At 71.2% G+C, this 82116-nt stretch carries 65 protein-coding genes, 1 tRNA gene and 1 pseudogene; 31 read left to right on the top strand and 36 right to left on the bottom strand.

Annotated features, from left to right (window positions below; genetic code table 11):
• The first annotated feature begins 185 nt into the window (after positions 1 to 185).
• From gltX to EDF20_RS15240, 3 genes are all read left to right on the top strand, one after another.
• Positions 186 to 1676 carry a glutamate--tRNA ligase gene (gltX, locus tag EDF20_RS15250; RefSeq protein ID WP_133739280.1) on the top strand — a complete coding sequence of 497 codons (1491 nt, stop codon included), beginning with the start codon at positions 186 to 188 and terminating at the stop codon, positions 1674 to 1676.
• The gene (locus EDF20_RS15245; RefSeq protein WP_133739279.1) at positions 1673 to 2641 is read left to right on the top strand and encodes an NAD(P)/FAD-dependent oxidoreductase; all 969 of its coding nucleotides are present in this window, start codon (positions 1673 to 1675) and stop codon (positions 2639 to 2641) included. Before gltX ends, EDF20_RS15245 begins: the two co-directional genes overlap by 4 nt.
• Positions 2642 to 2694: 53 nt before the next feature.
• Positions 2695 to 2766: transfer RNA gene (locus EDF20_RS15240), tRNA-Gln, on the top strand.
• Positions 2767 to 3374: 608 nt separating this feature from the next.
• On the opposite strand, the gene purL is transcribed toward EDF20_RS15240, so the two are convergent.
• The 9 genes from purL to EDF20_RS15195 form a co-directional block, all read right to left on the bottom strand.
• On the bottom strand, positions 3375 to 5687 hold the full coding sequence (purL, locus tag EDF20_RS15235; RefSeq protein ID WP_133739287.1) for a phosphoribosylformylglycinamidine synthase subunit PurL: 2313 nt from the start codon (positions 5685 to 5687) through the stop codon (positions 3375 to 3377).
• Positions 5688 to 5713: 26 nt separating this feature from the next.
• The gene (gene purQ / locus EDF20_RS15230; protein WP_133739278.1) at positions 5714 to 6409 is read right to left on the bottom strand and encodes a phosphoribosylformylglycinamidine synthase subunit PurQ; all 696 of its coding nucleotides are present in this window, start codon (positions 6407 to 6409) and stop codon (positions 5714 to 5716) included.
• Positions 6409 to 6672, bottom strand: coding sequence for a phosphoribosylformylglycinamidine synthase subunit PurS (gene purS, locus EDF20_RS15225; protein WP_123548751.1), 264 nt, complete (start codon positions 6670 to 6672; stop codon positions 6409 to 6411). Before purS ends, purQ begins: the two co-directional genes overlap by 1 nt.
• A gap of 322 nt (positions 6673 to 6994) precedes the next feature.
• On the bottom strand, positions 6995 to 8338 hold the full coding sequence (locus EDF20_RS15220; protein ID WP_133739277.1) for an acyltransferase: 1344 nt from the start codon (positions 8336 to 8338) through the stop codon (positions 6995 to 6997).
• Between the two features lie 189 nt (positions 8339 to 8527).
• The gene (locus EDF20_RS15215) at positions 8528 to 8971 is read right to left on the bottom strand and encodes a Rid family detoxifying hydrolase (protein ID WP_133739276.1); all 444 of its coding nucleotides are present in this window, start codon (positions 8969 to 8971) and stop codon (positions 8528 to 8530) included.
• Positions 8968 to 10110 carry an aminotransferase class V-fold PLP-dependent enzyme gene (locus tag EDF20_RS15210; protein ID WP_133739275.1) on the bottom strand — a complete coding sequence of 381 codons (1143 nt, stop codon included), beginning with the start codon at positions 10108 to 10110 and terminating at the stop codon, positions 8968 to 8970. Before EDF20_RS15210 ends, EDF20_RS15215 begins: the two co-directional genes overlap by 4 nt.
• On the bottom strand, positions 10107 to 10922 hold the full coding sequence (locus EDF20_RS15205; protein ID WP_279586179.1) for an amino acid ABC transporter ATP-binding protein: 816 nt from the start codon (positions 10920 to 10922) through the stop codon (positions 10107 to 10109). The genes EDF20_RS15210 and EDF20_RS15205 overlap by 4 nt, the downstream gene beginning before the upstream one ends.
• Positions 10919 to 11896, bottom strand: a complete 978-nt coding sequence (locus EDF20_RS15200) for an amino acid ABC transporter permease (RefSeq protein ID WP_133739274.1) — start codon at positions 11894 to 11896, stop codon at positions 10919 to 10921. Before EDF20_RS15200 ends, EDF20_RS15205 begins: the two co-directional genes overlap by 4 nt.
• A 2-nt stretch (positions 11897 to 11898) precedes the next feature.
• Positions 11899 to 12885, bottom strand: coding sequence for an ABC transporter substrate-binding protein (locus EDF20_RS15195; protein ID WP_123548854.1), 987 nt, complete (start codon positions 12883 to 12885; stop codon positions 11899 to 11901).
• A gap of 114 nt (positions 12886 to 12999) precedes the next feature.
• Between EDF20_RS15195 and EDF20_RS15190 the strand changes: the two genes are divergently transcribed.
• Positions 13000 to 13782, top strand: coding sequence for a transcriptional regulator (locus tag EDF20_RS15190; RefSeq protein ID WP_166644850.1), 783 nt, complete (start codon positions 13000 to 13002; stop codon positions 13780 to 13782).
• A gap of 33 nt (positions 13783 to 13815) precedes the next feature.
• On the opposite strand, the gene EDF20_RS15185 is transcribed toward EDF20_RS15190, so the two are convergent.
• Positions 13816 to 15222 (bottom strand): GAF domain-containing protein, encoded by a 1407-nt coding sequence (locus EDF20_RS15185; protein ID WP_133739272.1) that lies wholly within the window; start codon positions 15220 to 15222, stop codon positions 13816 to 13818.
• A 217-nt stretch (positions 15223 to 15439) separates the two neighbouring features.
• On the opposite strand from EDF20_RS15185, the pseudogene EDF20_RS15180 reads away from it, so the two are divergent.
• Both EDF20_RS15180 and EDF20_RS15175 read left to right on the top strand, forming a co-directional pair.
• A pseudogene (locus tag EDF20_RS15180) lies at positions 15440 to 15859 on the top strand (Fur family transcriptional regulator); the annotation flags it as partial.
• Between the two features lie 238 nt (positions 15860 to 16097).
• On the top strand, positions 16098 to 17600 hold the full coding sequence (locus EDF20_RS15175) for a catalase (protein WP_133739270.1): 1503 nt from the start codon (positions 16098 to 16100) through the stop codon (positions 17598 to 17600).
• Positions 17601 to 17698: 98 nt separating this feature from the next.
• Here the strand turns inward: EDF20_RS15175 and EDF20_RS15170 are convergent, their stop codons facing one another.
• From EDF20_RS15170 to purD, 4 genes are all read right to left on the bottom strand, one after another.
• A complete protein-coding gene (locus tag EDF20_RS15170) occupies positions 17699 to 18346 on the bottom strand; it encodes a GNAT family N-acetyltransferase (RefSeq protein WP_133739269.1) in 648 nt (215 codons plus the stop codon).
• A gap of 39 nt (positions 18347 to 18385) precedes the next feature.
• A complete protein-coding gene (locus EDF20_RS15165) occupies positions 18386 to 19231 on the bottom strand; it encodes a VOC family protein (protein WP_123548855.1) in 846 nt (281 codons plus the stop codon).
• A 382-nt stretch (positions 19232 to 19613) separates the two neighbouring features.
• Positions 19614 to 20579 (bottom strand): phosphoribosylaminoimidazolesuccinocarboxamide synthase, encoded by a 966-nt coding sequence (locus EDF20_RS15160; RefSeq protein WP_133739268.1) that lies wholly within the window; start codon positions 20577 to 20579, stop codon positions 19614 to 19616.
• On the bottom strand, positions 20576 to 21844 hold the full coding sequence (gene purD, locus EDF20_RS15155; protein ID WP_133739267.1) for a phosphoribosylamine--glycine ligase: 1269 nt from the start codon (positions 21842 to 21844) through the stop codon (positions 20576 to 20578). The genes EDF20_RS15160 and purD overlap by 4 nt, the downstream gene beginning before the upstream one ends.
• Positions 21845 to 21915: 71 nt before the next feature.
• Between purD and EDF20_RS15150 the strand changes: the two genes are divergently transcribed.
• Together EDF20_RS15150 and EDF20_RS15145 are read left to right on the top strand one after the other, a co-directional pair.
• Positions 21916 to 22296: a sterol carrier family protein gene (locus EDF20_RS15150; protein WP_123548763.1), complete on the top strand. Its 381-nt coding sequence runs from the start codon at positions 21916 to 21918 to the stop codon at positions 22294 to 22296.
• Between the two features lie 232 nt (positions 22297 to 22528).
• Positions 22529 to 23023: a hypothetical protein gene (locus tag EDF20_RS15145; protein ID WP_133739266.1), complete on the top strand. Its 495-nt coding sequence runs from the start codon at positions 22529 to 22531 to the stop codon at positions 23021 to 23023.
• Between the two features lie 82 nt (positions 23024 to 23105).
• Here EDF20_RS15145 and EDF20_RS15140 read toward each other — a convergent pair whose 3' ends face one another.
• From EDF20_RS15140 to purF, 3 genes are all read right to left on the bottom strand, one after another.
• Positions 23106 to 24680: a transporter gene (locus tag EDF20_RS15140; RefSeq protein WP_208292673.1), complete on the bottom strand. Its 1575-nt coding sequence runs from the start codon at positions 24678 to 24680 to the stop codon at positions 23106 to 23108.
• Entirely contained in the window at positions 24662 to 25561 is a 900-nt protein-coding gene (locus EDF20_RS15135) for an ABC transporter ATP-binding protein (RefSeq protein WP_133739265.1), read from the bottom strand. The genes EDF20_RS15140 and EDF20_RS15135 overlap by 19 nt, the downstream gene beginning before the upstream one ends.
• Positions 25562 to 25642: 81 nt before the next feature.
• The gene (gene purF / locus EDF20_RS15130; protein ID WP_133739264.1) at positions 25643 to 27103 is read right to left on the bottom strand and encodes an amidophosphoribosyltransferase; all 1461 of its coding nucleotides are present in this window, start codon (positions 27101 to 27103) and stop codon (positions 25643 to 25645) included.
• Positions 27104 to 27174: 71 nt separating this feature from the next.
• Between purF and purM the strand changes: the two genes are divergently transcribed.
• The 5 genes from purM to EDF20_RS15105 all read left to right on the top strand — a co-directional run bounded on the left by purM (position 27175) and on the right by EDF20_RS15105 (position 33254).
• Positions 27175 to 28299 (top strand): phosphoribosylformylglycinamidine cyclo-ligase, encoded by a 1125-nt coding sequence (gene purM, locus EDF20_RS15125; RefSeq protein ID WP_133739263.1) that lies wholly within the window; start codon positions 27175 to 27177, stop codon positions 28297 to 28299.
• A gap of 55 nt (positions 28300 to 28354) precedes the next feature.
• The gene (locus EDF20_RS16110) at positions 28355 to 29701 is read left to right on the top strand and encodes an AAA family ATPase (protein WP_166644849.1); all 1347 of its coding nucleotides are present in this window, start codon (positions 28355 to 28357) and stop codon (positions 29699 to 29701) included.
• Positions 29698 to 31359 carry a tetratricopeptide repeat protein gene (locus EDF20_RS15115; protein ID WP_133739262.1) on the top strand — a complete coding sequence of 554 codons (1662 nt, stop codon included), beginning with the start codon at positions 29698 to 29700 and terminating at the stop codon, positions 31357 to 31359. Before EDF20_RS16110 ends, EDF20_RS15115 begins: the two co-directional genes overlap by 4 nt.
• Entirely contained in the window at positions 31356 to 32993 is a 1638-nt protein-coding gene (locus EDF20_RS15110) for a hypothetical protein (RefSeq protein WP_133739261.1), read from the top strand. The genes EDF20_RS15115 and EDF20_RS15110 overlap by 4 nt, the downstream gene beginning before the upstream one ends.
• Positions 32994 to 33068: 75 nt before the next feature.
• Positions 33069 to 33254 (top strand): hypothetical protein, encoded by a 186-nt coding sequence (locus EDF20_RS15105; RefSeq protein ID WP_123548770.1) that lies wholly within the window; start codon positions 33069 to 33071, stop codon positions 33252 to 33254.
• Between the two features lie 67 nt (positions 33255 to 33321).
• On the opposite strand, the gene EDF20_RS15100 is transcribed toward EDF20_RS15105, so the two are convergent.
• The 5 genes from EDF20_RS15100 to EDF20_RS15080 all read right to left on the bottom strand — a co-directional run bounded on the left by EDF20_RS15100 (position 33322) and on the right by EDF20_RS15080 (position 38520).
• Positions 33322 to 33678, bottom strand: a complete 357-nt coding sequence (locus EDF20_RS15100) for a VOC family protein (RefSeq protein ID WP_133739260.1) — start codon at positions 33676 to 33678, stop codon at positions 33322 to 33324.
• 8 nt (positions 33679 to 33686) lie between these two features.
• Entirely contained in the window at positions 33687 to 33905 is a 219-nt protein-coding gene (locus EDF20_RS15095) for a DUF3073 domain-containing protein (RefSeq protein WP_123548772.1), read from the bottom strand.
• A 117-nt stretch (positions 33906 to 34022) separates the two neighbouring features.
• Positions 34023 to 35159, bottom strand: coding sequence for an LCP family protein (locus EDF20_RS15090; protein WP_166644848.1), 1137 nt, complete (start codon positions 35157 to 35159; stop codon positions 34023 to 34025).
• Between the two features lie 336 nt (positions 35160 to 35495).
• Positions 35496 to 37784 (bottom strand): APC family permease, encoded by a 2289-nt coding sequence (locus tag EDF20_RS15085; RefSeq protein WP_243833521.1) that lies wholly within the window; start codon positions 37782 to 37784, stop codon positions 35496 to 35498.
• Between the two features lie 67 nt (positions 37785 to 37851).
• A complete protein-coding gene (locus tag EDF20_RS15080; RefSeq protein ID WP_133739258.1) occupies positions 37852 to 38520 on the bottom strand; it encodes a hypothetical protein in 669 nt (222 codons plus the stop codon).
• 78 nt (positions 38521 to 38598) lie between these two features.
• Between EDF20_RS15080 and EDF20_RS15075 the strand changes: the two genes are divergently transcribed.
• Positions 38599 to 40125: a PLP-dependent aminotransferase family protein gene (locus EDF20_RS15075; RefSeq protein ID WP_133739257.1), complete on the top strand. Its 1527-nt coding sequence runs from the start codon at positions 38599 to 38601 to the stop codon at positions 40123 to 40125.
• A gap of 157 nt (positions 40126 to 40282) precedes the next feature.
• Here the strand turns inward: EDF20_RS15075 and EDF20_RS15070 are convergent, their stop codons facing one another.
• The gene (locus tag EDF20_RS15070; protein WP_133739256.1) at positions 40283 to 41971 is read right to left on the bottom strand and encodes an ATP-binding cassette domain-containing protein; all 1689 of its coding nucleotides are present in this window, start codon (positions 41969 to 41971) and stop codon (positions 40283 to 40285) included.
• A gap of 252 nt (positions 41972 to 42223) precedes the next feature.
• On the opposite strand from EDF20_RS15070, the gene EDF20_RS15065 reads away from it, so the two are divergent.
• Together EDF20_RS15065 and EDF20_RS15060 are read left to right on the top strand one after the other, a co-directional pair.
• Positions 42224 to 45361 carry an efflux RND transporter permease subunit gene (locus tag EDF20_RS15065; protein ID WP_133739255.1) on the top strand — a complete coding sequence of 1046 codons (3138 nt, stop codon included), beginning with the start codon at positions 42224 to 42226 and terminating at the stop codon, positions 45359 to 45361.
• Between the two features lie 354 nt (positions 45362 to 45715).
• The gene (locus EDF20_RS15060; RefSeq protein WP_133739254.1) at positions 45716 to 47806 is read left to right on the top strand and encodes a DEAD/DEAH box helicase; all 2091 of its coding nucleotides are present in this window, start codon (positions 45716 to 45718) and stop codon (positions 47804 to 47806) included.
• Positions 47807 to 47940: 134 nt separating this feature from the next.
• Here EDF20_RS15060 and EDF20_RS15055 read toward each other — a convergent pair whose 3' ends face one another.
• Positions 47941 to 48447: a DinB family protein gene (locus EDF20_RS15055; RefSeq protein ID WP_133739253.1), complete on the bottom strand. Its 507-nt coding sequence runs from the start codon at positions 48445 to 48447 to the stop codon at positions 47941 to 47943.
• Between the two features lie 80 nt (positions 48448 to 48527).
• Entirely contained in the window at positions 48528 to 49043 is a 516-nt protein-coding gene (locus tag EDF20_RS15050) for a MarR family transcriptional regulator (protein ID WP_123548783.1), read from the bottom strand.
• A gap of 340 nt (positions 49044 to 49383) precedes the next feature.
• On the opposite strand from EDF20_RS15050, the gene EDF20_RS15045 reads away from it, so the two are divergent.
• The 3 genes from EDF20_RS15045 to EDF20_RS15035 all read left to right on the top strand — a co-directional run bounded on the left by EDF20_RS15045 (position 49384) and on the right by EDF20_RS15035 (position 53231).
• A complete protein-coding gene (locus EDF20_RS15045) occupies positions 49384 to 50001 on the top strand; it encodes a hypothetical protein (RefSeq protein WP_133739252.1) in 618 nt (205 codons plus the stop codon).
• A gap of 328 nt (positions 50002 to 50329) precedes the next feature.
• Positions 50330 to 51982 carry a signal peptidase I gene (locus tag EDF20_RS15040; protein WP_166644847.1) on the top strand — a complete coding sequence of 551 codons (1653 nt, stop codon included), beginning with the start codon at positions 50330 to 50332 and terminating at the stop codon, positions 51980 to 51982.
• A gap of 265 nt (positions 51983 to 52247) precedes the next feature.
• The gene (locus EDF20_RS15035) at positions 52248 to 53231 is read left to right on the top strand and encodes a magnesium and cobalt transport protein CorA (RefSeq protein WP_133739250.1); all 984 of its coding nucleotides are present in this window, start codon (positions 52248 to 52250) and stop codon (positions 53229 to 53231) included.
• A 143-nt stretch (positions 53232 to 53374) separates the two neighbouring features.
• Here EDF20_RS15035 and EDF20_RS15030 read toward each other — a convergent pair whose 3' ends face one another.
• The 5 genes from EDF20_RS15030 to EDF20_RS15010 all read right to left on the bottom strand — a co-directional run bounded on the left by EDF20_RS15030 (position 53375) and on the right by EDF20_RS15010 (position 60768).
• Positions 53375 to 55042, bottom strand: coding sequence for an alpha-glucosidase (locus EDF20_RS15030; protein ID WP_133739249.1), 1668 nt, complete (start codon positions 55040 to 55042; stop codon positions 53375 to 53377).
• Between the two features lie 95 nt (positions 55043 to 55137).
• Positions 55138 to 56037: a carbohydrate ABC transporter permease gene (locus EDF20_RS15025; RefSeq protein WP_123548788.1), complete on the bottom strand. Its 900-nt coding sequence runs from the start codon at positions 56035 to 56037 to the stop codon at positions 55138 to 55140.
• Positions 56037 to 56990 carry a sugar ABC transporter permease gene (locus EDF20_RS15020; protein ID WP_133739248.1) on the bottom strand — a complete coding sequence of 318 codons (954 nt, stop codon included), beginning with the start codon at positions 56988 to 56990 and terminating at the stop codon, positions 56037 to 56039. Before EDF20_RS15020 ends, EDF20_RS15025 begins: the two co-directional genes overlap by 1 nt.
• A complete protein-coding gene (locus EDF20_RS15015; RefSeq protein WP_133739247.1) occupies positions 56990 to 58363 on the bottom strand; it encodes an extracellular solute-binding protein in 1374 nt (457 codons plus the stop codon). Before EDF20_RS15015 ends, EDF20_RS15020 begins: the two co-directional genes overlap by 1 nt.
• A gap of 80 nt (positions 58364 to 58443) precedes the next feature.
• Positions 58444 to 60768: an alpha-galactosidase gene (locus EDF20_RS15010; RefSeq protein WP_133739246.1), complete on the bottom strand. Its 2325-nt coding sequence runs from the start codon at positions 60766 to 60768 to the stop codon at positions 58444 to 58446.
• Positions 60769 to 60866: 98 nt separating this feature from the next.
• On the opposite strand from EDF20_RS15010, the gene EDF20_RS15005 reads away from it, so the two are divergent.
• The 7 genes from EDF20_RS15005 (at position 60867) to EDF20_RS14975 (ending at position 70820) form a co-directional block, all read left to right on the top strand.
• Positions 60867 to 62189 (top strand): ROK family protein, encoded by a 1323-nt coding sequence (locus EDF20_RS15005; RefSeq protein WP_243833520.1) that lies wholly within the window; start codon positions 60867 to 60869, stop codon positions 62187 to 62189.
• Positions 62190 to 62409: 220 nt separating this feature from the next.
• Positions 62410 to 63699 (top strand): metallophosphoesterase, encoded by a 1290-nt coding sequence (locus tag EDF20_RS15000; RefSeq protein ID WP_166644846.1) that lies wholly within the window; start codon positions 62410 to 62412, stop codon positions 63697 to 63699.
• A complete protein-coding gene (locus EDF20_RS14995) occupies positions 63699 to 64709 on the top strand; it encodes a GTPase-associated system all-helical protein GASH (protein WP_133739244.1) in 1011 nt (336 codons plus the stop codon). The genes EDF20_RS15000 and EDF20_RS14995 overlap by 1 nt, the downstream gene beginning before the upstream one ends.
• Before the next feature lie 45 nt (positions 64710 to 64754).
• Positions 64755 to 65717, top strand: coding sequence for a hypothetical protein (locus EDF20_RS14990; protein ID WP_133739243.1), 963 nt, complete (start codon positions 64755 to 64757; stop codon positions 65715 to 65717).
• Positions 65714 to 66532 (top strand): hypothetical protein, encoded by an 819-nt coding sequence (locus EDF20_RS14985; RefSeq protein ID WP_133739242.1) that lies wholly within the window; start codon positions 65714 to 65716, stop codon positions 66530 to 66532. Before EDF20_RS14990 ends, EDF20_RS14985 begins: the two co-directional genes overlap by 4 nt.
• Positions 66529 to 68520, top strand: a complete 1992-nt coding sequence (locus tag EDF20_RS14980) for a hypothetical protein (RefSeq protein WP_279586178.1) — start codon at positions 66529 to 66531, stop codon at positions 68518 to 68520. The genes EDF20_RS14985 and EDF20_RS14980 overlap by 4 nt, the downstream gene beginning before the upstream one ends.
• A 398-nt stretch (positions 68521 to 68918) precedes the next feature.
• Positions 68919 to 70820 (top strand): ABC transporter ATP-binding protein, encoded by a 1902-nt coding sequence (locus EDF20_RS14975; RefSeq protein ID WP_133739240.1) that lies wholly within the window; start codon positions 68919 to 68921, stop codon positions 70818 to 70820.
• 76 nt (positions 70821 to 70896) lie between these two features.
• On the opposite strand, the gene EDF20_RS14970 is transcribed toward EDF20_RS14975, so the two are convergent.
• The 4 genes from EDF20_RS14970 to EDF20_RS14955 all read right to left on the bottom strand — a co-directional run bounded on the left by EDF20_RS14970 (position 70897) and on the right by EDF20_RS14955 (position 74750).
• Positions 70897 to 72363 (bottom strand): hypothetical protein, encoded by a 1467-nt coding sequence (locus EDF20_RS14970; RefSeq protein WP_133739239.1) that lies wholly within the window; start codon positions 72361 to 72363, stop codon positions 70897 to 70899.
• 220 nt (positions 72364 to 72583) lie between these two features.
• On the bottom strand, positions 72584 to 72832 hold the full coding sequence (locus EDF20_RS14965; RefSeq protein WP_133739238.1) for a DUF4287 domain-containing protein: 249 nt from the start codon (positions 72830 to 72832) through the stop codon (positions 72584 to 72586).
• A 104-nt stretch (positions 72833 to 72936) separates the two neighbouring features.
• Positions 72937 to 74148 (bottom strand): DUF4232 domain-containing protein, encoded by a 1212-nt coding sequence (locus EDF20_RS14960; protein ID WP_133739237.1) that lies wholly within the window; start codon positions 74146 to 74148, stop codon positions 72937 to 72939.
• A gap of 170 nt (positions 74149 to 74318) precedes the next feature.
• Positions 74319 to 74750: a hypothetical protein gene (locus EDF20_RS14955; RefSeq protein WP_133739236.1), complete on the bottom strand. Its 432-nt coding sequence runs from the start codon at positions 74748 to 74750 to the stop codon at positions 74319 to 74321.
• A gap of 150 nt (positions 74751 to 74900) precedes the next feature.
• Between EDF20_RS14955 and iolC the strand changes: the two genes are divergently transcribed.
• The 4 genes from iolC to iolB are packed head-to-tail and all read left to right on the top strand — an operon-like array spanning position 74901 to position 79303.
• Entirely contained in the window at positions 74901 to 75887 is a 987-nt protein-coding gene (gene iolC / locus EDF20_RS14950) for a 5-dehydro-2-deoxygluconokinase (protein WP_133739235.1), read from the top strand.
• The gene (locus tag EDF20_RS14945; protein ID WP_133739234.1) at positions 75874 to 76794 is read left to right on the top strand and encodes a deoxyribose-phosphate aldolase; all 921 of its coding nucleotides are present in this window, start codon (positions 75874 to 75876) and stop codon (positions 76792 to 76794) included. Before iolC ends, EDF20_RS14945 begins: the two co-directional genes overlap by 14 nt.
• Before the next feature lie 26 nt (positions 76795 to 76820).
• On the top strand, positions 76821 to 78350 hold the full coding sequence (locus EDF20_RS14940) for a CoA-acylating methylmalonate-semialdehyde dehydrogenase (protein WP_133739233.1): 1530 nt from the start codon (positions 76821 to 76823) through the stop codon (positions 78348 to 78350).
• Between the two features lie 35 nt (positions 78351 to 78385).
• The gene (gene iolB / locus EDF20_RS14935) at positions 78386 to 79303 is read left to right on the top strand and encodes a 5-deoxy-glucuronate isomerase (protein ID WP_133739232.1); all 918 of its coding nucleotides are present in this window, start codon (positions 78386 to 78388) and stop codon (positions 79301 to 79303) included.
• Here the strand turns inward: iolB and EDF20_RS15810 are convergent.
• The gene (locus tag EDF20_RS15810; protein WP_166644845.1) at positions 79285 to 79425 is read right to left on the bottom strand and encodes a hypothetical protein; all 141 of its coding nucleotides are present in this window, start codon (positions 79423 to 79425) and stop codon (positions 79285 to 79287) included. The genes iolB and EDF20_RS15810 overlap by 19 nt on opposite strands.
• 6 nt (positions 79426 to 79431) lie before the next feature.
• On the opposite strand from EDF20_RS15810, the gene iolD reads away from it, so the two are divergent.
• The gene (gene iolD, locus EDF20_RS14930; protein ID WP_133739231.1) at positions 79432 to 81309 is read left to right on the top strand and encodes a 3D-(3,5/4)-trihydroxycyclohexane-1,2-dione acylhydrolase (decyclizing); all 1878 of its coding nucleotides are present in this window, start codon (positions 79432 to 79434) and stop codon (positions 81307 to 81309) included.
• A gap of 19 nt (positions 81310 to 81328) precedes the next feature.
• On the opposite strand, the gene EDF20_RS14925 is transcribed toward iolD, so the two are convergent.
• On the bottom strand, positions 81329 to 82090 hold the full coding sequence (locus EDF20_RS14925) for a GntR family transcriptional regulator (RefSeq protein ID WP_123548861.1): 762 nt from the start codon (positions 82088 to 82090) through the stop codon (positions 81329 to 81331).
• Between the last annotated feature and the right edge of the window lie 26 nt (positions 82091 to 82116).

Here is an 82116-nt window from a genome sequence, read left to right as displayed (position 1 = left end):
TGCAAGGGGGACCTTGTGGGAGAGTAGGACACCGCCGGACTCCTTTTGATAGAAGAGCCCCTCCACTGGAGGGGCTCTTCTTGTTTAAAGCCGACTGCTGCCCGCCGACGATCGGCAGCCAGCACGGGCAGGTCGCGAAGAGCGAGGCCCCGAGAAGCGGGGCTGCGCCGGTAGGATCGTGACCGATGTCTGCTCCCTTCTCCACCGCCTCCGGCGCCGATGTGCGCGTGCGGTTCTGCCCCTCTCCCACCGGGACTCCCCACGTGGGTCTCATCCGCACTGCCCTGTTCAACTGGGCCTACGCGAGGCACCACGGCGGCAAGCTCGTGTTCCGCATCGAGGACACCGACGCCAGTCGGGACAGCGAGGAGAGCTACGAGCAGATCCTCGACGGTCTGCGCTGGCTCAAGCTCGACTGGGACGAGGGGGTCGACGTCGGCGGACCGCACGCGCCGTACCGGCAGTCGCTGCGTCATGACATCTACCGCGACATCATCGACCGGCTCCTCGAGCGTGGCCTCCTCTACGAGAGCTACGCGACGAGTGAAGAGATCGAGGCGCGCAACATCGCTGCCGGTCGTGACCCCAAGCAGGGCTACGACAACTTCGAGCGCGACCTCACTGATGCGCAGCGCGCCTCCTACAAGGAGGAGGGGCGTCAGCCGGCGCTCCGTCTGCGCGTGCCCGACCGCGACCTCAGCTTCGACGACCTGGTGCGCGGCGAGATCACATTCCCCGCCGGCTCGTTCTCCGACTTCGTCGTGGTCCGCCCGAACGGCGTCCCGCTGTACACGTTCGTCAACCCCGTCGACGACGCGCTGATGGGCATCACGCACGTGCTGCGCGGAGAGGACCTCCTCTCGTCGACGCCTCGCCAGATCGCCCTGTACGAGGCGCTTGTCGAGCTGGGCGTCACCGAGTTCGTGCCGCGCTTCGGCCACCTGCCCTACGTGATGGGCGAGGGCAACAAGAAGCTGTCGAAGCGCGACCCTGCCTCGAACCTGTTCCACCACCGCGACCGCGGCTTCATCCCCGAGGGCCTGGTCAACTACCTGTCCTTGCTCGGCTGGTCGCTCTCGCACGACCGCGACGTGTTCAGCCTCGACGAGATGGTCGCGGCCTTCGACGTGACCGACGTGAACCCCAACCCGGCTCGGTTCGACCTCAAGAAGGCGGAATCGATCAACGGGGACCACGTCCGCCTCCTCGAGGTCGGCGACTTCACCCAGCGCCTGCTGCCCTACCTCGACGGCGTCGTCAGCGACCCGCCCACCGAGGCCGAGGCCGCCGTGCTCGCGCAGGCCGCACCGCTCGTCCAGGAGCGCATGACGCTGCTCGGCGAGGCGAGGGGGATGCTGTCGTTCCTGTTCACCGCTGACGACGAGCTCGAGTACGACGACGACGCGACGGCCTCGCTGCCGGAGTCGTCCGCCGACGTGCTGCGCGCCTCCTCGGCTGCCCTCGACGGGGTGCAGGAGTGGACGCACGCCGCGATCCAGGACGCGCTCAAGGCGGCGCTCGTCGACGAGCTCGGCCTGAAGCCGCGGGTCGCCTACGGCCCGCTGCGCGTCGCGCTCTCGGGGCGACGGGTGAGCCCGCCGCTGTTCGAGTCGATGGAGATCCTGGGGCGGGAGTCGACGCAGGCGCGCATCCGGCGCCTCCTCGAGCGATCATGACCGATCAGGGTGCCGGCGAGGGCGCGGCCGACCCGCGCTGGGACGTCGTCGTCGTCGGGGGAGGGCCGGCGGGGCTCAGCGCTGCGCTGAACCTCGTCCGTGCCCGGCGCCGCGTGCTGCTCGTCGACAGCAACCGCCCACGCAACTCGGCGACGCTGCTGTCGCACGGGTACCTCACCCGCGACGGCATCTCTCCGCTCGAGCTGCGCAAGCTCGGCCGCGAGGAGTTCCTCGCGTACGAGGAGGGCGAGCACTGGCAGACGATGGCCACGAGCATCAGCCGTGGTGACGACGGGTTCGTCGTCGACTGCGAGTTCCGGGGGCAGCAGCGTCGAGCCCTGGCCGACGTGGTGCTGGTCGCCACCGGGCTGCAGGAGACGCTGCCGGCGATCGACGGTCTGCGGGCGTTCTACGGCACCTTCGTCCACAGCTGCATCGAGTGCGACGGCTACGGCAAGCGCGATCAGGCACTCGCAGTGATCGGGGAGCACCCCGACCTGGCCGAACGCGCCCTGCTGTTGTCGCAGTGGAGCGACGACCTGGTCGTCTTCACCCACGGCTCCGCCGACGCGGTGACCGAGGCCGAGGAGGCGCAGCTCGCCTCCCGCGGGATCCGCGTCGACCGCCGCCCGATCGCGTCGCTGCAGGGCGACCGCGAGGGGCTCACGGGAGTCGAGCTCGAGGGCGGCGAGGTCGTGCCGCGCGAGGGCGGCTTCGTCCGGCCTGCCTGGGCCGGCAAGCTCGAGTACGTCGCACCTCTCGGGGCCGACCTCGACGAGGACGGTCTGCTGGTCGTCGACGACCACGGGCGCACCTCGGTGCCGGGGCTCTACGCCGCAGGTGAGTCCACGGCGCCCGGGCCGCAGCAGCTGATCGTCGCTGCCGGGTCGGGGGCACGAGTCGCGGCCGTCATCAACCGCGACCTGATCGGTGGCCTCGACGAGCTCGGAGATCGTGTACAGTAGACGCTGGCTCATCTGATGGGCCGCAGTGATGTAGACCTCACGGTCGATATCATTGGGGTATGGTGTAATTGGCAACACGACTGATTCTGGTTCAGTTGTTCTTGGTTCGAGTCCAGGTACCCCAGCAAATTCATCCCTCGTGTCCTCTTCGGACCGGGGGATTTGCTGTTCGTGCTCGTCTGGCCGCCTGCCGGCGGCTGCCGGGCTGCGCCCGGCGGGCCTTCGGCCGCGGGGGCGGCGGCGGCGCTTCGCGCGCCTCCTTCGGCCGTGGGCCCGAAGCGAGACAGATCCTTGCTCGGGGTGGGCGCGGGGCCTGGCGGCGTGGCCGCGGGGTGCTCGATCACTCTCAAATCTGAGAGGGGTGGCCTGCCGGGCTGGGTGGGGGTGGCGGCGCTTCGCGCGCCTCCTTCGGCCGTGGGCCCAAAGCGAGACAGATCCGTGCTCGGGGTGGGTGCGGGGCCCGGAGGCGTGGACGCGGGGTGCTCGATCACTCTCGAATTTGAGAGTGATCGTGTGCGGAGGCTCCCGCAGGAGGAGCGCACCGGGTTTCGTACACTGCACCGGGACTAGACGCGGTGCGGTGTACGAAATGCGGTGCGGTGCGGTGCGGTGGCGGTGGCGGCGGGGGCGGTGCTTCGCGCGTCGGCGCGGGGCGGGGATGCACGAAGGCCCCTGCCGGGTGGCAGGGGCCTTCCGGGCGGAGCGGCCCAGGGGCCGCCGAGGTGCGCAGCGCCTACTGCGGGATGGTGGCTCCGAAGCGGGCGGGGAGGGTGCCCTGGTGCGTCGCTCGGAGCTCGTCGAGCGAGACCGTGAAGACGTCCTGGATCTCGAGCGACTGCGACGACGCGTCCGTCACGCCGATGCGGGCGACGGGGTAGCCCCGGCCCTCGCAGAGGCCGCGGAACTTGACGTCGTCCTCACGGGGCACCGACACGACCACGCGACCGGTCGACTCCGTGAAGAGCGTCGCCGCGACGTCGAGACCGTCGCGCTCGAGCAGCTCGCCCAGGTAGACGCGGGCGCCGACGCCGAAGCGCAGCACCGCCTCGGCCAGGGCCTGCGCCAGGCCGCCGTCGCTGAGGTCGTGCGCCGCCGCGATGAGCGACTGGTCGGCACCCGCGGCGAGCAGCCCCGCGAGTTGCTTCTCGCCGGCCAGGTCGACGGCCGGCGGGTGTCCGCCGAGGTGGTCGTGCACGGTGCCGGCCCAGGCCGAGCCGTCGAGCTCGAGGGAGGAGGTGCCGAGCAGGTAGATGTTGTCGCCGTCGTCCTGCCAGCCGGAGGGCACGCGCTTCGCGACGTCCTGGATGACGCCCAGGACACCGACCACGGGGGTCGGGAAGATCGGCTGGGTGCCCGTCTGGTTGTAGAACGAGACGTTGCCGCCCGTGACGGGGATCTCGAGCTCGAGGCACGCGTCGGACAGGCCCTCGACGGCCTGCGAGAACTGCCACATGACCTCCGGGTCCTCCGGGCTGCCGAAGTTGAGGCAGTCGGTGACGGCGGCCGGCACGGCACCCGTGACGGCGACGTTCCGGTACGCCTCGGCGAGGGCCAGGCGGGCGCCCTGCTTCGGGTCGAGCTGGCACCAGCGGCCGTTGGCGTCGGTCGCGATGGCGAAGCCGAGGCCCGACTCCTCGTCGACGCGGACCATGCCGCCGTCGTCGGGGAAGCTCAGGGCCGTGTTGCCGAGCACGTAGGTGTCGTACTGGTTCGTGACCCAGCTCTTGTCGGCCAGGTTGGGGGAGCCGAGCAGCTGCAGGAACTGGGCCCGCACCTCCTCGGGCTCGGTCGGACGCGGCAGCGTCGCGGCCGTGTCGGCCTGCAGCGCGTCGATCCAGGACGGGTAGGCGACGGGTCGCTCGTAGACCGGGCCGTCGACCGCGACGGTGCGCGGGTCGACGTTGACGATCTCTTCTCCGTGCCAGTTGATGATGAGCCGGCCGGTGTCGGTGACCTCGCCGAGCACGCTCGTCTCGACGTCCCACTTCGCGGTGACGGCGAGGAACGCGTCGAGCTTGTCGGGGCTGACGACCGCCATCATCCGCTCCTGGCTCTCGCTCATCAGGATCTCTTCTGCGGTGAGCGAGGGGTCGCGGAGCAGTACGTCGTCGAGCTCGATGAACATGCCGCCGTCGCCGTTCGAGGCCAGCTCGGAGGTGGCGCAGCTGATGCCGGCCGCCCCCAGGTCCTGGATGCCTTCGACCAGCTCGCCGCGGAACAGCTCGAGGCAGCACTCGATCAGCACCTTCTCGGCGAACGGGTCGCCGACCTGCACCGAGGGGCGCTTCGTCGGGCCGCCCGACGAGAACGTGTCGGAGGCGAGGATGGAGGCGCCGCCGATGCCGTCGCCGCCGGTGCGCGCCCCGAAGAGCACGACCTTGTTGCCCACGCCCTTGGCGTTGGCCAGGTGCAGGTCTTCGTGGCGGAGGACGCCGACCGCGAGGGCGTTGACCAGCGGGTTGCCCTGGTAGACGGCGTCGAAGTAGGTCTCGCCGCCGATGTTCGGCAGGCCGAGGCAGTTCGCGTAGAAGCTGATGCCCTGCACGACGCCGTCGACGACGCGCTGCGTGTCCGGGGCGTCGATGGCGCCGAAGCGCAGCTGGTCCATCACCGCGACCGGACGGGCGCCCATCGAGATGATGTCGCGGACGATGCCGCCGACGCCGGTCGCGGCGCCCTGGAACGGCTCGATGTAGCTGGGGTGGTTGTGGGACTCGACCTTGAAGGTCACGGCCCAGCCACCTCCCACGTCCACGACGCCGGCGTTCTCGCCCATGCCGACCATCAGGTTCTTGGTCATCGCCGGCGAGACCTTCTGGCCGAACTGGCGGAGGTAGATCTTGCTCGACTTGTAGGAGCAGTGCTCGCTCCACATCACCGAGTACATCGCCAGCTCGCCGCTCGTGGGGCGGCGGCCCAGGATCTCGCGGATCTGTGCGTACTCGTCGGCCTTGAGGCCGAGTGCCTCGTACGGCTGGTGCTTGTCGGGCGTCGCAGCCGCGTCGGCGGTCGTGTCGGGCTTCGGGCCCTCGGGACGGACGTCGATCAGCTCGGCGCGGTCGTTCTCGGTGCTCACTTGGACAGGGCCCTCTCGATGACGGACGTGAAGAACGTGAGGCCGTCGACGCCGCTCGACATCGCGTCGGGCATGTCGGGGCCGAAGCCGGGCTCGGTGGCGTGCTCGGGGTGGGGCATCAGGCCGACGACGTTGCCGCGGGCGTTCGAGACGCCGGCGATGTCGTCCATCGAGCCGTTGGGGTTGACCCCGACGTAGCGGAACGCGACCTGGCCCTCGCCCTCGATGCGCGCGATCGTCTCGTCGTCCGCGATGAAGCGGCCGTCGGCGTTCTTGAGGGGGATCGTGATCTCCTGGCCCTCGGCGAAGCCGTTCGTCCAGTCGGTCGACGCGTTCTCGATGCGGAGCACCTGGTCGCGACGGATGAACTGCTGGTGCGCGTTGCGGGTGTGGGCACCGGGGATGAGCCGCGCCTCCGCCAGCATCTGGAAGCCGTTGCAGATGCCGAGCACGGGCATGCCCGCGTTCGCCGCGTCGACGACCTCGGTCATGATCGGGGACAAGGAGGCGATGGCACCGGCGCGCAGGTAGTCGCCGTAGCTGAACCCCCCGGGCAGGATGATCGCCTCGACGCCCTGCAGGTCGTGGTCGCCGTGCCAGAGGGCGACGGGCTCGCCGCCCGCGAGGCGGACCGCGCGCTGGGCGTCGCGGTCGTCGAGCGAGCCGGGGAAGGTGACGACGCCGACGCGCATCAGACGGCGGGCGCGGCGTCGAGCACGGTGATGCTCACCACGTCTTCGATGACCGAGTTCGAGAGCACGTCGTCGGCGAGGGTGCGCACGTCGGCGAGCACCGCCTCCGTCACCTCGCCCTCGACGGTCAGCTCGAAGCGCTTGCCGATGCGGACGTCGGTGAACTGCTGACGGCCGAGACGGGAGAGGGCGCCGACGACGGCCTTGCCCTGGGGATCGAGCAGTTCAGCCTTGGGCATGACCTCGACGACGATTGTGGGCACGTTTCAACTCCTGCGGGCTGGCAGCGGGTGGACGCAGCGAGTCTATCGGGACGGTGCCGCCCGGCCGGGCGTCGGGCGGCGTCCTCGCGCCGGGCTGCGTGCCCGCCCGAGGGGTGTCGACGGTGATCAGCAGATCCCGAGGCGGCTCCCAGCGTCGTCATCGGATCGGCACGCACCATTGATCTCAGCAGCAGGGACACGGCCTCGTGATCGGGCCTCCTGCTGCATCCGGTCGAGGGTTCCTGATCCGCCCGACGCCGTAGGACGCCCGGCCGATCCCCCCGTCGGCCGGGCGTCACCCTTCTCTCCCCGGGAGCCCCTGCTACAGCCTGGGGCGCGTGCGGCCGAGCAGCCAGAGCGCCGCCGGCAGCGCCACGGCACCGGCGATCGCGTTCCGGAGGTCGAGGCCGTCGAGCATCACCGCGAACGGCGGCGCGACGACCAGCACGGCCGACACCGCGACGACGAGCGTGCTCGGGCGGCGGTGCCCCGAGGGCACGGGGCGCGGTGCCCCCTCGAGGCGTCCGACGACGAGCGACAGCGCGCACGCGAGGCCGAGGACGAGCAGCACGACGGGGATCCGCGTCCACCACCAGGACGCCGACGCCGGCTCGGGCAGCGGCCCGCCCGTGGCGAGGACGATGCCGGTGACGGCGATCAGCAAGGGCAGGTGCCAGAGGTAGACCGTCATGCCGCGGCTGCCGACCGCGAACACGACGGCCCGCGCGGCACGCGTCCGCATCAGCCGGGCCAGCGCGGGGTGCAGCAGCGTCAGCACGCAGATCTGCCCGACGCCGAGCACCATCAGCGGCACGGCCGGCGGGTTGAGGTTCGTCAGCATGTCGTCCGACCACGGCCCCACCGTCGTCAGCGCCGGCAGCGACGCGGCGCAGGCCAGCGCGATGCCCGCCAGCAGGAGGCGCGGGGCGCGCCCGAACCACCCGCTCGCGTAGGCGAACCCCAGCTGCTGCACGAACAGCCACACGAACACGAGGTTGAGCAGGCCGACGTCGGTCACCAGCGTCGTGTACCGGACCGAGTCGACGAGCAGGGCCGCCGTCGCGAGCCCGACGAAGGTCGCCGCGGGTCGCGTGGCGTGCAGCCGGGCCATCACGGGCACGGCCACCTGCGTGATGCCGTAGGCGGCGAGGAACCAGAGCGGGGTGCCGATGCCGGTGACGGCCGTGTCGAGCAGGGCCGGGTCGACCCCGAGCAGCGTGGCGACCGCCAGGGCGACGGCGAGCACCACGAAGAGCGCGGAGGCGGGACGGGCGAGGCGCAGGAGGCGACCGCGCGCGAAGTCCGCACCGTCGCCTCCTCGTCGCTGCGTGCTCGCCCAGGCGGTCGCGCTCGCGAAGCCGCCGACGACGAAGAAGAGGGGCATGATCTGGCCGACCCAGGTCGAGAACGCGAACCACGGCTGCTGCTGCAGCGGCTGCGACGCGACGACCGCGCCGTCGGGGTCGCGGCCGACGCCGACCATGAGCACGTGGATGACGACCACGAGCAGCACGCAGACGACGCGGGCGAGGTCGACGACGAGGTCGCGGCCGGCGAGGGCGTCGGCGGGCGGGGCCGGGGAGGCGCCCGCCGGGTCGGTGCCGCTCGGTGCGGCACCCGAGGTGCGGCCCTGGCCCTGCGGGTGACGCTCCGTCGACGTGCTCATCTCCGCACCGTAGCGACCACGGGAGCCGGGTGGGGAGACCGGTCGGTGAATTCCTCCTCGCGGAGGACCCGGGCTTACGGCACCGTCGAGTCGCTCGGTGCCCGGGAAGGGACGTTCTGGACGGGGGCCCGCGGTCAGGTCGTCCCTTCTCGGTCAGGACGCGCCGGGGAGCCCCGCCGCGGCCGCGGATCAGCGGACGACGGCCCCCACGAACTCGATCTCGACCCGGGCGCCCTTCGGCAGCGCCCCCACCTGGTACGCGGCACGAGCCGGCAGCACGCCCCCGGCCGCGGAGAAGACCTCGGCGTAGACCTCGTTCACGACGGCGAAGTCGGCGATGTCGGCGAGCAGCACCGTCGTCTTGACGACGTGCGCGATGCCCGAGCCGGCCGCCTCGAGGACCGCCGCGCCGTTGCGGAGCGACTGGGCCGCCTCCTCGCGCACCCCCGGCCCCGCGAACGCGCCCGTCGCCGGGTCGATCGGCAGCTGGCCCGAGACGAAGACGAGGTCGCCGACGACGACGGCCTGCGAGTAGGCGCCGACGGCGGCGGGCGCGGCGTCGGTGTGCACGGCGTGGACGGAGGCGCCGGTGCGGGCAGGGTGGTCGGTACGGGTGTCGTCTGCGGTGGTCATGCGCGTCCTCCCAGGACGGTCAGGGCCGCGTCGAGCGCGGCCGGGGTGGTGGTGGCGTGCACGCTGAGGCGCACGCGGTCGTCGCCGTGCACGGTCGCCGTGACCCCCGCGGCGTCGAGCCGGGCGCCGACAGCGGCGGCCTCGCCGGCAGGCGCGCCCGCGACCACGATGCCGGCCCGGTGCTGTCGCTCGACGGGCGAGAGGACGGGCACCCCGGCGGCGTCGAGACGCGCGACCAGGTCGCCCGCCGTGTCGGCGACCCGGGACGCGACGACGTCGACGCCGACCTGCTCGAGCTGCTCGAGGGCGGTCGCGAGGGCGCCCGAGGCGAACGGCGAGCCGTTCGTGACCGAGAAGCGCTGGGCCCCGGAGAGGGCGGCGTGCGGCACGCCGTCGTAGCGCGACGGCCCCTCGACGCCGGTCCAGCCGCCGAGCACCGGCCGGAGGCGGTCGAGCGCCCGGGGGGAGAGGGCGACGAAGCCCGTGCCCCAGCCCGCCCGCAGCCACTTCTGGCCGCCGACGACGAGGGCGTCGGCGAGCGACCAGTCGGCGTCGAGGACCCCGAACCCCTGGATGCCGTCGACCACGAGGAGGCGGTCGCCGGCTGCCTCCCGGAGGCCCGCGAGGTCGGCGACCGTGCCGGTGCGGAAGTCGACCGCGCTCACCGCGACGGCGACCGTGTACGGGCCGACGGCGTCGGCGACGCGCTCGGGCGTCACAGGAGCGAGCGGCTGCCCCGGCACCGGGGGCAGGTGCCGCACGGTGGTGAGGCCCGCCTCCTCCGAGCGCCACCAGGCGTAGAGGTTCGACGGGAACTCGGCCTGGCTCACGACGACCTCGCCGCGCGGCAGGCCGAACGCGACCTGCAGCAGCCCGAGGGAGGTGCTGCCCGCGAGGGCGACGCCGGCCCGGTCGACGCCGGTGAGGCGCGAGACCGCGGCGAGGGCGCGCTCGTCCTCGGCGTGCAGGCCCGCCGACGGGACGCCGGCGCTCGCCGCAGCCGCGAGGCGACCGATTGTCTCGACGACGTCGCGGGAGGGCGGCCCGTAGCTGCCGAAGTTCAGGTAGCCCACCGGCTCCGCGAACGACGACAGGTAGGTGTCGAGGGCGCTCGACGTCCCGGGGTGGGTCGAGGTCACTGCAGCACCCGCTGGAGGAACTGCCGCGTGCGCGCCTCGCGCGGGGCACCGAGCACCTGCTCGACGGGGCCCTGCTCGACGATGCCGCCGTCGGCCATGAAGACGACGCGGTCGGCGACCTCGCGGGCGAACTGGATCTCGTGCGTCACGACCAGCATGGTCATGCCGTCGCGGGCCAGGTCGCCCATCACCTTGAGCACCTCGCCGACGAGCTCGGGGTCGAGCGCCGACGTCGGCTCGTCGAAGAGCAGGAACAGCGGCTTCATCGCCACGGCCCGCGCGATCGCGACCCGCTGCCGCTGCCCGCCTGAGAGCTGGCCGGGGTAGGCGTCGACCTTGTCGCCGAGGCCCACCCGCTCGAGGATGGCGACGGCCTCGGCCCGCGCCTCCTTCGCGGATCGACGCTGCACGCGCACCGGGCCCTCGAGCACGTTGCCGAGCACCGTCAGGTGCGGGAACAGGTTGAAGTGCTGGAACACCATCGCGGTGCGCGCCCGCTGCGCGGACAGCTTGTGCTCGCTCAGCTCGTGCAGCACGCCGTCGCGCAGCTCGAAGCCCATCGGCTCGCCGCCGACCCAGACCTCGCCGGCGTCGGGTTCTTCGAGGCGGTTCAGCGTGCGGAGGAACGTCGACTTGCCCGCACCGGACGGGCCGATGATGCAGACGACCTCGCCGCTGCGCACCGTCATCGAGACGTCGCGCAGCACCTCGTGGCTGCCGTACGACTTGCCGATGCCGAGGGCCTCGAGGACGGGGGCGGCGTCGGCGGCGGGCGCCGCGCCTCCTGCGGTCGGGGTGGGCGTCGCGGTCACGGGGTGCTCCTCACGAGGGGGGCGCGGCCGAGGTCGGCGGCGACCTTGCGGCGCAGCGCGCGGGCGTTCGGCGGGCCGCCGGGGCGGCGGTCCTGCCGGTCGAAGCTGCGCTCGAGGTAGAACTGGCCGACGCTCGCGACGCTGACGATGACCATGTACCAGATCGCCGCGGCGATCAGCGTCTCCATCACCTGGAGGTTGAACGACGAGATGTTGTTCGCGGCCTTGATGAGCTCGAGGTAGCCGATGACCGACGCCATCGCCGTGCCCTTGAGCATGTTGATGAAGTCGTTGCCGGTCGGCGGGATGATGATGCGCATCGCCTGGGGCAGCACGATGCGGGCCATGCGCTGCATCGGGGTCTGCCCGATCGACTGCGCGGCCTCGATCTGGCCGCGGTCGACGCTCTTCAGCCCCGCCCGCACGATCTCGGCCATGTAGGCGCTCTCGTTGAGGGCCAGCCCGAGGAACGCGGCGACGAAGGTCGTCATGACGTCGTTCGTGCTGACGTCGAGGAACACCACGTCGGTGAACGGCACGCCGACTGTCAGCCGCGGGAAGATCAACGCGAGGTTGTACCAGAGCAGGATCTGCAGCAGCACGGGCAGGCCGCGGAACAGCCAGGTGTAGCCGGCCGCGAAGGCCTGCGCCACGGGGTTCTTGGAGATCCGCATCAGGGCGATCACGACGCCGATCACGACGGCGCTGACCTGCGCGACGACCGCGAGCACGAGGGTGCCGACGAGGCCCTGCAGGATGATCGGCGAGATCAGGTAGTACGGGATGTCGCCGTACGCGATGTCTCCCTGCGATGCCCCGTAGGCGAGCGCGACGAGCACCACGACGATGACCGCCGCGCTGACCCAGCGGCCCCAGTGCTTCAGGCGCACCTGCGGCAGCAGCTCACGCCCCGCCGAGGAGGCGCGGGCCGGGTCGACCGTGTCGGCCCCGGCCCGCGATCCGGGCTCCGTCACGGCTACTTGCCCCCGTTGACGGTCGCCTCGGTGACGCTGCCGGAGGTGATGCCCCAGGCGTCGAGGACCTCGCCGTAGGTGCCGTCGTCGATCAGCGAGTCGAGCGCCGCGGCGATGGCGTCGCGCAGCTCGGGGTCGTCCTTGTTGACGCCGATGCCGTAGGGCGCGCCGTCGATGACGTCGCCGGGCACGACCTCGAAGGCCTGGCCGTCCTGGGCGGTCTTCGAGATGTAGACGGCGCTCGGCAGGTCGTTGACGATGGCGTCGATGCGGCCGGTGCGCAGCTGGGTCTGGTTCTGGGCGTCGCTGTCGGTGACGGTGATCTCGAGCGGCTCCTCGCCGTCCGACTCGCACTGCGTGCTCGTCGCCTCGGCGAACTCCTGCTGGCTCGTGCCGGTGACGACCGCGATTGTCTTGCCGCAGAGGGTGTCGGGGCCGGTGATGTCGGCCGGGTTGCCCTTCTGCACCATCAGGGTGATGCCCGAGGTGAGGTAGTCGACGAAGTCGATCGCCTGCTGGCGCTCGGCGGTGTCGTTCATCGCGGCGATGGTGACGTCGACGCGGCCGGACTGCAGGCTCGTGATGAGCGAGCCGAAGTCCTGGTTCTGGTACTCGACCTCGAGGCCGAGCTTCTTGCCGATCGCCGTGATCAGGTCGTGGTCGGAGCCGATCACGGTCGAGCCGTCGGCCGCGTAGAAGTTGTTCGGCGCGGACTGCACGTTCGAGCCGACCGAGAGGGTGCCGGCGTCGGCGATGTCGGAGGGGAGCTGCGAGGCGAGCGAGTCGTCGACCTCGACGGCGTCGAGCAGCGCGCTCGTGTCGGGGATCGTCGAGGACGCCGACGACGAGGCGTCGTCGGTCGCGTCGCCGGGCTGCGGGGCGCTCGGGCCGCCGCACGCGGTCAGCGTGAGGGCCAGGACGGCGCCCGTCGCGACGGAGCCCCAGAGGGCAGGGCGGAGGCGGGGCCTGAGGGTGGTCGATCGGGTCATGGTCGAGCCTTTCGTGAGCGTCGTCGGTCATCGGAAGCTAGCCGATCTCTCGGCACGATGAGAGAAAATTATCACAATGCGACGAATCTGTTACACACCGGTAACCTGGGGCCCATGACGACAGCCAGCAGCGCCACCGTGGTCGACCGCAGCCGCGTGCTCCGGACCGAGTTCGGGCCGTACCTGCCGCTGATGGACTTCCTCGCCGAGCTGCTCGGCCCGCGCACCGAGATCGTGCTGCACGACACGAGCGACCTGAGCCGCTCGATCGTCGCCCTCACGAACGGGCACGTCAGCGGCCGCAGCGTCGGCGGCCCCGCGACCGACCTCGTGCTCAAGGTGCTGCAGAACCACGAGCACGACGACCGCGACTACCTCGCGAACTACCTGGCGGAGTCGCGCACCGGCGGCACGTTCCGCTCGTCGACCTTCTTCATCCGCGACGCGGGCGGCGACGTCGTCGGGATGCTCTGCCTCAACATCGACGACGAGCCGCTGACCCGGGCCCGCGACCTGCTCGCGGCGATCACCGCGACGACGGGGCTCGTGAAGGGTGCGGAGCAAGGAGGCGCCGGTGCGGGGCCGGGAGGCGCGGGCGCCGCCGACGGGGCTGGCGGCGCCGGCGACGGTGCCCGTGCTGTCTCGTCGGCCGGCGTCGTCGAGCGGCTCAGCACGAACGTGGACGAGCTCGCGCTCGACGGCGTGGCCCGGATCGTCGCGGCGCAGGGCGTCGAGCCGCACCGCATGACGCCCGACGAGAAGGTCGCGGCCGTGCGCGAGCTCGAGCGGGCGGGGGTGTTCCTGCTCAAGGGCGCGGTGGCTCAGGTGGCCGACGCGCTGCACGTGTCCGAGCCCACGGTCTACCGCTACGTGAAGCAGGTACGGCGCGGCGACTGAGCGCCGGGCGACGGGCCCGACGGCGGCCGCGCGCTAGACGGGGAAGCCGAAGGTGGCGGCCGGGGCGCCGGCGGCGGCCGCGGCGCGCTCCTCGGCCTCGCGGCGGGCCCGCCGCGTCAGCGGCTGGGGAGCGGCGGGCGCGGGCTCGTAGCTCTGCAGCTCGGCCTCGGCCCGCAGCGCGAACTCGCGCAGCTTCTCGGGCGAGACCGACGAGGCCTTCCGCGGACGCGTGTTGTGCAGACAGAACGTGCCGATCGTCTCGCCGGTCGACGAGTGGATCGGGTGCCCCGCGTAGAAGTAGCCGTGGTTGAGGTCGAGGTACGGGTTGTCCGCGAAGCGCTCGTCCTTGCGGGCGTCCTCGACGACGACCACGTCGTCGGCGGCGACGGTCACGTCGCAGAAGGTCAGCTCGCGGGGGATCGACACCGGCAGCAGCTCGGTGTTCATGGCGTACCAGAGCTTGCTGCCGTCGAGCATGCTGACGACCGCGACGTCGACGCCGAACTCGGCCTCCGCCTCCTTCGCCAGGTCCTTGAGCGCGTCGGAGCCGCCGGTCGCGGCCTGCTCGACCAGGCGCTCGCCGCCGCTCCACTCGAAGCTCCGCTGCGGCAGGTGCCGCGGCAGGCGCTCGTCGAGCTGGCCCTGGTGCACGCGGTCGAGGGTCGGCGCGATGCGGTGCGCGATGGTCTGCGCCCATCGGCGGTAGCCCTCGGCGCAGCCGTGGGGCGAGTCGGGGCGGCGGAGGCCGGCCGGCAGCCGGAAGTACTCGAGCCCCGCCTCGGAGGCGACGAGCTCGGTGAGGGCGTTCATGCGCTCGCCGTGCTGCTCGGCGACCGACCCCAGCAGGCTGTCGAACGCCTTCGCCGAGCGGACGGGCGGCACGCCGACCAGCACGGTGCGCGCGGTCGGGTGGCTGCGGCGCGCGATGGTCGAGACGAGGAGGCGCAGCTCGCGCTCCCAGACGTCGAGGGGCGTCAGGCGCACGGCGTCGTTGAGGCCCACCAGCACCACGACGGTGTCGTAGAGGCCGAGATCGGTGTCGCGGATCCAGGCCCGCGTCGACTCGATGCTCATCATCTCGTCGCCGACGTAGTCGACCGAGCAGGGGCGCCCGGTGGCCTCCGAGGAGGCGCGCGACAGCTGGCCGACGAGCGCCTGGTCGTGGGTGGACACGCCCCAGCCGTGCGCGGGGCCGTTGCCGACGATGAGGACGGTGTCCGCGTCGCGCGCCGAGGTGCGCGCGGTCGGCTCGTCGCGGGGGGAGAGGACGTGGCGCGACCGCGAGAGCCACCAGAGGTACCAGAGCTTCATCACGGGACGGAGCCGCTCGTACCCGTGCTGATGCGCGCCGGCGACGGCGCTGCCCGTGCCCGTGCCCGTGCCCGTGCTCGGGCGGGCGCCGGGCGTCCCGGTGCTGTCGTGGTCGACCGTCCTGGTCACGTGGTGCTCCTCGGGTGTCGTCTGGGTGCCATCCCGCGGTCCACGCTAGGCGGGGTGTCGCGGATGCGACATCCCCCAGAACGGGCCGCTGCGCGGTGCGGCCGTCGCCGCGGGCGTGGCCGTCGCCACCGGGCTGCGGCGGCGGCCCGCTCGCGACGGACACGCCCGCTCCCGGGCTGTTTTGAACTACTCAAGGGAAGCGTGCTTAGATGGGGGCATGACCACGACGAGCGAGAGCACCGAGCGCCTCCGGGCGGCCGGCCTGCGGGTGACCGCGCCGCGCCTCGCCGTGCTCGACGCCCTCGACGGGCTGCCGCACGCGCCGGCCGACGTCGTCTTCGCGCGCGTCGCGCTGGGTCTGCCGGGCACCTCCCTGCAGGCGGTCTACGGCGTGCTCGCCGCGCTCACGGGTGCCGGCCTCGTCCGTCGGATCGAGCCGGCCGGCTCCGCCGCGCTCTACGAGCTGCGCACCGGCGACAACCACCACCACGTGGTCTGCTCCGTCTGCGGCAACGTCGCCGACGTCGACTGCGTCGTCGGCCACGCGCCGTGCCTGACCCCGTCGAACGACTCCGGCTTCACCGTGCAGACCGCCGAGGTGACCTTCTGGGGCCTCTGCCCGGCGTGCCGCGCCGCGGAGGACGCGCCGCTCGACGGCGAGGCCGTCACCGGACCGGCCGACGCGGGCGTGCCGGTGCTGGACGCGACCGGCCTCGCCGGCGCGACGACCCTGGACGCGACCGGCCTCGCCGACGCGGGGCGCGCCTCCTGAGCTGCACCGCACCTCCTGCGCAGGGCACCGCCCTCCCTTCCTTCCCGGCCGCGCGCCGGGTCTCACGCAACCCGCGACTGAACACCGAACGGAAAGAGGAGTCATGACCGACACGACACCGATCACGACCACCGACAACGGCGCGCCGATCGCCAGCGACGAGCACTCGCAGAGCGTCGGGGCCGACGGACCCATCGTGCTGCACGACCACGCGCTGGTCGAGAAGCTCGCCAACTTCAACCGCGAGAAGGTGCCGGAGCGCATCGTGCACGCCAAGGGCGGCGGCGCCTTCGGCACGTTCGTCACCACCGGCGACGTCTCGCAGTACACCCGCGCGGCGCTGTTCCAGCCCGGCGTCGAGACCGAGATGCTCGCCCGCTTCTCGACCGTCGCCGGCGAGCAGGGCAGCCCCGACACCTGGCGCGATCCCCGCGGCTTCGCGCTGAAGTTCTACACGAGCGAGGGCAACTACGACCTCGTCGGCAACAACACGCCCGTCTTCTTCATCCGCGACGGCATCAAGTTCCCCGACTTCATCCACTCGCAGAAGCGCCTGCCCGGCTCGCACCTGCGCGACCACGACATGCAGTGGGACTTCTGGACCCTCTCGCCCGAGTCGGCCCACCAGGTGACCTGGCTGATGGGCGACCGCGGCCTGCCCGCGTCGTGGCGCATGATGGACGGCTTCGGCTCGCACACCTACCAGTGGATCAACGCCGCGGGCGAGCGCTCGTGGGTCAAGTACCACTTCAAGTCCGACCAGGGCAACGAGATCCTCACGCAGGCCGACGCCGACCGCATCGCCGGCGAGGACGCGGACTTCCACATCCGCGACCTGTCCGCCGCGATCGAGCGCGAGGAGTTCCCGACCTGGACGATGTCCGTGCAGGTCATGCCCTACGCCGACGCCGCGAGCTACCGCTTCAACCCGTTCGACCTGACGAAGGTCTGGCCGCACAGCGACTACCCGCTGATCGAGGTCGGGAAGATGACCCTGGACCGCAACCCGGAGAACTACTTCGCGCAGATCGAGCAGGCCGCGTTCGCGCCCTCGAACTTCGTGCCCGGCATCGCGACCAGCCCCGACAAGATGCTGCTCGCGCGCATCTTCAGCTACGCCGACGCGCACCGCTACCGCGTGGGCGTCAACCACCAGCAGCTGCCCGTCAACGCGCCGAAGAACGAGGTGCACTCGTACTCGAAGGACGGCGCCGCGCGCTACAGCTTCAGCGACGCCACCGTGCCGGTCTACGCGCCGAACTCGGTCGGCGGTCCCGCGGGTTCGCCGCAGGCCGCGGGCGAGACCCCCGGCTGGGAGAGCGACGGCGAGCTCGTCCGCTCGGCCGCGACGCTGCACCCGGAGGACGACGACTTCGGCCAGGCCGGCTCGCTCGTCCGCGACGTGATGGACGACGAGCAGCGTGACCGCCTGGTCGCCAACATCGTCGGCCACGTGTCGAAGGTCACCCGTCCCGACCTGCTCGAGCGCGTGTTCCAGTACTGGAACTCGGTCGACCCGATCCTCGGCTCGCGCGTGCGTGCCGGCGTCTCGCCCGAGGCGCCCGGCTCGAACGAGGACCCGGCGACCGTGGGCGTGCCCGCGTAGCCGTCGGCGTCCGCTGACCAGCACCGCTGGTCGCGTCAGACCGCAGGAGGCGCGGTGCCCGTTCGTCGGGCACCGCGCCTCCTGCGTGCGGTCGGGCCCTAGACCATCTGGCCGTTCCAGCGGATGTCGCCGGCGGGCCACTCGGCGGCGGTCGCGCCGACCTCGCGGATCAGCCAGCCCTCGTCCTGGCTGACGAGCACGCCTGCCCCGTCGGCCGAGAAGGCGGTGTAGTGACCAGTGACTGCGTGGCCGGTGACTGCGTGGCCAGTGACTGCGTGGCCAGTGACTGCGTCCTCGCTCGCGTCGCCCAGCGGCAGCCAGCCGGCACGGCGGTAGAAGCCCTGCACGGCCTCGCCGGTCTCGAGCAGGCCGAACCGGCTGCCGAGGCGCTCGAGCGCGGCGTCGACGTGGCGCAGCAGCGCGCCGCCGAGGCCGGTGCCCTGCGCGGTCGGGCTGACGGCGACCATGCCGACGGCGGTGACGAGCAGGTCGGTCTCGCCGACCGTCACGAACTGGCGGCGGAGCCCGGCGTGCGCGACGACGACGTCCCCGTCGCGGGCGACGACGCGGAGCTCCGGCTGCATGCCGGCCCAGCTGCGCGCCCCGGCGTACCAGTGGTCGTAGGCCTCGAAGGTGCGGGCGAGCATCGCCGCGATGGCCTCGTGGTCGTCGAGCGTGAGGTCGCCCTCGGCGACGGTGCTGAAGGCGGGGGCGGCGGGGGAGGCGTGCTGTGCGGCATCGGGCATGCCTGCGACGCTATCCCCAGAAGTACGGCGCGCCGGGTGTCACGCGCCCAGCGCGCGGGCCGTGACCTCGATCTGGTTCAGCCACGGGTCGTCGAAGGCGAGCACGCGGCCGTCGTCGCGGGTGGCGACGCCGTGGTGCGCCAGGCGTTCGCCGAGGGCCCCCAGGTCGTCGAGGCCCGGCACCTCGATGCGGACGAGTCCGAGGCCGAGGGCCAGCTGCCGCCTCCCTGCTCCGGCGCTCTGCCACGTGTTCATCGCCATGTGGTGGTGGTAGCCGCCGGCGCTGACGAAGAGCGCCTGCGGCCCGAAGCGCGTCGTCGTCTCGAAGCCGAGCTGCTCGACGTAGAACCGGTGGGCGCTGTCGACGTCTCCCACGCTGAGGTGCACGTGGCCGACCGAGGCGGGGCGGGAGGCGGTGGCGACCAGCGCCTCCTCGGTGACGTTCTGCTGCAGGAACGCGTTCGGGTCGAGGGCGAGGGTGGCCATGTCGACCTGGCCGTGGGTCCACGACCAGGCGGTGCGGTCGCGGTCCCAGTAGAGCTCGACGCCGTTGCCCTCGGGGTCGGTGAAGTAGAAGGCCTTGCTGACGAGGTGGTCGGCGCTGCCGGTGAAGCTGCCGGGGTGGCGGCTCGCGACGCCGTACACGGAGGCGGCGAGGTCGGCCTCGGTCTCGAACAGGATCGCGGTGTGGAACAGGCCTGCCTCGCGGGGGCCGGCGTGCCGGAGCTCCGGCGCGTGCTCGAGCACCACGATCGGCGTCGCCCCGCGGCCGAGGACGCTGCGGCCCGCCTCCGCGTCGTGGCTCAGCACCGCGAGCGTGACGGCGTCGCGGTAGTACGCGGTCATCGCGTCGAGGTCGGCCACGCGGAGCGTGACCGCGCCCATGCCCGTGTCGGCGGCGAGCAGGTCGGCGGCGAGTCGGCCAGCTGCGTTCTGACCAGCCGAGGAGGCGCGGGTCGTGTCGACGACGACGGATGCGCCCTCGGCGGCGACGGGAGCCGAGGAGGCGCGGGTCGAGTCGGGACTGCTGGTGTCGGTCATCGGGGCCCTCGGTTCTCGTGCGGTCGCGTGTCTCGGTCCACGCCGGTCGATGACGTGTCACCGACTGGAACCCTCGTGAGTGCCCGAGCATTCCTCTGTCGCAACCCTGTCTCTGTCGGCATGAACCGCGTTCCGAACCATGAACCGCGATAAAACGCGGTTCATGGTTCGGAACGCAGTTCATCGTGGCGCGGGCACGCGGGCACGCGGGCACGCTGGCCGCAGGTCAGCGGGCGGTGAGGCGCTCGATCAGCTCGCGGTAGCGGGCGGCCGTGCGCTCGACGATCTCGGGCGGCAGGGCAGGCGGGGTGCCGGTCCTGTCCCAGTTGTCGCTGAGCCAGTTGCGCACGATCTGCTTGTCGAAGCTGTCCGTGCGGCTGCCCCTGCCCGGAGCTCCCGAGCCCGAGTCGGCCCCCGCGGTCCCGGCGGCGGACGCCGCGTCCCAGAAGCGGCTGCTGTCGCTGGTGAGCACCTCGTCCCCGAGGGTCAGCTCGCCGGTGGAGCGGTCGGCCCCGAACTCGAACTTGGTGTCGGCGAGGACGACGCCCCGCGCCTCCGCGACGCCGGAGGCCCGGCGGTAGATCTCGAGCGACGTGTCGCGCAGCGCCGCCGCGACGTCGGCGCCGACGAGCTCGACGGTGCGCTCGAACGAGATGTTCTCGTCGTGCTCGCCGAGCGGCGCCTTGTAGGCGGGCGTGTAGATCGGCTCGGGCAGGCGGTCGCCGTCGTGCAGGCCGGCCGGCAGCTCGATGCCGCACACCCGGCCGGTCTCGCGGTACTCGGCCCAGCCGCTGCCCACCAGGTAGCCGCGCACGACGCACTCGACCGGGTACATGTCGAGCGGCTTCACGAGCATCGCGCGGTCGCGCACGGCAGCAGGCACCGACACGGAGGCGGTGGTCGGGTCGACGAGGTGGTTCGGCACCCCGTCGAGCTGGTCGAACCACCACGTGCTGAGCTGCGTGAGCAGGGCGCCCTTGCCCGGGATGCCGGGCTCGAGCACGACGTCGTAGGCGCTGACGCGGTCGCTGGCGACGACGAGCAGGTGCTCAGCGGTGTCCAGGGCGGCCGCAGCGTCGAGCGTGGCGGCGTCGTCGTGCGAGCCTGCGACGGGGGCCGGCACGTACAGATCGCGGACCTTGCCCGAGTAGGCGTGGACCCAGCCGGCGAGCTCGGGCGCCTCGGCGGTCATCGGGCGACCCGCTCGGCGATGTCGCGGCGGTACTGGCCGCCCTCGAGCCGGATGCGGAGCATCGCGTCGTAGGCGCGTCCCCGGGCCTCGGCGAAGTCGGCGCCCTCGGCGACGACGCTCAGCACGCGGCCGCCGGTGGCGATGAGGCGGTCGTCGAGCCGGGCGGTCGCGGCGTGGGCGACGTGCACCCCGGCGACGGCGGTGGCCTCGTCGAGGCCGGTCAGGGGGCGGCCGCTGACGGCGCCCTCGGGGTAGCCCTCGCTCGCGAGCACGACCGTGACCGCGGGCGTCGGCACGAAGCGAGGCGCCTCGTGGTTGCCGAGCGAGCCGGTCGCGGCGGCGAGCAGCAGGCCGCTCAGCGGCGTGATCAGGCGCGGCAGCACGACCTGCGTCTCGGGGTCGCCGAAGCGGGCGTTGAACTCGATGACGCGGACGCCCTGCTCGGTGAGGATCAGCCCCGCGTAGAGCAGCCCGATGAACGGCGTGCCCTCCGACTCGAGCTGGCGCACCGTCGGGGTCGCGATGGTGTCGAGCACCTCGTCGACGAAGTCCTTCTCGCTGCCGAAGCGGTCGGCGAGCCACGGCAGCGGCGAGTAGGCGCCCATGCCGCCGGTGTTGGGGCCGGCGTCGCCGTCGAGGAGGCGCTTGTAGTCCTGGGCGGGCGACAGCGGCACGACCGTGTGCCCGTCGCTGAGGAAGAACAGCGAGACCTCGGGCCCGTCGAGGAACTCCTCGACGAGCACCGGCCCGTGCTGCAGCCAGTAGGTGGTGTGCTCGACGGCGGCGTCGCGGCTCTCGGTGACGAGCACGCCCTTGCCCGCGGCGAGGCCGTCGGCCTTGATGACATGGGGGCTGCCGAATTCGTCGAGCACCGCGACGGCCTCGTCGAGGGTCCCGACACGGGTGGCGCGTCCCGTCGGGACGCCCGCCTCCTCCATGATCCGCTTCGCGAAGGTCTTGCTGCCCTCGAGCGCCGCGGCCTTCTTGCCGGGGCCGAACACCGGCACGCCGCGGGTGCGCAGCGCGTCGGCGACACCGGCGACGAGGGGGGCCTCGGGCCCGATCACGACCAGCTCGACGTCGTTCTCGAGCGCGTACTCGGCCACCACCGAACCGTTCGACGGGTCGAGGTGCACGACCTCGACCTGAGCCGCGATGCCGGCGTTGCCGGGGGCGGCGACGATCTCGTGCCCCGCGTCTTCGCGCAGCAGCGCGGTGATGATGGCGTGCTCGCGAGCACCGGAACCGAGGACGAGTATGCGCACCCGATGGATCCTACCGAGCCGCGCCTCCCGGCAGTCGGCGGGGGCGGCACGTGCGCGGGTAGCGTGACGGCATGGCCAGGGCGAGGATCGACGATGCGGCGGGCGCGGCAGCCGTGCAGGAGGCGGTGGTCGCGCTCGCCGAGGACGGCTCGGCACCGCGGACCGTCACCGCCACCGCGGTGCGCTGGCTGCTCCAGGTGCTCGCCGACGGCGAGCCGGGGGCCACGGTGGAGGTGCGGGTGCCGCCGTTCGGCGCCGTCCAGTTCCGTGAGGGGCTGAGCCACACGCGCGGCACGCCGCCCAACGTCGTCGAGACCGACCCGGCCACCTTCATCCGGCTCGCCACGGGGGCGCTGAGCTGGGACGAGGCCGTGGCCGGCGCCCTCGTGTCGGCGTCGGGCAGCCGCGCCGACCTTCGCGGGTACGTGCCCGTGCGGCTGCCGCGGGCCTGAGCCGCCGAGCACTGAGCGCCGCGCACCGCTGCCGTCCTGCACGTGCTGTGCTCGAGGGCGGGTATTCCGGGTCGTGGGCGGGTCGCCGCGAACCCGCCCTCGACCCGGAATGCCCGCCCTCGGCAGAAGGAACGAGCACGTCGGGTCGCTCGAGGCGATCCGTGGCCGGGCAGACGCTCCGACGTCGAGGCATGCGGCGGTGTCGCGGCACTCGCTCTGGGACAATGGAGGCGTGACCTACGTACCCGACGAACCGCAGCGGCCCGACGAGGCCGTCTCACCGGACGCCACGGAGCAGCCGGTCGTCGAGCCCGAGCAGCACGGCCGCCCCGCCGAGGCGGCTGACGATGCCGCCGCAGACGCGCCCCGCGGGTCGGTCGGAGAGCCGATCGGAGAGCCGGCCGACGAGGCGGAGGAGATCGCGTCGGACGACGAGGTCACCGTGCGCCGGGCCCCGAAGGTGTTCGCGTTCCTGCTGATGGGCGGGGCGCTGGGCGTGCTCGCCTCGCTGATCCTCACGTCGCTGTTCCCCTTCGACCCGGGTACCAGCCCGGCCTCGACCTACGGCTATTTCTCGCTCTGGGGGCTCACGTTCGGCGCCGCCGTGGGTGCCGTCGTCGCCATCGTGGTCGACCGCGTGTCGCTCCGTCGCGCGAAGACCCTGCGGGCCGAGCGCCGTCGCGTGGACGCCCCCGAGCCTCCTGCGGTCGAGGGCGAGCTCGAGTAGAGCGTCAGTCGCGGCGCGGGTGGCACGGGACGTTCCGCGCAGAGCCCCGTGCTAGGCCGGACGCCCCGCGCTGAGCCCCGCGCTAGGCCCCACGTGCCGCCCGCAGCCGCGTGAGCAGCTCGGGCCCGCGGGCGTCGAGCAGCTTGCCGCCCCGGTCGACGCCGACCACGAGCAGCACCGTCCCGAGCACGACCCCGACGACGAGGGCGAGCACCCCGAGCAGCAGGCTCCCCGTGACGAGCGACGCGATGCCGAGCGCGAGCTCGGGCACCGCCAGGCCGAACGAGACGAGCCACGTCGCGTACATGCCGAGCGTCGAGGTGACCGACGCCCCGGGCGGCGACTTGAACGGGCTCTCGCCCGCGGCGGGCACGGGCATGAGGAACTTCGCCGACGCCACGCTCGACGCGCCGAAGCCCGTCAACATCACGCCCAGCCCCATGCCGAGCAGGGCGGGCAGCACCTGCCAGGCGCCGAGAACTGCGAGCGGCAGGATCGTCGCGAGCAGCACGATCGGCACAGCGAAGAGCGACAGCGTGAGCACGCGGCCCGCCCGGTCGGCCCGGCCGGAGACCCCCGTCGACAGGTGCGCCGCGAACGCGGTGCCGTCGTACGAGACGTCGGCGCAGAGGGTCACGGCGAGCAGGGCCGCGATGCCCGGCCCGATCGCGTAGAGCAGCCACGTGTTGCCGCCGCTCCACGCGAGGAACACGGCGAGCACGGGCAGCAGCGGGACGACGACGAGCGAGCCGCCGTAGCGCGGGTCGCGCAGCCAGTAGACGGCGGCGCGGGCCGCGACCGCCCCGGTGGGCGTGCCGGGGAACCAGCGGAACGGCCCGAGCCCCTTCGAGGTCGCCGCACGCTCCTCGACGGGAGGCGCGATCAGGGCGGACGCCAGGGCCCGACGCCATGCGAGCAGCAACAGGGCGAGGGTCGCGAGCGCGATCGCCGCCTTGGCCAGCGCCTCCAGCGGCCGCCCGAGGGCGAGCTCGCCGGGCACGGCCCAGGCGGCGCCGAGCGGTGTCCACGCGGCGACCGTCGCGATGCGCGGCAGCTGGTCGACGGCCGAGCCGATGCCCTGGCCGGCGACGCCGATGATCGGGCCGGCGAGGATGACCGGCACGAACACGACGACGCCCATCACCTCGCGGTAGCGCCGACGCGACGCCAGGGCGCTCGTCAGCGACTCGAGCACCCGGGACGCGGCGACGCAGGTGAGCACCCCGACGAGCCCGCTGATCGGGGCGATCACGGCCGAGAGCGGGTGCTGGAGCCAGCTCAGCGACGTCGCGAGGGCGGCGATCGTGGTGACGATGCCGGGGATGCCGAGCACGCCGCAGACCAGCAGGGCGACGAGGAGGCGGTCGGCCGGGATCGGGAACGACCGCAGCTTCTCGACGCTGAGGGTCTGGTCGACACCGCGGGCCAGCAGCGGCACGACCGCCCAGCCCAGCACGGCGACCGAGCCGACGAGCACCGCGGCCGTCCAGGCCCACTGGGTCGGGGCGAACGACAGGGCGACGAGCCCGACGACCAGCGCGACGAGGATGCCGATGCCGTAGAGCCCGCCGATGACGAGGGCGACGACCTGCCAGACGCTGCGCTTGAGGCCGTTGCCCATCACCCGCCAGCGGAGGCTCAGGAGGTGCGCAACCACGACGGCCCCTCGTTGTGCTGGCGGCCGCCGACGAGCTCGACGAACCGGTCTTCGAGGGTGGAGCCGGCGCGCACGTCGTCGGTCGTGCCGGCGGCGAGCACCCGCCCGGCCGCCACGACGGCGACGTGGTCGCACATGCGCTGCACGAGGTCCATCGAGTGGCTCGACACGATGACCGTGCCGCCGCCCCGCACGTAGCCCTGCAGGATGTCGCGGATGTTGGCCGCCGAGATCGGGTCGACCGACTCGAACGGCTCGTCGAGCACGAGGAGGCGCGGCGCGTGCACCAGGGCGCAGGCCAGCGCCGCCTTCTTGGTCATGCCCGCGCTGTAGTCGACGACGAGCGTGCCCGCGGCCTCGCGCAGGTCGAGGAGGTCGAGCAGGTCGGCGACCCGGGAGGCGACGGTCTCGCGGTCGATGCCGTTGAGGAGCCCGTGGTACGTGATCAGCTGTTCGCCGGTCAGTCGGTCGAACAGGGCGATGCCGTCGCTCAGCACGCCGACGAGCGACTTCGCGTGCGTCGGGTCGCGCCAGACGTCGTGCCCGAGCACCTCGATGCCGCCCGCGTCGGGGCGGAGGAGGCCCGTCGCCATCGACAGGGTCGTCGTCTTGCCGGCGCCGTTCGGCCCGACCAGGCCGTAGAACGAGCCGGCCGGCACCTCGAGGTCGACGCCGTCGACGGCGATCTTCTCGCCGAAGCGCTTCCGCAGGCCCGTGATGCGGAGGGCCGGGGTCGCCCCGGGCCCCGTGGAGACGGGCTCGGCGGGCGTGAGCACGTCGGGGACGGGCGCGGCCGCCTGCGGCGGAGTCGATGCTGCCGGGGTCGATGCTGCTGGGGTCGGTGCGGCCGGGTGGTCGGGGAGGGAGCTGTCGTCGCTCATGCGCACGAGCCTATTGACCACCGCCGACGGGGACCACCGCCGCTCGGATGACCGGTGGGTGAGGGGAGGCGGCCGGCCGGGTCAGCTGAGCTGGTTGGCCTCGACCCAGGCGAGGTACTCGGGGCTGACCGTGCCCGTCACGTAGTCGCCCGTGAAGCAGCTCATCTCGAGGTCGGTGACGTCGCTGCCCTCGATGATGGCGGCCTGCATGTCCGCCACCTCCTGGTAGATCAGGTGGTCGGCGCCGAGCTCGCGCGCGATCTCGGGGATCTTGCGGTCGTGGGCGACCAGCTCGTGCCGCGACGGCATGTTGATGCCGTACACGTGCGGGTAGCGCACCGGAGGCGCGGCGGAGGTGAACGTGACCTCGTTCGCCCCGGCGGCGCGCGCCATCTCGACGATCTCGCGCGAGGTGGTGCCGCGGACGATCGAGTCGTCGACGATCAGGATGTTCTTGCCCTTGAACTCGCTCGACATGGCGTTGAGCTTCTGGCGCACCGATCGCTTGCGCTCGGCCTGCCCGGGCATGATGAAGGTGCGGCCGACGTAGCGGTTCTTGTAGAAGCCCTCGCGGTACTCGATGCCGAGCTTCTGCGCGACCTGCATGGCGGCGGGGCGCGACGAGTCGGGGATCGGCATGACGACGTCGATGTCGCCCGTCGGCGCGTACCGGGCGATCGTGTCGGCCAGGCGGTCGCCGAGGCGGAGGCGCGCGTCGTAGACCGAGATGCCGTTCATGACCGAGTCGGGGCGCGCGAGGTAGACGTACTCGAACGAGCAGGGGATCAGCCGCGGCCGAGCGTGGCACTGCTTCGACACCATCTCGCCGTCGAGCGAGACGAAGACGGCCTCGCCGGGGGCGACGTCGCGGACGATCTCGTAGCCGCCCGACTCGAGCACGAGCGACTCGCTCGCGACGATCCACTCGTCGCGCTGCCCGTCGGCGGCCTTGCGGCGGCCGAGCACGAGCGGACGGATGCCGAACGGGTCGCGGAACGCGAGCAGCCCGTGGCCGGCGATCATCGCGATGGCCGCGTACGAGCCCTCGACGCGCTCGTGCACGCGGGCCACGGCGGCGAAGATCTGCTCGGGGTCGAGGTCGGTGCCGTTGACCTGTTCTTGCAGCTCGTGCGCCAGCACGTTGACGAGCAGCTCGGTGTCGCTGTTCGTGTTGAGGTGACGACGGTCGACGTGGAACAGCTCGCTCGTGAGCTCGCGCGTGTTCGTCAGGTTGCCGTTGTGCACGAGCACGATGCCGTAGGGCGCGTTCACGTAGAACGGCTGGGCCTCTTGCTCGTTGGTCGCCGCGCCCTTGGTGGCGTAGCGCACGTGGCCGAGGCCCATCGTGCCGAGGAGGCCGCGCATGTCGCGCGTGCGGAAGCCCTCGCGGACCTGCCCCTTGGTCTTGTGCACGTGGAAGATGCCGCGCTCGGCGGTCGCGATGCCGGTCGAGTCCTGGCCGCGGTGCTGCAGCAGGAGGAGGGAGTCGTAGACGAGTTGATTAGCTGGCTCGTGCGCGACGAGACCGACGATGCCGCACATGCGGATCTGGCTCCAGACCGTAGAGTTGGGGTTACTGCGTCAGTCTAGAGCGACACCGAACGGATGAACGAATGGCGACTCCCGCTGCCCCCTCGACCAGCGCCTCCTACGCCGCGGCGGGGGTCGACACAGCCGCGGGCGACCGCGCGGTCGAGCTGATGAAGGCGGCGGTCAGCGCCACCCACGGGCCCGGTGTGGTCGGCGGCTTCGGCGGCTTCGCGGGCATGTTCGACGTGTCGTTCCTCAAGTCGTTCGAGCGTCCGCTGCTGGCCACCTCGACCGACGGCGTCGGCACCAAGGTCGCCATCGCGCAGGCCCTCGACAAGCACGACACCATCGGGCAGGACCTGGTCGGCATGGTCGTCGACGACATCGTCGTGGTCGGGGCGCGTCCGCTGATGATGACCGACTACATCGCGTGCGGCCGGGTCGTCCCGGCACGCATCGCCTCCATCGTCGAGGGCATCGCGCGAGCCTGCAGCGCCACGGGCACGGCCCTGGTCGGCGGCGAGACGGCGGAGCACCCCGGCCTGCTCGGCCCGGACGACTACGACGTCGCCGGTGCCGCTGTCGGCGCGGTCGAGGCCGGCCAGCAGCTCGGCTCGCACCTCGTCCGCGACGGCGACGTCGTGCTCGCCCTGGCGTCGTCCGGGCTGCACTCGAACGGCTTCTCGCTCGTCCGCCACGTCCTGCGGTCGGCCGACCTCGGCTACGAGGACACTCTCCCCGAGCTGTCGGGCACGATCGGCGAGGCCCTGCTCGAGCCGACCCGCCTCTACACGTCGCCGCTGCTGCGCGTGCTCGACGACCCGGCGCTCGCCGGGGCGGTCCACTCGCTCAGCCACGTCACCGGCGGCGGCATCGCGGCGAACCTCGCCCGCGTCCTCCCGCTCGGCTCGTCGACCGAGGTCGACCGGGGCACCTGGTCGCCCGACCCCGTCTTCCGCGTGCTGAGCGACCTCGCGGGCTCGACGCTCGAGTCGAGCGAGGGCACCTGGAACCTCGGCATCGGCATGATCGCCGTCGTCGACGCCACCTCGGCCGACGCCGTGACCGCGGCCCTCGTCGCCGACGGCATCGCGACGTGGCAGGTCGGCACGGTCTCGACCGCGGCCCGCGACCTGACCGGGTTCGAGCAGGGCGCCAAGGGCGTCGACGGCGGGTCCGTGCGCCTGGTCGGCAGCTTCCGGGCCTAGTGGTCCGCCGCTGACCCGCGGCCTACGCTGATGTCACACGACGAGGGGGGACACCGTGGCTGACGACGTCATCGCGCAGTACGAGGCCGAGGTGCAGGCCGATCCGGGGGCCGTGGGGCCGCGCCTCGCGCTGGCCGGGGCGCTCATCGCCACCGGCAGGGGAGCCGAGTCGTTCGGCCACCTGGGCAAGGTGCTCGAGCAGGTGCCCGGCCACCCGGCCGCGCTCGCCCTGATCACGCAGGCGACCTCGTCCCTCGGGGCGGCCCCCGTCACGGAGGCGCCCGCCACGACCGCCGAGCAGGTCCCGTCCGCGTCGTCGTCGGGGGCACCGGCCGCCCCGCGGCACGCGGCCGGTCCGCAGGGCGCCGCGGGCGCTCCGGGGCCCGGCGCCGACGGCACCGAGGACGACGACGGCGTCGACTGGTCGCTCTTCGAGGAGCAGATCGGCGGCGTAGTTCCCGCGCCCTTCGTCACGACCGAGGACGGCGTCGTCTACACGACGGCCGAGGAGGACGTCGCGATCCTCAACCCGGGCGGCACGCGGGTGACGCTCGCCGACGTGGGCGGCCTCGACGAGGTCAAGAAACGCCTCAACGACAGCTTCCTCGAGCCGATGAAGCACCCGGAGATCGCCGCCGCGTTCGGCAAGAGCCTGCGAGGGGGACTGCTGCTCTACGGCCCTCCCGGCTGCGGCAAGACCTTCATCGCCCGCGCCGTCGCGGGCGAGCTCGGCGCGCGGTTCCTCACCGTGAGCATGGCCGACATCCTCTCGTCGTTCATGGGCGAGAGCGAGAAGAACGTCCGGGCCGTCTTCACCAAGGCCCGCGAGCTCTCGCCGACGGTGCTGTTCATCGACGAGCTCGACGCCGTCGCGGGAAAGCGGTCGAACCTGGGCGGCGCCGCCTGGCTCAAGTCGGTCGTGAACCAGCTGCTGCTCGAGTTCGACGGGGTCTCGACGCAGAACGAGGGCCTCTTCGTGCTCGCCGCCACCAACCACCCGTGGGACGTCGACGAGGCGTTCCTCCGGCCCGGCCGCTTCGACCGCACGCTGCTCGTGCTGCCCCCGGACGAGCCGGCCCGGGACGCGATCCTGCGGCACCACCTCTCGAAGCGGCCCATCGCGGGGATCGACCTCGGCTGGGTGGTCGACCGGACGGAGGGCTTCAGCGGCGCGGACCTCGCCTTCATCTGCGACACCGCCGCCGAGATCGCCATGAACGAGTCGATCCGCAGCGGCCAGGTCGCGCCGATCGGCATGCCCCACGTGGTCGAGGCGATGAGGGGTGTCAAGTCGTCGACCACGCCGTGGCTCGAGTCGTCGCGCAACGTGGTCGAGTTCGCCAACGAGAGCGGTCGCTACGACGACCTGAAGGAGTACCTCCGCTCGCGGAAGATGCTGTGACCCAGGCTGTGCCGCGCGAGCTGGTGCTCGCCGAGGCGACCCGGCTCATCGCGACCCGGCGCTGGTCGGACGCCGAGAGCGCTGTCCGCGAGGGCCTGCGCACGGCCCCCGACGACCCGGGGATGCTGACCACGCTGTCCGTCGTGCTCCGCCTGAGCGGGCGGTCGGCGGCGGCCGAGGGCGTCGCCCGGCGAGCCGTGGCGCTCGAGGGCCCCGCCGAGTGCCAGATCGAGCTGGCGCGGGTGCTGTTCGACCTCCAGCGGTGGGACGAGGTCGCCCGGGTGACCGACCGTCTCCTCGAGGCCGACCCCACCGGCCCCGCTGCCGTCGACGCCCACGCCGTCGCCGCGGAGGCCTTGGTGCTCGGGGCCGAGGAGCCCGGCGGAGGGCTCGAGCAGGCCCGGGAGCACGCGCGACGGGCGGTCGAGCTCGATCCCTCGTCGTTCATCGCCCTGCTCTCGTCCGGGTGGATCGAGATGGAGGCCGACCCCGTGGCCGCCGAGCGCTGGCTGCGTCGCGCCCTGGCCGTGAAGCCCGACGACGCCATGACGGTGTTGTTCCTCGCGTCGCTCCGCACGACGTCCCCGGCCCGTCGAGTGTCGCTCGCCCGGTCGGTGCTGGCCGCGGACCCCGGCCACCCGAGGGCGACCCAGGTGCTCACCTCGGTCGTGCACGACGGCGTGCACCGCCTGGGCCTGCTGGCCGTCGTCGCGAGCGTGTCCGCGACGGCCGCCGGCGTCGTGCTGCCGATGAGCCTCGTCGCCGCGCTCGGGCTCGTCGCCCTGGCCGCGGCGGTGCTGCGGCTGGCGCTGCTCGCCCGCGACGTGGGCAAGGACGTCCCGTCGAGCTTCACGCGTCGGGTGGTCCTCGCCCCCGGCCTGCGACGCCGGATCACGCTGCTGAACCTCGCCGCACCGGTCGTCGCCGCGCTCGGCCTCGTCCTGGTCGTCGCGGCGGAGGGCGTGCTGAGCCCCGGCGTCTTCGTGCTCGCGGTGGCGGTGCTCCTCAGCGGTGCCGCACGCCGGGGGACCGTCGAGCGCGACGAGGCCGGCCCCGTCCCGCGCGCGCTGAAGGTGCAGCTGGAGGAGACGCAGTGGGCCGGCCTCTGGCGTCGCGCGCTGCCGGTCGCCCTCGGGTTCGTCGTGCTCTACCTCGTCGTGCTGGTGCTCGCCTGGACCGGGGACGGGCTCGTGAGCGGCAACGCCCTCGGCTACACGGCCCTGCTCTCGGCGCTGGCCTTCCTGCCGTTCCCCGTGGCGCGCCTCCGTCAGCTCCGCCGGGCTCCGTTCACTGCGGGCCCGCGCGGACCGCGCCGCGCCGCCGTCGCTCCCCGGCTGGCCCTCGCGGCCTCCGTCGCGGTGGTGGTCGCGAGCCTGCTGGTGCCGTTCGGGTCGTCGGCAGCCGAGATCTCGGAACGGGGCTTCGCGCCGCCGTGGCTGGCTTCGGTGCCGGGCGGTGAGGTGCTCACGGCGCTGCTGCCCGAGTACTCCGCCGACGAGGACGAGGGCCCCCGCCCTGGTGAGCTCGTGCCTCGGCCGCTGCCCACGTTCGAGATGCCGACGTTCGAGATGCCGACGCTCGAGCCGACCGTCGTGCCGACTGCAGAGCCTGGCACGGGGCCGTCCGGCAGCTCCGACGGGCAGGAGGCCGCGCGGTGAGCGGCCCCGAGGGCGTCGACCCCGTCGAGAAGGCGGTGCGGGAGGCGCAGGTCGCGACCGTGACGAGCGGACCGGGGCGCGCGGTGGGCCTGCTGCGTGCGGCGCTCGCCGGAGCGCCCGGCGACCCGCGCCTCCTGCTGGCCCTGACCGACGCGCTCGCGGCGGACGGGTCGCTCGAAGAGGCGCAGGCGACGGCCCGCGAGGCGGTGGCCGTGCTGCCGGAGTCGGCGGAGCCGCTGGTGGCCCTCGCCCGCGTGCAGCTGAAGATGCCCGGGGACGGCATCCGGCGGGCGGCCGAGACGGCCCGGGTGGCCCTGCGCCTCGATCCGGACTCCACCCGGGCGCACCTCATCGTGGGGCTGGCGGCCGGGTACGACGCCACGGCCACACGAGCGGACCGCGACCGGGCACGGCCGTCGGTGGAGGAGGCGCTCCGGCTCGCGCCCGACCTGCCCCTCGCGCACGTCGTCGCGGGCGTGCTCGACCGGGTCGACGACCCGGCGAACGCGGAGACCCACCTGCGCCGGGCCCTCGCCCTCGACCCGCACGAGCCGGACGCCCTCGTCCTGCTGGCCGGCCTCTCGACCACAGAGGCGGGCACATCCGCAGGGCTGTTGCGGTCCGCCGCCGCGCTGAGCCCGCTCGACGACGCCACGCGACTGCGGCTGGAGGCGGCGGTGCGCCGGGCCGTCCACCGACCGGCCGTCGTCGCGCCGACGGTGTCCACCGTGGCCCTGCTGGGAGCCGTGTGGCTGCCCGTCAGCCCCGGCATCCTGGGCTTGCTGGCGCCACTGGTCTTCCTGGTGTGGGGTGCCCTGCGCGTGCTGCGCGCGGTGCTGGCCGAGGTGCCGCGGTCGTTCGTGAGGCGGGTGCTCTGGTCCGACCGCGGAGGTCGGCTGCAGACGGTCGCCGACGTCGTGGCGCCTCCGGCCGCGGCCGCCGGGATCCTGGCGCTCGGCACGGGTGACGGCGAGGGGCTGCCGGGCGTGGCCCTGGTCCTCCTCGCGTCCGTCGCCTCGGCCGTCGGGGGCGCCGTGGTGACCGCGCGCCTGGTGACGGCCGAGCGGTCGTCGGTCGAGGGCGCCGACGACACCGACCAGCGCCCGGGGGCGGCAGACGTCGCGGTGGTGGCCGTGAGGGCAGGGCTCGTCCTCGTCGTCGGCGTGCTGTGGGCGGCGGGGCTCGTCGCGAACCCGCTCGTCGCGGCCGCCGCGTGCCTCTCGCTCGCGGCCCCGCTGGCCGGCGCGCTGCTGGTCGCGGTGCGTCACGACGCAGGCCCGGTCGGGCTCCGACGCCTGTCGGCGGGGGCCGTCGTGCTCGCCCTGCTGCTGGGCCTCGGCGGGCCCGTCGCCGAGGTGGTCTCCGGAGGCGCGGCCGAGCGGCCGGGCGGGCTCACCTGGGTGGGGGCGCCGGGCGGGCCGGAGGCGCGCGACGCCCTGCGTCGACAGCAGCAGGAACGACGGGAGGAGCGTGAGGAGCGCGAGCGGCAGGAGCAGGACGCGGGCCCAGGGAGGATGCCCGACTTCGGCTCGGAGCCCCCGCGCGCACCGACGGCGGTGCCGACCATCGAGGTGCCCGACTTCACGTTCGACCTGCCCGGGGACGGGGACGGGGAGGCGACTGTCGGTCCGTGAGGCGTATCCTCAGCAGACGCCCTCCGGGGCGGAGTCGACGACGACGTCGGCACGGACGACGAAGGAGTCGACCAGATGACCACTCACACCCCCACCAGCCTCCCGGTCGCACGCGTCACCCGCGTGCCCCTCACCCCGGCTCCCCGGCGAGGCGTCTCGCCCGTGACCGGCGGCAAGCGCGTGGCGTTCCTCACCGCGGGCGGGCTCGTGCTCGTCGTCGCGATGGGCCTGATGCCCGTGCTGGGGCAGCTCGTCGGCTAGCGGACCGGGCCGGTGCCTCCTCGGCGCTGCGGATGCTCGCGACCGGAGACGGTGCGCGCGACGGGCGCTAGGAGGTGCGGCGCGAGCCGAGCACGCAGAACTCGTTGCCCTCGGGGTCGGCGAGCACCACCCAGGAGGCGTCGGCCTGGCCGACGTCGACGCGCACGGCACCGAGGGCCTCGAGCCGCGCGACCTCGGCCGCCTGGTCGTCCGGACGGAAGTCGAGGTGCAGCCGGTCCTTGACGGTCTTGGGCTCGGGCACGTGCACGAACAGCAGCCCGGGGAGCGAGTCGGGGGCCGACCGCAGCTCGGGCTCGTCGCCCGGCTCGCTGATGTCGACCCAGCCGAGCGCCTCGCGCCACCAGGCGGCGAGCGCGTCAGGGTCGAGAGCGTCGACGACGACCTGTTCCCACTCGAGCGACATGGTCGCGCCTAGGCGCTCTTGCTCTGGTGGTCGTCCGCACCCTCGTCGAGGTCGGTGTCCACGTCGGAGTCGTCCTCGAAGTCGTCGGCCCACCGGTCGACGTACTCGTCGGAATCGCTCTTGGTCGCAAGCTCTTTTTCGAGCGCACCGTAGTTGGTGTCAGGGCTGAAGTACTTCAGCTCTCTGGCGACCTTGGTGTGCTTGGCTTTTTGACGGCCGCGCCCCATGCGTGACCCCCTCGTGAATTCGGCCCGGAAACGGTGTCGGACGAACCGGGAACTACCGACAGGTGACGTTGCAAAACTGCATCGATCTTAGCATGTGCCCCCAGCCCTGACGGCCTGTCACGGGCGGGCCCCACGGGCGTCGAGGAACGCTCGCACCTGGTCGTCGCGGAGGGCGTCGCGGAGCTCGGAGATCGCCGCGTCGTCGGGGAGGACGATCGACTGGCCGTCGGCCGAGGTGCCGGTGCCGGCGGTCGGGACGGTGAAGAAGTCGACGTCGTCGGGACGCAGGCCACGGAGGCCGGCCCCGAGCGCCACGAGGGTGCCGGCGTCGAGGTCGGCGTCGACCGTGACGTGCGGCGCGGTCGCGGCGAGGAAGCCGGTGACCCGCGTCGGGTCGGTGAGGGTCGCCCGGCTGACGAGGGTGCGGAGGACGCCGTCGAGGAACGCCTGCTGGTTCTCCACCCGCTGGAAGTCGGCGTCGGCGAACGCGCTGCGCTCGCGGACGAAGGCGAGGGCGGAGTCGCCCTCGAGGTGGTTGACGCCCTGCACGTACTCGTGGGCGGACCTGCGGTCGGACGCCGTGCTGCGGAACGCCTTCTCGCTCACCACGTCGACTCCGCCGAGCGCGGTCGTCATGTCGGCGAACCCGTCGAAGTCGATGATCGCCACGTGGTCGACGCGTGCGCCGAGCAGCTGCTCGACGGTCTGCACCGCGAGCGGGCTGCCGCCGCGCGCGAAGGCGGAGTTGACCTTGCCCTCGCCGCGGCCGGGGATCGGCACCCACAGGTCGCGCATGACCGACATCACCGAGGCGTGCTGCCGGTCGGCGTCGACGTGCAGCAGCATCATCGTGTCCGTGCGCTGGTCGGAGGGCGACCCGTCGTCGAGCGTCGTCTCGTCGCCCCGGGAGTCGGAGCCCATCAGCAGCACGTTCACCGAGCCGTCGTCCGCGGGGGCGGGCCGGTCGGCGTCGGCGGGGAACGCGTCGTCGAGGCTCGTGGTCGCGTCGTCCCACGACGAGGCCAGGTGCAGCGCGAACCCACCGGCGGCGACGCCTGCCACCACGAGCAGGGCGACGAGCGCGAGGCTGACCCCGATCAGGGCGCGGGCGGCACGGGAGCGGGGCCTGCGTCGGCCGCGGCGGCCGCGGCCCTCGTCGCGCTCGTCGCGCTCGCCGTCGCTTGAGGAGGCGGGTGAGGAGGAGGTGGTCGCGTCGTCGTCGCGGCCCAGCCCGAGGGCAGAGAGGTCGTCCATGGTGGTGCTCCGGGATGCGTCGGCGGGTGCCCGCCCGGGTGGGCAGGCTCGCCCTCGTCTCTCGAGGGCCGATCCGACGATATCTCGCGGGTGATACATCAGTCCAGGCTGTGTCGACGATGTCGAGACGATGCCCAGGCTCCGCCGCCGCCTCAGCCGCCGCAGCCGCCTGCTCGCGGCGGGAGATCAGACGAAAAGGGACGACATGGCCGTGGGCCCCCGTCCACCACGTCCCATTCCGCGCAGTTCGGCCGGCGCGGCCCGGGCGCCGGCGCGGGCCGGGCGCCGGTGCGGGCCGGGCGCCGGCGCGGGCCGGGCGCCGGCGCAGCCCGCGCGCTACTTCTTGCGGCGGGGGCCCGTGCCGTTGCGGGCCGCCGAGCGGGCCCGCCGGGCCGCGTCGCCACGGCGGGCGTTCCCCACGTTCTGGCCCTTGCCGGGGGCACGCGGCGTCTGCTTCGGACCAGGGGCGTGGACCTCGCCCGAGGGGGCGGCGGTCGAGTCGGCACCGGGGGCGTCGCGCTCCGCGTCGACCACGAGGCCGCGGTGGACGGCACCGCCCTCGACGGCTGCGCCGGACCTGCCGGCCGGACCCGCGCCTCCTGCGGGCACGGACCCGGCCGGCCCGAGCGGGCGCCGGGGCAGGGGACGGATGGGCTCGCCGCGACGGTCCTGGCCGGGGATCGGCCGCGACCGGCGGCCGTAGAGCATCTCGGACGAGTCGAGCAGCCAGGGCACGAGCGAGATCGTCACGCCGTGCACGAGCATCAGCTTCTGGCGGATCCGGCGGCTCTTGTGGTTGTGGAGCGCCGCCTCCCACCAGTGGCCGACGATGTAGATCGGCGTGTAGATCGTCACGACCTCGGAGCCGTGCTCGGCCCGGTGCGCCTTGATGTACTTGATCAGCGGCATGCTGATGTCGCGGTAGGGCGACGCGACGATGCGGAGCGGCACCTCGATCTCCTGCTCGGCCCACTGCCGCTGCAGCAGCGCGGTGGCCTCGTCGTCGATGCCGACGTGGATCGCCTCGAGCGACTCGTGCCGGGCGGCGATCGCGTAGTCGAGTGCCTTGAGCACCGGCTTCTGCATCGTGCCGACGAGCACGATCGCGTGGTCGCCGTGCGAGCCGAACTGCGTCGTCGCGTCGGGCTCGATCTCGACCCGGACGTCGCGGTAGTAGCGGTTCACGCCGAGCATCAGCGTGAACAGGATCGGCATGATCACGAACACCAGCCACGCTCCGTGGGTGAACTTCGTCACGGTCACGACGATCAGCACGGAGGCGGTGAGCAGGGCCCCGAAGGCGTTGATGCCCCGGGCACGGTAGACGGCGCCACGGTCGGCGCAGCCCTCACGCAGCATGCGGGTCCAGTGCACGACCATGCCGGTCTGCCCGAGCGTGAACGACACGAAGACGCCGATGATGTAGAGCTGGATCAGCCCGGTGACGCTGGCCTGGTAGACGAGCAGGATCGCGCAGGCGACGAGCGCCAGGACGATGACGCCGTTCGAGTAGATGAGGCGGTCGCCGCGGGTGTTGAGCGCCTTGGGGGCGTACTGGTCGCGGGCCAGGATCGAGCCGAGCAGCGGGAACCCGTTGAACGCCGTGTTGGCGGCCAGCAGCAGCACCGCCGCCGTGCACGCCTGGATCAGGTAGAAGGGGATGCCGAACAGCGAGCCGCCGAACACGGCGCTGGCGATCTGGGCGATCAGGCTGCGCTGCGGGGTGCCCTCGCAGTCGACGAAGCCCTGCAGGTCGCAGGCGTCCTCGGCGTAGTGCACCTTCGCGATCAGGGCCACGGCGACCAGCCCGGCGAACAGCACGATGGCGATGCTGCCCATCAGCACGAGCGTCTTCTGGGCGTTCTGCACCTTGGGCCGGCGGAACGCGGGCACGCCGTTGGCGATCGCCTCGACGCCGGTGAGGGCCGAGCAGCCGCTCGAGAAGGCGCGCAGCAGCAACAGGATGAAGGCGGCCTGCGTCAGCTGGTCGGCCTGGACCGTGTACCCGGCGCTCTCGGCCACCGGCGGGTCGCCGAGGGCGGTGCGGACGAGCGCGATCACGATCATGACGAAGACGCTCGACACGAAGAGGTAGGTCGGCACGGCGAAGGCCTTGCTCGACTCGCGCACGCCGCGGAGGTTCACCGCGGCCAGCGCGATGACGAAGAAGATCGCCAGCTCGACCCGGACCGGCGCCAGCTCGGGCACGGCCGAGATGATGTTGTCCACGCCCGACGCGACCGACACGGCGACCGTCATCACGTAGTCGACCAGCAGGGCGGAGGCCACGACGAGGCCGGCCTTCTCGCCGAGGTTGCGGTGGGCGACCTCGTAGTCGCCGCCTCCTGAGGGGTAGGCCTTGATCAGCTGGCGGTACGACGCCACGACGACGAGCAGCAGCACGACGACCGCGACCGCGACCCACGGCGCGAGCGTGAGGAACCCGAGCCCGCCGATCAGCAGGATCATCAGCAGCTCCTGCGGCGCGTACGCCACGGAGCTCAGCGGGTCGCTGGCGAAGATCGGGAGGGCGAGGTGCTTCGGGAGCAGCTGGCCCTCGAGCTTCTCCGAGGGGAGGGGTTCACCGATCAGCCACCGCTTCGGCGACCTGGTGTCGTCAGTCACGAGCGGCGACTCTACTCCGCGCCGAGGGCCTGTCAACTCGCGGCGTCGACGGCGTATTCCCGATTCGTCAGGCGGCCGTCGAGGTGGTCGTCGGGACCGGGCCGGTGGTCGTGCCGGAGGCGGTGGTCGAGTCGGTCGAGGGTTCGGCTACACGTGTCGCACGGGGTGCGAAGAGCGGCAGCGCGAAGGCCACCATCGGCCCGATCAGGACGGCCTCGAGCGCCGTGCCGATGCCGACCTGGCCGCCCAGCAGCCACCCGATCGCGAGCACCGTCACCTCGATCGCTGTACGGGCCACCCCGACCCGGACCCCGAACCGGCGGTGCAGGCCGAGCATCAGGCCGTCGCGCGGACCGGGCCCGAACGCCGCGCCGATGTAGAGGCCGCTCGCGGCGGCGAGCAGCAGCAGGCCGAGCGCGAAGGTCAGGGCCTGCGCCCACCACACCGTCTGCTGCGGCAGCACGTGCAGGCCCAGGTCGGCGAAGGGCCCGACGAGCAGCGCGTTGGCGATCGTGCCGAAGCGCGGCCTCTGTCGGAGGGGGATCCAGAGCAGCAGCACGAGCACGCTCGTGAGGAACACGACGAGGCCGAAGCCGAGGCCCGTCTGCGTCACGATGCCCTGCGTCAGCACGTCCCACGGGGCGACCCCGATGCCGGCGCGCACCATCAGCGCGATGGCGACGCCGTAGAGGAAGAGGCCGACGAGGAGCTGCAGGAGGCGGCGGGTGAGGAGCATGGACCGATCCAATCGGGCGAGCGGCCTGGTAGCAAGAGTCCAATCGGCCTAGTGTGGCTGCATGAGAGCTGTCGTCGCATGAGCATCGTCACGAGCGGACCGGCCGTGTCGTCGCGGGCGCTGGGGGTGCTGCTCGACTCGTGGCGCGCCTCCTCGTCGCCCGGCTACGCCGCGCTCGCCGACCGCATCCGCCTGCTCGTGCTCGACGGCCGGCTCTCGGTGGGCACGCGCCTGCCGAGCGAGCGCGACCTCGCGACGCACCTCGGGGTCAGCCGCACGACCGTCGCCGCGGCCTACGCCGCACTGCGCGACGCCGGCCACGTCACGAGCCTGCGGGGGAGCGGCAGCGTCGTGCGGCTGCCCGACCAGGCGAAGGTCCGGTCGACGCGGCCCGCCGCCGAGGGCGACGTGCTCGACTTCACCAAGGCGGCCATGCCCGCCGTCGGCGGCATCGCGGAGGCGGCGCAGCGAGCCGCGGGACGCCTCGGCGCCTACCTCTCCGAGCCCGGCTACGACACCGTCGGCCGTCCGGTGCTGCGCGAGGCGATCGCGGCCCGCTACCGCGCCCGTGGCCTCGAGACGAGCGCCGACCAGATCGTCGTCACCCTCGGCGCCCAGCACGCCATCGCCCTGCTGGCCCGGGTCCTGGTCGGCCGCGGCGACCGGGCCGTCGTCGAGACCCCCGGCTATCCGCACGCGTTCGAGGCGCTGCGGGCCGCGGGTGCCCGGCTCGCGCCCGTCAGCGTGACCGTCGACGAGGGGTGGGACGAGTCGGCGCTGCTGCAGACGCTGCGGCGCACGAGCCCGCCCGTCGCCTACCTGATGCCCGACTTCCACAACCCGACCGGGGCGACGATGCCCGAGGCGCAGCGGGTGCGCGTGCTCGAGGCCGCGGCGGACGAGGGGACGATCGTGATCGCCGACGAGACGATGGCCGAGCTCGTCGTCGGGGGGCCGCGGGGCGCCTCCTTCCCCGGTGCGGGTGCGGGTGCGGGTGCTGGCGCTGGTGCCGGTACCAGTGCCGGTGCCGCTGTTCTCGCCGCTGCTCGGCCGCTGCCGATGGCGGCCTACGGGCCCGCCGTCACGATCGGCTCGGTCGGCAAGTCGCTCTGGGGCGGGCTGCGGATCGGCTGGATCCGCGCCGAGCGACCCCTCGTCGAGCGCCTCGTGCGCGCCCGCTCGGCCGGCGACCTCGGCACCCCGGTGCTCGAGCAGCTGATCGTCGCCGACCTGCTCGGCGACATGGACGGCGTGCTGGAGGCGCGCTCCCGACAACTGAGGCACGGTCGCGACCGGCTCGTCGCCGGCCTCCGCAGCGCGTTCCCCGGCTGGAGCGTGCCGTCGCCGGCCGGCGGCCTCACGACGTGGGTGGGCCTCGGCGCACCGGTCAGCTCGCAGCTCGTGCTCGCCGCCCGCCGGCACGGGCTGCTGCTCGCGGCCGGGCCGATGTTCGGCGTCGACGGGGCGTTCGAGCGGTTCCTGCGGGTGCCCTACTCGTACCCGGACGACGAGACCGACAGGGCGCTCGCGGCGCTCGCCGCCGCCTGGGACGGCATCGACGGCGTGCAGGCGCCGCGCGGGGCGCTGATGGCCGAGGTCGTCTAGCCCGTCGCGTCGACGAGCGGCGGCTGCGGGGCCGCCGCGGCGGCTGCGGCGGCTGCGCGGCGGCGCGTCACACCCCTGATCCTGCACTGCACCCCCGAATCAGCGGGTGTAGTGCGGGTTCAGGGGTGTAGCTCGTCCGTCGGCCAGCGGGGCCCGCTCAGCGGGCCCGCTGCACCCGCTTCTCGTCCCAGACCGGGCCGGGCGCCTCGTAGACGTCGCCGTCGCTGCCGAACACGAGGAACCGGTCGAACGAGCGGGCGAACCACCGGTCGTGGGTGACGGCCATGACCGTCCCCTCGAACCGGTCGAGCGCCTCCTCGAGTGCCTCGGCCGAGACGATGTCGAGGTTGTCCGTGGGCTCGTCGAGCAGCAGGAGGGTCGCGCCGCTCAGCTCGAGCAGCAGGATCTGGAGCCGGGCCTGCTGCCCGCCGCTGAGCGACTCGAAGACCTGCTCGGCCGACCCCACCAGCCCGTAGCGGTCGAGGGCGCGGCTGGCGGCTTCGCGACCGAGGCCCCGACGCTCGTCGTCGCCTTCGTGCACGATCTCGAGCAGGGTGCGCCCGATCATCGCCGGGTGCTCGTGCGCCTGCGCGAACCAGCCCGGCACGACGCGGGCGCCGAGGACGGCCCGGCCGGTGTGCGGCACGGGGGCGAGAGTGCCGCCCACGGTCGTCACGTGGCCGTCGCGCGGGTCGGGATCTGTGCCTCCGCGCGCCAGCAGCCTGAGGAAGTGCGACTTGCCCGACCCGTTCGAGCCGAGCACGGCGATCCGCTCGCCGAACCACAGCTCGGCGTCGAACGGCGCCATCAGCCCGGTCAGCTCGAGCTGCTCGCAGACCACCACCCGCTTGCCGGTGCGCGAGCCGGTCAGGCGCATCTTGAGGTCCTGCTCGGGCGGGCGCTCCTGGGGAGGGCCGGCGAGCTCGAACTTGTGCAGACGCGTCAGGGCCGCCTGGTACCGCGACGCCATGCTGTCCATCGCGGTCGCCTTGACCTTGAGGTTCCGCACCAGGGTCAGGAGCTTCTCGTGCTGCTCGTCCCACCGGCGGCGGAGCTCGTCGAGGCGGTCCATCCGGTCGGCCCGGGCCTGGTGGTAGGTGCGGAACGAGCCGCCGTGGGTCCAGGCGGTGTTGCCGGCCGCCCCGGTCTCGATCGTGACGACGCGGTCGGCGACACGGCCGAGCAGCTCGCGGTCGTGGCTGACCAGCAGGACGGTCTTGGGGGTCGCCACCAGCGCCTCCTCGAGCCAGCGCTTGCCGGGGACGTCGAGGTAGTTGTCGGGCTCGTCGAGCAGCAGCACCTGCTCTGGCCCGCGGAGCAGCGCCTCGAGCACGAGCCGCTTCTGCTCGCCGCCGCTGAGCGTCGACACCTGCCGCCAGCGAGCGCGCTCCCAGGGCACGCCGAGGGAGGCGGTGGTGCAGGTGTCCCAGAGGGTCTCGACGTCGTAGCCCCCGGCGTCCGCGTAGTCGGAGAGCGCCGTGGCGTACGCCATCTGCGTCTCGGTGACGTCGTGCTCGACCAGGGCGAGCTCGGCCGCGTCGAGGGCGCGCGCGGCGTCGCGGACGGCAGGCGGCGCGATGCCGACGAGGAGGTCGTGCACGGTGCTGTCGTCGCGGACGTGGCCGACGAACTGGTCCATCACCCCGAGGCCGCCGTCGATGCTGATCGCGCCCTCGTCGGCCCGGAGCTCACCCCGGACCATCCGCAGCAGGGTCGACTTGCCGACCCCGTTCGCCCCGATCAGCACCGCGTTCTGGCCCTCGCCGACGCGGAACGACACCTCGTCGAGCAGCGGCCTGCCGTCGGCGAGTGCGTAGGACACGCGGTTGACGTCGATGTAGCCCATGGGAGGTCTCTCTGTGGGGGTGGCGGTCTCGGCGGTGCGACGCGGTCGTCCGGCTGAGCGTGCAGGTGCCGCCGCGAAGTGGGCAGCCGAGCAGGCTATCGGCTCCTCCACCATTGTGTCGACCGCACCACCTCTGCACAGCGTGTGAGAAAGCGCCGCCAGTTCCCAGAGAGGCTGGTGACAATGGAGGCGCGGTGCACGTCGTCACCGTCGCCTCCTTCGTCGTCCCCTCCCTCTCACCACCGGAGCCTCGTGCATCTTCTGTCCGTCTTCAGCCTGCGCAACCGCGCGCTGATCGCCCTCGTCACCATCGTCGTCGCCGTCTTCGGCGGCATCGCGCTGACGTCGCTCAAGCAAGAGCTCGCGCCCAACGTGCAGTTCCCGCAGATCGCGATCGTCAGCTCGTACCCCGGCGCGACGCCCGAGGTGGTCAACGACGACGTCTCGACGCCGATCGAGCAGGCGGTGCAGATCATCCCCGGGCTCGAGGGCACCACCGCGACGTCGAGCACGTCGCAGAGCACGGTCTCGGCCGAGTTCACCTACGGCACCGACCTCGGCGCGGCCGAGCAGAAGATCCAGTCGGCGATCAACCGGCTGACGCTGCCCGACAGCGTCGACACCCAGGTGGTCACCGGCAGCCTCGACGACCTGCCCATCGTCCAGATCGCGGTCACCGGCTACTCGGCTGACGACACCCAGGCGCTCGTCGACCGGCTCACGAACACGACCGTGCCCGACCTGCAGAAGCTCGACGGCGTGCGCGAGGCCTCGATCTACGGCGACGCCGGCCAGCGCGTCGTCATCACGCCCGACAGCACGGCGCTCGCCGCGGCGGGCCTCACCACGCAGGCGTTCCAGGACGCCCTCGACGCGAACGGCACCCTCATCCCCGGCGGCACGCTGACCGAGAACGGCCAGACCCTCTCGATCCAGGCCGGCCAGCGCCTCACGAGCACCGACGAGGTCGCGGCCCTGCCGCTGCTCGGCGGCACCTCGGCGGTCACGATCGACGACGTCGCCGACGTGGCCCTCAGCGGCGCGCCCGTCACCTCGATCAGCCGTGTCGACGGCCAGGACGCCCTCACGATCGCGGTCACCAAGACGCTCGACGCCAACACGGTCGACGTGTCGACCACCGTGCAAGATGCCCTGCCGTCGCTCGCCTCCGACCTCGGCTCGGACGTCGACCTCTCGATCGTCTTCGACCAGGCGCCGTTCATCCAGCAGTCGATCGACGCGCTGGCGGAGGAGGGGCTGCTCGGGCTCGTCTTCGCGGTGATCGTCATCCTCGTGTTCCTGCTGTCGGTGCGCTCGACGATCGTCACCGCGATCAGCATCCCGACGAGCGTGCTCATCACCTTCATCGGCCTGCAGGCCGCCGGCTACACGCTCAACATCCTGACGCTGGGTGCGCTCACCATCGCCATCGGGCGCGTGGTCGACGACTCCATCGTCGTCATCGAGAACATCAAGAGGCACCTCGCAGGAGGCGACGGCCGCGTCGCGTCGATCACCACCGCCGTCCGCGAGGTCGCGGGCGCCGTCACGGCGTCGACCGTCACGACCGTCGTCGTGTTCCTGCCGCTCGCCTTCGTCGGCAACATCACCGGCGAGCTGTTCCGGCCCTTCGCGCTGACGGTGACCATCGCGCTGCTCGCGTCGCTGTTCGTCTCGCTGACGATCGTGCCGGTGCTCGCGTACTGGTTCCTGCGGGCGCCGAAGGTGCACAAGCACGCGCCGGGTGCTGCGGGCGAGCAGGCGCAGGAGCGCCTCACGACCGCCGCCTCCGACCCGACCGACCCGGCGCCGCTCGACCGGCTGCGCCGCGTCTACGTGCCGGTGCTGCGCGGCACGCTCCGCCACCCGGTCGTGACCCTGCTCGTCGCTGTCCTGGTGCTCGGCGGCACGGCTGCGGCCATCCCGCTGATGAAGACGAACTTCCTCGGGGCGAGCGGGCAGAACACGTTCACCGTCACGCAGACCCTGGCGCCCGCCTCCAGCCTGCAGGTGCTCTCGGACGCCGCCTCGAAGGTCGAGACGGAGCTCGACGGCGTCGACGGCATCGAGACGGTGCAGCTCACGATCGGCTCGAGCGGCACCTCCATCGCCAGCTTCTTCGGCGGCACCGGCGACAGCACCGTCACCTACTCGATCACGACGAACGAGGACGCCGACCAGGACGCGCTGCAGGCCGAGGTGCGCTCGCGCCTCGACGACGTCGCCGACGCGGGCGACATCGAGCTGACCGCGTCGAGCGGCTTCGGCACGAGCAACGACATCACCGTCGACGTGACCGCGCCCGACCCCGACACCCTGCAGACCGCGACCGAGACCGTGCTCACCGCCGTCGGCGACCTGCCGGGCACGGCCGAGGCCGGGTCGAACCTGCAGGCCGCCCAGCCGGTCATCGGCGTCGTCGTCGACCGCGAGGCGGCAGCGGACATCGGCCTCAGCGAGGTCGCCGTCGGCGGCATCGTCTCGCAGGCCGTGCAGCCGTTCCGGGTGGGCTCCCTCGAGATCGAGAACAGCTCGGTCGACATCTACACGGTCGACCCGACGCCGCCCGCGACGCTCGACGAGCTGCGCGCGCTCGAGCTGCCGAGCGCGACCGGACCCGTGCGCCTCGACTCGATCGCCACGGTCGAGCAGACGAACGGCCCCACCTCGGTCACCACGACCGACGCCGTCCGGAGCGCCACCGTCACCGTGACCCCGTCGAGCGACGACCTGTCGAGCGCCGGCACCGAGGTCGACGACGCGATCGCCGGGCTCGACCTGCCCGCCGGGGCCGACGCCGTCGTCGGCGGCGCCGTCGCCGACCAGTCGAACGCGTTCTCGCAGCTGTTCCTCGCGGTGCTCATCGCGATCCTGATCGTGTACATCGTCATGGTGGCGACGTTCCGCAGCCTGCTGCAGCCGCTCCTCCTGCTGGTGTCGATCCCGTTCGCGGCGACCGGCGCGATCCTGCTGCAGCTCGCCTCCGGCATCCCGCTCGGCGTCGCGTCGCTGATCGGCGTGCTGATGCTGGTCGGCATCGTCGTCACGAACGCGATCGTGCTGATCGACCTCGTGAACCAGTACCGGACCCGTGGCCTGCGGGTACGCGAGGCGCTGCTCGAGGGGGCGTCGCGCAGGCTGCGGCCCATCCTGATGACGGCGACCGCGACGATCTTCGCCCTGACCCCGATGGCGCTCGGCATCACCGGCCACGGCGGGTTCATCTCGCAGCCGCTGGCCGTCGTCGTGATCGGCGGGCTCGTGTCGTCGACCGTGCTGACCCTGGTCGTGCTGCCGGTGCTGTACTCGCTGTACGAGGGGTGGCGTGAGCGACGGGCCGACCGGCGTGCGGGCGTCTCGGGCGCCTCCTCGGCCGACACGTCGGCGTAGCGACGCGAGAACGACGAACCTCCGCAGGACATTGCGGAGGTTCGTCGTTTCCACGTCGGGACCGTGCCATGCGGGCAGGGTGCCGAACCGGGGAGGCGGGGGTTCTGTTCCGGGGGAGGGTCGGGTATCGTAGGTGGGTCGGCTCAAGACCGCGTGCCTGTGGCGCGCACGTCCTGCGGCGTCGCTCCCCGGACAACCACCGGAGGCGACGAGCGGGACACATGAGGGTTTGTACGTCTTGTGGGCCGGATTCACGACGGATCTCGTCGGGATGAATTCACGTATGTGAACGGTCCTGGTCAATGGCTGCCCGGGTATTTCTTCGCGTCATCGCACAAGCCCGGAAAGAACACCATGCCCCCCTACGACAAGACTCCTTCACGCTCGCGAGGCACCGACCCGCACCGCAAGCCGGGCTCCAAGAGCTCCTCGCACCGCGGCCACCGCCCCGACGAGGCCGGCGCCCCCGAGCGCAAGAACCGCTGGAACTCGGACGCCCGCGCCGAGCGCCGCGGCGAGGCCCCCCGCAGCGGCAGCAGCCGCCCCAACTGGGAGCCGCGCGAGAAGACCTCGAACAGCCGCTTCGCCCCCCGCGACCACGACGCCCGCAACGCCGAGCGCGGCCGCGACGGAGGCGCCCCCCGCTTCGGCCGGGACGGCGGCAAGGAGGCGGCCCGCGCCGGACGCGACGGACGCCCCGCCCGCAGCTGGGACCGCGATGCTCGTCCGGCCCGCGACAGCGGCGGTCGTGACGACCGCGGCGGTCGTCCGTACGACCGCGACGCGCGTCCCGCCCGCCGCGACGACCGCAACGAGCGTCCCGCTCGCCGCGACGACCGCGCGCCCAAGAACTACACGCCCGCCGGGCGCCCGCCCCGCGACGACCAGCCGGCCCGTTCGTGGGGTGACCGTCCCGAGCGCGGCGGACGCACCTCCGGCGGCTCGTACGACCGCGACGCCCGTGGCGGCCGCGACGATCGCGCGCCCCGCAGCTTCGACCGCGACAGGCGCGACAGCCGCGGCGGACGCGACGACCGCGCCCCTCGCAGCTTCGACCGCGGCGACCGCGGCCCCGGCGCCGCCGAGCGCAACGCTCCCTACTCGCACGGCCGTGACGGCGCTCCGCGCCGCCCCGGAACCGGCTCCCAGGGGCCCAGCTCCGACTTCTACCCGAAGCGCGACCAGGGCGCGCACTACTCGCCCGAGGACGACGTCAAGCTCGAGAAGCTCCAGGCGGAGGTGCTCACGGCGCAGGACGTCGAGGGCGTCAGCTTCGGCGACCTCGGCCTCGGCGACAACATCGAGCGCCAGCTGGCCTCGATGGGCGCCGCCGCTCCGTTCGCGATCCAGGCCGCGACGATCCCCGACGTGCTCGCGGGTCGTGACGTGCTCGGCCGCGGTCGCACCGGCTCCGGCAAGACCATCGCCTTCGGCGCCCCGCTCGTCGAGAAGCTGATGGAGAACAACGGCGCGAAGAACCGCAAGATGGGCCGCCGTCCCCGTGCGCTGATCCTCGCCCCGACGCGCGAGCTCGCGATGCAGATCGACCGCACCGTGCAGCCCATCGCCCGCTCGGTCGGCCTGTTCACCACACAGGTCTACGGAGGCGTGCCCCAGGCCCGCCAGGTCGGCGCGCTGAACCGCGGCGTCGACATCGTGATCGGCACCCCCGGCCGCATCGAGGACCTGATCGACCAGGGCCGACTCGACCTCAGCGAGGTCGTCATCACGGTGCTCGACGAGGCCGACCACATGTGCGACCTCGGGTTCCTCGAGCCGGTGCAGCGCATCATCCGCGAGACCGCCCAGGTCAAGCCGAACGGCGACCGTGCCCAGAAGCTGCTCTTCAGCGCGACCCTCGACAAGGGCGTGGCGAAGCTCGTCGACGAGTTCCTCGTGAAGCCCGCCGTGCACGAGGTCGCCGGCGAGGACCAGGCCAGCTCGACGATCGACCACCGCGTGCTCGTCATCGAGCAGCGCGACAAGACGGCCGTCATCGAGCAGCTCGCGTCGGGCCCCGGCAAGACTCTCGTCTTCGCGCGCACCCGTGCGTTCGCCGAGCAGCTGACCGACCAGCTCGAGGACGCGGGCATCCGCGCCACCAGCCTGCACGGCGACCTGAACCAGGCCCGTCGTACGCGCAACCTCGGCCTGCTCACCAGCGGCAAGGTCAACGTGCTCGTCGCGACCGACGTCGCCGCCCGCGGCATCCACGTCGACGACATCGAGCTCGTCGTCCAGGCCGACATGCCCGACGAGTACAAGACGTACCTGCACCGCTCGGGCCGCACCGGCCGCGCCGGCAAGGAGGGCACCGTCGTCACGCTGATCACGCGCCCCCGTCGCCGCCGCATGGAGGAGCTGCTCGACCGCGCCGAGATCGAGGCCGAGATGATCGACGCCCGCTCGGGCGACGCCCTCGTCGACCAGCTGGCCGGCGTCTAGGCCGCACCGCACCTCCTTCGGGGCCCTTACGGGCGCTGGGCGACGTGAGAGCGACGAACCTCCGGGGAACATCACGGAGGTTCGTCGCTTCTGCGTAGGGACGCGGCTGCGGCCGGCCGTGCGCCGTGCGGGCGCTAGCGGCGGTCGAGCAGCCCGCGCACGTACGACGCTTGGCCGAGGTGCTGCGTGCAGTCGCCGAGGATGCTCACGAGGCGCGAGCCGGCGGTGACGGGCGGGTCCCACGCGTCGTCGACGACGTCCGTGTACGAGGCGGCGTCCAGCCCCTCGAGGTAGCCGCGGGTGCGCAGCGTGACCGCCTCGAGGTAGGCGACGAGGAGGCGCGGCTCGGCCTGCACCTCGCCCACCTCCGCGGGCGACTGGCCGTAGCCCATCTCGGCGTCGTCGAAGGGGAGCGCGAAGCGGTCGGCCCAGCCGTCGGCGGTCCAGACCTGGTGGGAGGCGGCGAGGTCGGCGATCTGCACGTCCTGCCCGCGGGCGGTGTGCCAGACCAGCCAGGCGATGGTGTTGGCCTCGGCGTCAGGGCGCCAGGCCAGGTCGTCGACCGAGAGGCCGTCGGCGGCGGCGGCGGCGATGGCGGGGAGGCGGTCGAACGCCTCGATGAGCACGTCGGAGGGAGTCATCGCGCCACCCTACGACCGGGGCGCGGAGGCGTCTCAGGTGCGGCTGGCGGCCTGCGACCTGGCCGCCGTGGGGCAGCCCGTCAGCGGGAGGCCTGCGCGCCCGTCGTGTCGTCGTCGACGGCGCGGCGCGTCAGCGAGTCGCCGATGGCGCGCATCACCGAGGCGAGGAAGTCGAGCTGGCGCGGGTCGATCGCGTCGCGGAAGGCGCTGCGGTAGAACTCGCCCGTCTCGGCGACGGCGGCCTGGCCCTCGGGGGCGAGCTCGAGCACGACGCTGCGGCGGTCGGTGGGGTGCGCGCGCCGGGCCACGAAGCCGGCCTTCTCGAGCCGGTCGATGAGGCTCGTGGTGGCGCCGGTCGACAGCTCGAGCGCCTCGGCGGCGAGCTTGGGGGTGCTGTCGGGGTTGTTGGCGACGAAGACGAGGCAGGTCAGGTCGGTGGTGCCGATGCCGAAGTGGGTCGCGACGAGGCGCTCGACGCGGGCGTTCTGCGCGAGGAGCGTGGAGAAGGCGGAGAGCACCTCGTCGACGTCGACGAGGCCGTCGGCGTCGCGGGGAGGGGCGGTCCCGGCCGCGGGCTGGGGGGAGATGTCGGTCATTCGTGCGCTCCAAGGAGGGGGCGTGAGGTGCGAGAGAAGGGGAGACCCCCTGCGGTTGGTGACTCCGCACGACGATCGGTGACCCCACTATAGCTCGGTCGTCGAGCAACACGACGGAAAAGGTACCCCCCACCACTGGGGGCATCCCTCGGCTTGCAAGCTACTCGACACTCGAATAACTTGATTGTCGTACCACTTGGGCACCGAGCCACACGGACACCGAACCTCTCGATCACCGGGAGACACGGGAGTCGAGATGCTCAGCCCCCACGAACTGTCTCGAGAACTGCCGCCCCACCCGAATTGCCTCACCACCACTTCTCACCCCCTGGAGCCCACGATGTCCCGTCCCACCCCCCGCGCCGCCCGCCTCGCCGCCTGGATCGCCATCCCCGCCGCCCTCGTCGCCAGCGGCGTCGTCGTCTCGCAGGCCTCGTACTCGGCCTTCTCGTCGACCACGGTCAACCCGACCAGCAACTGGACCGCAGGCTCCGTCGCGCTGACCGACGACGACTCGAACACCGCGCTGTTCACGGCCACCAACCTCAAGCCCGGCTCGACCGGCACCAACTGCATCGCCGTCACCTCGACCGGCACGCTCGCCTCGACTGTCAAGCTCTACGGGACCGCCGCCGCGACGACGAACAACCTGGCCTCCAACATCACGCTCAGCGTCGTGCAGGGCACCGGCGGCGGCTTCGGCTCCTGCTCGGGCTTCACCCCCCTCGCCGCCGGATCGTCGCTGTACAACGGCACGCTCGCCGGCTTCGGCGCCAGCTACACGAACTTCAGCAACGGCGTCGGCAACTGGGCCCCCACGGGCACCACCGGCACCCAGACCACGACCTCGGAGACCCGCGTCTACCAGGTCTCGTACACGGTCTCGAACGCTGCGCCCAACACGACGCAGTCCGGCACCGCCTCGCTCGGCCTCACCTGGGAAGCCCAGAACAGCTAGAGCCGCCTCGACTCCCGTCGTCTCCCTCCCAGTGGGCGGCGACGGGGCACGACCCCGTCGCCGCCTTCCTCCCCCGTGGGCGGCGACGGGCCAGCTCCGCCGGCTTCCCGAACCCGCCGGCGGGCCACCTGCCCGGTCACCAGCCGGGCGCGCACCACGACGGCCCGGACCGTCGACGCAGGGGTCCGTGGGTCGCCCGATGACCCGCGGCCCCCTGGGGCGCAGCGCACCACCAGCCCCGCCAGCACCAGCTCAGCCCAGCACGCACCAGCACCGCCCCCGCGCCTCACCAGCGCCGGCACCCGCACCGACCAGACAGGAGGACGCCATGACCACGTACGACGTCCCTCGTCACCCGGCCACCGCCTCCGTCGCGGCCGTCGGCGCCCGCGGCCACGAGACCAGCACCAGCGGCACCGCCAGCGCCCGCCTCGGCTGGCTCCGCATCGTCGTCGGCATCCTCTCGCGCACCGTGCTCGGCACCCTGGTCGGCCTGCTGCTCTGGGCCGCCGTCCCCGCCGTGATCGGCTGGACCCCCACCACCGTCATGACCGGCTCGATGGAGCCGCGCATCCACCCCGGCGACGTCGTCGTCGCCCGCCCGGTCGCGGAGTCGTCCATCCACCGCGGCCAGGTGCTCCTGTTCCAGGACCCCGACCACGCCGACCACCTCCGCCTGCACCGCTACGACGACAACGGCCAGGGCACGCAGATCGTCACCAAGGGCGACGCGAACCCGACCGCGGACTCGACCCCGATCGACCGCAGCGCCGTCGTCGGCGTCGGCTACCTCCGCGTGCCGTACATCGGCACCCCCTTCGTCTGGGCCGCCGGCCACCAGTGGGGCCACCTGCTCGTCACGGGCAGCGCGCTGATGCTCCTCGTGCTCGGCGCGCAGGCCGACCGCTCGCTGCGGCGCGAGCTGAAGGGCGAGGGCCGGGGCGAAGGAGGCGCCGCCAGCGCTCCCGAGGACGCGACCGGCACCTCCTCCGCGACCGGCACCTCCGGCGCCTCGGTCTCGGGCACCTCCACCGTGACTGTCTCCACGGGGCTCGTCCTCGCCTCCGTCGCTGCCCCGGCCACCGCCGCCGGCCCGGCCTCGCGTCGCAGCACGCGCCTCGCCGACCGTCGTGAGCGCCGCCTCCGTCGCCTGCGCGGCGCCGCCGGCACCCTCGCCGTCGCCGGCCTCGTCGGCGGACTCGCCCTCACGCTCGTCGTCTCGGGCGGTGCCGGCGCGGCCTTCTCGTCGCAGGCCGCGAACAAGACGAGCAGCTTCGCCGCGGCCTCGGCCTACGACTGCCTGATGCCCGCCGTCACCGACTCGCCCGTCTTCTCGTACGGCTACAACGAGGGATCCGGCACCTCCGCCCTCGACAGCAGCTCGACCGGCCGCGCCGGCACCCTCTCGACCGGCGTCACCCGCGTCGCGGGCGCCTGCGGCTCGAGCCCCTACGTGACGCTGAACGGCACCTCCGGCGCGGTCACCACCAACGCGCCCGCCGTCACGGCGCCGACCGCCTTCACCGTGGAGTCGTGGATCAACCTGCCCGCGAACAGCACCGGCGGCAAGATCATCGGCTTCGGCAACCAGGCCAGCGGCCTCTCGGGCCAGTACGACCGGCAGATCTGGGCGTCCAGCACCGGCGTCATCACGTTCGGCACCTACAACGGCGGCACCAAGACCGTCAGCACCACGAAGACCTACCGCGACGGCACCTGGCACCACGTCGCTGGCACCGTCACCGCGGCGGGCGTCCTCACGCTCTACGTCGACGGTGCGGTCGTCGGCACGATGTCGAACGCCGCCGGGGAGCCTATGACCGGCTACTGGCGCGTCGGCTACGACAACCTCTCCGGCTGGCCGAACATCCCGTCGAGCTCGGCGAACTACTGGTTCTCGGGCAGCCTCGACGACACGGCCGCGTACAACACGGCCCTCTCGGCCGCGACGATCGCGCAGCACGTCAAGAACGGCCGCTGAGCCGCCTCCCTCTCGGCCCGGCCCGGTCCGGCCCCCGACCTCCGGCCCCCCTGGCCTGTCACGTGGTCAGGAATCGTCCTTCGCCGCTCGGTCAGGGCCCAATTGGGACCACTCGGGGGGCGAGGAGGCGATGGCCGGCTCCACTAGACGGGCCGGCCCGCAGAGTGGTCAGGTCTGGTCGTCTGCCGCTCGTGGAGGGCCTGATTCGGACCACTCGAGGTCGAGGGGAACCATCCGGCGCCCGCCGGGCTGCGACACTGGGCGGATGCCCCTGCTGATCAACGACGTCTACGTCGACGGACGAGTCGCCGCGAGCCCCGACACGCTCGACGAGACCTACGCGGCGCTCGCCGAGACGCACGGCACCGCCTGGGTGGTGCTGAGCGAGCCCGACGAGGCCGAGCTCGCCTCCTTGGCCGCCCGCTTCGACCTGCACGAGCTCGCCGTCGAGGACGCGGGCCACGGCCACCAGCGCGCCAAGCTCGAGCGCTACGGCACGACCCTGTTCGTCGTCGTGCGTCCGGCGGTCTACCTCGACGCCGAGGAGCGGGTCGAGTTCGGCGAGATCCACTTCTTCGTCGGGCCGGACTTCCTGATCGGCATCAACCACGTCTCGGACATCGACTCGCGCTACCTGGCGCGCAGCGTGTCGAGGCTGCGCGCCAAGCCCGACCTGCTGCGGGTGGGCCCGCAGGCGATCCTCTGGGCGGTGCTCGACGCGATCGTCGACGCGTACGCACCGGTCGTCGAGGGGCTCGAGAACGACATCGACGAGATCGAGCAGCAGCTGTTCGCCGGCGAGGCCGGGGTCTCGCGCCGCATCTACGAGCTGTTCGGCGAGGTCGCGGACTTCCAGAAGGCCACCCGCCCGCTCGTCGGCATGCTCGACGGGTTGCTGCGCGGCGGGGAGAAGTACCAGGTCGGCACCGAGCTCGAGCGCCGGCTGCGCGACGTGCAGGACCACGTCATCCGCGTCGTCGACCGCGCCGACACGTTCCGCGCGGTGCTGCAGAACGCGCTGTCGCTCAACGCCACGCTCGTGGCCCAGGTGCAGAACGACGTCACCAAGCGCATCTCGGCCTGGGCCGCCATCCTCTTCGCCCCGACGCTGATCGGCGCGATCTACGGCATGAACTTCGACGTGATGCCCGAGCTGCACTGGGAGTGGGGCTACCCGTTCGCCCTCGCGCTGATGGTGGGCATCGGCGGCGGGCTCTGGGGCGCCTTCAAGCTCAAGCGCTGGCTGTAGGCGGCGCGCCCCTCCCGGCAGAACTCAGGAAGGCCGGCCACGGGGTTCCTGGCTCGTGCACCGATCAGGAACCCCGTGCCCCCTCTTGCGCGGATCAGGACGAATCTTCCTGAATGAGGAGGGGAGGGGACGAGGAGGCGGGGTCACGCGCGCAGGACGCGCACCTCCCAGGGGGCGAGCGTGAGCGACCCGGGGTCGTGCGGCACGTTGCTGACCAGCACCTCGGGGACCGACCGGCGCCGCAGCACCGGGTCGAGCCCGGGGTCGAGGTCGTACGGCTCGCCCGACCAGTTGGCGAGCACGAGCAGGCGCTCGTCGCCGAGCGTGCGCGTGAACGCGTAGAGCCGCTCGTCGTCGGGCGCGAGCATCGCGAAGTCGCCGAGCTGCACCACCGGCAACTCGTGCCGCAGTGCGATCAGCCGGCGGTAGAACTCGAAGACGCTGCGGTCGCCGGAGGCGCGGTCGGCCTCGACGTTCAGCTCGGCGCTGTTCGGGTTCACCCCGATCCACGGGGTCCCCGTCGTGAAGCCGGCGGAGGCGCCCGCCGACCACTGCACCGGCGTGCGGGCGTTGTCGCGGCTGCGGAAGCGGAGCGCCTCGAGGACGTCGGCCTCCGAGGCTCCGTCGGCCAGCGCCTCCTCGTGCCAGTTCAGCGACTCGATGTCGCGGTACTGGTCGATCGAGGTGAATCCGGCGTTCGTCATGCCGATCTCGTCGCCCTGGTAGACGTACGGAGTGCCGCGGTGGAGGTGCAGCACGGCGGCCAGCATCGTCGCCGACTCGTACCGGTGGGCGCCGTCGTCGCCGAAGCGCGAGACGCTGCGGGGCTGGTCGTGGTTGCCGAGGTAGAGGCTGTTCCAGCCGCGCTCGGCGAGGCCCTCCTGCCAGCGGCCGAGCGACCGCTTCAGGTCGGTCAGCGCGAGCGGCACGTTGTCGAACTTCGAGTCGGGACCGCGGTCGAGGTCGACGTGCTCGAACTGGAACACCATGTCGAGCTCGCTGCGCGCCTGGTCGGTGAAGAGCGCGGCGTCGTCGACCGTGACGCCGGGCATCTCGCCGACCGTGATGAGCTGGCGGTCGCCGCGGTTCGCGAAGACCTCGCGGTGCATCTCCTGCAGGTGGTCGTGGATCGCCGGGTCCATCTCGAAGCTGGCCGAGCCGGGCTCGAGCGACGCGGGGGTCTTGGCGATGAAGTTGATGACGTCCATCCGGAAGCCGTCGACGCCGCGGTCGAGCCAGCGGTTCATCATCGAGTAGACGGCCGCGCGCATGTCCGCGTTCTGCCAGTTCAGGTCGGGCTGCTTCGTCGCGAACATGTGCAGGTACCACTCGCCGGTCGCCTCGTCGAGCTGCCAGGCAGGGCCGCTGAAGGCGCTGCGCCACTCGGTCGGCAGCGACCCGTCGTCCGACTGCGGGCGCCAGACGTACCAGTCGCGCTTGGGGCTGTCGACGGACGACCGCGACTCGGCGAACCAGGCGTGCTCGTCGCTCGTGTGGTTGACGACGAGGTCCATCACGAGCTTCATGCCGAGTCCGTGCACCTCGGCCAGCAGCTCGTCGAACTCGTCGAGCGTGCCGAACAGCGGGTCGATGTCGTCGTAGTCGCTGATGTCGTAGCCGGCGTCGGCCTGCGGCGAGCGATAGATCGGCGACAGCCAGATCACGTCGACGCCGAGGTCGTGCAGGTGCCCCAGCTTGCTGCGGATGCCCGCCAGGTCGCCCACGCCGTCGCCGTTCCCGTCCGCGAAGCTGCGGGGCCAGATCTGGTAGACGGTGGCGGACGTCCACCAGGGTGCGTCGGTGTGCGGCACCGCTCCTCCTTCTGTCGTGCCCCCGGCAGGGGACGGGGTCGTGTCTCGAGTGTGGTCCCGGCCGCCGTCATCGGCCTGCGGCGTGCGCGCGTCGGTCACTTCGTCGACCCCCGCATCACGCCGCTGACGACCCACTTCTGCGCCACGATGTAGACGACCAGCAGCGGCGCCAGGGCCATGAGGTACGAGGCGAAGGCGACCGTGTAGTTCGTGTTGAACTGGCCCTGGAAGATGAACTGCGCCAGGGGCAGCGTGCGCGCCGACGGGTCGGAGAGGATCACGAGCGGCAGCAGGAAGTCGTTCCACGCCCAGACGCAGGTGAGGATGCCGACCGTCGCGTTCATCGGCGCCAGCAGCGGGAAGACGACCTTCCAGAAGACGCCCCAGGTGCTGGCGCCGTCCATGCGGGCCGCCTCCTCGAGCTCGATCGGGATCGAGTTGATGTACGCGGTGAAGATGAAGATGTTGAACGACAGCCCGTAGACCGTGTACAGCAGCACTAGCCCGACCGGGGTGTCGAGGCCGAGCAGCGCGGTCTCCTTCACCACCGGCAGCATGATGATCGGGAACGGCACGAAGATCGCGGCCAGGAAGTAGAAGTACAGCCCGCGGAAGAACTTCTTGTGCATGTTGCGCGCGATGGCGTAGGCCACCAGCGAGTTCGTGAAGAGCGTCAGCACGACGGCTCCGACGGTGATGAGCGCCGTGTTGAGCAGAGCCTGCGGGAAGTTCGTCAGCTGGTACGCGTCGACGAAGTTCTGCCAGCGGATCTCGGTCGGCAGCTCGAAGCCGGTGCCGCCCAGCTGGTCGGGCGTCTTCAGCGACGTCACGATCGTGAAGTACAGGGGGAGGAGCACCGTCAGCGAGCAGACGGCGATCAGTGCGGTGAGCCACCAGTTGGTGCCTCCCGTGCCGCCGTCGAGGCGACGCCGCCGCTTGGGGGTGGGCGTGGTGGTGGTCTGGAGGGCCTCAGCGCCCTGGATCGTCGAGCTCATCAGAACGACGCCTCTCTGCGCTGGAGGAAGCGCAACTGGATGAACGACACGAGGATGATGACGAAGAGGTACAGCACGGCGTTGGCCATCTGGTAGCCGTACTCGCCGCCCTGGAACCCGCCGCGGAAGATGACGAGCGCGATCGACTCGGTCGACGTGCCGGGGCCGCCGTTCGTCAGGGCGACGATCTGGTCGAAGACCTGCAGGAACGACTTGAACGACAGCACCATGTTGATGGTGAAGTAGGCGCCGATCAGCGGGAACGTGATCGAGCGGAACTGCCGCCACGACGACGCGCCGTCGATGCCGGCCGCCTCGTACAGCTCGGCGGGGATGGTCTGCAGCCCCGCCAGGTAGAGGATCACGTTGAACGCGCACGCCTGCCACACCGTCGTGATGACGATGCCGACCCAGGCCCACTGCGGGTCGGCCAGGATGTTGGCGCCCGGCAGCCCCATCGACTGCAGGATCGTCGGGAACGAGTTCGCGAACAGGTAGTTGAAGACGTAGCCGATGATGAGGATCGCCAGCACGTAGGGGATGAAGAAGATGCCCCGGAACGCCGTGCGGAACTTGATCCGCGAGTTGAGGCCGAGCGCGATGGCGAGCGAGATCACGTTGACGGCGATCGTCGACACGACGGCGAACCCGAACGTGAACAGGTACGACGCGATCACCCGGTCGTCGCGGAACAGGTTGAGGTAGTTCGACAGCCCGACGAAGCTCCACGTGCCATAGCCCGCGTAGTTGGTGAGGCTGAAGAACATGCCCGTGACGACCGGGATCGTGTGCAGGCCGAAGAAGATGACGACGGCCGGCACGACCATCCAGTAGAAGGCGCGGGGCGTCTTGCCCTGGCCGGCTCGGCGGGTGGGGGCGCGCTTCGCCGAGGAGGCGCGGCTCGGCCCCTCGGGGCCGGCGTCGGTCGTCGGCCGCGGTGCGGTGGCGGTCATCACTTGCCTTCTCTCTGCGTGGTGGTGCGGGCGGCGACCTTGCTCCACTCGTCGTCGAGGTCGGTGAGGAACTCAGTCACGTCGCCGGTGATGACCAGGGTCTGCAGCATGTTGACCAGCGGGATCGACGCGGGCACCTGGTGGTCGATGAAGCCGATGATCCGGCCGCTCGTGAAGTACGGCTCGAGCCCCGCGAGGGCAGGGTCGGTGTTGGGCTCGGCGTCGACGAGGGGCGAGAAGGTGGACTGCGACTCCGAGTAGGCCTGCACCACCTCGGGCGACATGAGGTAGTCGACGAAGCGCTGCGCCTCCTCCTTGTTGTCGCTGTCCCGGCCGATCGAGAGGCCGACGTCCACGCCCGAGACCGCGATGCGGTCGTCCGCGTCCTCGGTCACGGGGTAGGGGAAGGTGCCGATGGAGGCGTCGGGCGCGTTGGCGCGGATCGCCGGGATCGCGTACGAGCCCTGCAGGTACATCGCCGACTCGCCGTTCGCGAAGGCGAGGTTGCCGGCGTTGTAGTCGCGGCTGGCGAAGTCGTCCTGGCAGTACGAGAAGAGCTGGGTCTGCTTCTCCATGGCGGGGCCGAAGTCCTTGCTGAACGACACGGCGCCGCCTTCCACGTCGGAGCCCTCGGCACGGAGGTCGTCGAAGAAGCCGTCGGGCATCAGCGCGCCGCCGAGGTTGACGAAAGCGGGGCCGGCCGTCCACGCGTCCTTCATCGTGCAGTAGAACGGCGCGATGCCGGCCTGCTCGAAGGTGTCGGCGGCGGCGATCAGCTCGGTCCACGTCGTGGGGACCTCGACGCCCTGCGCCGCGAAGATGTCGGGGTTGTAGATGATGCCCGACGCGTTGTTGGCGAAGGGGAGGGCGTTGACCTCCGGGCTGCCGCTGCCTCCGTCGGCGCTGCTCTGGTCACAGCTGCCCAGGTCTTGCACGATCTCCTGCACGGCGGGGTTGACCGTGTCGGCGGAGGGCTCGTCGCTGAGGTCGGCGAAGACGCACGCCCGCGCCAGCTCGGCGAAGTTGCCGCTGACGTTGAGCGTCAGCACGTCGGGCACCTTGTTCTTGACGAGCAGGGTGCGGATCGCCGTGTCGGCGTCGGGCACGGCGTTCTGCACCACGCGGATGTCGGGGTTCTCGGCCTCGAAGTCGGTGATGATGTCGGCGAAGTCCTGCACCGCCTCCGGCTTGAACTGGAAGAAGTCGAGCGTCGTGACGCCGTCGGCGTCGGGGCCGCTGCCGGGCGCACAGCCGGTGAGCCCGGCGAGGACGACGGCGGTGCCGAGCGCGGCCGCGGCCAGGCGGCCGCGGTGCTTGCGCGGCCTGTGGTGCTCGCCTCTGGTCGGACCGGGGGAGTGGGATCGGGGACTCACTGTGCGCCTCCTTGCGCTGGGGGTGCGGCCGAGGCCGCGGGGTGTCGTGCTGTGGTGCGGGGTCGTGCTGAGGGGCGGGGCTAGAGGGCGGTGGCCTCGAGCAGGACGAGCTGCTCGGGGAAGAGGACCGGGGCCTGCACGCCGCCGAGACGGAGGGCGCGGCCGGTGAGGACGACCCCGTCGAGGGCCCAGGCGAGCGGAGACTGGCCGGGGCCGCCGAGGGTGGCGGTCGGCGCCGCGAGGGCGACGCGGTACTCGCGGTCGTCGTCGAGGCCGGGCAGCGTGACGGGGCCGGCCGGGTAGCTGGCGCTCGTCGCGACCTGCGTGAACGTGTAGAGCGCGCGGCTGCGGTCGGCGGCGACGACTCCGCGGAGGTCCATGCCGGGGTCGGGCAGGTCGGCGTGGACGACGACTCCCGTGTGGAGGAGCGACCGGTGCGCCTTGTGCACCGCGATCCAGGCGGCGAGCTCGTCGAGGGTGGCGTCGTCGACGTCGGGCGAGCTGATGTCCCACTCGACGCCGAAGTGGCCGGGCAGGGCGACTCCCGCACGGAACGACAGGTCGTGGCGGCGTCCGGTCGAGTGCGAGCGGGGCCCGCTGACGTGCGCGCCCATCAGCTCGGACGGCACGAGCAGGCCGGTGTGCTTCTGGTTGACGAGACGCTCGATCGGGTCGATGCAGTCGCTCGTCCAGATGCGGTCGGTGTGGTCGAGGATCCCCAGGTCGACCCGGGCCCCGCCGGAGGCGCAGCTCTCGATCTCGACGCCGGGGTGACGGCTGCGCAGCTCGTCGAGCAGGCGGTAGAGCGCGACGACGTTCTCGTGGACCGCCGGTCGTGCCGGGGCGCCGGCGCCCGCCTCCAGCAGGTCGCGGTTGTGGTCCCACTTCAGGTAGGCGATGTCGTGGTCGGTGAGCAGCGCGTCGAGCTTGCCGAGGATGTACGCGAACGCGTCGGGGTTCGAGAGGTCGAGCACCTGCTGCTGCCGGGCGATGGCCGGCAGGCGCCCTTCGCCGGGGCCGAGGATCCACTCGGGGTGCGCCCGCGCGAGCTCGCTGTCGGGGCTGACCATCTCGGGCTCGACCCAGATGCCGAACTGCATGCCGAGGTCGGTGACGTGGTCGATGATCGGCGCGAGCCCGTCGGGCCAGACCGTCTCGTCGACCCACCAGTCGCCGAGCGAGGTGGTGTCGTCGCGGCGGCCGTGGAACCAGCCGTCGTCGAGCACGAAGCGCTCGATCCCGACGCGGGCCCCGGCGTCGGCGAGGGCGCTGAGGCGGCCGAGGTCGTGGTCGAAGTAGACGGCCTCCCACGTGTTGAGGGTCACGGGACGCGGTGTCGCCGGGTGGTTGGGGCGGGCACGAAGGAGGCGGTGGAACCGTGCCGAGAGCTCGGTGAGCCCGTCTCCCCACGAGCCGAGCGCCTCCGGCGTCTCGTAGCTCTCGCCCGGCCCGAGCCGGATCTCGCCCGGGGCCAGCAGCTCGGCGACACGGGTGTGGGTGGCGCCGGTGACGAGGCGCTCGACGCTGACGCGGTGGTTGCCGCTCCAGGCGAGGTGGGCGGCGTGGACGAGGCCGCGCTCGAAGCCGAAGCCGGGCGTGCCGGTCGCGACGAGCAGGGTGGCGTCGGCTCCGGGACGGCCGCGGCGGCTCTCGCGGTCGTAGCGGCCGATCGTGAGGTCGTGTCGCTGGGGGGTGCGCTCGCGGAGGTGGCGACCGGTGGTGTCGAGCACCTCGCCGGCGGTGTGCGGCAGGGGGAAGCTCGCCGCGAGCTCGCCCAGCTCGTAGGTGGCGGCGGTGTCGAGCGCGGCGGCGGCGGAGGCGTCGAGCTCGCGGGCGTCGTCGCCGGTCGAGCCGGCCGCGGTGTTGGTGAGGCGGAGGCGCTGGTGCAGCAGGCCGTGGGGGTCGAGACGCAGGGTGATGGTGATGCCGAGTTCGGCGGCGGGGTCGGCCGCCGTGATGGTGACGACCGTGCCGGAGGTGCCCGTGACGCCGGTGCTGCCGGGGGTGCTGTCGCTGCCTGGGGTGACACCGGTCTCGGTGGTGTTGCGCGCCTCCTCGTGGCTGTCGCTGTCGCCGTTGTTCTCGGCGACGTCGAGGGCGGTGACGGTGAAGGCCGGTGAGAAGGAGGCGCCGGCACGGCTGCCGAGGAGGCCGGGGGTGCCCTGCCAGCCGTCGGACTCGAGGGGGAGGAGCGTGAGGCGGGCGGGCTCGTCGATGGCGCCCGAGGTTCGCTGGGCGCGGGAGGCGAGGACGACTCCGGCGAGGGCGGCGGCGCTGAGCTCGCCGAGGTCGGGGCCCCAGTGGACGACGCTGGGGAGGCCGGGGCCGGAGGTGTCGAGGACGACGCTCGTGCCTCCCTGGCGGAGATGGAGCTCGGTCGTGCGGACTTCGGTGCGACGCTGCATGGGTTAGTTCTACGACGGAAGTAATAGGGCTGTCAAGTGTTCCCGGAAAGCCGGATGGCGCCTCCTTTTCATTCGGGCTGGAAGATATGCTCGGTCGCATGACGACGACGGAGCCGGTGCTGGGCGAGTCCGGGCGCGAGCTGGTGCGCGAGGTGCTGATCCACGGGCCGATCGCGCGGGCAGAGCTCGGGCGCCGGCTGGGCCTGTCGCCGGCGAGCCTCACGAGGCTGAGCAAGCCGTTCCTCGACCGTGGCCTCTTCGTCGAGGGGGCCGTCGAGCTCGCCGGAGCCGTCGGCCGCCCCGCCAAGCCCCTCGACGTGCGCGTCGACCTGCAGCGCTTCGTCGGCATCAAGCTGACCGGTGACCAGGCGCTCGGCGTGCTGACCGACCTGCGGGCCAAGACGCTGGGCGAGCACGTCGCCGACCTCGCCGGGCACTCGCCCGAGGAGGTGGTGGAGGCGCTGGCCGCGGTGGTGGAGGCGCTCGCCGGGTCGGGTGGTGACGGTCGCGCTGTCGGGGGTGGCGTGCCTGCTGCTGCTGCTGCTGGCGGCGGCGGCAGCGGGGGTGGTGTTGCTGCTGGGGCTGATCCGTCACGTGACGGATCGACCGAGGCGAGCGTGGCTGGCGCTGGCGCTGGCGCTGGCGCTGGCGCTGGCGCTGGCGCCGGTGGTGTCGCCGAGCTGGCGGGTGTCGGGGTGAGCATCGGCGGCAAGGTGACCGGGCAGCAGGTGGTGCTGCGCGCGCCGTTCCTCGAGTGGCGTGAGGTGGACCTCGGCGGGATGCTGTCGCGGCGGCTCGGGCTGCCGGTCGTCGTCGAGAACGACGTGGTGGCGTTGACGGAGGCGGAGCGATGGTTCGGCCTCGGGCGGGGGATCGACGACTTCGCGGTGATGACGACGGGGGCCGGTGTCGGCTACGGGCTGGTCATCCACGGGCGACAGGTCATCACGCCCGACACGGGTCTCGGGCTCGGCGGGCACTTCCCCCTCGACCCGACCGGTCCGATCTGTGCCGACGGGCACCGCGGCTGCTCGACGGCGATGCTCTCGACGACGAGCATGTGCGCCTCGGCGGCGGTCGGCCTCGGTCGGCGCGTCAGCTACGAGGAGCTGCTGGCGCTCGCCGCTGCGGGCAACGCCGTCGCGGTGCAGGTCGTCGGCACGGCCGGACGCTCGCTCGGCCGCATGATCGCCGCGGTGGCGAACCTCACGATGGTCGGCACCGTGGTGCTCTCGGGTGAGGGCATCGGCCTGGTCGACGTCCCGGTCGCGGCGTCAGAGATGCGTGCCGGCATAGCTGCGGACCGTGACCCCGACGCGTCGGAGGTGCGGGTCCTCACCGGGGACGCCGACTTCGGCGCATGGGCGCGTGGTGCTGCGGCGGTGGCGGTGCAGGCGCGGATCGGCGCCCTCGGGGCGTGAGCGGCGAGGATCCCAACGGGCGCCGATCACTAGGACGTCCCTTGCGCCATGAGCTTCGGCTTCGAAGTGCAACCTCTAGTCGCGGCTAATGGGTAGAGCTACGCAGAGAATTGCCAGAGACTCCCGTTGCGTTGCGGCATGCGCCTCATCCCTCAGACCAAAGTCCTGTGCTGCTCGCTCTAATGCCATACTCCTTCTTAGTTGGCTGAGAGGGGAGACTGTGCCACTCCGGATTTTGCACGTTAGTGACATTCACTTTAATGATAACGGTTGGGACGACGATCTCGACCAGAGAACGGAACTTGTCCGCGATGTTGCTTCTTACGTGGAAGCAAACGGGAAATTGGACGCTATTCTGGTAGGTGGAGACATAGCCTTCGGGGCTGAAGCGATACAGTATCGAGTCGCACGCGCGTGGATAGACGAGTTACTCGTCGCTGCTGGTGGACTGGGGGCGAGCGATGTATGGGTTGTCCCTGGGAACCATGATGTCTCCTGGGATGTGATTCGAAAGAGTCCCATCGCTCAAGACTTTCGGCAAGCGTTGTCGAGTTGCGAAGTGCAGGACATTGATCTTGTCTTGCAGACTCGACTTGCTCGCGATCCGAACGCTGCTGCGGTCCTGGCTCCCCTTGACGCTTATAATGACTTCGCGGCCAGTTTCGGGTGCGCAGTAACTGCAGAAGCACCCATGTGGAGTGATGACACCCTCGAGGTAGACGGCACAGTTCTGCGTCTAACGGGAATGAATTCGGCTATCACAAGCTACAATGACACCGCTGATCCAGCAACATTAAATTTAGTTGTAGGGACTCATCAAGCGCGTCTCGATCGCGAGCCCGAACTTATACACCTAGTAATGATGCATCACCCCCCCGACTGGCTCAGAGACTGGGATGCAATCGCACCGTATCTAAAGCGGGCGCATGTCGTTCTCTTTGGTCACGAACATGCGTACAGCTCGCGACAGCCGGATGGCGTGGGCGCGACGGTCCATGTCAACGCGGGTGCCGTCGCTCCAGAAAGACAAGCTGGCGGTGAACACGACCCCTTCTTGGCCTGCTACAACGTCCTCACACTTGCCAAAGCAGATGGCGGAATCGACGTGCTTGTTCAACCTCGATACTGGAACAAACTAACCACCCGCTTCGCAGGCCACCCCGCCGGCGACGAGCAGTATTTCGTTGCGGACGACCCAGCCGGTGGTGCGCTTCCTCCCCCGACCTTTGATGACAGCGAGGTTGACGAAGACCCTATTGCTGCTTCCCCGCTCGTGGAAGAATCTGGAGGAGCTCCTCTCGAGATCCTTCCGCGTGAGGCGCGCAAGGACCTCCGCCGCATCGCTGTCGCTTTTCTGCAACTACCCGTAACTCGCCGAAGAGAAATTGGTCGTCGACTCCAGGTGCTCGATGACGAGGATCTGTCTATTCCTGATCGTGAGCTTTGGAATATTGTGCTTAAACGTATTCGGACTCAAGAATTGATCGAACGACTCGAGGAGGAGCTCTAATGATTGCCGGTCCGACGCTCGATGAAATGGCTCAGTCGCTTTCCAGAGTGTCGATGGAGGTCAGTTCGGACGAGGTCCAGCGTCGCCTCTCAGCCGCGTTGGAAGTCGTCGAAAGAATTTCCCCTCTCGATGTCGCAGCCGTGGCTTTCGGTGCGCCGGCCCCGGATGCGTTTGCGTCGGTGGAAGCAATCGTCCAAACGCATGACAGCTCATGGATCTCCGGGCGTCGCACCGAAATTGTGCGCGTAGTGGCTGGCACAACCATTTTCGGGCTGCTGAGACAACCAGATACCGCGGTGCTAACGGCCCTCGCCTGCCAATCAGCGGTATATCTCGGTTACGACTCAGGCATGCCTGAAGTCATACAGAGTGCGGAACAGATTGTCCTGGGTGCGGGCGCTCAAGCGAGGTCGCGTACGACCTTGCCCCCGCTTGGCACTGCTCCAAGCAAGTTGCTGGCTGGGCAGCAAGAACTGTCCGGGCCAGACGCGGTGACCGCTATACGTGGGTTGTCTCGACGGTTTGAGGAGATCATCACGTACACGAATGGGCGCCTTGACCGACTAGATGAAGAGGTGAACGTCCTTTGGTGGGCAAGAAAACCCACTCCAAACAGGCTCGACCTACCCTGGCACGAACTGCCGGTGCTTACGCGCATTGCCAATGCCGTCACGGAAGTCTCAGAGTTTGTACATATCGCTCCGCCAACAAGAGGCACAATCGAGGTGCTATCGGAGGTCGTTGGAGGACTGGATCAGGAAGAGAGCGCTCTTCTTATCACGGTTGCAGAGGAGCTGGTGGAAGCTGGATGGGCTCCACGGAGGGTGGAGCATCACCTACTGCCGCTCTCGACTTTCGTTAGTGCTGTTCGCGATTATCCTCACGACAAGGTGGTGGCAGCTTCCGTTGTTGAGCGAAGCTCGGGACTAGCCGCTGCGCGTGATGCACCCATGCTCGGGCTCGACGAACAGATCCTTCGTGAGCATGCGATGTTGCAGGTCCTGGCGTGACTGGCGTGTTCTCAGCTCACGGTCGACGACGTTCGGTGTTGTCTCGTGACTTCTAATCCTCGTGACACGACGACCGAAACACCTGCAGAGTACGGCCCGGAACCCGCCGCCGACTCGGGCTCGGATGACGGTTTTGGCGATGACCTCGAATTCGATCTCGATGCTGACCAGCACGGGCCCGTCCAGCACTCTCCTGAGCGCGTTCGAATAGGCGGCGGCGACGGATTGTCCATGACTGAAGTGAACGACCTCGTCGGCTCCGTTCCATCAGTTGTGGTTCTGGTAGCGGGTGAGGCCAACGCCGGAAAGACAACGCTTCTGGTCGAGTTGTTTGCGCAGTTCTTGGCTGGGCCCGTGGCAGGTTGGAGGTACGCGGGATCTAACACCCTTCAAGGGTTCGACCGACGGCATAGGCCTGCCCGGGCGTCCTCAGGATCTTCAACGGCCACGACCGCGCGTACGCAGGACGATGATCTGCGTCATCTTCACCTCGCCCTTGCCACCGAAGACCGTCGAATCGAATTTGTCTTTTCCGACATCCGCGGCGAGATATTTGAAGGAATTATCGATGGCCAGCCGGCGCGTGAAGATCTACCCTTCCTTCCACGTGTCGATTTTTGCCTCGTCTTGCTAGATGGTGAGCAAATGGGGCGGCGGTCTTTCCGAGATTTACAAGTTCTTCGCGGTCGACAACTCGTGAGCGGTCTGCTCGAAGCTGACGCCATGAGAGATGGCTCGGAGATCATGGTGATTGCCACCAAGGCCGACACCCTAGATAAAGATGTCCGATCAGAGGTTGAGCAAGAACTCCACCAATTTGAAACACTTCTTGGGACGCGATCAGTGAGCCTGAAAGTGCACACTCTTAGCGCAAGGCCCGCCGACGGATCGCCATCCTTTGGCCTTCCACACCTCCTGAATTATTTGACGAAGAAGGAAGACGGCATTGGATTTACCGGCCATCGTGCCGAGGTGCAGGGCAGATATTACTGGAGGGGGAGTCTGTGAGCACCGTTGACTCCATTGGAGCTGTGTTAGTAGGGCTCCCGCACGCGGGAAAATCCAGCTATCTTGCGCTTCTGTATCTGGCCATTCTCAAGAGAGAACGTTGCTCTATCGAGCTTGCGACATCCAAAGATGATCGTGAACACGTCAACGCACTGATGCAGGCGCTTCTCATGTGCAAGGAAGCGCCCCGAACCGAAGTGGCTCAAAAAAAGGGTCTAAAGCTGTCAATACGCGACAGAAACGGCTCTGAGGGCGTGCTGGAGATCCCAGACCTGTCTGGAGAGACCTGGCAGGACGTTCTGGAAACTGCGAGCGTAGATGTTGGCCTGTCAGAAGAGATGGGGCGAGCCGCGGCTGCCGTAATTTTCCTTCACGTAGGTGACTTCACTGCAGATCCCCTTATATCCGAGGTCAACGCGGGTGCAGATGCGCTAGGTGCGGAGGCCACGCCGGAGGGGGTAAGTCCTTCATCGCATGGGCCGTCACAGGTCGACATAGCGCAGCTACTGCAATCCGTCGATGAGCTTGCCGGAGGCTCCTGCGATATAAGTATAGTGCTTTCGGCCTTCGATCTCGTGGATTCCGTAGCTCCCCGGCAGTGGCTTGACGATAATGCGCCCCTGCTGAGTCAGTATATATACGCGAATCGCACGCGGAGACACATTCGTGTGTTTGGCCTGAGTGCACAAGGCGGCGACTTTGCGACTGACAGCGAGAGTCTATCGAAAAGAGATGGACTGGAGCGTGCGTCGGTCGTCGATGAGGATGGCGAGCGTGTGGACGTTGACGAACCGATTTTGGGTGGTCGCACATGACCAGACGGCAACTTGATCAAGCGCTTTTCGGGTACGACCGGGGGCACCGACTCCTCAGTGCTTCCACCACCATTGATGAAGAGTCCAGCCGCATCCTTCGGGTTGTTACCGATATGAGTTTTGAAGGGCGCAGTGAGTCTTTCCTCTCTGTTCTTCCCCTACCCGCGGCAAAGGCGCATGCTTTCATACGTTCCTGGCCGGCAGGGCTGTGGATGCGGCCCGGTGCTGTTTGGTCCCGCGTGGCTATTCTTGCGTGGCAAGACCTGGACGAAATGACAAATTTTTCGGATGTGATCGCAGCTATTAGTCCGGTCGATATTTCAGACGCCCGAACCCTTGATGAGCTTGCTTTCGACTACATGCGACCGTTGGTTATCGAAACGCACGGCGGAGTTAGCGATCCTGTGCATGTCAAGAACAGTTCCCTAGACGTAGGCGCTCTCTTGAGTGGCCTCTACTCCTCAAGCCGTCCTATCATTTTGCCGTGCCCCGATCCTCGCCGGGAGGAAATGGTGCTGCTTAACCTCTTCTCCCAGCAGTGGCCACGCTTGCGGCGGTCTTTTGCGTTTCGAACGCGCTACCGATCCTCAGACTCCGCAGTGACTTTCGATGTTGAAATTGTCGAGAAGAAAGACAGGGTTTCTAGTCTGCCGCCCGTGAGGGAGTGGGCAACATCTTTGGCTGAAGGTCTCGATGGGGCTCGCCCCAGTTTAAACGTGTTCCTACAGAGGTATGGTGCGGATAGTCGGCGGGGACGGCGTGATATGTCGGTGCTCGTTAGGATGCACGATGCGCTGATTGGGGCGCAGGATGGGCGAGGGGCGACAGCAATACTTTTCGCGGAGTTTCCCTCAAAGCAAGACATGGGACGCCTTAAGCACGACATCTTCTCGGAACAAGGGCTTTTGCCTCTCGCAGAATCTGAACGTGTTGCGCTTGCTGTCGAGAATTCACAGGGTCTGAGTCTTGGCGAGCTTCAGATCGGTCGTAGACTCGTGCGGCTTGTGCTTCGCGGCGGGACGATCGCAGCTGCAGAACATGCTTCGGATTTCGCGGAGATACCGGATGAACAGATAGACGCGCTCTTGATGGACATTGCGGACCATCTAGATGGCGACAGTATTCTTGTATTTGCAGAAATACACGAGGATCTTGCACTACTTGTGGCTGCTCGTCGACCTGAGTTTCTCGAAAGCGCTGACCTATGGGAGGCGCTCGAGAGCGAGGCGGTGGGAGAAGTCTTTGGGTCTATCTCCGCGGAGGCTCAGCAGAGAATTTTGCGGCAACTGCTCGTAGCGGGGGCCATAAGGCCTCTGGTCTTGGCTTGTAATGCGCATCTAGGCGCATGGTGGCAACTCGTTGCAATCGCTAGCCAAGAACCAACAACGGTTGCTGGGGTAGCCGACCAGGCCGCCACGCTGCGAGTTGTTCTCGAGCGAGTGGGAATGGCCGGTCTGTCTGGACATCCTGCCCGGATGGTGACCGGATACTATGCCGTCACTGTCCTTCTGTCGGCCCCCTTACAGGCTGGACTATGGCGTCGCGTCAAGACACGAGATTGGCTTAGTGCACTCGCCGCTGCTCAAAACGGAGACCTTGGCAACGTGCCTGGGTATGTGCTTGATCGTCTCATGGCCGTCTGCCTGGTTTCGGGTGCTCAGGGTAGCGATGCGGCGCTTCGCAAGAAGTCTTGGGAGCTTGCTTTCCCACGCCTCCACGATGCGCTGCGAAATTCTCGATTTGATGGAGAGAGCTGGTCGGTATTGAGTGCAGCGCTACCCTCAGGACCCGAGTGGGACCGCTGTTACCGACTTCGCCGCGGTGCCGTTGCGGAAATACGCCGCGATGATTGGGGGGCCAATTCATCGAGCCGCCTGATCGCGTCGGCAGGTCGCGATGCTCGTGACATGCTTGATCAACTTGACCGTCGCCGGAAAGCGCGAAAAGGCTGGGTCGAAGATGTTTTGCGACTAATTGGTATGAAATAAATCTGGCTCGAAATCGCCTCTCTGGATGTCGCGGGTCGTCGAGGTCATGGCAGCTGCCGTCGATTGACGAGCGCGGCCTACTGTGCAGAAAAAGGCGTCAGCTAAACCTGGACACGCATCAGCCTCTGCCCATGCCTTGAATGCCCGTCTGGCGGTGAGGTGCTAGGCGCAAGTGCAAGTGCAAGTGCAAGTGCAAGTGCAAGTGCAAGTGCAAGTGCAAGTGCAAGTGCAAGTGGTGTGTGCGGCGGTTCTCATTGGCCGGATCGCGACCACCGCCCACACATCCACCCCCACCCGAGTTGACTCGTGGTGCCCCCCTCGCCGCCCAGGGGGAGAACCGCGACCCCGGGGCGGCCCGCCGCAGACGTCGGGCCTGCACCCCACGGAAGGAACCACCCATGAGCATGGAAGGCGCGGCCTGGAGCTCGCTCTACAAGATCTCGTCCGCGAGGGACGGCAAGCACGGCATCTCGCGCGAGTCCGTCAAGCGGATCATGACGTTCGCCGTGCCCTACCGGGCGAAGCTCGTCGTCTTCATCGCGCTCTCCGTCGTGGGGGCGTTCCTCGCCGTCGCGACCCCGGTGCTGGCCGGCCGCGTGGTCGACGTCATCGTCGCGAAAGGCGAGGTCTCGATGATCGTCCGGCTCGCCGTCCTCATCGCCGCCGTGGCCGTCGCCGACGCCGTCGTGTCGCTCATCACCCGCTGGTACTCGGCGCGGATCGGCGAAGGCGTCATCCTCGACCTCCGCACCGCGGTCTTCAACCACGTCCAGAAGATGCCGATCGCGTTCTTCACCCGCACCCGCACGGGCGCCCTCGTCAGCCGCCTCAACAACGACGTCATCGGCGCCCAACAGGCCTTCAGCGGCACGCTCTCCGGCGTCGTCACCAACGTCGTCGCACTGATCCTCACCCTCATCGTCATGCTCAGCACCTCCTGGCTGGTGACAGTGCTCGCCGTCATCATGCTGCCGATCTTCCTGATCCCCGCACGCCGCATGGGCAGCCGCCTCGCCGCCCTGCGCCGCGAGGCCGCCGACCACAACTCCGCGATGAGCACCCAGATGACCGAGCGCTTCTCGGCCCCGGGCGCCACCCTCGTCAAGCTCTTCGGCCGTCCCGACGAGGAGGCGGAGGAGTTCCGGGTGCGCGCCGCCCGTGTCCGAGACATCGGGGTCCGCAGTGCCCTGCTGCAGTTCGTCTTCGTCACCGCGTTGACGCTCGTCTCCGCCCTGGCCCTCGCTCTCGTCTACGGCCTCGGCGGCTTCCTCGCCCTCGCCGGCCAGCTCGACACCGGCGAGGTCGTCACCCTGGCGCTCCTCCTCACCCGTCTCTACGTGCCGCTGACCGGCCTCGCGAGCGCCCGCGTCGAGATCATGAGCGCCGTCGTCAGCTTCGAGCGCGTCTTCGAGGTGCTCGACCTCAAGCCGCTGATCCAGGAGAAGCCGGCCGCCTCCTCCGTCCCCGAGGGTCCGGTGAGCGTCGAGTTCGACGACGTCCGGTTCGCGTACCCGTCCGCGGACAAGGTCTCGCTCGCCTCCTTGGAGGAGGTCTCGACCCTCGACACCCGCGGCGGCGAGGAGGTGCTGCACGGCGTCTCGTTCCGCATCGAGCCGGGACAGACCGTCGCGCTCGTGGGCACGTCGGGTGCGGGCAAGTCCACGATCGCCCAGCTGCTCTCGCGCCTGTACGACGTCGACAGCGGTGCCGTGCGCCTCGCCGGCGCCGACGTGCGCGACGTGACCTTCGCCTCCATGCGTCACACCCTGGGCATGGTGACGCAGGACGGCCACCTGTTCCACGAGACCATCCTCAGCAACCTGCGCCTGGCCAGGCCGGAGGCGACCGAGGACGAGGTGTGGGACGCCGTCCGTCGTGCGCGGCTCGAGCCTCTGCTCCGCTCGCTGCCGGACCAGCTCGACACGATGGTGGGGGAGCGGGGCTACCGCCTCTCAGGAGGCGAGCGTCAGCGGATGACGATCGCGCGCCTCCTGCTCGCCCAGCCTCGCGTCGTCATCCTCGACGAGGCGACCGCGGCGCTCGACTCGACGTCGGAGGCCGCCGTGCAGGCAGCGCTGAGCGAGGCGCTCGAGGGGCGGACGGCGATGGTGATCGCCCACCGCCTCTCCACGATCCGCAGCGCGGACCTGATCCTCGTGGTCGAGGACGGCTCCATCGTCGAGCGCGGCACGCACGACGAGCTGCTCGCCGCGGCCGGCCGCTACGAGGAGCTGCACCGCACCCAGTTCGCCGTGCAGAAGGACGTCGCGCCCGACGAGGAGGCGGCGGTCCGGCCGTAGGACCGCGCAGGCCACGGAACGCCGACGGGCCCGCCGCCCTCCCGCAGGGGGAGGGCGACGGGCCCGTCGTCGGTGGTCAGTGCTGGACGCGGCTGCGGCGGACGCGGAGGCGCACGACCGTCAGGGCGGCACCGGCGGCCAGGAGGCCGGCGGCGAGGGCGAAGAGGCCGTCAGCGGGCGCGCTGCCGGTGTAGGCGAGGTTGCCCGCAGTGGCGACCGGCGTCGTGCCGGACGCTGCCGGCACGACGGCGGCGGTGCTCCGCACCTCGACCGAGATCGACGCCGTGAAGCCGGCGAGCGAGACTGCCATGTTCCGCGACCCGGGCCCGTTGAAGGTCACCATGGGGAATCCGCTCGGGGCGAGGCCGATGACGTCGCGCGGTCCGTTCGTGGTCACGGTGGTGCGCACGGTCTCGTCGGCGTAGTCCTCGAACGGGATCGGGTTCTCGAACCGGTCGACGACATAAGCGCTCGCGTCGGCCCCGGCGCCGTCGTCGAGGCTCAGCGTGCTGCTGCTGCCGTCGAGAGAGGAGGCGCGGGCGAACTGCTGGTCCACCCCGATGACGTTCGCAGTCGTGCCGACCGTGACGAGGATGCCCGCCGGCGCAGCAGGTGCGACCTCGAGGTCGACGACGAGGAGCTCGCCGATGCCCACCATGTTCAGGGGCGTCACGCCGAAGGAGAAGAAGCCGGAGGAGGTGCTGGTCCCCGAGATCGTGAGGGAGCCAGGAGCCTGGGTCACCGTGGCGCCCTCGGGCAGGGTCGCGACGAGCGTGCTGGGGGCGGCGACGATCTCGATGCTGGGCGCAGGATCGCCCGAGGCCTCCCACGTGAACGAGAACGGCTCGCCCGCGACGACCGTGAGGTCGGTGCCGGGCTGTGCGGTGAAGGCGGGGGCGACGCCCGCGGCGACGCGACGCTCGCTCACGACGGTCGTCGGCTCGTCGTCGACGCCCGGGCCCGTGCCGGTGACGGCGACCTCGACGACGCGACCGATGTCCGCTCGGACGAGGGTGTACGTCGCGGCGGTCGCGCCCTCGATCGCCGCGCCGTCACGGGTCCACTGGTAGGTGAAGGTCGTGCCGTCGGGCCAGCCGTCGGTGACGGCGGTCTGGAGGTCGCCGAACTCGGTCGTGCCCGCGATGGTCACGGTGCCGGGCTCGGTGGCGGCGGCGATGCCGACCGCCTCGTCCGTGCCGGGGGCAGGGGCAGGGGCGGGGGCCGGGGCCGATGCGTCGTCGGCCGCGGGAGCGTCGATCGGAGCGGACTCGACCGGTCCGGACTCGGCAGGCTCTGCCTCGACAGGCACCTCGGCGGGCGCGGACTCGACCGGGGCCGGTGCGGCCTCGGCCGCCTGGGCTGCCGCGTCGGGAACGGGAGCAGACGTCGGGTCGGCCGCCGCGCCTCCGTCGTCGGGCACTGCTGCCGCGGTCGAGCTCGAGACCGGCGCCGCCGACGCCATCGGCGCGGACAGTGCCGTCCCCCCCAGCATCACGGCGACGACGGACGGCAGGACCAGTGCGGTGAGCACGGATCTCTTCATGGTTCCCCCTTGTACGGATGATCGACGCGAGCCTCGTGCTCGCCCCCGACGAGCCCGGTGACCAGGTGGTCGTGGGGCCCTGTGGCCTACCGTACGAGCCGGTTCGTCTCTCCGGGCGCCGCGTTACCAACCTGTTGCCGGATGTCATCCGCTCGATCGAGGAAAGATCATCTCCGGGTCGTGTCAGGTTCCGCGCTGCGGCGACAGGGCGGTGTCCCGGTCAGGCGCGGGCGGCTCGCACGTAGGCGACGATCGCGTTCGCGTGGCCGTGGCCCATGCCGTGCTCGGACTTCAACCACGCGACGACCTGCATGTGGGCGTCTTGGTCGAGCCGCTCGTTCACGAGATCGAGCCACTCCTGGATCGGACGCCCGTAGGTCTTCTCGATGCTCGGGAAGTACGACGCGGGGCCCTTCAGCTTCGACCCGTCGGCGGGCGGCTCGGGCGCGAGGACACGGTCTCCGGTCATGGCTCAGAGGGTAGCGGGCGGACTCGCCGAGTCCGTCGTGTTCCGTCTCGTTCCGAGCACCCCGTCTCGCCAGGACGCGACGGGATGCTCGGAACGAGACCGCGTCAGGGCGTCGCGCCCTGCCCACCGGTCTCGAGCGCCCACGCGGTCACGTGCACGACCGACCCCTCGACGACGTCGAGCTCGACGGGCCACGAGCCGCGTGCGTCGGTCGGGAAGGGCGCCGCGAAGAGGGTCCTCGCGACGAGGGCGCCGGAGGTGGCGCCCGCGTCCCAGCCCAGTGTCGTGACGGCCGAGGCCCCGGCGGGCAGCTCGAACTGGTCGTAGCCCGGGTCCTCCGCGAGGAACGACGCGCCCTGCTCGACGGTGACCGCGAGCTCGTTGCCGTTCTGGTCGGCGAACGCGACGTCGGGATAGCCCTCGACGACGCACGCGGCATCCGTGAAGTTCGTCAGCCGCAGCGTCTGGCTGCGGTGACCCGTCGCCGCGCCGGTCTCCCCGAGCAGCAGCATGGCCTGGTCCCGGGTGCACCACGACGGGTCGCGGTCCGGATCACGGTCGGGATCCAGCGTCGGGACGGGCGTGCCCTCGGCGTACGGGTCGGGGAGGGCGCCCAGGCCGGGGTCCGCGCCCTCGGCGACCGCCGCCTCCTGCGCGGACACGACGCGTGCCGCACGCTGCCCGAGCGCGCCGGTGGCGACGACCGCAGCGGCCGCGACGACGGCGGTCGTGACGAGGACCGCCTGCCGCCGACGGGCGGCGGAGCCCGTCGGAGGGGTCGTCCGGTCGTCGGGCCCGGAAGGCGATGTGGCCGTGCCCGTCGCGTGCCGCCGGACGAGCAGGGCAGGCAGCCAGCCCTGCACCACTCCCCACCAGGCGCCGACGGTCGCGTCCGTGCCCAGGCCGTCGAGGAGCATGCGGAGGCGCGGTGCCGGGAGCGCGCCCACGATCGTCGCGAGGTCCAGGGCGAGGCCGGCCGAGCCTCCTGCCAGGACGAGCGCGAACCAGGCGAGCGCGAACCGCGCGGTGCGGTCGTCGACCCGACCGGCGAGCGGGACGAGGAGGCGCGCGACGAGGAAGACGACGGCTGCGGCCAGCAGCGTCGTGCCCACGCCCCAAGCCCAGGGGCGCACCCCGGGCGAGAACGGGATGGTCGCGGGCAGGACCGCGCCGACGCTGGCCGGGAGCAGTCCGCTCCAGCTGACGGCGACGGCCAGGCCTCCGCTCACGAGCCACAGCGCCGCGCCCGTCGCTGCTGTCCTCACGGCGCCGGGTCGGGACGTGTGCGGGGGAAGCCGGGCGTCACCATCGGTCATGAGACGAGTCCATCACGTCGGCACGTCGGCATCATCCACCGGGGGGAGCATCGCGGGTCGAGTCGGGCCGGGCCGGGTCGGGTCGGGTCGAGTCAGGTCGAGTCGGGTCGGGTCGAGGGCGTCATGCTCGACGAAGGACGTGTCGGTCGTTCGACGGCCTGCAGGCAGCCTCAGCCGACGCTGCCAGGATGCTGCGCTCGAAGCCGGCCTGCCCGCTGCGTGACGGCCGACAGGACGGAGGCCGCGGCGAGTGCTGCGTAGACCAGCGCCGAGACGACCGCGACGGCGGCTCCGTCGTCGCCGGCGGCGAGGGCGAGGACCGTGCTCAGCCCCTGGAGGACGAAGAACCCCGCCATCACGATGCTCGAGGTCGTCCCGCCGGTGAGGCGCCACGCCGGACGAGGAGGGGCGGTCGGCTCGCCGTCCGCTCGGAAGGTGCGCCCGCAGAAGACGACCGTGGCGACGGTGACGGCCAGGAGCGTGAGGGCCCCGGCCGTGGGGCCGAGCAGGGACATCGCGAAGAACCCGAGGGCGAAGCCGAGGATGACCGCCACCAGGACGATGCCGACCTTCGACGTGGCCGAGGTGATGCGGAGTGCCATGTCGCTCCCGTCGTGGTGGGACGTGTGGGTCACTCGACTCTACGGGCGGCCGTGACTTCTCGACGGTCGTGCGCTATGTTCATATGTAAGCACATGAGGGCCGCGACAGGGCGGGCCCGACTCCACGATCAGCAAGGTGTACAGCGACGTATGACCGACACCACCACCTCCGCGACGTCCGCGCCCCTCGACCTCGTCACCATCGGACGCTCGGGCGTCGATCTCTACCCGCTGCAGGACGGCGTCGGTCTCGAGCAGGTCGAGACGTTCGGCAAGTACCTCGGCGGCAGTGCCGCCAACGTGACCGTCGCCGCCGCCCGGCACGGCCTCCGGACCGCGATCATCACCCGCACCGGCGACGACCCCTTCGGCCGCTTCGTCTCGGGCGAGCTCGAGCGCCTCGGGGTCTCGACCCGCTTCGTCCGCACGGTGCCCGACCTCAACACCCCGGTCACGTTCTGCGAGATCTTCCCGCCCGACGACTTCCCCCTCTACTTCTACCGGGCGCCCAAGGCTCCCGACATGGTCGTGAACGCCGACGAGCTCGACCTCGACGCGATCACCGACGCCCGCATCTTCTGGGCCACCGTCACCGGCCTCTCCGAGGACCCGAGCCGGACGGCTCACCACGCTGCCTGGGAGGCTCGCGGACGCACGCCGCTCACGATCCTCGACCTCGACTACCGGCCCATGTTCTGGTCGTCGCCCGACGACGCCCGGCGCGAGGTGTCGCTGGCCCTCGAGCACGTCAGCGTGGCCGTCGGCAACCGCGAGGAGTGCGAGATCGCCGTCGGCGAGACCGACCCGCACCGTGCCGCCGACGCGCTGCTCGACCGCGGTCTCGACCTGGCGATCGTGAAGCAGGGCCCGCGCGGCGTGCTCGCGAAGACCCGCGACGAGACCGTGGAGGTGCCGCCCCACTTCGTCGAGGTCGTCAACGGCCTCGGCGCGGGCGACGGCTTCGGCGGTGCGCTCTGCCACGGGCTTCTGCAAGAGGACTGGTCGCTGCGGGACGTCCTCCGCTTCGCCAACGTCGCCGGCGCGATCGTCGCCAGCCGCCGCGAGTGCTCGACCGCCATGCCCTCGACCGCCGAGGTCGACGAGATCGTGAGGAGCATCGCCCATGTCGACGCCTGAGGTCACCACCACCAGCCCCGGCCTCGCCGCCGCCTCCCTCGACTTCGAGGCGCTGCGCCACGCCCGCACCTTCGCCCCGCAGACCGTGCTGCCCCGGGTGCGCGACCGCGCTCGCCGGTCGCTGCTCGCCGACGACGGCCGCCTCTTCATCGTCGCCGCCGACCACCCGGCCCGTGGGGCGCTCGGCGTCCGCGACGACCCCGCGGCGATGGCCGACCGCTACGAGATGCTCACCCGCCTCGTCACCGCCCTCTCGCGACCGGGCGTCGACGGCGTGCTCGGCACGCCCGACGTCATCGAGGACCTCGCCCTGCTCGGCGCCCTCGAGGGCAAGGTCGTGGTCGGCTCGATGAACCGCGGCGGCCTCAAGGGCGCCTCGTTCGAGATGGACGACCGGTTCACCGGCTACGACGTGCCGAGCATCGTCGCGTCGGGCATCGACTTCGCCAAGCTGCTGATCAGGATCAACCTCGGCGACGCCGCGACCGCGGCCACCCTCGAGTCGACCGCCCGCGCCGTCGACGCCGCCGCGGCGGCACAGGTGCCGATCATGCTCGAGCCGTTCGTGAGCCGCTGGGTCGACGGCGCCGTCGAGAACGACCTCACGCCGGAGGCGGTCGTCACGTCCGTCGCCATCGCCTCGGGCCTCGGTGCCACGTCCGCCTGGTCGTGGCTCAAGCTCCCCGTCGTGCCCGAGATGGAGCGGGTGATGGCGTCGACGACGCTGCCGACCCTCCTCCTCGGCGGCGATCCCTCCGGCCGCCCCGACGAGACCTACGCGTCGTGGGAAGCCGCGCTCGGCCTGCCCGGCGTCCGCGGCCTCGTCGTCGGCCGCACCCTGCTGTACCCGGCCGACGGCGACGTGGTCGCCGCGGTCGACACCGCCGCCGCGCTCGTGCACGGCTGATCCCTCCCGAGAAGAGAAGCAGGACCATGTCTGACACCCTGACGAACGCTGCCGACACCGCCGCCGACCTGCCCGTCGTCCCGCACTGGATCGACGGCCGCGAGTCGCCGTCGACCTCCGGCCGCACGGCCCCCGTCTACGACCCGGCGCTCGGCGTCGTGACGAAGCACGTCGCCCTCGCTGACGACGCTGAGATCGCCGCGGCGATCGCCTCGGCCCAGGCCGCGTTCCCCGCCTGGCGTGATCTCTCGCTCGCCAAGCGCCAGCAGATCCTCTTCCGGTTCCGCGAGCTGCTCGAGGCGAAGAAGGGCGAGCTCGCCGAGATCATCACCTCCGAGCACGGCAAGGTCGTCTCCGACGCGCTCGGCGAGATCACCCGCGGCCAGGAGGTCGTCGAGTTCGCGACCGGCCTCGCGCACCACCTCAAGGGCGAGTACTCCGAGCAGGTGTCGACCGGCGTCGACGTCTACTCGACGAAGCAGCCGCTGGGCGTCGTCGGCGTCATCTCGCCCTTCAACTTCCCCGCGATGGTGCCGATGTGGTTCTTCCCCATCGCCATCGCCGCCGGCAACACCGTCATCCTGAAGCCGTCCGAGAAGGATCCCTCCGCCGCGCTCTGGCTCGCTGCCCTCTGGTCCGAGGCCGGGCTGCCCGACGGCGTCTTCTCGGTGCTGAACGGCGACAAGCAGGCCGTCGACGGGCTGCTCACGCACCCGCACGTCCGCGCCGTCTCGTTCGTCGGCTCCACCCCGATCGCCCGGTACGTCTCCGAGACGGGCACGGCCAACCACAAGCGCGTGCAGGCCCTCGGCGGCGCGAAGAACCACATGCTCGTGCTGCCCGACGCCGACCTCGACCTCGTCGCCGACTCCGCCATCAACGCCGGCTTCGGCTCGGCGGGCGAGCGCTGCATGGCGATCTCCGTCGTCGTCGCGGTCGAGCCCGTCGCCGACGAGCTGATCGTCAAGATCAAGGACCGTGCGGCGAAGCTGCGCATCGGCGACGGTCGTCGCGGCTGCGACATGGGCCCCCTGGTGACCGAGCAGCACCGCGACAAGGTCGCCTCCTACATCGCGATCGCCGAGGAGGACGGCGCCGAGGTCGTCATCGACGGCCGCGGCATCGATGTCGACGGCGACGCCGCGGGCTTCTGGCTCGGACCGACCCTGCTCGACAAGGTCCCCACCACGTCGCGGGCCTACACGGAGGAGATCTTCGGACCGGTCCTCTCGATCGTGCGCGTCGCCTCCTACGAGGACGGCGTCGCCCTGATCAACGACGGCGCGTTCGGCAACGGCACGGCGATCTTCACGAACGACGGAGGTGCGGCGCGGCGCTTCCAGAACGAGGTGCAGGTCGGGATGATCGGCATCAACGTGCCGATCCCGGTGCCCGTCGCGACGTTCTCGTTCGGCGGCTGGAAGGACTCGCTCTTCGGCGACACGAAGGCCCACGGTGCCGAGGGCGTCCGGTTCTTCACCCAGCAGAAGGCGATCACCTCGCGCTGGCTCGACCCGTCGCACGGCGGCGTCGACCTCGGGTTCCCGCAGAACTGAGCCGCCAGGACCGAGACAGCACGAGGAGGCGCGGCATGACCACGCAGAACGAGACGGTGTTCCCGAGGGGCGCCCTGGCCCGCGGCGAGTGGGAGTCCGTCGTCGACGACGGGATCGACGGCTGGCAGCACACGGGTCTGCGCGTCGCCGAGCTCGTGCCCGGCGGCGAGCTCACGCTGCCCGCGGCAGGCGTCGAGCGCCTCGTCGTCCCGCTGTCGGGGTCGTTCACCGTCCGGCACCAGGGCTCGGGGGACCTCGAGCCCGGACAGCACGAGACCACGCAGCTGGAGGGACGGCCCTCGGTCTTCGACGGCCCGACCGACGTCCTCTACCTGTCGACCGGCGCCTCGGCGACGATCGCGGGGGAGGGACGCGTGGCCGTGGCCGAGGCGCCCACCGAGGAGGTGCACCCCAGTCGGCACGTCCGGCGCGACGAGGTGCCGGTCGAGCTGCGCGGCGCAGGTCGCTCCAGCCGCCAGGTGCACAACTTCGGGACGCCCCAGGCGCTCGACGCCGGTCGGTTCATCGTCTGCGAGGTGGTCACGCCTGCCGAGAACTGGTCGAGCTGGCCGCCGCACAAGCACGACGAGCTGCAGGCCGGGCAGGAGTCGCGGCTCGAGGAGATCTACTACTTCGAGACCGCGGTCGAGCGGGGCCTCGAGGCGCCGCCCGAGGCCGATCCGTTCGGCTTCGTCCGCGCCTACTCGTCGCCGGCCGGCGAGATCGACGTGCTCGCCGAGGTGCGCACCGGCGACGTGGCCCTGCTGCCGCACGGCTGGCACGGCCCTTGCGTCGCGGCCCCCGGCTACGACCTCTACTACCTGAACGTCATGGCGGGGCCTGACCCCGAGCGGGTCTGGCACATCTCGGACGACCCGGCCCACGGCTGGATCAGAGGGACGTGGGAGGGGCAGGACGTCGACCCGCGCCTCCCCTACGAGCGTCGAGCCTGACGCGCGACCAGCACGAGCACCCGCAGCACCCGCAGCACCCGCAGCACCTGCACGACCAGCAGCGCACCACCAGCACCAGCACGACGACCACTCACGGCGACGAAGCCACGACGACAGGACACGACGACATGGGCACCACCAGGCGGATGACGGTCGCGCAGGCGCTGATCGAGTTCCTCGCGAACCAGTGGACGGTCGACGGCGACCACCGCGAGCGCACCGTCGCCGGCACGTTCGGCATCTTCGGCCACGGCAACGTCGCAGGAATCGGCCAGGCGCTGCACCAGCTCGAGGTCGACCAGCCGGGCCTGATGCCGTACCACCAGGCCCGGAACGAGCAGGCGATGGTGCACCAGGCCGTCGGCTACGCGCGGATGACCAGGAGGCGGGGCACCTTCGCGAGCACCGCCTCCGTCGGTCCGGGGGCCGCCAACATGCTCACCGGCGCCGCGCTGGCGACCGCGAACCGGCTGCCTGCCCTGCTGCTGCCGAGCGACACGTTCGCGACCCGCGTCGCCGACCCCGTGCTGCAGCAGCTCGAGCTGCCGCACGACACGAGCGTGCAGGTCACCGACGCGTTCCGGCCGCTGTCGCGGTTCTTCGACCGGGTCGACCGCCCCGAGAAGCTCTTCTCGATCGCGCTGGCCGCGATGCGCGTGCTGACCGACCCGGCCGAGACGGGAGCGGTCACGATCGCCCTGCCCGAGGACGTGCAGGCGGAGGCGCTCGACGTGCCCGTCGAGTTCCTCGCGCCGCGCGAGTGGCACGTGCGCCGTCCCGTGCCCGAGCGCGGCCCGCTCGAGCGGGCGGTCGCCGCGATCCGTGCCGCGAAGTCGCCGGTGATCGTCGCGGGCGGCGGGGTCCTCTACTCGGGTGCCGAGGAGTCGTTGCGCGCCCTCGTCGAGCTGACCGGCATCCCGGTCGGCACCACCCAAGCCGGCGGCGGCTCGCTGGTCTGGGACCAGCAGGGGTACCTCGGCGCCGTCGGAGCGACCGGCAGCACCGCCGCGAACCGCCTCGCCGCCGAGGCCGACGTGGTGATCGGCATCGGCACCCGGTACTCGGACTTCACCACCGCCAGCCGGACCGCGTTCCAGGCCGACGGCGTGCAGTTCGTCAACGTCAACGTGGCGTCGTTCGACGCGTACAAGCACGGCACTCAGCTGCCGGTGATCGCGGATGCCCGCGAGGCGATCGACGCCCTGCGCGCCGAGCTCGCCGACTGGCGCGCGCCGGCCGCGTGGGTCGAGCGGGCGGCCGCCGAGAAGGCCGGCTGGGACGCCGTCGTCGACCGCGCCTTCGAGCCCTCAGGACTGGCCCTGCCGGGTCAGGCGGAGATCATCGGTGCCGTGCAGTCCGCCTCCGACCCCCGCGACGTCGTCGTGCAGGCCGCCGGCTCGCTGCCGGGCGACCTGCACAAGCTCTGGCGGGTTCGCGACGCCCTCGGTTACCACGTCGAGTACGCCTTCTCGTGCATGGGCTACGAGATCGCCGGCGGCCTCGGCGTCCGGCGTGCGGCGCCGGACCGCGACGTGATCGTCATGGTCGGCGACGGCTCGTACCTGATGCTGCACACCGAGCTCGTCACGGCCGTGGCCGAGGGCGTCAAGATCATCGTCGTGCTGATCCAGAACCACGGCTACGCGTCGATCGGGCACCTCTCCGAGACGGTCGGCTCGGAGCGATACGGCACTCGGTACCGCGACGGGAGCGGCGCGACCCTGCCCGTCGACCTGGCCGCGAACGCCCGCAGCTACGGCGTCGAGACCATCGAGATCCAGGCCGGGCCGGAGGCGGTCGCCGACCTGCGCAGGGCCGTGACGGCCGCGAAGGCGTCCGACACCGCGACGCTGATCCACGTCGAGAGCGACCCGCTGCTCTACGCGCCCGGCGGCGAGGGCTGGTGGGACGTGCCGGTCGCCGAGGTGTCGACCATGGCCAGCACGCAGCGCGCGCACGACGAGTACGTCACGCGCTCGGCGGCCCGCCGCCCGCTGCTGGGCTGACGCCGCGGGTCAGCGCAGGTCAGCGCTCGACGAGAGTGATCTCGAACGAGTACAGGTCAGGCCGGTAGCAGTGCTGACCGTGCTCGACCGCGCGCCCGGAGTTGTCGAAGGCGGTGCGTCCCATGGTCAGCACAGCCGCGCTCTTGGGCAGGTCGAGCAGGCGAGCCTCGGAGGCGGTGGCCGAGCGGGCACCGATGCGCTGCTTCGCGACGCGCATCGTCACCCCGCGGCCGCGGAGCAGCTGGTAGAGCCCGTGCTTCTCGAGCGACTCCATGTCGAGGTCGACGAACGGCTCGGGCAGCACGTTGTCGAGCACGGCCAGGGGCACGCCGTCGGCGGAGCGCATCCGTGCGAGGTGCAGGACGGGGCTGTCGACCTCGACGCCGAGCGCCTCGGCCGTCTTCTCGTCGGCGCCCTCGACGGACGACGAGAGCAGCTGCGTCTCGGGCTTCTGGCCCGTCCGCTCCAGGTCCTCGTAGAGGCTCGTCAGCTCGACGTTGCGGGTGACGCGGCCGTGGACGACCTGGGTGCCGATGCCGCGGCGACGCACGAGCAGGCCCTTGTCCACCAGCTCCTGGATCGCCCGACGGATGGTCGGGCGCGAGAGCCCGAGCCGCGCGCTCAGCGCCACCTCGTTCTCGAGCCGGGCGCCGGCGGGCAGCGTCTCGTCGTGGATGGCCTCCTCGAGGAGGTTCGACACCTGGTAGTAGAGCGGCACCGGGCCGGAGCGATCGAGCCCGAGGAAGAAGTCGGGGGGCAGCAGCTGCTCGTCCTGAGGCATCATGTCCGCTCTTGATCGGTGGTCCT

Origin of the sequence: Frigoribacterium sp. PhB116 (assembly GCF_004364285.1) — a bacterium.
Classification (GTDB): domain Bacteria; phylum Actinomycetota; class Actinomycetes; order Actinomycetales; family Microbacteriaceae; genus Frigoribacterium.
The sequence above is the reverse complement of the archived record's forward strand: the minus strand, read 5'-3'. Positions and strand labels throughout refer to the sequence as shown.

Excerpts from the sequence above, each read along its gene's own strand:
- gltX (WP_133739280.1), top strand. The coding sequence starts at position 186 with ATGTCTGCTCCCTTCTCCACCGCCTCCGGCGCCGATGTGCGCGTGCGG.
- EDF20_RS15245 (WP_133739279.1), top strand. The coding sequence starts at position 1,673 with ATGACCGATCAGGGTGCCGGCGAGGGCGCGGCCGACCCGCGCTGGGAC.
- purQ (WP_133739278.1), bottom strand. The coding sequence starts at position 6,409 with ATGCGCGTCGGCGTCGTCACCTTCCCCGGCTCGCTCGACGACCGCGAC.
- EDF20_RS15220 (WP_133739277.1), bottom strand. The coding sequence starts at position 8,338 with ATGAGCACGTCGACGGAGCGTCACCCGCAGGGCCAGGGCCGCACCTCG.
- EDF20_RS15215 (WP_133739276.1), bottom strand. The coding sequence starts at position 8,971 with ATGACCACCGCAGACGACACCCGTACCGACCACCCTGCCCGCACCGGC.
- EDF20_RS15195 (WP_123548854.1), bottom strand. The coding sequence starts at position 12,885 with ATGACCCGATCGACCACCCTCAGGCCCCGCCTCCGCCCTGCCCTCTGG.
- EDF20_RS15190 (WP_166644850.1), top strand. The coding sequence starts at position 13,000 with ATGACGACAGCCAGCAGCGCCACCGTGGTCGACCGCAGCCGCGTGCTC.
- EDF20_RS15175 (WP_133739270.1), top strand. The coding sequence starts at position 16,098 with ATGACCGACACGACACCGATCACGACCACCGACAACGGCGCGCCGATC.
- EDF20_RS15170 (WP_133739269.1), bottom strand. The coding sequence starts at position 18,346 with ATGCCCGATGCCGCACAGCACGCCTCCCCCGCCGCCCCCGCCTTCAGC.
- EDF20_RS15165 (WP_123548855.1), bottom strand. The coding sequence starts at position 19,231 with ATGGGCGCGGTCACGCTCCGCGTGGCCGACCTCGACGCGATGACCGCG.
- EDF20_RS15160 (WP_133739268.1), bottom strand. The coding sequence starts at position 20,579 with ATGACCGCCGAGGCGCCCGAGCTCGCCGGCTGGGTCCACGCCTACTCG.
- EDF20_RS15150 (WP_123548763.1), top strand. The coding sequence starts at position 21,916 with ATGGCCAGGGCGAGGATCGACGATGCGGCGGGCGCGGCAGCCGTGCAG.
- EDF20_RS15135 (WP_133739265.1), bottom strand. The coding sequence starts at position 25,561 with ATGAGCGACGACAGCTCCCTCCCCGACCACCCGGCCGCACCGACCCCA.
- purF (WP_133739264.1), bottom strand. The coding sequence starts at position 27,103 with ATGTGCGGCATCGTCGGTCTCGTCGCGCACGAGCCAGCTAATCAACTC.
- purM (WP_133739263.1), top strand. The coding sequence starts at position 27,175 with ATGGCGACTCCCGCTGCCCCCTCGACCAGCGCCTCCTACGCCGCGGCG.
- EDF20_RS15105 (WP_123548770.1), top strand. The coding sequence starts at position 33,069 with ATGACCACTCACACCCCCACCAGCCTCCCGGTCGCACGCGTCACCCGC.
- EDF20_RS15100 (WP_133739260.1), bottom strand. The coding sequence starts at position 33,678 with ATGTCGCTCGAGTGGGAACAGGTCGTCGTCGACGCTCTCGACCCTGAC.
- EDF20_RS15095 (WP_123548772.1), bottom strand. The coding sequence starts at position 33,905 with ATGGGGCGCGGCCGTCAAAAAGCCAAGCACACCAAGGTCGCCAGAGAG.
- EDF20_RS15090 (WP_166644848.1), bottom strand. The coding sequence starts at position 35,159 with ATGGACGACCTCTCTGCCCTCGGGCTGGGCCGCGACGACGACGCGACC.
- EDF20_RS15080 (WP_133739258.1), bottom strand. The coding sequence starts at position 38,520 with ATGCTCCTCACCCGCCGCCTCCTGCAGCTCCTCGTCGGCCTCTTCCTC.
- EDF20_RS15075 (WP_133739257.1), top strand. The coding sequence starts at position 38,599 with ATGAGCATCGTCACGAGCGGACCGGCCGTGTCGTCGCGGGCGCTGGGG.
- EDF20_RS15070 (WP_133739256.1), bottom strand. The coding sequence starts at position 41,971 with ATGGGCTACATCGACGTCAACCGCGTGTCCTACGCACTCGCCGACGGC.
- EDF20_RS15060 (WP_133739254.1), top strand. The coding sequence starts at position 45,716 with ATGCCCCCCTACGACAAGACTCCTTCACGCTCGCGAGGCACCGACCCG.
- EDF20_RS15055 (WP_133739253.1), bottom strand. The coding sequence starts at position 48,447 with ATGACTCCCTCCGACGTGCTCATCGAGGCGTTCGACCGCCTCCCCGCC.
- EDF20_RS15050 (WP_123548783.1), bottom strand. The coding sequence starts at position 49,043 with ATGACCGACATCTCCCCCCAGCCCGCGGCCGGGACCGCCCCTCCCCGC.
- EDF20_RS15045 (WP_133739252.1), top strand. The coding sequence starts at position 49,384 with ATGTCCCGTCCCACCCCCCGCGCCGCCCGCCTCGCCGCCTGGATCGCC.
- EDF20_RS15040 (WP_166644847.1), top strand. The coding sequence starts at position 50,330 with ATGACCACGTACGACGTCCCTCGTCACCCGGCCACCGCCTCCGTCGCG.
- EDF20_RS15035 (WP_133739250.1), top strand. The coding sequence starts at position 52,248 with ATGCCCCTGCTGATCAACGACGTCTACGTCGACGGACGAGTCGCCGCG.
- EDF20_RS15025 (WP_123548788.1), bottom strand. The coding sequence starts at position 56,037 with ATGAGCTCGACGATCCAGGGCGCTGAGGCCCTCCAGACCACCACCACG.
- EDF20_RS15020 (WP_133739248.1), bottom strand. The coding sequence starts at position 56,990 with ATGACCGCCACCGCACCGCGGCCGACGACCGACGCCGGCCCCGAGGGG.
- EDF20_RS15010 (WP_133739246.1), bottom strand. The coding sequence starts at position 60,768 with ATGCAGCGTCGCACCGAAGTCCGCACGACCGAGCTCCATCTCCGCCAG.
- EDF20_RS15005 (WP_243833520.1), top strand. The coding sequence starts at position 60,867 with ATGACGACGACGGAGCCGGTGCTGGGCGAGTCCGGGCGCGAGCTGGTG.
- EDF20_RS14995 (WP_133739244.1), top strand. The coding sequence starts at position 63,699 with ATGATTGCCGGTCCGACGCTCGATGAAATGGCTCAGTCGCTTTCCAGA.
- EDF20_RS14980 (WP_279586178.1), top strand. The coding sequence starts at position 66,529 with ATGACCAGACGGCAACTTGATCAAGCGCTTTTCGGGTACGACCGGGGG.
- EDF20_RS14975 (WP_133739240.1), top strand. The coding sequence starts at position 68,919 with ATGAGCATGGAAGGCGCGGCCTGGAGCTCGCTCTACAAGATCTCGTCC.
- EDF20_RS14970 (WP_133739239.1), bottom strand. The coding sequence starts at position 72,363 with ATGAAGAGATCCGTGCTCACCGCACTGGTCCTGCCGTCCGTCGTCGCC.
- EDF20_RS14965 (WP_133739238.1), bottom strand. The coding sequence starts at position 72,832 with ATGACCGGAGACCGTGTCCTCGCGCCCGAGCCGCCCGCCGACGGGTCG.
- EDF20_RS14960 (WP_133739237.1), bottom strand. The coding sequence starts at position 74,148 with ATGACCGATGGTGACGCCCGGCTTCCCCCGCACACGTCCCGACCCGGC.
- EDF20_RS14955 (WP_133739236.1), bottom strand. The coding sequence starts at position 74,750 with ATGGCACTCCGCATCACCTCGGCCACGTCGAAGGTCGGCATCGTCCTG.
- iolC (WP_133739235.1), top strand. The coding sequence starts at position 74,901 with ATGACCGACACCACCACCTCCGCGACGTCCGCGCCCCTCGACCTCGTC.
- EDF20_RS14945 (WP_133739234.1), top strand. The coding sequence starts at position 75,874 with ATGTCGACGCCTGAGGTCACCACCACCAGCCCCGGCCTCGCCGCCGCC.
- EDF20_RS14940 (WP_133739233.1), top strand. The coding sequence starts at position 76,821 with ATGTCTGACACCCTGACGAACGCTGCCGACACCGCCGCCGACCTGCCC.
- iolB (WP_133739232.1), top strand. The coding sequence starts at position 78,386 with ATGACCACGCAGAACGAGACGGTGTTCCCGAGGGGCGCCCTGGCCCGC.
- iolD (WP_133739231.1), top strand. The coding sequence starts at position 79,432 with ATGGGCACCACCAGGCGGATGACGGTCGCGCAGGCGCTGATCGAGTTC.
- EDF20_RS14925 (WP_123548861.1), bottom strand. The coding sequence starts at position 82,090 with ATGCCTCAGGACGAGCAGCTGCTGCCCCCCGACTTCTTCCTCGGGCTC.